General features: G+C 58.1%; 83 protein-coding genes, 2 tRNA genes, 1 other RNA gene and 4 pseudogenes. 20 read left to right on the top strand and 70 right to left on the bottom strand.

All coding sequences use genetic code 11. The features are described 5' to 3' along the window. Window positions 1–104 precede the first annotated feature (104 nt). Complete coding sequence (locus tag M6F29_RS02010; RefSeq protein ID WP_298157007.1) at window positions 105–1,013, bottom strand: DUF6502 family protein; 909 nt, start codon at window positions 1,011–1,013, stop codon at window positions 105–107. Window positions 1,014–1,110: 97 nt separating this feature from the next. Here M6F29_RS02010 and M6F29_RS02005 point away from each other — a divergent pair, with 97 nt between their 5' ends. Further along, a complete protein-coding gene (locus M6F29_RS02005) occupies window positions 1,111–2,397 on the top strand; it encodes an MgtC/SapB family protein (RefSeq protein WP_298157005.1) in 1,287 nt (428 codons plus the stop codon). A 14-nt stretch (window positions 2,398–2,411) separates the two neighbouring features. On the opposite strand, the gene M6F29_RS02000 is transcribed toward M6F29_RS02005, so the two are convergent. Genes M6F29_RS02000 through glgC form a run of 3 tightly spaced genes read right to left on the bottom strand, consistent with a single transcriptional unit; the run spans window position 2,412 to window position 7,434 of the window. After that, entirely contained in the window at window positions 2,412–4,421 is a 2,010-nt protein-coding gene (locus M6F29_RS02000) for an alpha-amylase/4-alpha-glucanotransferase domain-containing protein (RefSeq protein WP_298157002.1), read from the bottom strand. An 11-nt stretch (window positions 4,422–4,432) separates the two neighbouring features. Further along, on the bottom strand, window positions 4,433–6,142 hold the full coding sequence (locus M6F29_RS01995; protein WP_298156999.1) for a glycoside hydrolase family 57 protein: 1,710 nt from the start codon (window positions 6,140–6,142) through the stop codon (window positions 4,433–4,435). A gap of 8 nt (window positions 6,143–6,150) precedes the next feature. Further along, on the bottom strand, window positions 6,151–7,434 hold the full coding sequence (gene glgC, locus M6F29_RS01990) for a glucose-1-phosphate adenylyltransferase (protein ID WP_297481151.1): 1,284 nt from the start codon (window positions 7,432–7,434) through the stop codon (window positions 6,151–6,153). Window positions 7,435–7,537: 103 nt separating this feature from the next. Between glgC and glgB the strand changes: the two genes are divergently transcribed. From glgB to glgA, 3 genes are read left to right on the top strand one after another with little or no spacing between them, the layout of a single operon-like run. Beyond that, window positions 7,538–9,721, top strand: a complete 2,184-nt coding sequence (gene glgB, locus M6F29_RS01985; protein ID WP_298156996.1) for a 1,4-alpha-glucan branching protein GlgB — start codon at window positions 7,538–7,540, stop codon at window positions 9,719–9,721. A gap of 31 nt (window positions 9,722–9,752) precedes the next feature. Beyond that, window positions 9,753–11,411, top strand: coding sequence for a glucose-6-phosphate isomerase (pgi, locus tag M6F29_RS01980; RefSeq protein WP_298156993.1), 1,659 nt, complete (start codon window positions 9,753–9,755; stop codon window positions 11,409–11,411). 2 nt (window positions 11,412–11,413) lie between these two features. Continuing rightward, entirely contained in the window at window positions 11,414–12,868 is a 1,455-nt protein-coding gene (glgA, locus tag M6F29_RS01975) for a glycogen synthase GlgA (protein ID WP_298156992.1), read from the top strand. Between the two features lie 22 nt (window positions 12,869–12,890). On the opposite strand, the gene glgP is transcribed toward glgA, so the two are convergent. The 3 genes from glgP to M6F29_RS01960 all read right to left on the bottom strand — a co-directional run bounded on the left by glgP (window position 12,891) and on the right by M6F29_RS01960 (window position 19,957). Then, window positions 12,891–15,464: an alpha-glucan family phosphorylase gene (gene glgP / locus M6F29_RS01970; RefSeq protein ID WP_297481142.1), complete on the bottom strand. Its 2,574-nt coding sequence runs from the start codon at window positions 15,462–15,464 to the stop codon at window positions 12,891–12,893. Between the two features lie 114 nt (window positions 15,465–15,578). Next, window positions 15,579–17,963 (bottom strand): DNA topoisomerase IV subunit A, encoded by a 2,385-nt coding sequence (gene parC / locus M6F29_RS01965; protein WP_298156990.1) that lies wholly within the window; start codon window positions 17,961–17,963, stop codon window positions 15,579–15,581. Next, the gene (locus M6F29_RS01960; protein ID WP_366525916.1) at window positions 17,963–19,957 is read right to left on the bottom strand and encodes a DNA topoisomerase IV subunit B; all 1,995 of its coding nucleotides are present in this window, start codon (window positions 19,955–19,957) and stop codon (window positions 17,963–17,965) included. Before M6F29_RS01960 ends, parC begins: the two co-directional genes overlap by 1 nt. 91 nt (window positions 19,958–20,048) lie before the next feature. Here M6F29_RS01960 and M6F29_RS01955 point away from each other — a divergent pair, with 91 nt between their 5' ends. The 5 genes from M6F29_RS01955 to M6F29_RS01935 are packed head-to-tail and all read left to right on the top strand — an operon-like array spanning window position 20,049 to window position 24,789. Further along, a complete protein-coding gene (locus M6F29_RS01955) occupies window positions 20,049–21,509 on the top strand; it encodes a flavin-containing monooxygenase (RefSeq protein ID WP_298156986.1) in 1,461 nt (486 codons plus the stop codon). After that, window positions 21,502–22,641, top strand: coding sequence for an MBL fold metallo-hydrolase (locus tag M6F29_RS01950; protein WP_298156985.1), 1,140 nt, complete (start codon window positions 21,502–21,504; stop codon window positions 22,639–22,641). Before M6F29_RS01955 ends, M6F29_RS01950 begins: the two co-directional genes overlap by 8 nt. Then, window positions 22,638–23,414, top strand: coding sequence for a hypothetical protein (locus tag M6F29_RS01945; RefSeq protein WP_298156983.1), 777 nt, complete (start codon window positions 22,638–22,640; stop codon window positions 23,412–23,414). The genes M6F29_RS01950 and M6F29_RS01945 overlap by 4 nt, the downstream gene beginning before the upstream one ends. A 42-nt stretch (window positions 23,415–23,456) precedes the next feature. Beyond that, complete coding sequence (locus M6F29_RS01940; RefSeq protein ID WP_297485304.1) at window positions 23,457–23,852, top strand: PA2779 family protein; 396 nt, start codon at window positions 23,457–23,459, stop codon at window positions 23,850–23,852. Further along, window positions 23,845–24,789 carry a PA2778 family cysteine peptidase gene (locus M6F29_RS01935; RefSeq protein WP_298156981.1) on the top strand — a complete coding sequence of 315 codons (945 nt, stop codon included), beginning with the start codon at window positions 23,845–23,847 and terminating at the stop codon, window positions 24,787–24,789. Before M6F29_RS01940 ends, M6F29_RS01935 begins: the two co-directional genes overlap by 8 nt. A 14-nt stretch (window positions 24,790–24,803) precedes the next feature. On the opposite strand, the gene M6F29_RS01930 is transcribed toward M6F29_RS01935, so the two are convergent. Next, window positions 24,804–24,877, bottom strand: a tRNA-Cys gene (locus M6F29_RS01930). Window positions 24,878–24,894: 17 nt separating this feature from the next. Further along, a tRNA-Gly gene (locus M6F29_RS01925) sits at window positions 24,895–24,970 on the bottom strand. A gap of 142 nt (window positions 24,971–25,112) precedes the next feature. Between M6F29_RS01925 and M6F29_RS12505 the strand changes: the two are divergent. Together M6F29_RS12505 and M6F29_RS12500 are read left to right on the top strand one after the other, a co-directional pair. After that, a pseudogene (locus M6F29_RS12505) lies at window positions 25,113–25,784 on the top strand (methyl-accepting chemotaxis protein); the annotation flags it as partial. 12 nt (window positions 25,785–25,796) lie between these two features. After that, entirely contained in the window at window positions 25,797–26,240 is a 444-nt protein-coding gene (locus tag M6F29_RS12500; protein ID WP_524537698.1) for a CZB domain-containing protein, read from the top strand. Window positions 26,241–26,248: 8 nt separating this feature from the next. Here M6F29_RS12500 and pgsA read toward each other — a convergent pair whose 3' ends face one another. The 15 genes from pgsA to rpoE form a co-directional block, all read right to left on the bottom strand. Next, entirely contained in the window at window positions 26,249–26,824 is a 576-nt protein-coding gene (gene pgsA, locus M6F29_RS01915) for a CDP-diacylglycerol--glycerol-3-phosphate 3-phosphatidyltransferase (RefSeq protein ID WP_297456592.1), read from the bottom strand. Between the two features lie 12 nt (window positions 26,825–26,836). After that, window positions 26,837–28,660 (bottom strand): excinuclease ABC subunit UvrC, encoded by a 1,824-nt coding sequence (uvrC, locus tag M6F29_RS01910; RefSeq protein ID WP_298156977.1) that lies wholly within the window; start codon window positions 28,658–28,660, stop codon window positions 26,837–26,839. Then, the gene (locus M6F29_RS01905; protein WP_298156975.1) at window positions 28,657–29,619 is read right to left on the bottom strand and encodes a cation diffusion facilitator family transporter; all 963 of its coding nucleotides are present in this window, start codon (window positions 29,617–29,619) and stop codon (window positions 28,657–28,659) included. The genes uvrC and M6F29_RS01905 overlap by 4 nt, the downstream gene beginning before the upstream one ends. 3 nt (window positions 29,620–29,622) lie before the next feature. Beyond that, entirely contained in the window at window positions 29,623–30,645 is a 1,023-nt protein-coding gene (gene nagZ / locus M6F29_RS01900) for a beta-N-acetylhexosaminidase (RefSeq protein WP_298156972.1), read from the bottom strand. Continuing rightward, window positions 30,642–31,022 carry a holo-ACP synthase gene (acpS, locus tag M6F29_RS01895; protein WP_297454044.1) on the bottom strand — a complete coding sequence of 127 codons (381 nt, stop codon included), beginning with the start codon at window positions 31,020–31,022 and terminating at the stop codon, window positions 30,642–30,644. Before acpS ends, nagZ begins: the two co-directional genes overlap by 4 nt. Continuing rightward, a complete protein-coding gene (pdxJ, locus tag M6F29_RS01890) occupies window positions 31,019–31,744 on the bottom strand; it encodes a pyridoxine 5'-phosphate synthase (protein WP_298156969.1) in 726 nt (241 codons plus the stop codon). The genes acpS and pdxJ overlap by 4 nt, the downstream gene beginning before the upstream one ends. After that, complete coding sequence (gene recO / locus M6F29_RS01885) at window positions 31,741–32,469, bottom strand: DNA repair protein RecO (protein ID WP_298156967.1); 729 nt, start codon at window positions 32,467–32,469, stop codon at window positions 31,741–31,743. The genes pdxJ and recO overlap by 4 nt, the downstream gene beginning before the upstream one ends. After that, entirely contained in the window at window positions 32,459–33,337 is an 879-nt protein-coding gene (era, locus tag M6F29_RS01880) for a GTPase Era (RefSeq protein ID WP_298156964.1), read from the bottom strand. The genes recO and era overlap by 11 nt, the downstream gene beginning before the upstream one ends. A gap of 2 nt (window positions 33,338–33,339) precedes the next feature. Then, a complete protein-coding gene (gene rnc / locus M6F29_RS01875; RefSeq protein ID WP_297454056.1) occupies window positions 33,340–34,011 on the bottom strand; it encodes a ribonuclease III in 672 nt (223 codons plus the stop codon). A gap of 12 nt (window positions 34,012–34,023) precedes the next feature. After that, entirely contained in the window at window positions 34,024–35,004 is a 981-nt protein-coding gene (gene lepB / locus M6F29_RS01870; protein WP_297454059.1) for a signal peptidase I, read from the bottom strand. Continuing rightward, window positions 35,001–36,794: a translation elongation factor 4 gene (gene lepA / locus M6F29_RS01865; protein ID WP_297481085.1), complete on the bottom strand. Its 1,794-nt coding sequence runs from the start codon at window positions 36,792–36,794 to the stop codon at window positions 35,001–35,003. Before lepA ends, lepB begins: the two co-directional genes overlap by 4 nt. Before the next feature lie 122 nt (window positions 36,795–36,916). Then, a complete protein-coding gene (locus M6F29_RS01860; RefSeq protein ID WP_298156960.1) occupies window positions 36,917–38,299 on the bottom strand; it encodes a DegQ family serine endoprotease in 1,383 nt (460 codons plus the stop codon). Further along, window positions 38,299–39,288, bottom strand: a complete 990-nt coding sequence (locus M6F29_RS01855; RefSeq protein ID WP_298156957.1) for a MucB/RseB family sigma factor regulatory protein — start codon at window positions 39,286–39,288, stop codon at window positions 38,299–38,301. Before M6F29_RS01855 ends, M6F29_RS01860 begins: the two co-directional genes overlap by 1 nt. A 28-nt stretch (window positions 39,289–39,316) precedes the next feature. After that, window positions 39,317–39,832, bottom strand: a complete 516-nt coding sequence (locus M6F29_RS01850; RefSeq protein ID WP_298156955.1) for a sigma-E factor negative regulatory protein — start codon at window positions 39,830–39,832, stop codon at window positions 39,317–39,319. After that, complete coding sequence (gene rpoE / locus M6F29_RS01845) at window positions 39,826–40,527, bottom strand: RNA polymerase sigma factor RpoE (protein ID WP_298156953.1); 702 nt, start codon at window positions 40,525–40,527, stop codon at window positions 39,826–39,828. Before rpoE ends, M6F29_RS01850 begins: the two co-directional genes overlap by 7 nt. Before the next feature lie 112 nt (window positions 40,528–40,639). Between rpoE and M6F29_RS01840 the strand changes: the two genes are divergently transcribed. After that, window positions 40,640–42,277 carry an electron transfer flavoprotein-ubiquinone oxidoreductase gene (locus M6F29_RS01840; protein WP_298156950.1) on the top strand — a complete coding sequence of 546 codons (1,638 nt, stop codon included), beginning with the start codon at window positions 40,640–40,642 and terminating at the stop codon, window positions 42,275–42,277. Here M6F29_RS01840 and M6F29_RS01835 read toward each other — a convergent pair. The 5 genes from M6F29_RS01835 to M6F29_RS01815 are packed head-to-tail and all read right to left on the bottom strand — an operon-like array spanning window position 42,274 to window position 46,985. Beyond that, a complete protein-coding gene (locus M6F29_RS01835; protein ID WP_298156949.1) occupies window positions 42,274–42,900 on the bottom strand; it encodes a cyclodeaminase/cyclohydrolase family protein in 627 nt (208 codons plus the stop codon). The genes M6F29_RS01840 and M6F29_RS01835 overlap by 4 nt on opposite strands. Window positions 42,901–42,945: 45 nt before the next feature. Continuing rightward, the gene (locus M6F29_RS01830; RefSeq protein ID WP_366525915.1) at window positions 42,946–43,815 is read right to left on the bottom strand and encodes an NADP-dependent methylenetetrahydromethanopterin/methylenetetrahydrofolate dehydrogenase; all 870 of its coding nucleotides are present in this window, start codon (window positions 43,813–43,815) and stop codon (window positions 42,946–42,948) included. A gap of 8 nt (window positions 43,816–43,823) precedes the next feature. After that, window positions 43,824–45,623, bottom strand: a complete 1,800-nt coding sequence (locus tag M6F29_RS01825) for an acyl-CoA dehydrogenase (protein ID WP_298156943.1) — start codon at window positions 45,621–45,623, stop codon at window positions 43,824–43,826. Between the two features lie 13 nt (window positions 45,624–45,636). Further along, the gene (locus M6F29_RS01820; RefSeq protein WP_298156941.1) at window positions 45,637–46,386 is read right to left on the bottom strand and encodes a pseudouridine synthase; all 750 of its coding nucleotides are present in this window, start codon (window positions 46,384–46,386) and stop codon (window positions 45,637–45,639) included. After that, window positions 46,383–46,985: a 5-formyltetrahydrofolate cyclo-ligase gene (locus tag M6F29_RS01815; RefSeq protein ID WP_297496426.1), complete on the bottom strand. Its 603-nt coding sequence runs from the start codon at window positions 46,983–46,985 to the stop codon at window positions 46,383–46,385. The genes M6F29_RS01820 and M6F29_RS01815 overlap by 4 nt, the downstream gene beginning before the upstream one ends. Between M6F29_RS01815 and M6F29_RS01810 the strand changes: the two genes are divergently transcribed. Continuing rightward, complete coding sequence (locus tag M6F29_RS01810; protein WP_524537696.1) at window positions 46,984–47,457, top strand: RidA family protein; 474 nt, start codon at window positions 46,984–46,986, stop codon at window positions 47,455–47,457. The two genes, M6F29_RS01815 and M6F29_RS01810, sit on opposite strands and share 2 nt — an antisense overlap. Here M6F29_RS01810 and zapE read toward each other — a convergent pair. The 10 genes from zapE to sdhC are packed head-to-tail and all read right to left on the bottom strand — an operon-like array spanning window position 47,441 to window position 58,674. Further along, a complete protein-coding gene (gene zapE / locus M6F29_RS01805; protein ID WP_298156936.1) occupies window positions 47,441–48,523 on the bottom strand; it encodes a cell division protein ZapE in 1,083 nt (360 codons plus the stop codon). The two genes, M6F29_RS01810 and zapE, sit on opposite strands and share 17 nt — an antisense overlap. Before the next feature lie 8 nt (window positions 48,524–48,531). Beyond that, window positions 48,532–49,959: a dihydrolipoyl dehydrogenase gene (gene lpdA, locus M6F29_RS01800; RefSeq protein WP_298156933.1), complete on the bottom strand. Its 1,428-nt coding sequence runs from the start codon at window positions 49,957–49,959 to the stop codon at window positions 48,532–48,534. Window positions 49,960–49,976: 17 nt separating this feature from the next. After that, a complete protein-coding gene (odhB, locus tag M6F29_RS01795) occupies window positions 49,977–51,137 on the bottom strand; it encodes a 2-oxoglutarate dehydrogenase complex dihydrolipoyllysine-residue succinyltransferase (protein ID WP_298156930.1) in 1,161 nt (386 codons plus the stop codon). A gap of 16 nt (window positions 51,138–51,153) precedes the next feature. Then, a complete protein-coding gene (locus tag M6F29_RS01790) occupies window positions 51,154–53,874 on the bottom strand; it encodes a 2-oxoglutarate dehydrogenase E1 component (RefSeq protein WP_298156927.1) in 2,721 nt (906 codons plus the stop codon). A gap of 21 nt (window positions 53,875–53,895) precedes the next feature. Then, complete coding sequence (gltA, locus tag M6F29_RS01785) at window positions 53,896–55,194, bottom strand: citrate synthase (protein WP_297485341.1); 1,299 nt, start codon at window positions 55,192–55,194, stop codon at window positions 53,896–53,898. A 30-nt stretch (window positions 55,195–55,224) separates the two neighbouring features. Next, the gene (locus M6F29_RS01780; protein ID WP_297454657.1) at window positions 55,225–55,491 is read right to left on the bottom strand and encodes an FAD assembly factor SdhE; all 267 of its coding nucleotides are present in this window, start codon (window positions 55,489–55,491) and stop codon (window positions 55,225–55,227) included. Between the two features lies 1 nt (window position 55,492). Continuing rightward, entirely contained in the window at window positions 55,493–56,188 is a 696-nt protein-coding gene (locus tag M6F29_RS01775; protein ID WP_297454654.1) for a succinate dehydrogenase iron-sulfur subunit, read from the bottom strand. 22 nt (window positions 56,189–56,210) lie between these two features. Then, complete coding sequence (gene sdhA, locus M6F29_RS01770; protein ID WP_298156923.1) at window positions 56,211–57,974, bottom strand: succinate dehydrogenase flavoprotein subunit; 1,764 nt, start codon at window positions 57,972–57,974, stop codon at window positions 56,211–56,213. A 2-nt stretch (window positions 57,975–57,976) separates the two neighbouring features. Then, complete coding sequence (gene sdhD, locus M6F29_RS01765; RefSeq protein ID WP_297454649.1) at window positions 57,977–58,321, bottom strand: succinate dehydrogenase, hydrophobic membrane anchor protein; 345 nt, start codon at window positions 58,319–58,321, stop codon at window positions 57,977–57,979. Continuing rightward, the gene (gene sdhC / locus M6F29_RS01760; RefSeq protein ID WP_297485344.1) at window positions 58,315–58,674 is read right to left on the bottom strand and encodes a succinate dehydrogenase, cytochrome b556 subunit; all 360 of its coding nucleotides are present in this window, start codon (window positions 58,672–58,674) and stop codon (window positions 58,315–58,317) included. Before sdhC ends, sdhD begins: the two co-directional genes overlap by 7 nt. A gap of 174 nt (window positions 58,675–58,848) precedes the next feature. On the opposite strand from sdhC, the gene acnA reads away from it, so the two are divergent. Together acnA and M6F29_RS01750 are read left to right on the top strand one after the other, a co-directional pair. Then, on the top strand, window positions 58,849–61,524 hold the full coding sequence (gene acnA / locus M6F29_RS01755) for an aconitate hydratase AcnA (RefSeq protein WP_298156919.1): 2,676 nt from the start codon (window positions 58,849–58,851) through the stop codon (window positions 61,522–61,524). Window positions 61,525–61,541: 17 nt separating this feature from the next. After that, a complete protein-coding gene (locus M6F29_RS01750; RefSeq protein WP_297454641.1) occupies window positions 61,542–62,525 on the top strand; it encodes a malate dehydrogenase in 984 nt (327 codons plus the stop codon). Between the two features lie 79 nt (window positions 62,526–62,604). On the opposite strand, the gene cysM is transcribed toward M6F29_RS01750, so the two are convergent. From cysM to gyrA, 16 genes and pseudogenes are all read right to left on the bottom strand, one after another. Continuing rightward, window positions 62,605–63,495: a cysteine synthase CysM gene (gene cysM, locus M6F29_RS01745; protein ID WP_297485348.1), complete on the bottom strand. Its 891-nt coding sequence runs from the start codon at window positions 63,493–63,495 to the stop codon at window positions 62,605–62,607. Window positions 63,496–63,547: 52 nt separating this feature from the next. Then, entirely contained in the window at window positions 63,548–63,877 is a 330-nt protein-coding gene (locus M6F29_RS01740) for a ComEA family DNA-binding protein (RefSeq protein WP_298156915.1), read from the bottom strand. Between the two features lie 49 nt (window positions 63,878–63,926). After that, window positions 63,927–64,928 carry an ADP-glyceromanno-heptose 6-epimerase gene (gene rfaD, locus M6F29_RS01735; protein ID WP_298156912.1) on the bottom strand — a complete coding sequence of 334 codons (1,002 nt, stop codon included), beginning with the start codon at window positions 64,926–64,928 and terminating at the stop codon, window positions 63,927–63,929. Continuing rightward, window positions 64,922–65,866 (bottom strand): D-glycero-beta-D-manno-heptose-7-phosphate kinase, encoded by a 945-nt coding sequence (gene rfaE1, locus M6F29_RS01730; RefSeq protein WP_298156910.1) that lies wholly within the window; start codon window positions 65,864–65,866, stop codon window positions 64,922–64,924. The genes rfaD and rfaE1 overlap by 7 nt, the downstream gene beginning before the upstream one ends. After that, window positions 65,867–67,189 carry a UDP-glucose dehydrogenase family protein gene (locus M6F29_RS01725; protein ID WP_298156907.1) on the bottom strand — a complete coding sequence of 441 codons (1,323 nt, stop codon included), beginning with the start codon at window positions 67,187–67,189 and terminating at the stop codon, window positions 65,867–65,869. Beyond that, window positions 67,186–67,893: an orotidine-5'-phosphate decarboxylase gene (gene pyrF, locus M6F29_RS01720; protein ID WP_298156905.1), complete on the bottom strand. Its 708-nt coding sequence runs from the start codon at window positions 67,891–67,893 to the stop codon at window positions 67,186–67,188. Before pyrF ends, M6F29_RS01725 begins: the two co-directional genes overlap by 4 nt. Before the next feature lie 15 nt (window positions 67,894–67,908). Next, on the bottom strand, window positions 67,909–69,093 hold the full coding sequence (gene lapB / locus M6F29_RS01715) for a lipopolysaccharide assembly protein LapB (RefSeq protein WP_298156903.1): 1,185 nt from the start codon (window positions 69,091–69,093) through the stop codon (window positions 67,909–67,911). Window positions 69,094–69,138: 45 nt separating this feature from the next. Further along, entirely contained in the window at window positions 69,139–69,420 is a 282-nt protein-coding gene (locus M6F29_RS01710) for a LapA family protein (protein ID WP_297454617.1), read from the bottom strand. A 109-nt stretch (window positions 69,421–69,529) separates the two neighbouring features. After that, window positions 69,530–69,835 (bottom strand): integration host factor subunit beta, encoded by a 306-nt coding sequence (locus tag M6F29_RS01705; protein ID WP_297454615.1) that lies wholly within the window; start codon window positions 69,833–69,835, stop codon window positions 69,530–69,532. A 13-nt stretch (window positions 69,836–69,848) separates the two neighbouring features. After that, complete coding sequence (gene rpsA, locus M6F29_RS01700; protein WP_297481005.1) at window positions 69,849–71,555, bottom strand: 30S ribosomal protein S1; 1,707 nt, start codon at window positions 71,553–71,555, stop codon at window positions 69,849–69,851. Between the two features lie 132 nt (window positions 71,556–71,687). Next, window positions 71,688–72,350: a (d)CMP kinase gene (cmk, locus tag M6F29_RS01695; RefSeq protein WP_298156900.1), complete on the bottom strand. Its 663-nt coding sequence runs from the start codon at window positions 72,348–72,350 to the stop codon at window positions 71,688–71,690. Continuing rightward, a pseudogene (locus M6F29_RS12220) lies at window positions 72,347–74,544 on the bottom strand (bifunctional prephenate dehydrogenase/3-phosphoshikimate 1-carboxyvinyltransferase). Before M6F29_RS12220 ends, cmk begins: the two are co-directional and overlap by 4 nt. 8 nt (window positions 74,545–74,552) lie before the next feature. After that, the gene (gene hisC, locus M6F29_RS01680; protein ID WP_524537697.1) at window positions 74,553–75,674 is read right to left on the bottom strand and encodes a histidinol-phosphate transaminase; all 1,122 of its coding nucleotides are present in this window, start codon (window positions 75,672–75,674) and stop codon (window positions 74,553–74,555) included. Window positions 75,675–75,679: 5 nt separating this feature from the next. Next, window positions 75,680–76,765, bottom strand: coding sequence for a prephenate dehydratase (pheA, locus tag M6F29_RS01675; RefSeq protein WP_298156891.1), 1,086 nt, complete (start codon window positions 76,763–76,765; stop codon window positions 75,680–75,682). Further along, window positions 76,758–77,837, bottom strand: a complete 1,080-nt coding sequence (gene serC, locus M6F29_RS01670) for a 3-phosphoserine/phosphohydroxythreonine transaminase (RefSeq protein WP_298156888.1) — start codon at window positions 77,835–77,837, stop codon at window positions 76,758–76,760. The genes pheA and serC overlap by 8 nt, the downstream gene beginning before the upstream one ends. Window positions 77,838–77,841: 4 nt before the next feature. After that, window positions 77,842–80,394: a DNA gyrase subunit A gene (gene gyrA / locus M6F29_RS01665; protein ID WP_298156886.1), complete on the bottom strand. Its 2,553-nt coding sequence runs from the start codon at window positions 80,392–80,394 to the stop codon at window positions 77,842–77,844. A gap of 97 nt (window positions 80,395–80,491) precedes the next feature. Between gyrA and ubiG the strand changes: the two genes are divergently transcribed. Genes ubiG through trhP form a run of 3 tightly spaced genes read left to right on the top strand, consistent with a single transcriptional unit; the run spans window position 80,492 to window position 83,217 of the window. Then, entirely contained in the window at window positions 80,492–81,208 is a 717-nt protein-coding gene (gene ubiG, locus M6F29_RS01660; protein ID WP_298156883.1) for a bifunctional 2-polyprenyl-6-hydroxyphenol methylase/3-demethylubiquinol 3-O-methyltransferase UbiG, read from the top strand. Then, window positions 81,187–81,882, top strand: a complete 696-nt coding sequence (locus tag M6F29_RS01655; RefSeq protein WP_524537695.1) for an HAD family hydrolase — start codon at window positions 81,187–81,189, stop codon at window positions 81,880–81,882. The genes ubiG and M6F29_RS01655 overlap by 22 nt, the downstream gene beginning before the upstream one ends. A 3-nt stretch (window positions 81,883–81,885) precedes the next feature. After that, entirely contained in the window at window positions 81,886–83,217 is a 1,332-nt protein-coding gene (gene trhP / locus M6F29_RS01650; RefSeq protein WP_298156878.1) for a prephenate-dependent tRNA uridine(34) hydroxylase TrhP, read from the top strand. 33 nt (window positions 83,218–83,250) lie between these two features. Here the strand turns inward: trhP and M6F29_RS01645 are convergent, their stop codons facing one another. Genes M6F29_RS01645 through M6F29_RS01630 form a run of 4 tightly spaced genes read right to left on the bottom strand, consistent with a single transcriptional unit; the run spans window position 83,251 to window position 89,221 of the window. Beyond that, window positions 83,251–84,663, bottom strand: coding sequence for a TolC family protein (locus tag M6F29_RS01645; protein ID WP_298156876.1), 1,413 nt, complete (start codon window positions 84,661–84,663; stop codon window positions 83,251–83,253). 4 nt (window positions 84,664–84,667) lie between these two features. After that, the gene (locus M6F29_RS01640) at window positions 84,668–84,877 is read right to left on the bottom strand and encodes a YgaP family membrane protein (protein ID WP_298156873.1); all 210 of its coding nucleotides are present in this window, start codon (window positions 84,875–84,877) and stop codon (window positions 84,668–84,670) included. Continuing rightward, window positions 84,874–88,143 carry an efflux RND transporter permease subunit gene (locus tag M6F29_RS01635; protein ID WP_298156871.1) on the bottom strand — a complete coding sequence of 1,090 codons (3,270 nt, stop codon included), beginning with the start codon at window positions 88,141–88,143 and terminating at the stop codon, window positions 84,874–84,876. Before M6F29_RS01635 ends, M6F29_RS01640 begins: the two co-directional genes overlap by 4 nt. A gap of 7 nt (window positions 88,144–88,150) precedes the next feature. Continuing rightward, the gene (locus M6F29_RS01630; RefSeq protein WP_298156869.1) at window positions 88,151–89,221 is read right to left on the bottom strand and encodes an efflux RND transporter periplasmic adaptor subunit; all 1,071 of its coding nucleotides are present in this window, start codon (window positions 89,219–89,221) and stop codon (window positions 88,151–88,153) included. Between the two features lie 133 nt (window positions 89,222–89,354). On the opposite strand from M6F29_RS01630, the gene M6F29_RS01625 reads away from it, so the two are divergent. Then, complete coding sequence (locus M6F29_RS01625; protein ID WP_297480974.1) at window positions 89,355–89,693, top strand: ArsR/SmtB family transcription factor; 339 nt, start codon at window positions 89,355–89,357, stop codon at window positions 89,691–89,693. A gap of 20 nt (window positions 89,694–89,713) precedes the next feature. Here the strand turns inward: M6F29_RS01625 and cobA are convergent. From cobA to M6F29_RS01575, 11 genes and pseudogenes are all read right to left on the bottom strand, one after another. Then, window positions 89,714–90,472: pseudogene (gene cobA, locus M6F29_RS12495) on the bottom strand (uroporphyrinogen-III C-methyltransferase); the annotation flags it as partial. A gap of 45 nt (window positions 90,473–90,517) precedes the next feature. Then, window positions 90,518–91,480: pseudogene (locus M6F29_RS12490) on the bottom strand (glycosyl transferase family protein); the annotation flags it as partial. 54 nt (window positions 91,481–91,534) lie between these two features. Continuing rightward, window positions 91,535–91,762, bottom strand: coding sequence for a sulfurtransferase TusA family protein (locus tag M6F29_RS01615; RefSeq protein WP_297454568.1), 228 nt, complete (start codon window positions 91,760–91,762; stop codon window positions 91,535–91,537). Window positions 91,763–91,814: 52 nt separating this feature from the next. After that, window positions 91,815–92,699 (bottom strand): LysR family transcriptional regulator, encoded by an 885-nt coding sequence (locus M6F29_RS01610; RefSeq protein WP_298156866.1) that lies wholly within the window; start codon window positions 92,697–92,699, stop codon window positions 91,815–91,817. Between the two features lie 51 nt (window positions 92,700–92,750). Next, window positions 92,751–93,461, bottom strand: a complete 711-nt coding sequence (gene sfsA / locus M6F29_RS01605; RefSeq protein ID WP_298156864.1) for a DNA/RNA nuclease SfsA — start codon at window positions 93,459–93,461, stop codon at window positions 92,751–92,753. 3 nt (window positions 93,462–93,464) lie between these two features. Continuing rightward, complete coding sequence (locus M6F29_RS01600) at window positions 93,465–94,163, bottom strand: pirin family protein (RefSeq protein ID WP_297454562.1); 699 nt, start codon at window positions 94,161–94,163, stop codon at window positions 93,465–93,467. 73 nt (window positions 94,164–94,236) lie between these two features. Then, window positions 94,237–95,508, bottom strand: coding sequence for a glycolate oxidase subunit GlcF (gene glcF / locus M6F29_RS01595; RefSeq protein ID WP_297454560.1), 1,272 nt, complete (start codon window positions 95,506–95,508; stop codon window positions 94,237–94,239). Window positions 95,509–95,512: 4 nt separating this feature from the next. Next, on the bottom strand, window positions 95,513–96,574 hold the full coding sequence (gene glcE, locus M6F29_RS01590) for a glycolate oxidase subunit GlcE (protein WP_298156863.1): 1,062 nt from the start codon (window positions 96,572–96,574) through the stop codon (window positions 95,513–95,515). Between the two features lie 2 nt (window positions 96,575–96,576). Beyond that, window positions 96,577–98,049, bottom strand: coding sequence for an FAD-linked oxidase C-terminal domain-containing protein (locus tag M6F29_RS01585; protein WP_297454555.1), 1,473 nt, complete (start codon window positions 98,047–98,049; stop codon window positions 96,577–96,579). A 70-nt stretch (window positions 98,050–98,119) separates the two neighbouring features. Beyond that, on the bottom strand, window positions 98,120–98,425 hold the full coding sequence (locus M6F29_RS01580; RefSeq protein ID WP_297454552.1) for a DUF167 domain-containing protein: 306 nt from the start codon (window positions 98,423–98,425) through the stop codon (window positions 98,120–98,122). Beyond that, window positions 98,422–99,837 (bottom strand): DEAD/DEAH box helicase, encoded by a 1,416-nt coding sequence (locus M6F29_RS01575; protein ID WP_298156861.1) that lies wholly within the window; start codon window positions 99,835–99,837, stop codon window positions 98,422–98,424. Before M6F29_RS01575 ends, M6F29_RS01580 begins: the two co-directional genes overlap by 4 nt. Before the next feature lie 67 nt (window positions 99,838–99,904). Here M6F29_RS01575 and ssrA point away from each other — a divergent pair. Next, window positions 99,905–100,270: a transfer-messenger RNA gene (ssrA, locus tag M6F29_RS01570) on the top strand. The last annotated feature ends 2 nt before the right edge of the window (window positions 100,271–100,272 follow it).

The following is a 100,272-nucleotide window of genomic DNA, read 5'->3' as shown; positions in this document are numbered from 1 at the left end:
ACAGGAAGTCAGGATGGGAATCAACAAGAGCGGTCCCACCCTGCCGAGTGCATTACTCAAGGCTTTCAGGATGCCCAGGAAATGGAAAGAAGACATGCAGGAACTCACCGGGAAGGGTCATTGTCTGGAGTTTCACCCCTTTGGACATCAGGCGACTCCGACAGAGACAGAGGGGCGTCCCAGAAATAGGATCCAAAACGAATCCGGCACGAGGCCTGCGGATCGTTTCGATCTTGCTCGTAGAGCAGACTGCTTTCGCGGATCATTTCGCTACGCACCTGAGACCAGAGTTTCTGAGACAGTTGGGCAAGTTTGGCCGCAGATTCTGGAGTCAATCCGCTGACGAAGACACTTTGTTCAAGACGGGGCTCATGACCTTTGATGTTGCTGACGGCGGCGGATACATGGTCTCCCAGATTTCCGGAAAACAGTTCCATGAGTTCGGTAGAACCCGCTGGAGGCACAAACCCCCGTGGAGAAGGAATGACCCAGTCTTGCCCCTGTTTTTTCCTGATGGTCACCAATCCCAGACGAACCAATTCAGAAAGCACCGTGTAGGGATGAACATCTTGAGTAATCTGACGCACCAGCGTCTCAAAGGAGATTTCATCCCCGATACGCAACAGGGGTTTGGGGTTTTTGAAGCGATCGCGATAGAGTGGGTTTTGTATCCAGTGAGAGAATACCTGGCTACTCAAGGAAACCTTTCGCGCAATCCGATCCCCCATGCCATTTTCACGCCAATAGCGCACATCCTTGCGATGAACTCCGCTCAACAAACTCAGGGCTGAATCGGTATCCTTGCAATGGGCTTCCTCGAGTTCGCTTTGAGCCTGTTCGATGAAGGTCTGCTTGAGCACGGCAGCAAAACGTACGTAATCCACCCCGCAGGACAGGAGCAAGCGTATCATTGGAGCCATGATGTGGGTCACGGCCTCCAGCGTATCCTCGGCAGCAGGAAGCGTGGCGCTGGACGGGCTTGGGGAGGGAAGTTGACGCGGCGGTCTGCCCATGGCGGATGAATTGGCTGGTTAGTAGGGTGGTTTTACGATTTGTCAATGTTCACTAATTAGCATTTTAACAGATTTTCAACAGTTGTCATTTCAGGTCATGTCCCAACTTCATCTGTTCCTTCTGGAATTATCCTCTCAACTCGGCACCCATTTTCTGCTGGTGGTCTGTCTGGGGTTTTTAACCGGGCTGGAATTCCGTGAATATCTTCTCACGCGCCATCTGGAACATCCGCTCGCCATGGGTTCATCCCGCACCTATGCATTCATCGCGGCACTGGGATTTCTTCTCTACACTCTGAACCCGGCCGGTCTGCTCTATCTCGGGGGCATGTTGTTTCTGATTGCGTTATTCGTGCAGTTTTACCACCATAAATTGCAGGCGGGTCAGAAAGGCATCCATCAATTCCTGATCGGCATGCTGGTCTATACCTATGGGCCGAGTGTTCAACTGTTTCCGCTCTGGTTCCTGATCCTGCTTTTTGTCACCGTGGTCCTGGTCCTGGGCGCGCGCCCCTTGACCCATCACCTGATTGCGACCATGGATCGCCTGGAATTGCTGACCTTATCCAAGTTCCTGCTGCTCTCCGCAGTGATCCTCCCGCTCCTGCCCAAGGAATATCCGTTCAAGAACTTGCCCCTCACCCCCTTTTCGGTATGGATGGCGGTCGTCGTGATTTCCGCCATTTCCTATGCCGGTTACCTGTTGCGTCGCTATGTGTTCAAGGGAAGCGGCTATCTGGTGACCGGGTTACTCGGAGGCATCTACTCCAGCACAGCCACCATTGTGGTTTTGGCTCGGGCCTCGGCCCCTCCTTCCGCTTCTCTCGCCCGGATCCATGGCGGCATTCTGGGTGCTGTGGGCATGATGTACGTCCGACTGTTACTGCTGGTCCTATTGATGGCACCCATGCTGCTTCGTTACTGTGCCTTGCCCCTTCTGGGCGGAGGCATGATTGCCCTGGGTCTTGCCTGGCTCAGCCAGCGTAAAACAGACAAAAAGTTGCCCGATACCGTAGACAACGTGACCAACAGCAACCCTCTGGCCCTGCGTACCGCATTGCTTTTTGCTTTTCTATTCGTGCTCATGACTGCCTTGACCCACTTCATCCTGCAGGATTTTGGCTCGGGCGGAATAGAGATCCTGGCTCTTGTGATCGGTTTTACCGATATCAACCCATTCATCATGTCGTTGCTCAACAATTCCCGTCATGATCTGTCCCTCGCGCAGAGTGCGGGCGCGTTGATCATGGCGGCCGGCAGCAATATCATGCTGGAAGGCGGATATACCCTGGTTTTCGGAAACCGCGCGCGCAATCGGGGAATTTTTCTGAAATTATTGGGACTGGGCAGCGCAACCCTGCTCTTCGGCCTCGGAATGTTCTGAGAAATCGGCACGTTTCATGAGGTTGGCCAGGCCGTCAGGGTCATCAGCAGGTTCTGGACGGGCGCTGAAAAATCGGTAAAGGTCAATGTCACGGCCTGCATGATTTTCTCGAAACCGGCTTCCGACTGGGAAACACTATGGCAGGGACGAGAAGTAACCCGACAGGGCATGTTGCACCCCACGGTCACCCCTCCTCCCAGGACCTCATCGCGCAGAACCAACTGGGTCACTCCGTTGAGTTCGATATCCTGGCCAAACCCCCCGGGAATTTCTCCATTGAATTCAAAACGACCTGCCGGACCATCGCAACTGGGCATGACCAGATTGAGTTCAATCTCCAGCGTTGACCAGAAGACAGGGTCTGGATGCTCATAACGGACCAGCAGGGCCTGCGCCAGCAGGGAAATCTCTTTACGAGCCCCCTGCGTCCGGCCCAGAAATTTCACACCTGAGTCTGTTTCATCCGCCCGGATCTCATCATATTCGAGCAAGCATCGTTCTCCATCCCTTCGTGCGTAATCGGTGAACAGCGCGCGCCGGGTCGAATCGAAGACCAAATCCCCGGCACTCAGAGGATGTTTGAACTGGACCCTTTCGTGGGGGTTACTGAGGCCAGTGGAAGAGGATACATCGGGTTGAGTCAGAACTTTGGCATGATAATGCTCCCGCTGACGGGTCAGCGTATCGGCAAAATTATGGGCCAGTTCATAGACGTCCAGTTCCAGTACATGGGCTGGCCCATTGCCGGCGATGATCGCTTGAATCTGCCCATTCTGAAGAACGATTTCCTCATGACCATCCAGGTCCAGATCGTAGCGCGCCAACGCGGGGCGCGGATGATGCCGGTCGAGATCGGCCTCCAGTTGTAACAGGGCGTGATACAGGGCGCGCCGCAAATGCGGAAGATAAAGTCCCCCGAACAAGCCATGCCAGTAGGCATCATTGGCCTGGGTTTCGTACAGCAGACGACGGCGCTCAGCAGTTTGCTGTAGCGCAGGCAGGGCTTGGAAGCGCGCGGACAGGCCCAGCATCCGTTTGTGCAGATGATTGGCTTCTGGATAACGCATCATGAAATTTCGCCAGATCCCGCCACGCAAAAATGGCCGATCCTGACCATAAGTCTGCTCATTCCGCGCCCGTTCCACCAGATGGGCATAGTGTTCTCCGGCCTGGGCGGGCAAGGTCCACTCATTCATTTCGATATACGAAGTGGTAGGCAGATAGACCGGCCCCCGGGTTGCATTCTGGGCATGGTAGCGCGCATAGGTCATGGGTTCGATGAAGGGGGAATTGAGAACTCCCTGGATGAACTGTTCCAGCCATCCCTTTTCATAGACCCATTCATAGGTTTCCGGCCAGATGCCAAATTTTTCGATGTCATCGAAATAGATCGCGGCTTCCATTCGATCGTCCCGCGCCATGCCCTCCAGATAACTGACGACTTCGTTGGCCTGTGTGAAGGGAATACGGTAGCGCAGTCCCTCGGCAATGGGAAATATATCGAGTCTCTCTCCGCCTTCTTCCGTGGTGAAATAGCCATTCAGGCGCTCTGCGGGCACACCGGCACAAAGAAAATGATAGTCGTCCACCGTGACGTAACGCACCCCGCTCTGGTGCAGCGCGGATACCACAGAAGATTCCCAGACCCGTTCGGTGAGCCAGGAACCACCGGGTTTCACACCGAAACAATCGTGAATCCGTTGGGACAGGAATTGCACCTGACCCCGTCGATCCGCTTCGGGAATGGCGGCCAGCACCGGCTCGGCATAACCTGCCGTAAAGAGTTCTGCCTGCCCACGCCTTACCATGATTTTGAGCAATTCCATATCTTCCGGATCATGGTCCAACCATTGGTCCAGCAACCAACCACTGACGTGGAGGGCAAAGGGAAATTCCGGAAAGCGGGCCATCAAACGCAAAAAAGGGCCATAACAACGCTGATGGGCATCGGCAAGGACGGAAGGGAAATTGCCCACAGGTTGATGCGCGTGGACCCCCATCAGAAAAGCAATTTTTTTGGGCATGACGGACTCGTTCAGGGATGGATATTACGGCGCATGGCTCCTCCCGCTTCCTGGCCACGACTTCCCCGACTGAAGGGAAGGGACAGGATACGAGGTGGATCGAGGGACAGGAGTTGATAGAGGGTCGTCAAATTCAGGCGATAAAGGCGGTCAAATAATTGAACACTCTCAGCCGAGTTGTAATCCCCAAACCACCAGAACCAATCCGACCCTTCGCAGACAGCCAGTTGACGGGTGACTTGATCTTGTTGCTCGGGAGACAGGGTGGGAAGCACGCGATCACAGGCCATTTTTGCCTCTACCAGCAAGTCCCAGGCCACATTCTTGTCGGGATTACCCATCCAAGTGGTCAGGGATCCGTAAACCCAACTGCCCGCCACTATTTGCTTTAGGACAGGCAAGTCCATTTCATCAGGCTGCTGGCACAGGGCAGCAAAGGTGACGGGGCGTATCACAGGGTGAGAATCCAGCGCTTGATAGAGGTAATCAAGAAAATAGTAACCGTTGTAAGGGTAGTATTCCCAGGCGTTTTCCCCATCCAGAATGACCGTGACCACGGGATCCTGATCTTCGGGCGTGGATTCCAGAATCATTTCCAGTTGGCGAATGAAGTCCTCGGCCGCATTTTTACCATCCCATTGTGCATACTCAAATCCGATTCGATCCGAAAGTTGGTCATCCCGGAAAAAAACCCGCAACTCATGGCCTTCGGTTTTGAACAGATAGGGTCGATAAAGCCACTGTTCTTTAGGCAGGGTTTCCTGTCCCCAGGATAAACGCAGGGTCTTGGCCAGAACGTTTTCACTGCTGGCGGTCCAGGCGAGACCCTGCATGGCAAACATCTCCAGAGTGGCGGTAGACAGGGCTCCTTCTCCCGGCCAGAATCCGACCGGATTCTGGTCAAACTGTCCCTGATAGGCATCGAACGCTTTCCGGATATGATCGACAGCCCGGTTTTCTCCTCCCGGATAATGAGAATGTCGGGGCAAGGCCAAATGAGGCACGGCTTCCCGCGCTGTGGCAAAGTCCAGAAGGAGAGGAAGGATGGGGTGGGTATTGGGGGTCGTGGACAGTTCCACTTGTCCTGACTGTTGAAGTGCTCGATAGCGCAGCAAAATCGAACTCAGTGTTTCGCCGACCAACGCATTCAGGGCTTGCCGATCCGCCAGGGTATAACCCTCCCCCTGCGCCATCAGGCGCCCCAGGAGTGGAACCGTCTTGCGCAGACTTTCCCCCGTCCAGGCAAGGTGGTACCAAACCAGCAGGTCTGCCAGAAACTGTCCAGAAACGTAGGTTGCGGGCTCTACACCATCTTTCTGGAAGCGTTGGATACAGTCGCGCAATCGAGCATAACCCGGAAAGGGATCGATCATCTTGGGGGCATGGCAACGCAGGCAAGTGCCGATCAGAGCATGGCGTTCTGCCATTGAGAGATCTTCCAGCGAAGGGGTGACCAACCAGCGCAGGAGGGGGTCACGCCAAGTCCCCAAATGAAATTGTTCTGCATAATCTACCAACTGATCCATCAGAGACGGAACCAGGTTCACCACTACCGGCAGATTCGGGTAGCGCTCCAGGTGAGCCGCCATGTCCGTATAATCTTTCAGGGCATGCAGATAGGTCCAGGGCAGTTCAAATTCCCGGGTCAGAGCGTTGCGATAATCCGGTTGGTGCATGTGCCAGCACAGGATGAGTTTCAGGGTACGCGTTTCTTCAGTCATGGACAAAATCAGCCGGGGTGATAATTGCGTTGGTTGAGCATTTCGGCGGTGATGAGCGTGATCCCGTTTTCCGAAACATAAAAACGCTCACGATCTTGCAGCGGATCTACGCCAGCCACCAACCCTTCGGGGATGATGCAGCCACGATCGACCACGACCCGTTTCAACCGTGCGTCCTTGCCTATCCGAACATTTGGCAGGATCACGGCATCTTCCACCAGGGCATTGGCATTGACGTGAACATCAGAAAACAGTACGGAGCGCCGTACCACGCCCCCGCTGATGATGTTTCCACCGGAAATCAGTGAATCCACGGCGTACCCCCGTCGCCCGTCCTCATCAAACACGAACTTGGCAGGGGGCAATTGCTCCTGATAGGTCCAGATTGGCCAGTTCCTGTCATAGAGGTTGAGGTCGGGAACGACCTTGGTCATTTCCATGTTGGCATCCCAATAAGCATCCACCGTCCCTACGTCACGCCAGTAGGGGGCAGTGTCCGGTTCGCACACGCAACTTTCTTCGAAGGGTTGGGCAAAGACTCGGTGGCGAGGGACCAACCAGGGAATCAGATCATGACCAAAATCGTGGGTGGAAGTGCTGTCCTCTGCATCGCGGATCAACTGATCCATGAGGAAATCGGCACTGAACACATAGATCCCCATGCTGGCCAAGGCCCGACTGGGATCCCCCGGCAGGGAACTGGGATGCTCGGGTTTTTCATCGAAGGCCACGATCCTTCCTTCGGTATTGACCGTCATGACACCAAAGGCCGAAGCTTCCTCGATGGGTACCGTCAGACAGGCAATGGTCATGTCCGCCTGCGTGCTGACATGAGCCGCCAGCAACTTTCCATAGTCCATCTTGTAGATGTGATCGCCGGCCAGAATGATGATGTGGCGAGGCGCATGTCCACGCAGAATATCGAGATTCTGGTAGACCGCATCTGCGGTCCCCTTGTACCACTCCTCCTGCATGCGCTGCTGGGCCGGAAGCAGTTCCACGAATTCATTGAATTCGCCGCGCAGAAAACTCCATCCATGCTGGATGTGCTGGATCAGGCTATGGGCCTTGTACTGGGTCACGACCCCGATACGACGGATCCCGGAATTGAGGCAATTGGAGAGGGGAAAATCGATGATTCGGAACTTTCCCCCAAACTGGACGGAGGGCTTGGCTCGCCACTTGGTCAGGTCCTTCAGGCGGGAACCCCGCCCCCCTGCCAAAATGAGGGCCATGGTGTTCTTGGTCAGTACGCTGATGAATCGTTCAGAAGCAATATCACGGGGGCTCATGTGAACTCCTGTTGAGAAAAAAAACAATCACGAAATGAAATATCGTTGCGCACTCCAGACCATTATAATGGAATCCTTTGTAAAAAAATGACAGGGATGAATCATGGCTCCTCATTATAACGACAGTGCCCTGCAAAAAATTTTGCAGGGTCTCCACCATGACCCATTTCATCCTCTGGGAATTCATGCCTCCGGCCACGGCAAATGGCATTGGCGCCTATTCCTGCCCTATGCCCAGGCAGTTGAAGTATGGACTGGGAATCAGTGGGAATCCGCCCCTCGGGTTCATGACCAGGGCTTCTTTTGCTGGAAGGGATCGATCTGCCCTCCTCGCCCCGGACGCTATCGGCGCCTTGAGGATGGCGGAGAAATGGAAACCTGGGATCCTTACACCTTTTCACCCCAGTTGAGCGACCATGATCTGTACCTCTTCAGCGAAGGGCGTCTTCTCCAGTTGCATGACATGCTGGGGGCACGGCATGTTACTGTGGACGGCGTGCCGGGCGTTCGCTTCGCCGTTTGGGCCCCCAACGCTGAACGCGTGAGTGTGGTCGGTCCCTTCAATCGCTGGGATGGTCGTCACCACCCCATGCGCGTGCGGAGTCCCCACGGCGTATGGGAATTGTTCGTGCCCGACCTTGCGCCGGGAACACTCTACAAATTCGAGATCCGTAGCCGTCAACACGGGACTGTGCAACTCAAGACCGACCCCTGCGGACTTCAGTTCGAACATCGTCCGGGAACGGCAGCCGTGGTGACGGAACCCTCCGCTCATCTCTGGAACGACAGTGCCTGGATGGCAGAGCGGGCCGAAAAGGACTGGTTGCACGCGCCCATGAATATCTATGAAATTCACCTGGGTTCCTGGCGAAAACCCTGGGATCGGGACTTTCATTCCTTTGCCCAAATTGCCGACCAATTGATCCCCTATGTTCTTGAGTTGGGTTATACCCACATTGAACTGCTCCCCATCAGCGAACATCCTCTGGACGAATCCTGGGGTTATCAGACTACCGGTTATTTCGGCGTTACCCGTCGGTTTGGTGGGCCGGACGATCTGCGTGACTTCATCGACCGATGCCATCAGGCCGGGATTGGCGTATTGCTGGATTGGGTCCCCGGTCATTTTCCGAAGGATGACTTTGCCCTGGCTCGCTTCGATGGCACGGCCCTTTACGAACACGAGGACCCCCGTCTGGGGGAACACCAGGATTGGGGAACCTACATCTTCAATTATGGGCGCAATGAAGTGCGCGGGTTTTTGTTGGCCAACGCCCATTTCTGGTTGTCAGAATTCCATTTTGATGGCTTGCGGGTCGATGCCGTCGCCTCCATGCTCTATCTGGATTATTCCCGTGCCGCGGATGCCTGGATTCCCAACCGCTACGGTGGTCGAGAAAACCTGGAGGCCCTGGCTTTCCTGCGCGAGATGAATGAAATGGTCCACGGTCAGTTTCCCGGGGCCCTCACCCTGGCGGAGGAATCAACCTCCTGGCCCATGGTTTCCCGTCCGGTTTACGTCGGCGGACTGGGGTTCTCCATGAAATGGAACATGGGCTGGATGAACGATACCCTGAGTTATTTTTCCAAAGACCCGGTTTACCGCCGTCACCATCAGAATGTGTTGACCTTTGGACAACTCTATGCCTATTCAGAGAATTTCGTTCTGCCTTTTTCTCATGACGAGGTCGTGCACGGCAAAAAATCCTTGCTGGACAAAATGCCCGGGGACTCCTGGCAGCGTTTCGCCAACTTGCGTTTGCTGTTCCTGTACCAAATGAGTTCCCCCGGCAAAAAACTCAACTTCATGGGCAACGAGTTCGCCCAGGGCGGGGAATGGCAGGCCAAGAACGAACTGGACTGGAAATTACTGGAATATCCCCAGCATCAAGGAATTCAGCGTTTAAGTCGTGACCTCAACCATTACTACCGCCAACACCCGGCGTTGTTCGAACTGGATTTCGATCCTGCCGGCTTTGAGTGGGTGGACTGCAATGATCATGCTCAATCGGTCCTCAGTTTTCTGCGCAAGGCACGGGATGGTCGAATGCTGCTGATCATTTTCAACTTCACGCCCGTTCCTCGCCCCAATTACCGCGTGGGTACTCCTTGCGCGGGGGCCTGGCGCGAATGCGTGAACAGCGATTCCCATCATTATGGCGGCGGAAATCTGGGCAACCAGGGACGGCTGTGGACGGCACCCATTCCCTGGAACGGATTCGCCCAATCCCTGTCCCTGATGCTCCCCCCACTGGCTGGCCTGATTCTTGAACCACAGGCCCATTGAGTCCCTCCCTTCATTCTTCGAGGAGAAAGAAATGTCCGCATTGACGAATAGCCCTGTTTGGCGAACCTTGACCAAGCACCGTGCAGCCCTTGCGCCCCTTACCCTGCGCCAGTTATTTGCCGAGGATCCAACCCGCTTTGATCGGTTCAGTGCCAGTGCCGGGCCCTTCTTTCTGGATTACTCAAAGAATCTCATTACCGTCGAGACCCTGGATCTTCTTCTGAATCTGGCCAGACAAGCCAATCTTCCACAGGCCATCCAGAAAATGTTTGCAGGCGACCTCATCAACCGGACGGAACATCGGGCCGTACTTCACGTGGCCCTGCGTGCGGGGCAGGATGCCCCACCCTTGAAGGTACAGGGACAAGACATCCGCGCCGAAGTACAACAGGTTTTGAAACGCATGGAGGTCTTTGTCAATCAGGTTCGTTCGGGGGAATGGCGCGGCTATGACGGGCGTCCCATCACCGATGTGGTCAATATCGGCATTGGGGGCTCCGATCTGGGGCCGGCATCGGTCATGGCCGCTCTTCCTGCCGATTGTACGGGTCCGCGGGTTCATTATGTCTCCAATGTGGACGGCGCACATTTGGCCTACACACTGAAGTCCCTGAACCCCGCCCAGACCCTCTTCGTGGTGGCTTCCAAAACCTTCACCACCCAGGAAACCTTACTCAACGCCCATTCGGCACGGAGTTGGTTCCTGGCCACCGCGCAACAGGAGCGGTATGTCGCGCAACATTTTGTGGCCCTCTCGACAAATGAGGCCGAGGTTCGCCGTTTTGGCATCGACCCTCAGCATATGTTCGGATTCTGGGACTGGGTCGGCGGACGTTATTCGCTGTGGTCGGCCATCGGACTTTCCATTGCATTGGGCATAGGAATGGATAAATTCAATGAGTTGCTGGCAGGAGCTCATGAAATGGACGAGCATTTCAGAACCGCGCCACTGGCCCGGAACCTGCCCGTTCTGATGGGACTGATCGGTCTCTGGTACATCAATTTCTTTGATGCCCAGACCCACGCCATTCTTCCCTATGATCAGGGGCTGGAACGTTTTGTCGCGCACATTCAACAAGTCAGCATGGAAAGCACGGGGAAATCCGCCACTCAGGACGGAGAAATGGTGGATTATGCGACCGGAGCAGTGGTTTGGGGGGGATCAGGCACCAACGGACAGCATGCTTACTATCAGTTATTACATCAGGGCACCCACCTGATCCCGGCAGATTTTCTTCTTCCCTTGCGTAGCCGTGCACCTCTGGGGACACATCACCGGGTATTGACCGCCAATGTTCTGGCGCAAAGCGAAGCCCTCATGCGCGGCAAGACCAAGGAAGAAGCGCGTCAGGAACTGCTTGCCCAAGGCATGTCCGGAGAGGCCCTGGAAGCCTTGCTTCCCCATAAGGTCTTCCCTGGCAACCGTCCCAGTAATACACTCCTTTTCGAGGAACTCACGGCCCATACGCTGGGTGGCCTATTGGCGCTGTACGAACACCGTACCTTCGTGCAGGGCACCCTTTGGAACATCAATACCTTTGATCAGTGGGGCGTGGAATTGGGCAAACAGTTGGCACGTTCCATCGAACCAGAACTGTCGGAACAGGGAACGATGTCCGTGCATGACGGTTCCACCGGCGGTTTGATCCGACATATTCGGGATACCCTGTTTGGCCCATCCAGAGGTTGACCATGAATATCCTTTTCTTGACTTCCGAAATACACCCCCTGATCAAGACGGGAGGCCTGGCAGACGTATCCCGCTCGCTACCCCTGGCCCTGCACGCCCTGGGCCACGGAGTGCGCATCCTGTTGCCCGGTTACGTCGGGGTGCAGGCACAGTTGACGGACATACACTGCATCCTGGAAGACTTTCCTCATGGATTGCTTCCTGCGCCCGCACGTTTATTGGAGGCCACCTTACCCGATACCGCACTGACGCTCTGGATTCTGGATTGTCCGAAACTTTTCGAACGTGCGGGGGGAGGCCCCTATCAGGACGAGAAAGGGAAGGACTGGCCGGATAACCCCGCTCGTTTTGGCGCCTTTTGCGCCGCCGGAGCCTGGTTGGCTCAGCAGGCGGGGGCACGCCTGAACTGGGCCCCTGAGTTGGTTCATTGCAATGACTGGCAAACCGCCCTGACCCCGGCTCTGATGAAATTTTGGGCTTGTCCGGTACCTTCGGTACTCACCATCCACAACCTGGCCTTCCAGGGAAATTTTCCTGCCCACTGGTGTTCATCCCTTCATTTGCCCAGTTCCGAATTCCACATGGAAAGCCTCGAATTTCATGGTCAGTTGTCCTTTTTGAAGGCGGGAATCGTACACGCGAATCAGATCACCACCGTCAGTCCGCGTTATGCCCGGGAGATCCAGACTCCACAGATGGGGTGCGGAATGGATGGATTGCTGCGTCGACGCGCTTCTGACCTGAGCGGGATCCTGAATGGCATCGACGAATTATGGAACCCGGAAACCGATGTTTTCCTTCCGTTCCATTACACGGCCCGAAAACTTCAGGGAAAAGCACGCCTCAAGAAACATCTGCAAAAGAAAATGGGGCTACCCGTCCTTCCCGACGTCTTGTTGATTGGAATGGTGTGTCGTTTGACCTGGCAAAAGGGGATCGACCTGATACTCGATACGCTGGAGGACTGGCTCACGGAAGAAGTACAAGTCGTCGTATTGGGCAGCGGCGATCCCGAAACAGAAAGGCAATTGGCCCACTGGAGCAGTCGCGCTCCCGAGCGGGTGAGGGTCGTCCTGGGATTCAATGAAGTGCGGTCCCATGAAATCATTGCCGGGTCGGACCTGTTTTTGATGCCCTCCCGTTTTGAACCCTGTGGACTGGCACAGATGTATGCCATGACCTATGGAACCCTGCCCTTGGCCCATGCCACAGGGGGGTTGGCGGATACCATCCTGCCTTATCGGGCACAAGGACACTCCGTGGAAGGAACGGGCTTTCTTTTTGAGAACCCCGTTCCCCATGAATTTCATGAGACCCTTGGTCAAGCCGTGGCCTGTTTCCACCAGAAAGACGTATGGAACCAACTGATGCACCACGCCATGGCACGGGACTTCCGCTGGAACAAAGCGGCGCTGGAGTACCAGACACTTTACCAGACCCTTCTATCCGCGCCGTGAACCGCCCGGAAGAAGAGAAAGATCACAACCAGGTCATCAGCCCCAATTCAAAGGAATGCGTCAGACTCTCGTGGTAAGGGTAGACGCGGATTCGGTAGTCCAGTTGTCCACATAATCCGGGTTGCAATTCCAGGGTAAAGAGATGTTCTGTTCCCTCGCCCAGGGGCCCCCGGCTTTGAAATTGGAAAGGAGGAAGCACGGGAACGCCACTGCGACTGATGGAACGGTTGAGCAACAACTCGACACACACGTCCTTGGGCTCGAGGCCCTGCAGATCCACGACCACCTCAATATCCATGGCACTGCCAAATTTGATCCGTTTGAGGGGGGTATCCACCCGTCGAATGCGCACCCCGGCCCAGTGATGACGGACTTTCTCCTTCCAGTGAGCGACCTCGCCCGCCAGCGCTGCATCATTTTCCGTAAAACGTTTCCCCTGTCCGGAGGCTGGCACATAGAAATGATCCAGATACTCGTCCAGCATCCGCCCGGTATTGAAATGAGTCAGGATACTGACCATGGAGGCCTTGGATTTTGCCACCCAGCCCGGAGAGTAACCAAACTTGCCCCGGTCGTAGTAAAGAGGAACCACCTGATCCTGAATGATTTCATAGAGCGTACGCGCGTCTTCCCGGTTGCGTTGCGTCTCGTCCAGGTAATCCGGCGCGGGACGGATCGCCCACCCGTTATGCCCATCGTAGCCTTCGCCCCACCAGCCATCCAGGACACTCAGGTTGATGGTCCCGTTGACCCCCGCCTTCATGCCCGAAGTCCCGCTTGCTTCCAGAGGATAAATGGGGGTATTGAGCCAGACATCCACACCAGCCACCAAACGACGGGCCAGACCCATGTCGTAGTTTTCCAGGAGCAGGATCTTGTCCTGGAACTCAGGCATGCCGGCCACTTCATGAATGCGCCGGATCATCCCTTGACCTGGCTCATCCGCCGGGTGCGCTTTACCTGCAAAAACAAAGACGACGGGACGTTCAGGATCCAGCAGAATCTGACGCAACCAGTTCAAGTCGGAAAAGAGCAGGTCTGCACGCTTGTAGGTGGCAAAACGGCGGGCAAAACCGATGGTCAGGACATTGGGCTCATGAACATTGGCATATTTGAGCAGCCGTTCCATGTGCGCATCATCGCCCAGGTTGCGTTGATACTGGGCACCGATCCGTTCGCGCACGGCATGGAGCATCTGCGACTTGAGCGACTGACGGACGCTCCAGTACAGGTGGTCCGGGATTTCCTGAACCCCCTTCCAGAAAGAGCGGTCCGACAGGCGGGCGCGCCACTCCGCACCGATGAAACGATCAAACAGTTCGCCCCATTCCCGGGCCAGAAAGGTGGGGACATGAATGGCATTGGTCACATACCCCATGGGGTTTTCATGATGGGGAATCGCAGACCAGAACCCTGAACAGATCCGCGCCGATACCTCACGGTGGATCCGGGAAACGCCGTTTTGAAAACGGGACCCGCGCACGGCCAGTGCGGTCATGTTGAAGTCGCTGTGCCCTACCCCCGGATCATTGCCCAGATCCAGCAACTGATGCAGGGGAATATTCAGATCAGGACACATGTGTCCAAAGTAATGGGACACCATGTCGCGTGGAAAGTGATCATGTCCGGCAGGCACGGGGGTGTGGGTGGTAAATACGGTGTTGCTGGCAACGGCTTCGATCGCTGTGGAAAAATCATAATTGGTCTGTTTGATCAACGCCCGGATCCGTTCCAGGATCATGAATGCGGCATGCCCCTCGTTGATGTGCCAGACCGTCGGCTGAAGGCCCATTTTCTCGAGGGCTCGCGCGCCACCCACCCCCAGGATGATTTCCTGCTCGATCCTGACCCTGCGATCCCCTCCATAGAGCCGGTGGGTGATTTCTCGGTCATCGGGGTGGTTTTCCTGGAGATCCGTATCCATCAGGTAAATCTTGATGTTCCCCACCCGAGCCCACCACACCTTGACCTGGACCGGACGAACGCCAATGGTGACGCTGACTCGTACTTCATTTCCCTCTTCATCGAGGACGGCATGAACCGGCAACTCATCGATATCGGAATCGAAATTGAGGGCCAGTTGGCGTCCGCTGCGATCGATGTGCTGGGTGAAGTATCCCTGACGATACAACAACCCCACGCCAACGAACGGCAGCCCCATATCGCTGGCCGCCTTGCAATGATCTCCCGCTAAAATCCCCAACCCTCCGGAATAGATCGGGAAACTTTCATGAAAGCCAAATTCGGCACAGAAGTAGGCCACCAGATTCCCGTGGGGCAACTTGTGTGGCTTGCGCAGCAACTCATTGTGGTAGGTATCGTAGGCAGAGAGCACACGATAGTAGGAACTCAGGAAGGCCTGATCTTCGGCGGCTTCGTTCAACCGGTATTCGTCCACCCGACGCAGGAAACGGATGGGGTTGGATCCCACCAGTTCCCAGAGACGAGGGTGCATCCGGGCAAATAGCGTACGACAGGACCGATCCCAACTGTACCAGAGATTGTAGGCCAACTCTTCCAGACGATTCAATTTTTCCGGAATGCGGGGACTGTTTTCTACGACAAAGCAGGTCCCGGGCAATTGATCGTTTTCCATAGGATCCTTAATGATTATTCATAGAGAGTTATTCGGGAAATTGGCCATCATGAAACAGGCAGGCTTTCCCCGATTATAGCCTGAATCGCCATTTTACATGGACAGATAGATGCCTCAAGCCGGCCGGTCAAGGGGAACACCAAACCCCAATGGGCTGATTTTTGATTCCAGCAGCATTCCCTTGCGTGCGCGCATGAGAATATGCCGCTGCAACTGGGGGGCTGTCATGACCACTTGAGTGGCTTTCCCGCCCCGCCCCGTCCCTTGAATGACCAGTCCCTGGGCGAGATCGACCAGAGTGACGGCACGCAGCGCCTCGTCGCGTTCCAGGGCCATCAGGATCACACCTCGTCCACGGGCCAGAATTTTCAGATCGTCCAGCGGGAACAACAGGAGACGCCCCCGTGCAGACAGGGCGGCGACATGGGTTTCCCCTGCCTTTCGACGCAAGGGAGGGAGCGGAGTTTCCCCGTCTTCCAGCGACAAAAAGGATTTCCCTCCCCGAACCCGGGACACCAGATCCTCCTGCGCCACCATGAAACCGTTTCCTCCCGACCCCGCCACCAGGCATTGTTCTCCCGGCAAGGCCAGAAAAGCCTGGGCGACTCGCGCTCCCTGCGGGAGATCGATCAAACTGGAAAGCGGCACTCCGTCCCCCCGACCCCCGGGAATATCCGCGCCCTTGAGGGTATAGACTCGGCCCTGGGTATCCAGGACAAAAAGGGGATGAATGGAACGGGTTTCCAGAACAACCCAGGCCTCATCCCCTGCCTTGTAAGAAAACTGTGTCCTGTCCAGGTGATGCCCCTGGCGGGCACGAATCCAGCCCTGGCGGGACAGTGTGACCGTTATCGGTTCATCCAGCACCGGGGTATCCAGGGACACTGCCGCCTGAGCCTCGATGCGCGTCCTTCGGGCATCTCCATAAGTCGCCAGGTCAGAACGAATTTCCTGAGCGATCAGGCGGGCTTGAGCCTCTCTCCCTGACAGAATATGTCGCAACCCCTCCTGCTCGCCACGCAGTTGGCTGATTTCCTGATCGATGCGCACGCCTTCCAGACGAGCCAACTGGCGCAGGCGGATCTCAAGGATATCTTCGGCCTGTAGCGCGCTCAAGTGGTAAGCCATCATCAGGTCGTGCTTGGGGTCATCGGATTCGCGGATCAGACGGATGACTGCATCGATATCCAGCAGAATACGTTGACGACCTTCCAGGATGTGAAGGCGTCGCTCGACCCGTTCCAGACGGAAGCGAGTACGCCGAACCACCGTGTGGAAACGGTACTCCAGCCATTCCTGGAGAATGGTTTTGAGATCTTTGGGGCGCGGATGTCCATCCCGCCCCAGCATCACCAGATTGAGGGACAGGTTGGTTTCCAATGGCGTATGCGCCAACAGGAGATTGACAAATGCCTGGGGGTCCTGTCGGCTCGATTTGGGCTCGAAGACCAGACGAACCGACGCATTCTTGTCCGACTCGTCGCGCACCAAATCCAGCGTACTGAGCCACAAGGCCTTGAGTTGGGCCTGTTCGGGAGAAAGCGCCTTCTTGCCCTCGCGCACGCGCGGATTGGTCAACTTTTCCACATCTTCCAGCACGGATCGGGTCGATACTCCGTGTGGAAGTTCTGTCACGACCACGCGCCATTGTCCCCGGGCCAGCGGTTCAATGTTCCAGCGCGCCCGCATGCGCAAAGTTCCCCGCCCCGTCCGGTAGGCCTCGAGGATATCGCGGGAAGATGAAATGATCTGCCCCCCGCCCGGCAGGTCCGGGCCTGGAATCAGGGACATCAATTCCTCTAGCGTCAACTGCGGATTCTCCAGGAGCGCCAATAGGGCTTGAGCCACTTCGGTCAGGTTATGGGACGGAATCTCCGTTGCCATTCCCACGCCGATCCCTGAAGCACCGTTCAATAACACCATGGGAAGGCGTGCGGGCAACAGGGCAGGTTCCTGAAAGGAACCGTCATAATTGGGAACGAAATCCACCGTATCTTCAGTAATTTCTCCCAGCAACAATTCCGCCAGCGGGGTCAGACGACATTCGGTATAACGCATGGCCGCTGCCCCGTCACCATCGCGGCTACCGAAATTGCCCTGTCCGTCGATGAGTGGGTAACGTAACGTAAAATCCTGCGCCTGGCGAACCAGTGCCTCATAAGCCGCACTGTCGCCATGGGGGTGATATTTCCCGATCACATCCCCCACCACGCGAGCGGACTTGACGTGCCGGGCCGGGCGATACAGGCCCAGTTCGTGCATGGCAAAGAGAATCCGGCGCTGGACCGGTTTCTGGCCATCCGTGACATCCGGCAAGGCCCGCCCCATGACCACGCTCATGGCATATTCAAGGTAACTGCGCTCGACGAAGTCCGCCAGGGAAGGCACCGTCTTGTCCTCGCCGGAGTGGGCCGGGATGGGGTCGGCTACGGGTTCCTCCAGCCCGGCAAAGAGATCGCCGATCAGGGGAGGCTGATCCGGGGAAGGGGGCATCGCCATCAGATGTCCACTGCCAGTGCCACTTCCTGGCGCTCCATCCATTCCCGCCGCGCTGCGGCTTCTCCCTTGCCCATCAAGCGATTGAATAACCGGTGCGTGTCCTCCCACTCCCCATCCGTCAAGGAAAGTGTCAGGATTCGCCGGGTTTCCGGATTCATGGTCGTTTCCCACAACTGTTCAGGATTCATTTCCCCCAACCCCTTGAATCGTCCCACGGTCCAACCTCCTGGGCGTACGCCCTCGGTTTTGAGTCGTTCTTCCAACCCCGCCAATTCCGCCTCGTCAAGGGCGTAAAGTTTGCGCGCCGGACGCTTGCCCTGCGCTGCGACGTCCAGTCGGTACAGGGGAGGATTGGCGACGCAGATGTGCCCGCCGGAGACCAGGGCAGGAAAATGAGTAAAAAACAGGGTCAACAGGAGCACCTTGATATGGCTGCCGTCCACATCCGCATCGGCCATGATGATGATTCGGTCATAACGCCGTTGGGACAGGTCCACCGGTTCCCCACGCCCGTGGGGATCGATGCCCAGGGCCACCGCAATGTCGTGAATTTCCGTATTGGCAAACAGACGGCCCTGTTCCACTTCGAAACTATTCAGGACTTTGCCCCGCAGCGGCAGGATGGCCTGAGTCAACTTGTTGCGCGCCATCTTGGCCGACCCCCCGGCAGAATCCCCTTCCACCAGAAACAATTCACGCTCATCGATCCGTTCCGACTCGCAATCTGTCAGTTTTCCCGGCAAAACAGCCACCCCGCTGCTCTTGCGCTTCTCTATTTTCTGACCAGACTTCATGCGCGCCATGGCTTGTCGGATGACCAGATCGGCCAGGGCCTTGCCATGCTCGACATGCTGATTGAGCCAATGTTCGAAGGGGTCGCGCACCAGAGTGGACACCAACTTCAGGGCCTCCCGGCTGGTCAGTTTGTCCTTGGTTTGCCCTTGAAACTGGGGGTCCAGCATCCTGATCGACAGAATGAACTGAAGCCGGGCACTGACATCTTCCAACTGCAAACGTACCCCTCTTGGCAGCAACCCATGATGTTCGATGAAAGATTTGAGCGCTTCGAAAAGACCGGTGCGCAAGCCCGCCTCATGAGTCCCACCCAGCGGCGTGGGGATCAGATTGACAAAGGATTCTCCCTGCAAGGACCGAGTTTCGTGCCAGGAGAAAGCCCAGGATGCGCCTTCTCCCGGCGCAAAACTGTCCCCCTCCTCGACCCCGAAAAATCGATCGCCCGTAAAAACCGGGATCAGCAAAGGGTCTTCACCCAGCCTTTCGGTCAGGTATTGTTCCAACCCCCCTGGGTAGTGCCAGGTCTGTTCCAGGGTACGTCCATCCCCTTCTTTCCTGAGCCGTACGCTGACGCCGGGCAACAATACAGCCTTGGAGCGTAGTCCCCGCTCCAGTTCGATCAGATTGATCTGGGGTTCGTCGAAGTAACGGGGGTTCGGCCAAACCCGCACGCGGGTTCCGGTATTACGCACCCCGCAGGTTCCCTGGACCGCCAAGGGCTCGATGACGAACCCATCGCCGAAGGTCATGAAGTGAACTTTGCCTTCCCGCTTGACAGTCACCTCCAGACGCCTTGACAGGGCGTTAGTGACGGATACGCCAACGCCATGCAACCCCCCGGAAAAGGCGTAAGCACCCTGCCCCGATTTCTTGTCGAATTTCCCCCCCGCGTGCAATCGCGTAAACACCAACTGCACCGTAGGTTCTCCCTCGTCCGGATGGATCCCGCAAGGAATGCCGCGACCATCATCTTCGACGCTGACGGAACCGTCCTCATGGAGGGTTACCTCGATTTTACGGGCATACCCCCCCAGAGCCTCATCCGCCGCATTGTCGATGACCTCCTGAATGATGTGGGTGGGGTCTTGAGTCCGGGTGTACATCCCGGGACGTTCCTTGACGGGCTCCAACCCCTTGAGTACGCGTATGCTTCCGTCCCCGTACTGACTATTGTTCAATGGTGCCAGATCCTGAATCATTACGGTCAATTACACCCAAACAGGCAAATGAAGGTAGTATAGCCCCGTAATCATCGCATGAATTCCCATGGTGCGCCAATCCGATTCACTCATGACTGCTTCGCCCCCCCTCGAACATTGGCCGCTCATCATCATTGGTACGGGCTTTGCCGGACTGTCCCTCGCCCTTCAGCGCATGAATGACGGACAGGAAGACTTCATCGTGCTGGAGCAGGCACAATCCCCCGGCGGAACCTGGCGGGACAACCGTTATCCCGGATGCGCCTGCGATGTCCCCTCTCACCTGTACTCTCTCTCTTGCGCCCCGCCCTGGGACTGGCAACGCAAATATGCGGAAGCGTCGGAGATTGAAGCCTATCTGGCCCATCTGGCGCACTCGCTGGGTGCCCGAATACGCTATCGGGCACAGGTCAGATCTGCCTCCTGGCAGGCACGGGAACAACTTTGGCAGGTCGAACTCGACGATGGCAGTCGATTGACTTGCCGCTTTCTGGTGGCGGGAGTCGGTCCTTTGAGCGAACCGGCCTGGCCCGATTTGCCGGGCCTGGAAAATTTTACCGGGCCGCTTCTGCATACCGCCCGTTGGCCCAGGGATCGGGATCTGAAAGGACAGCGGGTCGGCCTGATCGGTACGGGGGCCTCTGCCATTCAGGTGGGGCCGGCACTGGCACCGGAGGTCGCGCAGTTGGTCATTTTTCAGCGCACGGCACCCTGGGTCGTGGCCCGCAAGGATCATCCCTACGCCACTGGCACCCGCAGGCTTCTCGGAAAGTTACCTTTTCTGCGCAGGGCATACCGCGCCTGGCTCTACCTCGCCCGCGAACTCAAGGGACTGGCTTTCCTCTGGCCAAGTCTGATGCGCCGGATCGAAAAAGGGGTACGGCGAGACCTGGCCCATCAGGTCAGCAACCCCCAACTGCGCCAGAAAATCATGCCCAGGACCCCCATGGGGTGCAAACGCATCCTGCTCTCCGATACCTGGTGGTCCACCCTGGAACTTCCCCATGTCACCCTCGAAACAGACCCCATTCAGCACATCGAAGCTGCCCACCTGGTGACCGAAACCGGTGCCCGCTACGCCCTGGACGCCCTGGTACTGGCGACTGGATTCCGGTATCAGGATAACCCCATGGCCAGTCTTTTCAAGGGAGAAAACGGTCTCACGCTGGAAGATTTCTGGAAGGCGCAACGGAGTGCTTATCTGGGGATGATGATGCCTTCATTCCCCAATTTTTTTCTGCTGACGGGCCCCTTCAGCGGATTGGGTCATAATTCCATCGTGTTCATGATCGAGTGCCAGACACGCTGGATCCAGTCGGCTCTGGCCCATGTCGCGGCGCAGGGGAAAAATGAGTTCAAGGTGCGTGCGCAGGCGTATGCGACCTTTACGGAAGAGATGAACCAGCGTTCGAAAAAGACGCTCTGGATGCAGGGATGCCAAAGTTGGTATCTGGACCCTGCGGGGCGCAATACCGCGCTCTGGCCAGGATTTTCCCTGAGTTACTGGTGGCGCACTCGTCATTTTGATGCCAAGGACTTCGACTATGCCTAAACTTCCTCACCTGATCCGGATGAGCCTGTGTGGACTTGGTTTGGTTTTGATCCCACTTTTCGCACACCCGGATGAACTCGCCATCGTCAACGACACTCCCTCCCGTCCTGCACTCAAGACAGGCCTGGAATATCAGAACCGTTACCCGATGCCGGCTCCGCGCAGCGGGTTCTTTCAATGGTTGCTCACCCACTGGTGGCGCGAACTGGATCATGCCTCCGATCATCCGCCCCAGCCGGTGCCTGTCAATCTCCAGGCCCTGGCCCACCCCGGACTGGCCCCGCAAGTCACCTGGATTGGTCATTCAACCCTCCTGCTTCAGATGGACGGACTGAATATCCTGTTCGATCCCATCTTTTCCGATTATGCCAGCCCCCTCCCGCCTCTCGGTCCCAGACGTTACCAACTCCCTGGCGTTTCCCTGGTGGATTTGCCCCATATCGACGTGGTGATGGTTTCCCATAACCATTACGATCATCTGGATTTGCCCAGTATGCGTGCCCTGGCCCGTCAGCGTGGCGGCCCCCCCCGGTTTCTGCTGCCTTTGGGCAACCGAACCTGGTTTCTCGATAATGTTCCCATCCCCGGGGCTGACCCGGGTTCACGGGTACTGGAATTGAACTGGGACCAACACGTCACCCTGCCGGGGCGACAAGGACCGGTCGAATTCCATTTCGACGCCGTGCAACATTGGGCTACCCGCAGCCTGTTCGACAAGGATGAGAGTCTATGGGGCAGCTGGGCCGTGCTGTTTCCCCATTTCCGTTTCTGGTTTTCCGGTGATCTGGGACATTCCGAAGACACCCGCGATATCGGGATCAAGTACGGTTATTTCGATCTGGCCGCCATATCCATCGGGGCTTATCAACCGCATTGGTACCTGCGCCCCTTTCATGTGGATCCAGCGGAAGCCGTCAAGGTCTTCTCCGACGTTCATGCCCAGCGCGCAATCGGGATCCATTGGGGAACCTTCCCCCTGAGCGATGAAAACCCCGATCAACCGCCCCAGGACCTTGATAAAGCCCTGCAGCAGGCAAACATTCCCCCTGCCGACTTCACGGTTCTTTCCCTGGGGCAAGTCATGACCTATTCTCTCCCCCTGCTCTCCCTGACTACGCCGAGGACTCCATGACCGATGCACCACGCCACGAAGAATGGGACTCCTTCTCCCGGGACCTCGCCCGAGCCCGGATCGATCATCGCTGTCTGCCCGTGCCCGCGCATGGTCCCACCAGCATCGCCGATGCCTACCAACTGCAGGAAGCCATTCTGACCCATCTGAAGGAACCCATCGGCGCCTGGAAGGCAGGTGTCGATCCCGAGGGGGCGGTATGGGGTTCCCCCTTACCGTGCACGGCGCTCAAAACCGCCCGTTCTCATTGGTCCACTCCCGCCCGGATTGTCCGGGGCCTGGAGGTGGAACTGGCCTTCCGCCTTTCGCCGCAAGTCCTCGAAGAGGAAAAACTCCTGCCCGAAGAAACATTTTTTCGTGAGGGTATCCTTGAAATGGCCTGTGCCATCGAAGTGGTTTCCAGTCGTTTTCTGGATTGGCCCCATATCCCCGAATTTTGGAAACTGGCCGACCTTCAGAACCATGGCGCACTTTTTCTGGGCGAATCCGCACCTTACGATCCGGATTTCCCTTATCTGACTCCGCGCGTCTCGCTCCTGGTGGAAGGCCACGAACAGGCCAAATTCCCCGCCAGCAACCCTGCGGGGGACCCGCGCGCCCTCCTTCAACCCTTTCTTCGCCAATGTCGTGACCGTGGTCTCCCCATCGAACCTCATCACTGGATCACCACAGGGAGTTATTCAGGGGTCTATTTTCTCAAGGATTCCGGGCATATTCAGGCAACCCTGGATGGGCTTGCCCCATTGACCGTCCTCTTGTTGTCGTCCCCTTGAGAGTCGGTTACAATGGGTTGGTCTGCTTGAAAGGAGAGTGTCATGAAACCATGGATTCGTACCGTAATCGTCAATTTCTGCTCCCTCACCTTGCTGGGTGGAAGTCTGGTTGCTCATGCCGAACTCATTCCCAGCACCCAACTCAACCCGGCCCCCAGTCCCGCCCCTGCCGACGCGACCCGACCGCTGACCCCCGATGAAGACCGTCAGGCTGTGCAACGCTTTGTAGACCGCGCCGAAGTACAGAAAAAGATCCAGGAACTGGGTCTGGGTTCGATCATTACGGCTCAGCGTCTCTCTCTGCTCAGTGACAGTGAAGCACGGAGTCTGGCCAATAAAATTCGGGAAATGCCGGCAGGGGGAAGTTTCTCCAGTTTGACCACCACGGACATCATCATCATCTTGTTGGTCGCGATCCTGCTCGTTCTGATTGTTTGAGTCGTTCCAGCGCCGGCTGACCCGTTCAGGTGCCTGGGCGGCGCTGATCCTCCTGCTGGCCGGGTGCGCCTCGCATCCCCCGCTTCCCGAGTTGCCTTCGGCACTCCCGCCCACAGTCATGCTTGCCCGGGTACCTTTCTTTCCGGACGACAAGGATTGGTGCGGACCAGCGGCATTGGCCAGTAGCCTTTCCTGGGCGGGACATCCGGTTTCTCCCCAGGAACTGGCTCCGCATGTGTACTCTCCCGACCTGCACGGCTCCCTGCCTCTGGACCTGATCGGGGCAACCCGTCAGCAGGGCCTCATTCCCTTTCTTCTGCCGCCCAACCTGAGCGCGCTACTGGTGGAAATCGCCCACGATCACCCGGTGCTGATCCTGCAGAAGATCGGATTACTGGAAGGAAGTTGGCACTATGCCGTGGTCATCGGATACGACCTGCCCACCCAAACCCTGTGGCTTCACTCCGGAATGAAAGAACGCCGGTCTGAGATTTTTTCTGAATTCGAGAAATCCTGGGGCCCGGGAGGAAATTGGGCTCTGGTCATTACTGCAGCAGGCACCGTGCCCGCCAGCGCGACAGAAGATACCTACCTGACACAGATTGCGCCCCTGGAAAAGTTTGCCCCTGCCCTGGCCGCGCAGGGATATCACAATGCCCTGACGCGCTGGCCGGAAAGTTACCGCGCGTGGATGGGACTGGGTGCACTGGCTTTTCAGGCCCATCGTTACCCGGAAGCGCTGGAGGATTACCAGAGAGTCACCCAGGCACATCCCCTGGAAGGAGATGCTTTCAATAATTTGGCGGAAACCTGGTGCGCCATGGGAAACCTTCCTGCCGCCCGTGAAGCGATCAGCCGGGCTCTGTCCCTGGGGGGGGTCCACCGTTCTTTCTATGAAAAAACCCTGAAGGAAATCAATGAGGCTCAGGAAAAATGAGGTGAAGAATGGTGTGGAGGCGCGAGCCGGAGTCGAACCGACCTACATGGATTTGCAATCCAGTGCATAACCGCTTTGCTATCGCGCCTGGGGAAAGAATGAAAATGGAGCGGGAGACGAGTCTCGAACTCGCGACCTCAACCTTGGCAAGGTTGCGCTCTACCAACTGAGCTACTCCCGCGAAAGATCGACATTCTAACCATCTCTCGAGTTGGCGTCAAATCCTCGTTCATATTTAGTGATCTCAGGCCCGGTCAATAGTGGTACATTACCCGTGGGGCTTGGCATGCAGCCCCCATATGACATCATGATCTGGAGGATCCATGTTTTTTTCCAAAAAAAAGAATGATGAGGCGTGGCACCGTGAACGTCGTGGGCTAGAGCAACAGTTGGAGCAACAACAGTCGGAAGTGGAACGTCTGCAAGGAATGCTGGCGGACAAGGAGCGTCAGTTGCAATCCAAAGTGCAGGAGTTGGCACTCAACCAGTCCTTGCTCCGTCACCTGGACAGTTTCGGACAGTCCATCGCGGATGTTCAAACCAGTTTTGCGGGATTGTCCGAATCCATGCATCGAGAGGAAGAACAAGCGGTCAAGGCCCAAGGCGTCTCGATCACCAGCCGTTCCGCCGTGGAAAGGATCTCCACCAATTTGGTCGCCCTGTCCTCGGCCTCCCAGAAAACGGCAGAGCAGGTGGATCGTCTCGATGGACGAGCCCAGGAAATCATACGGATCATCCAGTTGATCAAGGAAGTCGCCGACCAAACCAACCTGCTGGCCCTGAATGCAGCCATCGAGGCCGCCCGGGCTGGCGAACAGGGGCGCGGATTTGCGGTGGTTGCCGATGAGGTGCGCAAGTTGGCAGAGCGGACGGCCAATGCCACCGGAGAAATTTCTCGTCTGGTCGAACAGATTCGTTCTGACAGTTCCATCAGCCGCACCCAGATGACCCAGTTAGCCCAACAATCCGTGGACTACAGTCGCGAGGGTCAAGAAACCGCCAGCACCATGCGCTCTGTCCTGGATATCTCCAGCAGCATGGAAAAAGCCATCGCCGCAACGGCCCTGCGCGCCTTCTGTGAACTGGCCAAGATCGATCATGTGGCCTTCAAGTTTCAGGTTTACCGGGTCTTGCTCGGAATCTCCCATGAAAAGTCCCACCAGTTTTCCAATCATACCCAATGCCGTCTGGGCAAATGGTATTACGAGGGGGAAGGACGCGCGAATTTCTCAAAATTCCCAGGCTACAGCGATATCGATGCGCCCCACGTCCAGGTGCACGATCATGCCCTTCGTGCTCTGAAAGCCCATGAAGAGGGGCAGCATGCATTGGTGACCAGTCATGTGGAGAAGATGGAGAGCGCCAGTCGGGAAGTGATGGCGGGGCTTGAAAAGATGGCGGCCAGCAGCGAAGCGCACAGCGACATTCTTTGCGCCCCCCAGGAACATTAGGGAACGCCTCAAGTGCGGGTGGCAGCTCCCGCCTTGAGCGCCATCTGGAGGTAGTAAGCCATGGAGATCAAGGTCAGTGCGGATGCCACCCAGAGGGCAACGGAACCGATCCAGTGGCAGGGAATGAAGCCGAACAGGGGGTGATCGTACAGCAGGAAAGGGATTGCGAGCATCTGTGCCGCAGTTTTTACTTTGCCCAGAGTAGAAACGGCGACGTTGGCACTCTTGCCGAGATGGGCCATCCATTCGCGCAAGGCGGAAATGGTAATTTCCCGCCCGATGATGATGAGGGCCAGCACCGAGGGAGCGCGCTGCAGATCCACCAAAACGATCAGGGCGGCCATGACCATCAGTTTATCTACCACGGGATCGAGAAAAGCCCCAAAAGCGGTAGTCTGGTTCAGGCGACGCGCCAGGTAACCATCGAAGGCATCGGTCAGGGCAGCAAGCACGAAAAGGGCCGCTGCAGCCAGTCCGGAATAAGGAACAGCCAGCCAATGATCCGGAAAATAGGACACGCCCACGAACAGTGGGATCAGGAGCAGGCGAAACAGCGTGAGCAGATTGGGAATGGTCATCAGCATGATGTGCTCATTCTACCCATTCCTGTCCGTTACGCCATGTAAAGTCGCATATATTTTGCGGGCCAGCGCATCCCCAATACCAGGGACTGCGGCCATATCCGCCTCGCTGGCCCGTTCCACCCCCCTCAACCCTCCAAATTGCTGCAACAGGAGACGCCGGCGTTTCTCTCCGATGCCTGGAATATCCTGCAGAAGAGAATGTTCCTGGCGTTTCTGACGGCGCTGGCGGTGTCCCGAAACGGCAAAACGATGGGCTTCGTCGCGGATCGCCTGGATCAAATGAAAACCGGGGTTTTCCGGAGCCAGATGTCGTTCTGTCGCATCACCCTGTATCCACAGGGTTTCTGCGCCAACCTTGCGGGCCGGTCCCTTGGCTATACCCAATACGGGGATCTGCAGATCCAGGGTCCGCAATACCTCGGCAGCCACGGCAAGTTGTCCTTTGCCGCCATCGATCAGAAGGAGGTCGGGCAGCGGAAGCGATTCGCCCCGATCTCGATAACGTCGTTCCAGAGCAACGCGCATGGCACCATAATCATCTCCGGGGGTGATACCGTCGATGTGGTATAGGCGGTAGGATGGCTTGTGGGGGCGACCGTGTTGGAACACCACGCAGGAGGCCACCGTTGCCTCGCCTTGCGTATGACTGATGTCAAAACATTCCATGCGCAGAGGGGGAGAGTCCAGCGCCAACACCTGTTGCAGTGTCTGCAGGCGTTGTTCCTCGTGCAAACGCTGCGACTGATGCTGAGCCCAGGCCTGTTGCGCATTGGTCAGCGCGCCCTCCAGCCAGACGCGGCGCATTCCGCGCGGAGCCTGGACCCATGAAACACGCCGCCCGATTCTTTCACCCATCCACTGCAACAGTTCAGGAGAAGGCACAGGATGATTGGAAATGATCTGGTCAGGAGGGGGGTATTCCCCGTAATGTTGAGTCAAAAAGGCCTCCAGGACCTGGGCCGCCGAGGCGCTTTCTGCATGATCGGGAAACAGGTTGCGGTCACCAATATGGCGACCCTGGCGAATCATGGTCAAATTCAAGACGAATTGCTGCTCCTGGCACACCAGAGCCAGTATGTCGACATCCCGTGCCACCCCGGTGGAAACGGTTTGCTGGGTGAGTACCTGTTGAATCAGGGCAATGCGATCACGCAGACGCGCTGCATTCTCGAAATTCAAGGCGCTGGCTTCCTGATTCATGCGGGTCCGCAGGCCATCCAGAATCCCCTGCTCCTTTCCCTTGAGAAAATCTTCGGTTTGCTGAATGGCCAGTGCGTACTCGGCGGCCCCGATCAATCCGACGCAAGGCGCAGAACACCGCTTGATCTGGTACTCGAGACAAGGACGGGTTCTGTTCTTGAAAGTGCTTTCATTACATGTTCTTAAAAGAAACAATTTTTGTAGAAACTGAAGTGCGGAGCGGGCTGCCCAGGCATTGGGATAGGGGCCGTAGTAGCGATGGGGAGGGTGCAGTTTTCCGCGATACCAGGAAAGTCGAGGGAATTCGTGGGCACTCAACTGCAGATAGGGATAGGTCTTGTCATCCCGAAAAACGATGTTGAAGCGGGGCCGATGCGTTTTGATCAAATTGCTTTCCAGCAAAAGAGCCTCGGTTTCGGAGGTCACGAGGGTCACCTCGATGGAGGCGATCAGCGAAACCAGCAAACGAATGCGCGGATTTTCCGATTCCCGCTGAAAATAGGAATCCACGCGCCGTTTTAATTGGCGCGCCTTGCCGACGTAGAGCAATTTCCCCTGGTGGTCGAAATAGCGGTAGACCCCAGGCTGGTTGGGAAGCGTGGCCCGGTAGTCGGCCAGCGTGTCTGGTCTGGTCATGCAGGGCGACGCAATTCCGGTTGCAGGGTAATCTGTTCGATGCCGTGCTGGTGAATCAGGCGGGCCCGCAAAAGGGTCAGTAATTCTGGCCAGTCGGCCAGCACCTCCACCTCCAGATGCGCGGACAGTGCCATCATGCCCGAAGTCAACGTCCAAATGTGCAGATCGTGGACGGCGATGACCCCGGGCGTGTGCGCCAGTTGTTCACCGACCTCATGCAATGAAATCGTTTTGGGCACGCCTTCCATGAGGACATGCACCGATTCCGACAGGATCTGAAAAGTGGAATTGAGCATCAGGCCAGCGACGACCAGGGAAAGAATGGGATCGATGGGCATCCATCCCGTTTGCCATATGATGAAACCCGCAATCAGGGCAGCCAGAGAACCCAGAAAATCTCCCAGCACATGGATCAGCAAGGCTCGGGTACTGAGTCCTTTTTCCATGCGTGACAATATCCAGCCATTGAGGATATTCAATATCATCCCCAGCACGGCGACTCCCATCACGGGAAAAGGGTGGACGGGTGAAGGGTGGGTGATGCGCTCGAAAGCCTCTATCGAAATCACGCCAATCACGCCCAGCAGCAGCAACCCGTTCATGGCCGCAGCAATGATTTCTGCCCGCTGCAGACCATAACTGTGACGTTGGGTAGGCGGTCGCTTGCCGATCCAGACCGCCAGTGTCCCCAAGCCCAGTGACAGCGCATCGGAAACCATGTGGCCCGCATCGGAAAGCAACGCCAGGGACCCCGACCACCATCCCGTAAAAGCCTCCACCAGGGCAAAGGCAACCGTCAGGATCAGGGCGGTCAGCATGGCTCTGGTAGTGGCCGGACGAGCGCCGTGGTGGACGTGGTCCGCAGGATCATGATGCAGGTGCGCCTGCGTTCCTCCTTCCTTCGGGTGACTCCGGTGTCCTCCCGGTCCGTGGGAATGAGAATGATGCCCCTGCCCCATGGGTTACCCGTCCCTGTCTTGAAGGCGCTGGCGTGCCTCGTGATAGTCTCGCTCACGCTGGAAGAGTGACCCATCGGAGGTCGCGCGCATTTTCATCCAGCGCCCTGCAAGCAGCGGCGAAAAAGTCATTTTTTCCAGACTTTCCAGCACCTGCCCGGCTGCCGCTGCATCGTTGCACACCAGCACGGCATCGCAACCCGCATCCAGGGCCCGGTGGCTACGCTCCGCCGCCCCGCCGCCCCAGGAGACGGCCCCCCCCATGGTGAGGTCATCGCTGATGATCATGCCGTCAAATCCCCAGCGTTGGCGCAACAGGGTCTGCAACCAGAAGGGGGAAAATCCGGCAGGTTCCGGTGCGATGGCAGGATACAGGACATGCGCGGGCATGAGCGCACCTACCCCTGGACAGTCCAGCAGCGCCCGAAACGGGATGAGATCCGCGTTTTCCAGTTCGGCCCAGGCGCGCTCATCCACAGGCAAACCGAGATGGGAATCCACGGTCACATAGCCATGACCGGGAAAATGTTTGATCACCGCGCGCATGCCCTGTCCCTGCAAGCCCCGCACCAGGGCTTGGGCCAGCGCACCAACGCGTGCTGGCTCACGATGCAGGGAACGATTTCCAATCACCGCACTGCGTCCATAATCAAGATCGAGCACCGGGGTAAAGGAAAAGTCGACTCCCAGTTGAATCAATTCCCAGGCGAGGACAGTTCCACAATCGGTAGCCCATCCTTCGGCCCGTTCGGGATCCTGGGCATGGAGGGCGCCCACGCGCCCCATGGCTGGAAGCACCGTCATCTCGGCACGGAACCGTTGTACCCTGCCCCCCTCGTGGTCTACCGCCACCAGCAATTCGGGACGCACGGCACGCAGAGAGCGGATCAAATCGGCAACCTGCGCTCTATTCTCATAATTACGCGAAAAAAGGATGACTCCCCCAGTTGCGGGGTGGCGCAGGAGATCCTTTTCTTCAGGCCGAAGTTCAAGCCCGGCCACATCCAGCATCACGGGTCCCGGCTTCATGTTCCCTCCAGGACCACACAAGCGAACGCATGAGATTTTTCATCGGTGATGGACAGCCAGGTTCGGGTAATCCCTCTATCCTGCAGCCAGGTTTCGAGCGGTTCCTCGAATACCAGTTGGGGTGCGCCCAGTTCATTGTGAGTGGTACCAATGGACCGCCACAGAACCGGTGCACGCATACCCGTCCCGACCGCCTTGGAAAATGCCTCCTTGGCAGCAAAACGTTTGGCCAAAAAGCGTTCCGGGGCTCCTTGTCGGGAAAATTGAACCCGTTCCTCCGGGGTCAACAGGTACTTCAGAAAGCGTTCGCCATGGCGCTTCCATACCCCGTCGATCCGTTCCAGGGAAACCAGATCCACCCCCATGCCCAATATCATGTCGTCGCCCCGAGGATGAGGGCCTTCATTTCACGCACTGCGCTTTCCCAGCCCACAAAGAGGGCATGAGCCACGATGGCATGGCCGATATTGAGCTCACGAATCAAGGGTAATGCCGCAACCGGACGGGTATTGTGGTAATTCAGTCCGTGTCCGGCATTGACCCGCAAACCCAGACGGGTGCCCAGTTCGGTTGCGCTGCGAATCCGTTCCAGTTCCTTTTGTATCTCTTCTTCTCCGTCCATTTCGGCATACTGCCCGGTGTGCAACTCCACCACCGGCGCGCCCGCAGCCCGTGCCGCTTCCAGTTGATCCCGATCCGCATTGATGAACAGGGAAACGCGCACGCCTGCAGCCGCCAGAACCGTACAGGCATGGCGTACCCGTTCGAACTGCTGAACCACGTCCAGACCCCCTTCCGTGGTCAATTCCTGACGCCGTTCCGGCACCAGACAGGCGTCATGAGGCCGGATACGGGTTGCGATGGCCAACATTTCATCGGTCACCGCCATCTCCAGATTCATCCGGATGGTCAACACTTCGCGCAGAATTTCCAGATCGCGGTCCTGAATGTGCCGTCGATCTTCGCGCAGGTGCAGGGTAATGGCATCAGCGCCGGCATATTCAGCCAGCAACGCGGCCCGCACCGGACTGGGATAACGGGTGCCACGAGCCTGACGAAGCGTGGCAATATGATCGATATTTACGCCCAGTTGGATCATAACGAGGGAATCTCCTGAAGAATACGACGGGTGTGCAACTCCTGCCCGCCCAGATGAACCTGAAGCAACCAGCGCATGACCCGCTTGCATTCCAGGACGGAACGTGGGTCTCCATAGTCACCTTTGGCCATGTCCAGCAAGGTCTTGCCGTGGCATTGTACTGCATTCTCCGGGTCCGGACCGAGCCGGATGACTGCACCATCCCGGTCCAAACCATACAGAACTTCAGCAATCACGGGCAGATTCGTCAGGGATTCCCGATCCAGGACCGGGGCGACCCCCAGACTTTGCAATAATTCATACTCGAAAGTCCGCAAGATGGGCTCTTGTGTCGACTCCCGCGCCAAACGGGCCAAGGCCCGTCGGTAAGACTCGAACAGAAGTTCCTGATTGTCCTCCGGAACCATCATGCGAAAGAGCAATTCATTGAGATAGAAACCACAGAATAACGCCCGTCCCTGCAACAAGGGCTGTCCACCCTGCCATTCGGCGCTTTTCAGAATGCGTAATCCTTCCTGGCCGTACCAGACCAGATGAAGGGGCTGGAACGGTTGCAAAACCCCGCGCAGGGCAGCGCGGGGACGGCGAACTCCCTTGGCCACCAGGGAAAGCCGTCCGTTGTGCGGGGTGAGAACCTCCACCACCAGACTGGTTTCGCGCCAGGGCGTGGTATGAAGGACGAAGCCCTGATCTTCGTGGGTCGTCCCGCGTCTTTCAGAAGTCATGACCCAGTTGTTTGAGCAAGGTCCCGTCCTCAGCCCAACCGCTCTTGACCTTGACCCACAAACCGAGATAGACCTTCGACTCCAGAAACTTTTCGATTTGCAGGCGGGCGGCGGTGCCGATGGCCTTGAGACGACTGCCCTGCTGACCGATGAGGATGGCTTTCTGACCCGGATTGTCCACCAACAGCGTGGCTTCGATTCGAATCAAACGTTTTTCCTGGACATACCGGTCGATCATCACCGCCGTTGCGTAGGGCAACTCGTCTCCCAGTTGGCGAAAAAGTTGTTCTCTGATGAACTCTCCCACAAAGAAGCGTTCCGTCCTGTCGCTGACCTGATCCGGCTCATATTGGAGCGGACCTTCCGGCAATTGTTGGCCAAGATACCGGAGCAGGGGATCCAGGGAGGAACGCTGCAGGGCGCTGACCGGAAAAATGGCGGAAAACCGCGTTTCTTCCTGCCGCGCCTGTAAATAGGGGATCATCCGCTCCGAAGAAGTGACCCGATCCACCTTGTTGATCACCAGCAAGGGATGTATCCCCGCCGGGATTTGTTGCAGAATGGCCTGATCTTCCGGTGTCCAGCGCAGGGCTTCCACCACCATGACCACCTGATCCACCGTTCCCAGCGCATCGGTCACACTCCGATTCATGGCGCGGTACAGCATACCCCCATGCTGCTGCTGAAAACCCGGGGTATCCACAAAGATCATCTGGACTTCGGGCAGAGTCAGGATCCCCTGGACCTGGACACGGGTGGTCTGTGCCCGGCGCGAAGTGATGCTCAACTTCTGCCCCACCAACTGGTTGAGCAGCGTGGATTTCCCTACATTGGGACGCCCTACCAGGGCAATTCGACCGACACGCATGATCAGGTTTCCAGTTGTTGAAGGATATGGAGGGCGGCCTGCTGTTCCGCATCGCGCCGACTTCCTCCCTCCCCCGTGGCTTCCCTGCCCTGCACCTGGCAACGGACCCGGAAGCGAGGAGCATGATCCGCCCCTTCGCGGGCCAGCAGTTCATAGACAGGCAGGGGGTGATGGCGCGCCTGCAGCCATTCCTGGAGACGGGTTTTTCCATCCTTGTCGCCGCCTTGTCGAAGCGCATCGGAATCCAGTCCGGCCTGCTCCAGAAGACGGGTAATGGGCGTAATCACCGCGCTCAACCCTCCATCCAGGTAGAGAGCGCCAAAGAGAGCTTCCACGGTATCCGCCAGAATGGAGGAACGCTGTCTTCCCCCGCCCTGCAGTTCACCACTGCCCAATCGGATCAGAGGGGCCAGATCAAGAAACTGGGCCATGCGAAAGAGGGCTTCCCGATTGACCAGAAGCGAACGAACACGGCTCAACTCCCCCTCATTCCAGTGCGGATGGCGTTCGTAGAGTACTTGAGCAGCGACCAGATTGAGGACGGCATCTCCCAGAAATTCCAATCGCTCGTTATGCAGGGCAGAGTGACTGCGGTGGGTCAGGGCTTGCCTGAGCAGGGCCGCATTCTGAAAAGCATAACCCAGGCGTTGTTCCAAACCGGTCGGAGAAGTCACGTCAGGTCCGCATCATGGAATGGAACGCCCGATCCGGTGGAGATCCTGAAAGTTCATCCACACCAGTACCGCCTTGCCCACAATATTTTCATCTGGCACGAAACCCCAGTAGCGGCTGTCCGAACTGCGATCACGGTTGTCCCCCATCATGAAATACTGCCCCTGCGGAACCTTGCAGGTAAATCCTTCATCCCCATACACACACGCCGAACGGAAAGGGAAATTGCGAACCTCGGCGAGAAATACGGGAACTTGCCCCTCGAGGGTAATCATCTCGTGAGAGTGGGTCCCCAACTTCTCGGTATAGTGGTTGAATGTGGCATAGGTCAGGGGCTGATCCACATCCCCAAAAGTCCCGTCAGGGAGGGTGGGCACTTCCTGACCATTGATGATCAGACGCTTGTTGATGTAGGTCACCACATCTCCCGGCAACCCCACGACCCGCTTGATGTAGTTGGTGGAAGGATCCTTCGGGTACTTGAAGACCATGACATCGCCCCGTTGCGGCTGGTGCACGGGAATGAACACCCGATTGGTGATAGGCAGACGCAGACCATAATCAAACTTGTTGACAAGGATGAAGTCGCCGATGCGCAGGGTGGGAATCATGGACCCCGAGGGAATCTTGAAAGGTTCGAAGAGGAAGGATCGGACCACGAACACCGCCAGGATGACCGGGAAGAAACTTTTGGAAAGTTCCAGCCAGGGTGCATCCTGATGGGCTTCCGTCCGTCCGCCCCGGCGCCAGCGCCACCAGTCCCAACCCACCACCAACCCCGTCAGAACACTGGCGGAGAGAAGGATTTCAGAAAATCCGGTGATCTTGAGCAGGAGACCAAACCCGCACACGAACACGAGCAGCCAGGCCCCCTGAATCAGATTGTTCAGAGCCGGACCCGGAGCGGTCCGACGCCCACGCGAGAATAAATCCCACCCCACCACGGGCACGGACAGAATGAGGCCTGCGATCCCCCAGTAAAACAGATCCATCATTTGTTCTCCACTTGCAGGATGGCCAGGAAGGCTTCCTGAGGAATTTCCACACTGCCCACCTGTTTCATACGCTTTTTCCCGGCTTTTTGTTTTTCCAGCAACTTTCGTTTGCGCGAAATATCGCCTCCATAGCACTTGGCCAACACATTCTTGCGCAGGGCCTTGACGTTCTCGCGCGCAATGATGTGGGCACCGATCGCTGCCTGAACGGCCACGTCGAACATCTGACGGGGGATCAACTCACGCATCTTGGCCACCAGTTCCCGCCCTCGGTACTGACTGTTGGCCCGATGAACCACCAGGGACAGCGCATCTACCCGCTCTCCATTGATAAGGATATCCAGTTTGACCAAATCGGCCGCTCGGAAGGTCTTGAATTCGTAGTCCAGGGAAGCATAGCCGCGACTGACGGATTTGAGTCGGTCAAAGAAGTCCATGACCACCTCATTCAGGGGCAACTCATAGGTCAGAACCACCTGACGCCCCGAGTATTGCATGTCCATCTGAACCCCGCGCTTCTGATTACACAGGGTGATCACAGGTCCCACATAGTCTTGCGGCAACAACATGGTGGCCGTGATGATGGGTTCCCGAATCTCGGCGATCTTGGAAGGATCAGGCAATCGTGCCGGGTTCTCGATTTCCACCAGGCTCCCATCCTGCATGACCACTTCATAAACCACGGTGGGTGCCGTAGTGATGAGATCCACGTCATATTCGCGCTCCAATCGTTCCTGAACGATTTCCATGTGGAGCAGCCCCAGATAGCCACAGCGAAATCCGAACCCCAGGGCCTGTGAAGTTTCCGGCTCGAAATGAAGGGATGAATCATTCAGGCGAAGTTTTTCCAGCGCATCACGAAGTGCTTCGTACTGGTTGGTCTCTACGGGATAGAGCCCCGCAAACACCTGTGGCTTGATTTCCTTGAAACCAGGCAGGGCGGTTTCTGCCGGACGCAGTGCCAGCGTCAGGGTATCCCCGACCCGAGCCGCCTGCAATTCCCGGATACCCGCGATGACGAACCCCACCTCCCCGGCACTCAGGCTCTCCCGGGACAACGATTTGGGCGTGAACACCCCGACCTGCTCACACAGATGGGTCGAGTGCGTGGACATCAGGAGTATCTTGTCGCGCGGACGCAATTGCCCTTCCATCACCCGCACCAGCATCACCACCCCGACATAATTATCAAACCAGGAATCGATGATGAGGGCTTTGAGCGGAGCATCCGCAGATCCCTTGGGCGCAGGAATGCGCGCAATGACGGCTTCCAGCACCTCTTCCACGCCAAGTCCGGTTTTGGCACTGATTTGCAGGGCATTGGTCGCCGGAATGCCGATGATATCCTCGATTTCCGCCATCACCCGCTCGGGTTCGGCGGAGGGCAAATCGATCTTGTTGAGTACCGGAAAGACTTCCACGCCTTGCTCGATGGCGGTATAACAATTGGCGACGGTTTGAGCCTCCACCCCCTGAGAAGCATCCACCACCAGGATGGCTCCCTCGCAGGCAGCCAGGGAACGGGATACTTCATAGGAAAAATCCACGTGCCCAGGGGTATCGATCAGATTGATGTGATAGGTCTGGCCATCCCTAGCCTTGTACTTGAGGGCAGCGGTCTGGGCCTTGATCGTGATGCCTCGCTCGCGTTCCAGATCCATGCTGTCGAGGACCTGAGCTTCCATTTCCCGGGCCGATAAACCGCCACACAACTGGATCAACCGGTCTGCCAAAGTAGACTTGCCGTGATCGATGTGGGCAATGATAGAAAAATTGCGAATCAATGACATCCTGCTTCCTGTGTAGACAAAAAAGGGCATCCTGCGATGCCCTTCCGGGTAAGGAGCGCTGGAGCAGCGCCCACAGACCCGCTATTCTAGCCTGAAAACCAGAATAGTCATACTGTTGGGACTCACTGCAGGAGAAGGGTAACGAATTCCGGTGGGCTATCCCCCCGCTTGACGAGCAATGCCACGCGCACTGGCCCCTTGAGTTTCCCCACCAACTGGTTGAATTCCTGAACCGAATGACACTCGCTGTTGTTCAGCGAGAGAATCTGGTCGCCCGGTTCCAGGCCGACCTGCGCCGCTTCGCCCCGCACCCCGGCAATGACGACCCCCTCCTCTCCCGCCTCCGGGTCCGCCACTGCCAACCCCAATCGGGCTGCTGGCCCGGCGGGCTTTCCCCCTTGAGTTGCTCCCCTGCCTTCAGTCTGAGCAATTTTTTCGGCGGGCATATTTCCCACCAGCACGTGCAGCGAATGCTCGGCGCCCTTACGCCAGATCACGACAGGAACCTCGGAACCGGATTTGACCGCACTGACGATACGCGGCAAGTCGGTCTGATTGTTCACCGCCTTGCCGTCGAAACGGAGAATGATATCGCCGGAACGAATGCCGGCCCGTTCTGCCGGAGACCCTTTCTGCACGGACACCACCAGTGCACCTTCTGCCTTGGGCAAGCCAAAGGAATCCGACAGTTCCTTGGTCACTTCCTGAATGACGACCCCCAACCAACCCCGACTCACCTTGCCATGCAGACGCAGTTCGTCGGACACCTGAAGGGCCACATCGATGGGGATGGCAAAAGACAATCCCATATATCCCCCTGTCCGGCTGTAGATCTGGGAATTGATACCAATCACCTCACCCTTCATATCGAAGAGCGGCCCCCCTGAATTACCGGGGTTGATGGGCACGTCGGTCTGAATGAACGGGACCAGGGTTTCTTGGGGCAGAGACCGTCCCTTGGCACTGATGATGCCCTTGGTCACGGTACTCTCGAAACCGAAGGGCGCACCGATCGCCACCACCCACTCGCCCACCCTGGCTTTGGCGGGATCCCCGATTTTGACCGTGGGCAAACCAGTGGCGTTGATCTTGAGCAGGGCCACATCGGTCTTGGGATCGATGCCGATGACTTTGGCCTTGAATTCACGTTTGTCGAGCAGTTTGACGGTCACTTCATCTGCGCCCTGAACTACGTGACCGTTGGTCAGGATGTAACCATCCGGACGAATGATGAAACCAGACCCCATGGAACTGGATTCCATCCCTGGCCCCTGGGGCCCCATTTCAGGCACGGGTATCCCGAAGTTTCGAAAAAACTCGAGCATGGGGTCGTGTTCGGGAACCCTCGAGTTGCCCTCTTCTTCGGGATGTGCCTTGGTAACGGCACTGATATTGACCACCGTATTGGATTCATGATCCACGATGTCCGTAAAGTCAGGCAGATTTTCAGCCTGCGCCAGTCCCGTACTCAACACCAGTAGTCCGATCAGTAACAATCGTTTCATCAATGTGCTTCCTCCGTTATGGTCATGGATTGTCCAATGGCAGTGACGACCTCTTGAGGCACTTCCCCTACCACTACGATGCGATGTTGCCCAACTGTCCCGGAATAGTAACTGAGCGCACTGGATTGAAGTCGGGCCTGAAACGGGTGAAAGTCTTCCCCTTGCAATGGCCTGATGAAGATGGAAAAGGAAGACAATCCATCGGAAAACACGAGATGCTCGAAGGGCGCGCCCGGCACCGCTGATGTCTGGATGGACATCTGCAGTATTTGACTGAAGCCCGAAGGCAGGGCCGGAATGCGCCACTGATAGGGCAGATGGTCCGCCACGGGAGGAGGGAAAAAAACCTTTTTCCATTGAGCCGAATCCGGATAGGTGGATTTCAGGAGTTCCGGCGATGCGTGATCATCCTCGGAGACTTCGGTAAAGAGCAAGGTTTCCAGAGGGTCATGGTGTTGATCGTAGGTCACTGCCTTGAGAATCAGATCCGTGTCCACGTCCGCACAGAACTCGTGATCGAAGCGCTGGCGATCCCGTGCCCTGAGCAGGATGCGCTGACACTCACGGCCTGCCACGCGATTCATCCCCACCCGGGAAATGTCATAAAACCGGAGATATTGCTCATAGGGAACTTCTATCAGGGCGGGAAAGAGATGTCGGGTATAACCTTTCTCGATGCGAATCTTGTGTTGTACCGGATAATAGCAGCGGGTTTCCTTGCCATCCCGGATGATTTCCCGGGGACGCCCATCCAGCACCTCGACGCGGGTCAGTTCCTCTCCGTGAATATGGGCATGCACGATTCTGGACGACTCCATTTCACTGCCCCGCTGAACCACGTAGGTACCGCTGTAGGATTGATCATGGGCGGCATGACTCAACTGACTGAGCAGGGAAAGCGGGTCGCCAACGGGCTCGGATCCGGCCTGCGCCACCCCGCTGACCAGCAATCCAATGACGGGAATGATCCCCTTGCCAAATGCCTTCATGATTGAGAAACCGCTCTTCCCGAACCCACTATCGTTGAGCAATCGTTTGTGGCGTGTAATCGACAGTTTGAAACTCGGACAAGGGAGAACCCTGGCGATGCAATGCGACAAAGGTCTGGATATCCCTGTCGGAAACACTGTTTTCAACCGAGGCAGGCGTACTTTGTCCGTTTTGGGCAATAACCGGGTTGGCGGGCAAACTGGGCCGGAGCAAGGCCGTGGTCAAAACCACGACGGCAATGGCGGCAGCCATGGCCAGCCAGCGACGCTGCGTTGCTCCATCCAGCGGCGCGGAGCCCACGGGGGACTTGGGCACCAGCACCGTCGGTTCCTCCTTGAGCGCCTGGGCTATCCGACTGTGCAGACGTACCGGGGGCAACTGGGGGTCACGCAGGGTCTCGCCGATCAAATGGAAGGCGTACCACGATTCCTGCAAGGCTGGATCATGACGGCACCCCCCCAGCAAGCGGGGCAGTTTCTCATCGTCCAGTTCACCATCCATGGCCGCCGACAGGCGCTCCAGTTCCATATCTTCCATTACCATCTTTTGCTCCCCAAAACCTCCAACAAGGGTTTCAATTTATGCGAAATGGCTTCCCGGGCCCGGAATATGCGGGAACGCACCGTTCCAATCGGACAATTCATCACGGTTGCAATGTCTTCGTAGGACAGCCCTTCGATTTCTCTCAAGCGAATGGCTGTTTTCAACTCTTCCGGGAGGTCGTCCATACTGTCGTTGACGGTGCGTGCGATCTCGCGACTCAACAACTCCGCCTCCGGGGTATTCATGTCCTGAAGGAGATCGTTGCCTTCAATGTATTCGGCTTCTTCCACGCCGATGGAGGTGGGCATGCGGCGCCCCTGATTCATGAGATGATTTTTTGCGGTATTGACGCCGATACGGTAAAGCCAGGTATAGAAAGCCGAATCTCCACGAAAGGAACCCAATGCGCGGTAAGCCTTGATAAAGGCATCCTGGGTCACATCCTCGGCTTCGGCCGGATCACGAACCAATCTTCCCACCAGACGAAGCAACTTGCGTTGATACTTGATGACCAATAATTCAAAAGCCAGTTTATCCCCACGCTGTGCCCTTTCCACCAACTGCTGGTCGATTTCCCGCTCTGTGGGGTTGGGGGCCAAAGCCACGGTCTCCTGAGCCTCAGGTGCCCCTAGCGGGGGCCACTCGACCGGGTGGGCAGCCAGGGATAACACACGCGCAGAGGTTCGGGGGGGCATGGCATCTTCCTTGTTGTGGTTTCATGTCCTGTCATTCGTGGACCATTTCCTCATCCAATTGGTTCCCCAAGTGTGGGTATAATTACCCACTTTGATTCCTCTGCCATGATCCATGACCCAAAGAGACAGTTTAACGTATGACGTGGTCGTTGTGGGCGCGGGCCCGGCCGGGTTGGGCTGTGCCATTCGCCTGAAGCAACTTTCCCGGACCCGGGGCCAGGAACTTTCCGTATGCGTCCTGGAAAAAGGTGCCGAAGTGGGCGCCCATATCCTTTCCGGTGCCGTCATGGAGCCCCGCGCCCTCAGCGAACTTTTTCCCGACTGGAAACAGCGCGGTGCCCCCCTGATCACCGCTGTCACGGAAGACCGGTTTTTATTGCTGTCCGAACGCCGTGCCTGCCGTCTTCCCACGCCACCGCAACTCCATAATGCGGGCAACTATATCGTCAGTTTGGGGGAGGTGTGCAAATGGCTGGCCCTCCAGGCCGAAGCCATGGGCGTGGAAATCTACCCCGGATTTGCAGCCACGGACCTATTGCTGGGCTCCGAGGGGGAAGTTCAGGGGGTATTGACGGGCGATGTGGGGCGACTCAGGAATGGTCAACCCAGTGCCCGCTTTCAGCCTGGGATGGAGTTGCGAGCCCGCCAGACCGTGATTGCAGAAGGTTGCCGGGGATCTCTGGCACGTCAGTTGAACGAACGTTTTTCCTTGTCTGCGGACGCCCAACCCCAAACCTATGGTCTGGGACTCAAGGAAATCTGGGAAGTGGACTCGCCCCTGCACCACCCCGGACAGGTCACCCATACGGTCGGTTGGCCGCTGGACTCCCATACCTACGGCGGGTCCTGGATCTATCATCTGGATGACCGGCGGGTGTCCGTTGGGTTCGTGGTCGGACTGGATTACACGAATCCCTACCTCGATCCTTTCGAAGAATTCCAGCGCTTTAAAACCCACCCGGCCTTGCGCGGCCTGTTCAAGGGAGGGCGGCGGATGGCCTATGGAGCCCGCGCGCTCAACGAAGGGGGATGGCAGTCCATTCCCCGTCTCAGTTTCCCGGGCGGGATTCTGATCGGAGACAGCGCAGGGTTTCTCAATGTCGGCAAAATCAAGGGGAGTCACACCGCGCTCAAATCAGGAATGATCGCCGCAGAATCCCTTTACGAACATCTGAATGACCGCCCGCAACGAACGGAATGCACCCTTTTCGAACCCGCCTTGCGCACTTCCTGGGTCGGCCAGGAACTGAAAGCCGTACGCAACCTGCGCCCCGGTTTCCGCTGGGGGCTGATCCCCGGCCTGATTCATGCGGCCCTGGACACCTGGGTCTGGCGTGGCCGGGCGCCCTGGACGCTTTCTCACGCCCACGCCGATCATCAGACCCTGCGCGCCGCCAGCGCCTGTACCCCCATACCCTACCCCAAACCCGATGGCAAACTGACCTTCGATCGACCCTCTTCGGTATTTCTGGCGCAAACCACCCACGAAGAAACCCAACCGGATCACCTGATTCTGGCTGACCCGAAAAAAGCCCTCACCGTCAACTGGGAAATCTATCGCTCGCCGGAAACCCGCTATTGTCCTGCAGGCGTTTACGAGATCGTGAACTCAGGCACGCCGGAACGACACCTGCAAATCAATGCGGCCAACTGCATCCACTGCAAGACCTGTGATATCAAGGACCCCCAACAGAACATCCGCTGGGTTCCTCCCGAAGGCGGAAGCGGCCCTCAATACCCCAACCTCTAGGACAGACGGGCCATGACCACAGCCAAGGTCATCCCCGCGCTGGCACCGGCCTCCTCCTCTGCCGCCCGGACCTCATTCAGGGCAGCATCGACGAAAGCCTGATCCTTGATGGCCGGCACGTTGATCTGGACATTGAGAATGGCACTTCGAAGTGCTGCCAGCAGCGCGTGAACCGCCACCCCACTGTCGCTGAGCACATTGCGATGCCCCTGCTCGGCCGAACGGCGCGCCAGGGCAAGGCCGCGCAAACAGGCGCGAATGCAGGACAGGGGGACTTCCGTGGCGGCCTGATACCCCTGCTGGATGATGGCTGCACGACGATCGATGGCTTCCACGCTGTCCTTGGGCAACTTGAAAGCGCTCATCAGCCCATCGAAAGCCGCCGCATCAGCGCTGATCATGGTCGTAAACTCCCGGCGCAGCGCATCCGCCTCCCCGATTTGCCGTTCCATTTCCGGAAACTGCGTATCCTGCCCTTTTTTGCCCACCGTGACCTGGGCCACCATGGCGATCAAACCGGCGCCCATGGCGCCCATCAAGGCTGCGGCACCGCCCCCCCCAGGGGTCGGCGTTGCACTGGCCAATTCTTCCAAAAAATCCGCAATGGATTGTGTCGTCATCATCACTCCTGAAATCGGTGCTTCCCGCGCGTGCGAGAAATAAAGTTCTTAAAGGGAAGCGGCCAGCAAGGTGCGGGCCCGCTCAAAAATCGCTTCCGCATCCAGCACCAGATCATTGCTGTCGAACAGGCGTCCGATGCATTCCCGATGCAGGGCCAACTTGAGGGCTCCGAAGCCCAGAGGGCCAAAACAGAGGACGCCGTGACGAAGGGTGGCCCGGTCTGCCCTATCAATCCCACCGATGCCCACGGGCGGCGAAGCATTGGCATCGGCGATCAATTCCAGCCCGGTTGCCTGCGCCCACTGGGTTTCCTCCAGCATGGTCACACCGGAGGCACCAGTGGATACCACGATTTCCTTGCCCTGAATGCTTTGTCCACGGCTTTCCAGATCGGGAGCCGCCAGCGCAGCCACCGTCAATCCGAAACGCTGGTTGAGTTGCGCACAAACCTGCCGGGTTCGCTCCAGTTGACGGCCCGTCACAGTCACTTCGGCGCCAGCCCGCCCCAACATGACGGCAACCCGTTGTCCCACCGGACCCGTCCCTCCCAGCACGATCGCCTGTTTACCCACAACCGAACGACCTTGGGTCAGCCATGCCACGCAGGCCGCTGCCGTCGTATTGGCGCCATTGCTGTCGAGCATCAGGGAAACCCGGAACTTGCCAAAAAATTTATTCTGGATGGCTGCCAGAAGGGATTCTCCAGCCACCAGATCACTCCCGCCCACGAAGATGGCCGTATTTTTTTTATCCCTGGGTGCACGGGTAAAAATTGCCCCTTCCACCAGGGGACCAACATTGTCGGGCGTGATTCCGGCGTAGGGAATCACTTGATCGGCACCCCCATCATGGGCAACCACGTTGTCGAAAACGGACGGCAGAAGGTCCGTATCCAACTGATAAAGCAATTTTTTCATCATATTCCTCAATGTATTACCGTTCCATCCCCCGCCATGCTGGAACGCAGGGACTCAAGCAGATCCCCAGGCGCCTCGATTTGGCGGGCCAGTACCAGAGCCTGGGGCAAGACATGAGCAGCGTAGAATGATACGACATTCTGCTTGTATCGATAGAATTCGGCAGGTAATCCCCCCCTGCCCCAGGCCGCAACCCGTGCGCTGCGCGCCATCCACCAGGCGCTCACGCAATAACTGAGCAGATGCAGATAAGGAACCGCCACGCCCAGCCCCCAGCGCGGATCTGTCGCGCCCTGGCGCAACAGCCGTTCGGTCGCCTGTACCGTCAATTTCAGTACTTCTGCCAGCGCCTGAAGCACCGTCGCCCCGACTTTCCCCTCCTCCTGAAGTTCTTTCAGGGTCGCAGAAATTTCTTCGAGGAGTTCGCGCACAGCCAATCCCTGGTCACGCCAGAGTTTGCGCCCCACCAGATCATTGGCCTGAATTCCCGTAGTACCTTCGTAGATGGTGGTGATCCGGGCATCCCGGTAATGCTGGGCAGCCCCCGTCTCCTCGATGAAGCCCATCCCGCCAAAAACCTGCAAGGCCACATTGCTGGCCCAGACCCCCAATTCCGTACAATGCCCTTTCACCAGAGGAGTCAGCAGATCGGAACGACGCTGCGCCCGGGCCTTACGCTGGGGGTCGGTTTCAAGGTGCGCCTGGTCGATCATCCAGCCCGCATAATAGGCCAGGGTACGCCCTGCCTGCAGACGCGCCTCCATTTCTGCCAGCATGCGCAGTACATCGGGATGATGAACGATGGGTTGCAGTTGGTTTTCCCCTACCGGCAAGCCTTGAATACGCGTGCGGGCATATTCCAGAGCCCCCTGGCAGGCCCGATCGCCAATGGCCAATCCCTGCACGCCCACGGAGAAACGCGCCGCATTCATCATGACGAACATCAACTCCAGGCCACGGTGGGGTTCTCCCAGCAATTCTCCCCAGGCGCCCCCTTCATCCCCATAACTGAGCATGCAGGTGGGACTGCCGTGAATCCCCAGTTTATGCTCGAGGGAAACGGTGCGCACCTGATTGGGCTCAGCGAGGTTTCCCTGGTCATTCAGGAGGATCTTCGGCACGATGAAGAGCGACAGGCCACGCACGCCGGCAGGCGCATCGGGCAGACGAGCCAGAACCAGGTGAATGATGTTCTCCGTCCAGTCCTGATCCCCGTAGGTGATGAAAATTTTCTGGCCTGTGAGGCGGTAGCTCCCGTCCCCGGCAGGCGCGGCATGCGTACGCAAAGCCCCCAGATCCGACCCGGCCTGAGGTTCAGTGAGGTTCATGGTCCCCATCCAGCGCCCCGTGATCAGATTGGGCAGATAACGCGCTTTCTGAGCCGCCGTTCCCGCGTAATCGATGGCTTCCACGGCCCCACGGGTCAACAGGGGCCCCAGCGTGAAGGCCATGTTGGCCCCATGCCACATTTCTTCCAGAGGCGCGGCAAAAATGGAGGGCAGACCCTGGCCGCCAAAATCCGCAGGGGCCGTCAGACCATTCCAGCCACCCGCCAGAAATTGTTCGTAAGCGGCCTTGAATCCCCGTGGCGTGATCACTTTTCCCTCATCGAGACGGGCAGGCTCGTGATCGCCCACGGGATTCAGGGGCACCAGCACTTCCTGGGTCAGACGTGCCGATTCTGCCAGCACGGCATCGAATAACTCGGCTTCCGCCCCTTCGCCGCCCGGAAGGGCAGCCAGGGGTTCGAGTCCCAACAACTCCTTGACCACGAAGGCCATGTCATTCAACGGAGGGATATAATTCATGTCAGTGTCCTCATCAGAAATGTTCTTCTTCCCCAAGCAGACGCCATTGTCCCAAAGGCAATGCCCCCAGGCGCACGTTTCCAATCCGTACCCGCTTCAGACCGGTGACCCTCAACCCCACCAATTCACACATGCGCCGAATCTGGCGTTTACGCCCTTCCTTCAGAATAAATCGTAACTGATCGGAATTCTGCCAATCGACCTGGGCGGGACGCAGTGCCCGACCATCGAGGGACAATCCGTGGTTGAGGAGTTTCAACCCCTGGGCAGACAAATGTCCCGATACGCGTACCAGATATTCCTTCTCCACCGTGGAATCTGCCCCGATGAGCGTCCGTGCCACACGACCATCCTGGGTCAGGACCAGCAACCCCGTGGAATCGATGTCCAGTCTTCCTGCCGGGGCCAGGCCACGGGTCAGAACTGGGGTCCACCCTCCCTTTGCCGGATCTTCACGCCAGCGATTTTCGGCAGTCACCAGTTGCACCGCCGGACGATACCCCTCTTCCGCCTGTCCCGACACCACGCCGATGGGTTTGTGCAATAGCACCGTCGCCCATTGACGCTGCGCGCGTTGCGCAGCGGGTGCCACGGTCAGGATCTGGTGGGGCATCATTTTCGTGCCCAACTCCAGGATCTTTTTCCCGTCCAGAAGCACCCAGCCCTGAAGAATCCACTGATCCGCTTCACGCCGGGAACACAGGCCACGCGCGGCCATCACCTTGGAAACACGCTCCAGAGCCGCGTCCTCTGCTCCGCTCATGGATGTTCCGTTGTCACGAAAAACGTCCCCTTGTCATTCAAAACTTCGTGGACGGGCAGATCATGGGGCTCCCTTGGAACCACCCCCACACATTGCTCGTGAAAAGCCATGGCCAGACGCCAGGCGCGGGTGGCTTCAGGCAACAGACGGTCATAAAACCCGCCGCCATATCCCAGGCGACCTCCCTGCACATCGAAAAGCAAGCCGGGAACCAGGATGAAATCGAGTGTCTCCGGGCGCACGGGATCACAGAGGTGCGGAAGGGGTTCCCGCAGGCCCCAGAGACCGGGGGGACCCAGCTCGGTGTCCAGATCCCGAACCCGGTAGAGGTTCAGGGCGTCACGGTCGATACGCGGCAATACCAGGGACCGCCCCTGTTTGAGGGTCGCGCGCAGAAGGGGCCAGGTATTCGGTTCCGAGCCCATCGATCCGTACAGCAGAAGGACCTGAGCCGCCTGGAAACGTGGATGCTCCTGGAGCAGGCGGTGCAAGCCGAAACTGCGTCGTTCGCGTTGGGCAGGCGGAATCTGGGCGCGTTGCTGTAATGCCCAATGGCGCAGGGACTTCTTGTCGACCAGCAAGGAGGGGGAAATATTCATGACCGTATCCAGAGCGATTGATTCAGAGTGCGGTACAATGCCGCGTCATTTTTTTGATCAGATTATGAAGGATAATTCCATGGCCCGAGAAAATATTTCCAGCGGTTCCACCTGGGAGCCCATCATTGGCTATTCCCGTGCCGTCAAGGTTGGTGCCCAAGTCTTCGTTTCCGGCACGACCGGAACCGGTGCCGATGGACGCCTGGTGGGACCCGAGGATCCCGAAGCCCAGACCTTGCAGGCGCTGGCCAACCTTGAACAGGCCTTGAAACGTGCCGGGGCCGAATTGGCTCATGTGGTCCGCACGCGCATTTTCGTCACCCAGATCGACCAGTGGGAGAAAATTGCCCGTGCCCACGGCAAATATTTTGGCGAAATTCGTCCGGCCACCACTCTGGTGGAAGTCAGACGCCTGATCGATCCCGAGATGCTGGTGGAAATCGAAGCCGACGCCATCATTCTCCCCACCTGAGTTTTGGCCAGTCAGCCCCCTGCATTTCCTGCAGGCGACTGACGGTACGCCGGAAGTCGCCGCTTTTCATGCCGTCGGGATACAGTTCGGCTGGCGGCAGCGCGGCTGATACCATCATCGTTACGCCCTTGTCGTAACACACGTCCACCAGCCAGACCAGACGCTGGGCGGCATCGCGCATTTTATCCGTCAGCAGGGGAACATCGGACACATACAGGGTGTCGAAGTCTGCAACCAGTTCCAGGTAATCCCGTTGGGACCGGGCAGACCCGCAAAGCACGCCAAAGTCGAACCAGACCGTACGTTCGCAGAGCCCCCGCACCGGAACGATACGCTCCATGAGGCGCAGGTAGGCCCGCGTTTCGGGATGGGGACAACACTGCCGGAAATGCGCTTCGAAACGGCTGTGCGTCGCGACATCCAGGGGGTACAGGTAATGGGGCGAGGTCCCTGCCTCATCCTGGCGATGGTCCTGGTCCCCCTTCAGTTCAATCACGTCGAGATGTTCACGGATCAAGGCGATGGTGGGGAAAAAACGTTCCCGTTGCAATCCGTTGGGATACAGGTCTTCAGGTGCATGGTTCGAAGTCAGGACCAACACGGCCCCCCATTCGATCAGCGTTTCCAGCAGGCGCTGCAGGATCATGGCGTCGGCGATGTCGCTGACCTGAAACTCATCGAAGCAGAGGATCCGGGTTTCCACGACCCATTCCGCCGCCACCCGCCGGAGTGGGTCTTCCTGACCTTGCAACTGATTGAGTCGCTCATGCACTTGTGCCATGAATTCATGGAAGTGCAACCTTTTCTTGCGTTGATAGGGCAAGGTAGAAAAAAAAGCGTCCAGGAGGACGGTCTTACCTCTGCCCACCGCCCCGTACAGGTAGATTCCGCGCGGGGGGCGCCGGTTGCCGAAGGTGCGGGCCAGCAGGGTCTGGCGGTATTCCTTGAATTCCACCAGGGCATCGTATAGAGCCTGCAACTTTTCCACCACCGGCCATTGAAGCGTGTCGGTTCGGTAATCCGGGCGGGTCTGAAACGACTGGTACCATTGGAGGGGACCGTGCACAGGAAAACTCACAGGTTGAGCGTGCGCCCGTCCACGCCCAGACAGGCTTCGCGCAGGGCTTCACTGAGGGAAGGATGGGCATGGACGATGCGCGCCAGATCTTCGCTGGAGGCCTGAAATTCAAGAGCGACCACGGCTTCGGCGATCAATTCGGAAGCCTCGGGGCCCAGGATATGAACTCCCAGGATGCGGTCCGTGGCGGCGCAGGCAATGACCTTGACCAGGCCCTGGAGAGCCCCGCGCACTTTGGCACGACCATTGGCCTGAAAAGGAAAACGCCCGATACGCACAGCCCGCCCCGCTGCCTGGGCGGCTTCCTCGGTCCATCCGACCCAGGCCAATTCGGGCTCGGTGTAGATGACTGCAGGAATATGGGCCAGATTCACCTCGGGCAACTGACCCGCCAGACGCTCGGCCACGGCCACGCCCTCTTCTTCCGCCTTATGGGCCAACATGGGGCCCCGTACCACATCGCCAATCGCCCACACGCCCGCTACCGGCGTTCGGCAATGGGCATCCACAGGAATGCGACCCTGCGCATCGGGTACCAGCCCTACCCGTTCCAGGTCCAATCCTGCGGTATTGGGACAGCGCCCCACCGCGAGTATCAGAACGTCTGCGTCAAGTTGCAGGGATTCCTCCCCGCGCGTATACGTCAGAACCAGTGATTCTTTTGTTTTTTCAACCGCTTCCAGATGAATTCCAAACTCGAATCTGAGGCCGGACTGGGTCAGGATTTTCAGGGCCTGCTGTGCCACCTCCTGATCTGCGCCAGGAAGAAAAGTCTCCTGGGTTTCCAGCAGGGTGACCGAACTGCCCAGGCGTCGCCACACGCTCCCCAATTCGAGCCCGATGACTCCCGCTCCCACGATCACCAACCGGCGGGGTACCGAGGTCAACGCCAGGCCACCCGTACTGTCAAGAATCCGTTCCCGATCGAAGGGCACGCCCTCCAGAGCGCGAGGGACCGAGCCGGTCGCAATGATCACCTGAGCAGCAGCGACGTCCGCCGTTTCCTGCCCCTCGCGATGAACGGTCAGATGGATCTGCTCACCCTCTTTTCCCTTGAAACTGGCGCGTCCCGGCATGAAAGACACCCCATTTTTCTTGAGGAGATAACCAACCCCGGCAGTCAACTGTCGCACGATCTTTTCCTTGCGTGCCTGCATACGCGCCACGTCCAGTTGGACGGAACCGACATCGATGCCATGCCCGGCCGCTTCCCCGGTGATCCGGGCATACAGGGCAGAGGATTCCAGCAATGCCTTGGAAGGAATGCACCCGACGTTCAAACAGGTCCCGCCCGGACTGGGACGCTGTTGCGCATCGACCCCCTCATCGACACAGGCCACCCGTAACCCCAACTGGGCGGCCCGCAAGGCCGCCATGTACCCGCCAGGTCCCGCACCAATAACCACCAGATCAAATGATTGCATGAGATATCTAATGTTTTTTATAAATCAAGAAGCCACCGTACGGGGTCTTCCAGTCCTTCCTTCATCGCCACCAGTCCCAAGACTGCCTCACGCCCATCGATGAGACGATGGTCATAGGACAAGGCGAGATAATTCATGGGGCGAATCACGATTTCCCCCGCCACCACCACAGGTCGGTCACGTGTGGCATGGATGCCCAGAATCGCGGACTGGGGGGGATTGAGAATGGGCGTGGAGAGCATGGAACCAAAGACCCCGCCATTGGTGATGGAAAAGGTTCCCCCCGACAGTTCCTCCAACGCAATATGTCCGGCATCGGCCCGTTGGGAGAAATCCGCAATCTGACGTTCGATGTCAGCCATGCTCAGGCGCTGGGCATCGCGCAGGACCGGAACCAAGAGGCCGCGCTTGCTGCCGATTGCCACGCCAATATCGATGAACCCGGGCGTCACCCAATCCTCACCCTCGATGCGCGCATTGAGCACCGGATAACGCTGAAGTGCGGAAACCACCGCCTTGACAAAAAATGACATGAGGCCCAGACGAATGCCGTGCTTCTTTTCAAAAGAATCCTTGTAGCGTTGACGCAAAGCCAGAACTGCCGACATATCCACTTCGTTGAACGTGGTCAGTGTGGCTGTACCTGACTGTGATGCCATAAGACGCTCGGCCACTCGCCGACGCAAGGGTGAGAGTGGGGTTCTGTGCTCCTGACGCGGTGTTCCAGACAGGGGGGGAGAAGGTGTTTCGACGATGGCCTGTTCTTCCCGTCCGGCGTTTGGGGCCGGGACGACATCTTCCTTCAGAAGACGCCCGCCTCGCCCACTTCCCTTTTCCGCGGACGGCTCCCGTCCCTGTTCCCGCAAAATCTTGCTGGCCGCCGGCATGGCCAACACCGGAGCGTCCGACACGGTTGCGGGAGAAGGCGGCCCGGGGTCCTGCCCCTCTTCCAGAAGGGCCAGAACCTCCTGGGATTGAACCTTCTCGCCCACCCCCTTGAGAATCTTCTGGAGCACGCCCGAGCGCGGTGCCGGAACCTCCAGCACGACCTTGTCGGTTTCGATATCCACCAACTTTTGATCCCGTTGCACCGGGGCCCCCTCGGACACATGCCAGACGAGGACGCTGGCTTCCGTAATGGATTCGGCCAAGGGAGGAACTTTGACTTCCAGGGACATGGTCACACCTCTATGGTCACAGGGTCAGGGCGGCCTCGAGGAACGCCCGGCGCTGTTCTTCGTGCAGGTTGAGATAACCCACGGCAGGCGCAGCCGACGAGGGACGTAAAGCATAACTCAAATGCTGGTCCGGGCGCAGGTGACGCACCAGATAATGCTGGATGCGGTGCCAGGCCCCCTGATTGCCCGGTTCTTCCTGGCACCAGAGCACAGATCGGGCAGCCGGATAGCGGGCGATTTGGGCGGCAAATTCCTCATGAGGAAAGGGATAGAGTTGTTCCAGGCGCAGCAGGACGATGTTCTCTATCTGCCGTTGTCCGCGTTCCGCCACCAGATCGTAATAAACCTTTCCGGAACACACCACGACCCGCTGTACGACCGCAGGATCGAGGGTCTCCGCCGCTTCGGCAAGAATGGGCTGAAACCCGCCCGTCGTGAATTCTTCCAGAGGGCTGCTGGCTTCCTTGCGGCGCAGCAGGCTTTTAGGGGTAATGACGATGAGGGGCTTGCGCAGGGGGCGCAGCATCTGGCGTCGCAACAGATGAAAAATCTGGGCTGCCGTACTGGGGACGCACACCTGCAGGTTGTAATCGGCACAGAGTTGCAGGTAGCGCTCCACCCGCGCCGAAGAATGTTCCGGACCTTGCCCCTCATAACCATGGGGCAACAGCAGTGTCAGGCCACAGAGCCGCCCCCATTTGGCCTCGGCCGAACTGATGAACTGATCGATGACCACCTGGGCGCCATTGGCAAAGTCGCCAAACTGAGCTTCCCAAAGGACGAGGTAGCGGGGCTGGGCCGAGGCGTAACCATATTCGAACCCCAGTACGGCTTCTTCCGAAAGAATGGAATCGATCACCGTAAAGGGCGCCTGGGTGGGACTGATATGCTGCAAGGGGACATGGATGCCCGCGTCCCAACGCTGGCGGTTCTGGTCATGCCAGACGGCATGGCGGTGAGAAAAGGTGCCACGCCCGCAATCCTGTCCCGACAGGCGTACGCCATAGCCTTCTTCCACCAGGGAAGCGTAGGCCAGGGACTCGCCCATTCCCCAATCCACCGCCAGTTTTCCTTCACCCATCTGACGCCGATGGTCCACCACCCGGCGCACCGTGGGATGCAGTTCGAACCCCTCGGGAATCGAGGTCAGACGTTCCGTCAGTTGGGCCAGGCGTTCACGCGAAAGGGTGGTATCCGCTGGCGTACGCCAATCGACCTGGCGATACGGTGTCCATTGGGCCGCATGAACATAGGGCACCTGGGGAGCAAGTCGAACGATGGACTCGGGCAATTCGCCTCGATCGAGGGCGCTTCGATAGTCTTCGATCATGGCATCCGCCTCTTCCTGAGTCAGACGGCCCGACTGGATCAGATACGTGGCGTAGCGCTGGCGCGTGGTGGGCAACGCCTGTATTTTTCGGTACATCCAGGGCTGCGTCACCATCGGTTCATCCTGCTCGTTATGACCGAGACGGCGGTAGCAGACGATATCCACCATCACATCGCGGTGAAAGGTGGTGCGATAGTCCAAGGCAATCCGCAACATGCGCAATACGGCTTCAGGATCATCGCCATTGACGTGGAAAACCGGGGTTTCCGTCATTTTGGCCAGATCGGTACAATAGGTGCTGGAACGGGTATCGCGGGGGTCCGAGGTGGTGAATCCGATCTGATTGTTGATGACGATGTGAAGGGTTCCCCCGGTACTGAACCCACGGGTTTGAGACAAGGCCAGCGTCTCCATGACCACGCCCTGGCCGGACAGGGCAGCATCCCCATGAATCAGGACGGGGAGAACCCTCAGCCCCTGCGCATCTTCCCGGCGATCCTGACGTGCCCGCACCGACCCCTCCACCACCGGGTCCACAATTTCCAGATGGGACGGATTGAAAGCCAGCGCGACATGCACCGATCCCGCCGGTGTTTCCACATCGGAAGAGAAGCCCTGATGGTACTTCACATCGCCCGAGGTCAAGCCGGCCTCATGGACTCCTTCAAATTCCCGGAACAGGTCGCGCGGCAATCGTCCCAAACAATTGACCAGCACGTTGAGGCGACCGCGATGGGCCATCCCGATGACGATCTCCTCGACCCCCTGGGCACGGCCCTCGCGGATCAGGGTGTTGAGACAGGGAATGAGCGATTCCCCACCTTCCAGGGAAAATCGTTTCTGCCCCACGAACCGGGTATGCAGATAGCGTTCCAGGGTTTCTGCAGCACTCAGATGGGCCAACAGCATGCGCTGTTCCTGTAACTCCGGCGTTTCGGGCGAATTCTCCACACGCTGTTGAATCCAGCGCTTCTGTGCCGTATCCGTCAGATACATGTACTCCACGCCCACCGTGCCGCAATAGGTCCGTTGCAGGCGCGTCAGGATGTCGTCCAGTGGTGCCTGAGGGGGGCCCACCAGGGATCCGGTTTCGAAGGTCATGAACCCGTCCGTGTCGGCCAGCCCGTGATGGTCCAGGGTCAACTCGGGAACGTCAGGCAAAGGATGGCGTTCGAGAGGATCGAGATGGGCAACCCGATGCCCCAGGAAACGGTAAGCGTTGATGAGGCGCAGCACGGCCACCTGCCCCGGTACCCCTTCCTCGCGCCGGGTGCCTGGAGCGCCCTGCTCCAGTGCCGTGAAATACGCCTGCCAGTGCGCATCCACCTGCTCTGGAGTTTTCCGCCATAGATCGTATTGAGATTCGATCCAGGACCGCGCCGTGCCTTCCGCCTCTTTTTGACTCATGCCCCAGTCTCCCGTGCAGTCTCAATGACCCCGTGCATCGAGCGGTACCCAGTCGCGCTGCTCAGGCCCGATGTACAGTTGGCGGGGACGCCCGATCTTCTGCTCGGGATCGCTGATCATTTCGTTCCACTGGGTGATCCAGCCCACCGTTCGGCCCATGGCAAAGACGGCAGTAAACATGCTGGTGGGAATGCCCAGCGCCCGAAGGACGATGCCGGAGTAAAAATCCACATTGGGATAGAGTTTCTTGGTGATGAAATATTCGTCTTCCAGGGCAATCCGTTCCAATTCCAGGGCCAACTTGAACAGGGGGTCATCATGCAGGCCCAATTCGGTCAATACCTCGTGGCAGGTCCGACGCATCACTCCGGCACGCGGGTCCATGTGTTTGTAGACTCGATGACCAAAGCCCATGAGACGGAAGGAGTCATTCTTGTCCTTGGCGCGGGCAATATATTTGCCGACCTGGGAAACGTCGCCGATCTCTTCCAGTTGTTTCAGAACGGCTTCGTTCGCTCCCCCGTGCGCCGGTCCCCACAGAGCCGCAATGCCCGCAGCGATGCAGGCAAAGGGGTTGGCACCGCTGGACCCTGCCAGGCGTACGGTAGAGGTGGAAGCATTCTGCTCATGGTCGGCATGGAGCGTCAAAATGCGATCGAAAGCGCGCACCAGAACCGGATTGGGCACATATTCCTCACAGGGGGTGGCAAACATCATGTACAGAAAGTTGGCCGCGTAACTCAAATCGTTGCGGGGATACATGAAGGGCAATCCCTTGTTGTAACGGTAGCACATGGCGGCGATAGTGGGTACCTTGGCCAGCAGGCGCGTGGCCGAAATGGCCCGATGTTCTGCATTGGTGATCTTGAGGGCGTCGTAATAGAAGGCAGAGAGTGCGCCCACGACCCCCACCATCACGGCCATGGGATGAGCATCACGACGGAACCCCTTGAAAAAATTATGCAATTGATCATGGACCATGGTATGGCGACGAATGCTGGCCTCAAAGGTCTCCTTTTCCTGTGCCGTGGGCAATTCGCCATTCAGCAACAGGTAGCAAACTTCCATGAAATCCGAATGTTCCGCCAACTGTTCGATGGGATAACCGCGGTAGTACAACAAACCCGCATCGCCATCGATGAAGGTGATGGCGGACTGGCAACTGGCCGTGGCCAGAAACCCGGGGTCGTAGGTAAACAGGCCGAGTTGCTGAGCCAGGGTTCGAATATCGATCACTGCAGGTCCGAGGGCGCTGGCATAAACCGGCAACTCGATCTGTTGACCCTCATAGGTCAATAAGATTTTTCCTTGTTTATTCATAATACTCTCCAGCAATAATAATGTATTTAATCAGGTATCGCCAATTTTTTCGAGAAGGGCTACCCACTCAGGTTCACAAGGAATTCTACCCAGCACCCGGTCGAGCAGGCCGTTGTCGTCCAGTTGAAGCACCTCGCCATATCGTGCCAGTTCACCGGGAGTCAGTGTACCCAGATGACGTTCCAGAAAACGCTGCAACAGCAGATCCATTTCGAGCAGACCCCGTCGACTGCGCCAGCGCAGGCGCTCGAGCATACGCTCCGAAGAAGGAATCCCCTGTTCCCGAACCATCGTCATCTCATACCATCCGTTTGACCATCATTCCCTTGATTTTGCCAATGGCTGCCGTGGGATTGAGTCCCTTGGGACAAACTTCGACACAGTTCATGATGGTATGACACCGGAAGAGCCGATAGGGATCGTCCAGATCATCCAGCCGTTCCCGGGTAGCCTCGTCACGGGTATCCGCGATGAATCGGTAGGCCTGCAGGAGGGCGGCAGGACCCAGAAACTTGTCCGGGTTCCACCAGAAGGAAGGGCAGGCAGTGCTGCAACAGGCACAGAGGATGCACTCGTACAAACCATCCAGTTCCTCACGATCCTCGGGAGATTGGAGGCGTTCCTTCCGGGGCGGGGGCGAGGTGGTTTCCAGATAGGGTTTGACCGAATGGTATTGCTTGAAAAATTGTCCCATATCCACGATCAGATCCCGGATCACCGGAAGTCCCGGGAGGGGACGCAATACGACCGGCTCGGTCAGCCCCTGGAGGGGCGTGATACAGGCCAACCCATTGCGCCCATTGATGTTCATGCCATCCGAACCGCATACGCCCTCACGACAGGACTTGCGCAGTCCCAGCGAGTCATCCTGGGCCTTGATGCGCAGTATGGCATCCAGCAACATGCGGTCCGTCGGCTGCAGGGCAACTTCATAGTCCTGCATGTAAGGACGCTCGTCCTTTTCCGGGTTATAACGATAAATGCTGAACTTCATGACAGGTCCTCAAACGACACGACTAATAAACCCGCACTTTTGGTTCAAAGGATTCCACCGTCAGGGGTTGCAGATTGACCGGTTTGTAAGCCATTCGACTGCCTTCCAGATACCACAGGCTGTGCTTCAGCCACTGCCGGTCGTCCCTCTCCGGATAATCCTCGCGCGCATGCGCCCCCCGACTTTCTTCGCGGGCGGCTGCCGATACCAGGGTGGCTTCGGCCACGATCATCAGGTTCTGCAGTTCCAGCGCCTCTACCCGAGCCGTATTGAATATCCGACTTTTGTCTTCGATGCGCAGGTGATGCGCCCGTTCGGCCAACACGCGAATTTTTGACACACCTTCCTGCAGGAGTTCCCCCGTCCGAAAGACGCTGGCATGGTGCTGGACCAGCCGGCGCATTTCCGCCCCCAACACGGCCACGGATTCCCCGGCTTCCGTGCTTTCCAGGGCAGCCAGACGAGCCAGGGCCGGTTCTTCAGCCCCGCGCGGCAGATCCCGCGCTTCAGGATGCGTTTTGAGCCAGGCACTGACATGATCTCCGGCAGATTTACCGAATACCAGCAGGTCCAGCAGGGAATTGGTCCCCAGCCGATTGGCCCCATGCACGGACACACAGGCACATTCTCCAATGGCATAGAGCCCCGGGACAGGTTCAGCCATTTTCTGTCCACGGGGGACCACCACCTGTCCGTAGTAGTTGGTGGGAATCCCCCCCATCTGATAATGGCAGGTAGGAAGGACGGGGATCGGCTCCCGAACCGGGTCCACCGAAGCAAACTTGAGCGCAATTTCGCGAATCCCCGGCAGACGCTTGTGAATGACTTCTTCGCCCAGATGGTCCAGTTTCAGCAGAACGTGGTCTTTTTCCGGGCCCACCCCCCGACCTTCCTTGATTTCCTGGTCCATGGCGCGGGAAACCACATCCCGACTGGCCAGATCCTTCATGGTGGGGGCATACCGTTCCATAAAACGTTCCCCCAGGGAATTCAGCAGGATTCCCCCCTCTCCGCGCACGCCTTCCGTGATCAGGATTCCGGCGCCGGCCACTCCGGTGGGGTGAAACTGCCAGAACTCCATATCTTCCAGCGGGATTCCGGCCCGTGCCGCCATCCCAAGACCATCCCCGGTATTGATGTAGGCATTGGTACTGGAATGATAGATTCGCCCGGCTCCTCCCGTGGCCAAAATAACGGCCTTCGACTGGAAAAGGACGACTTCGCCGGTTTCCATTTCGAGCGCCACCAATCCGACCACGGCCCCTTCCCTGTCACGAATCAGATCGATCGCCATCCATTCCACAAAAAATTGGCATTGTTCCCGAATATTCCGCTGGTACAACGTATGCAGCAAGGCATGTCCCGTCCGGTCAGCCGCAGCACAGGCACGTTGGACGGAATTCTGGCCGAAATTCTGGGTATGACCGCCGAAGGGGCGCTGATAAATGGTGCCGTCGGGATTCCGGTCGAAGGGCATGCCGAAATGTTCCAGTTCATAGACCAGTTCTGGCGCCTTGCGGCACATGAACTCGATGGCATCCTGGTCCCCCAGGTAATCCGACCCCTTGATGGTGTCGTACATGTGCCAAAGCCAGTGATCCTCCTGCATGTTTCCCAGGGACGCGCTGATGCCGCCCTGGGCCGCCACGGTATGCGAACGGGTCGGGAAGACCTTGGAAAAGACGGCCACGGCATGCCCCGCCTCCGAAAGCTGGAGGGCAGCCCGCAGCCCGGACCCCCCGCCGCCCACGATGACCACATCGAAATCCTGCTTGTTCAACCCCATGTTTAACCCCATAAAATCTCGGCAGACCACAGTACCTCTGCCAGTAAGGTCAGAATCACGCCCACCTGCAGGGTCAGACGCAGCCCGACGGGCTGGATATAGTCCATGAAAATATCGCGCAAGCCGATCCAGGCATGCCAGCACAAGGCCAGGACGAACAGAAAGGTGGCAATCCGTACGGGGCGTTCATGCAGCAGAGCCGCCCACTCCTGGCGGTCCGCCGGATGCGCCAGGACCACCCATAAAAGTGCCATGAGGGTATATCCCCCCATGATCACGGCGGTGATCCGCTGTACCAGCCAGTCCCTGAGACCATAGTGGGCCCCCACCACGATTCTCTTCACCATGCCAGCACCTCCACGATCAAGGTCAGAAAACCGCTGATACCCAGCACCCACAGACTGGAGCGACGGGCCTGCGCCTTGTCCAGGCCGAGGTGAATATCCAGCAGCAGGAAACGGACACCCGCACAAAAATGATGCAAAAAGGCCCAGATCAGTGGCACCAGAAGGAGACGAGGAAAAAACCCCAGTTCCCCGACGCGTTCCGGATGAAGTCCGTGCTCCAGAAAATAAAGGAAGAGGGGGATCCCCATCAGAAACAGGATCACCCCGCTCACCCGGTGCAGGATCGACACGACCCCCGGAAGGGGTAACTGAATGGTACGCAAATCGAGATTCTTCGGGCGCTGGGTCTTCATGAACGATCATCCTGGTAAGGAAGAGCCTAAGATCGTAGTATACCTTGCCTTTCATGGGATTCCAGCGGGTCAGCGAAACTTGCCTGTGCATGGCCACGGGCATATAACACTTGACATCCCCCGGAACCCCCCCTAGGATGCCCCGGCATCCACTTGATTCAAGAGAGATTGACCATGTCCCACGACTCTTTCCGTGCGCTTCGTCCCCTTCCGGGTTCCCGCGACCAATATTACGCCCTGACGGCCCTGACCGAAGCCGGTCTTCCTGACATCCGCCGCCTGCCGGTATCCCTGCGCATCATTCTGGAGTCGCTTCTGCGCAATGAAGATGGGCAGCAGGTCACGCGCGCCCACATCGAAGCACTGGCCCGCTGGCAACCCAATGCGGAACGTACGGAAGAGATTCCCTTCAAGGTGGCACGAGTCATTCTGCAGGACTTCACCGGGGTTCCTCTCCTGGCCGACCTGGCCGCCATGCGCTCGACGGCACGGCGTCTTGGTTACGATCCACAGGCAATCGAACCTCTGGTCCCCGTGCAACTGGTGGTAGACCACTCCGTGCAGGTGGATTTCTTCAATACGCCCACGGCACTTCAGGACAACATGGCCCTGGAATTCCAGCGCAACCAGGAACGTTACCGTTTCATGAAGTGGGGGATGCAGGCCTTCAAAACCTTCCAGGTCGTTCCCCCGGGCATCGGAATCGTTCATCAGGTCAATCTGGAATATCTGGCGCGCGGCGTTCAGCACAAGGGAACCGTAGCCTATCCCGACACCCTGGTGGGCACGGATTCCCATACCACCATGATCAACGGGATAGGCGTGGTGGGATGGGGGGTGGGCGGCATCGAGGCAGAAGCCGCCATGCTCGGACAACCCCTCTACTTTTTGACCCCGGATGTCGTGGGTGTGCACCTGACGGGGCAGTTGCCGGCTGGTGTCACCGCCACCGACCTGGTCCTGACCCTCACGGAAATGCTGCGCAAGGCCAAGGTCGTGGGCAAATTCGTGGAATTTTTTGGGGCAGGCGCCGCCTCCCTCAGCCTGCCCGACCGGGCAACCCTGGCCAATATGGCCCCGGAATACGGCGCAACCCTGGGGTTTTTTCCGGTGGACGACGAAACCCTGCGCTATTTCCGTGCAACAGGGCGCAGCGAAGAGGAAATTGCCGCGCTCGAAATCTACTGGAAGGCCCAGGGGTTATACGGAATGCCTCGATTGGGCGACTGTGTGTACAGTACAACCCTGAGCCTCGATCTGGGCCAAGTGGAAGCCTCCATCGCAGGCCCTCGCCGCCCTCAGGATCGGGTGCCTCTGAACTGGATCAAACCCGCCTTTGAAGCCCTTCTCCAGACCCCGATCACCGCAGGTGGGTATGGCAGGACCGAACCTCTGCATGACCTTCACCCCGAGGGGCACCCTGAAATCACCCTGAAGGATGGATCCGTTTTGCTGGCTGCCATCACTTCCTGTACCAATACCTCCAATCCCGGAGTTTTGCTGGCTGCCGGACTTCTGGCCCAAAAGGCAGTGGCGCGCGGACTCAAGGTGGCCCCCTGGATCAAGACGTCCCTGGCCCCGGGATCACGTGTAGTCACGGATTATCTGCGACGTGCGGGCCTTCAGGAGGCGCTGGACGCCCTGGGATTCCGTCTGGTGGGTTACGGCTGCACGACCTGTATCGGCAATACCGGCCCTCTCCCCGAACCCATCGAAACCTTCCTTGCTGAACAGCCTTTGATCGGCTGCGCCGTGCTGTCCGGTAACCGGAATTTCGAAGCGCGCATCCATCCCAACCTGCGCGCCAATTTCCTCATGAGCCCTCCCCTGGTGGTCGCCTTTGCCCTGGCAGGGCGGATCACCATCGACTTTGCCCACGAACCCCTGGGACAGGATACCGAGGGACGGCCCGTCTATCTGCGGGATCTCTGGCCCAGCCCCAGTGAAATCGCCCGTGCCCTGGAGTCTCTTTCTCCCGAGGACTACCGCCAGCGTTATGCCGATTTCACCCAGGATCATCCGCTCTGGAACGGAATCGCCGCACCCACGGGCACGACCTATGGCTGGGAACCCTCCACCTATATCGCCGAGCCCCCATTTTTTGCGGATTTCTCCCTGACGGCAACCCCTCCAGCGCCCATTCGCGCAGCCTATGCCCTGGCCTTCTTCGGAGATTCCATCACGACGGACCACATCAGTCCTGCCGGATCCATCAAACCAGCCTCCCCGGCGGGCCGCTATTTGCAGGCGCAGGGTATCGTTCCGGCCGATTTCAACAGTTATGGATCCCGTCGGGGACACCATGAAATCATGATGCGCGGAACCTTTGCCAATGTTCGTCTGCGCAATCTGCTTCTGCCCGGCACCGAAGGCGGCGTTTCACGCCACATCCCCAGCGGGGAAGCGGGTTCCCTGTATGAGGTTGCCATGCGCTACCAGGCAGAGGGCACCCCCACCGTCATTTTTGCCGGGGAAGAATACGGTACCGGCTCTTCACGGGATTGGGCGGCCAAAGGCACTCGTCTTCTCGGTGTGCGAGCCGTGATCGCCCAAAGTTTTGAACGCATCCATCGCAGCAACCTGGTGGGAATGGGCGTGTTACCCTGCCAGTTTTTACCTGGCGACGACCTGAACACCCTGGAACTGAACGGCGACGAAACTTTCGACCTGGAAACGGGAACAGGACCCCTGCTACCACAACAGAAAGTTTCCCTGACCATTCATCGGCGCGACGGCAGCCAAACCACCTGCCCTTTGCTCCTGCGCATTGATACCCCGGTAGAAGTGGATTATTATCGCCACGGGGGCATACTGCCCTTTGTTCTGAGACAGTTGCTCACCCCGGCGTGAACTTTGTGGAGCCTTCTATGAAAAAACCCCTTCGCATTGCCATTACCGGAGCCGGTGGGCAAATTTGTTACAGCCTGCTATTCCGGATCGCCTGCGGGGATTTGTTGGGTCCGGACCAACCCGTGATCCTGAACTTGCTCGACATCCCTGCGGCCGAACAGGTCATGAAGGGAGTTCTCATGGAACTGGAGGATTGCGCCTTTCCCCTGCTGTCGGACATGTCTGCCAGCACGGACCCCAGGGTGGCTTTCCGGGACTGTGATATCGCCTTTCTGATCGGCAGTCGTCCCCGTTCCAAAGGAATGGAACGACGGGATCTTCTGGAGATCAACGGGGGGATTTTCAAGGCCCAGGGAAAAGCCCTGAGCGAGGTTGCCCAGCGCACGGTCAAGGTCCTCGTGGTGGGAAATCCCGCCAACACCAATGGCTTGATTGCCTGTCACCATGCCCATGACCTCGATCCGCACAATTTCACCAGCATGATGCGCCTCGACCATAACCGGGCCCTGACCCAACTGGCGCTCAGAATCGGTCACCCGGTTCACGACCTGCACCGGATGACCGTCTGGGGCAATCACTCGACCACCCAATTCCCTGACGTCTCTCAGGTTCTTGTCAACGGTTCGCCCCTGACCGATATTTTTCAGGACCCTCAGTGGGTCGAGCAGATCTTCGTCCCCACCATCCAGAAGAGGGGCGCAGCGGTTATCGAGGCGCGCGGACTGTCCTCTGCAGCCTCTGCAGCCAATGCTGCGCTCAGTCACATGCGCGACTGGATTCGGGGAACGCCCGCAGATGACTGGGTCACCATGGGCGTTCTCTCCGATGGCAGTTATGGCATTCCAGAAGGGCTGATGTGCGGCATGCCCGTCACTTGCCGTGAAGGGCGCTATGAAATCGTTCAGGGGATTGAACTCAGCCCCCGGAGCAAGTCCCTGATACAGGAAACCTGCCGGGAACTGAGCAGCGAGAAGGAAGCGGTTACCGCGCTGCTGGACTAGACATTTCGCCGTTGCTACACCGAGGAGGGGGATCAACGGGGGACCCTACAACAACAACCGGGCCCCCGTTCTTTTTGGATCAGGCGGCGTACACTCCGGTAGACAGATACCGGTCTCCCCGATCACAGACGATGTGAACGATGACAGCATCCTCCACTTCCCGGCAAATCTGCAGGGCGCCCCAGCACCCACCGCCCGAGGAAACCCCTGCAAAAATGCCTTCTTCCCGTGCCAGGTGGCGCATGGTCTCTTCCGCATCCTTCTGAGTGACTTCCAGAATGCGATCGACGCGCTGGGGCTCGTAAATCCTCGGCAAATAGTTTTCCGGCCATTTCCGGATTCCCGGAACGTTGGCGCCATCCGCCGGCTGCACGCCGATGATCTGAATCCGGGGATTCTGTTCCTTGAGGTAACGGGAAACCCCCATGATCGTCCCTGTGGTCCCCATGGTTGCCACGAAGTGGGTAATCGTCCCCTGCGTATCGCGCCAGATTTCCGGTCCGGTGGTTTCATAATGGGCCCGGGGATTGTCGGGATTATTGAACTGATCGAGAATGACTCCCTCGCCTGCCCTGGCCATCTGTTCTGCCAGATCGCGCGCCGCCTCCATCCCCCCCGACTTGGGGACCAGCAGGATTTCAGCACCCAGGGCACGCATGGTCTGTCGTCGTTCGATACTGAGTTGTTCCGGCATGATCAAAATCATGCGATAGCCGCGCAAGGAGGCGGCAAACGCCAGGGCAATGCCCGTGTTACCACTGGTGGCTTCGATCAGGGTATCCCCCGGCTTGATCTGTCCACGTTCCTCGGCATGACGGATCATGGACAGGGCTGGACGGTCCTTGACTGAGCCCGCCGGATTATTGCCCTCCACCTTGGCATACACCCGGTTCCGGGTCAGCCCTGGGAGGCGTTGCAATCGAACCAGAGGGGTCTCTCCGATACAAGATTCAATGGTTTTCTCGTCCATGACCCTCGCCACCTTGATGCGTAAAGGGTCCATTATACTGCTGCCTTGAAAACTAGGGGTGAGCGGCCATCGGACCCTGTTTGGGTGCCCTCATCAGCGGTTGTCCCTGAATGGAGAGATGGGGCCCCACCTTGGCGATGGTTTTTTCCCCGAATCCTTTCACCTTGCGCAGATCGGCGGCGGAGTGAAAGGCGCCGTTATGGGCGCGCCAGGTCAGAATAGCCTGGGCACGGGTATGCCCGATGCCCTTGACCGTCCGAAGTTGAGTTTCGCTGGCGGAATTGAGGTCCACCAGAGCCCAGGCAACCCCCCCTGACGTCCACAGAAAAAACACCCAAAGCAGGGTGGGGAAAAGGCGAAAGAGTCGTATTTTCGGTTGCACGGCAGTTCTCCTTTGGGATGGAATACGGGAGACCTGAACCGCTTTCCCGTCACGCCGGGTAACGTCCCTTCAAGGCGGCCATGTATCGGGCAACGCCTTCATCCACATCGAGAAAAGGCGCGTGATAGCCCACATTGCGAAGTTGGCTCATGTCTGCTTCAGTGTAACTTTGGTATTTACCCTTCAATGCATCGGGAAACGCAATATATTCGATGAGTTTCTGCCCGATCATCTCCTCCAGGGTCAACGCCGGTTCATTCTGGCGCAAGGCATTGATGGTCGCCACAGCCACCTGGTTGAAAGGACGACTGCGCCCTGTGCCCACATTGAATATCCCCGAGACTTCGGGATGATCCAGCAGCCACAGATTGACGCGAACCACGTCCTCCACCGAAATGAAATCGCGCCGTTGTTCCCCATGGGCATAGCCATCGCATCCTTCGAACAGCTGGATGCGTCCGTGGGCGCGGTATTGATGAAAGAAATGGTACGCCACCGAAGCCATGCGTTCCTTATGTTGCTCGCGGTCCCCGTACACGTTGAAATAACGCAGGCCAACGCAAGGGGCGTTCAACTCATCACGGGCCAGATAGGGGCGCAGAAACTGGTCGAACGCCAATTTCGAATAACCATAGACATTGAGGGGTCGTTCACAGGCCGGATGTTCACGAAAAACTGTGCTATCGCCATACACGGCAGCCGAGGAGGCATAGATCAGGGGAATCTCGCGCGCCTGACAAAAATGGAAGAGCGACCGGGAGAAACGGAAGTTATTGTCCATCATATACCGGCCATCATGCTCCATCGTATCCGAACAGGCCCCCTGATGCAGCACTGCTTCGATCTCGAAATCCAGCGCATCGGCTTCCACCTGCTCGATGAATTCTCGTTTGTCCATGTAATCGGCCACGATGCAATCCGCCAGATTGAGGAATTTCCCCGGCGTCTCCAGATTGTCCACCGCAAGGATCGATGTCTCACCGCGCTGATTGAGTGCCTTGACCAGATTGGATCCAATGAAACCGGCTGCGCCGGTGATGACCATTACCATGACATATTCTCCAGTTCATGATGAGTAACGACCGCGGTACCCAACTTGGATACCGCAATCCCCGCTGCCCGATTGGCCCAACGCACGGCCATCGGCAGGGACATGCCCTGGGCGGTCAGTACGCCCAGAGTGGCAATCACCGTATCTCCTGCCCCACTGACGTCATACACTTCCCGTGCCACCGTGGGTTCATGGGTCACCCCCTGAGCCTGATAGAGGGTCATCCCTTCCTCGCTGCGGGTCACCAGAAGCGCGTCCAACTCCAGTTCCGTACGCAAGGTCTGTGCTTTTTCGGCCAGTTGCTGGTCATCGTGCCAGGGCCCGGCCACCTGGCGAAACTCGGTGCGGTTGGGGGTCAGCAAGGTCGCCCCGCGATAATGCCGATAATTTTCTCCTTTGGGATCCACCAGTACCGGTTTTCCCGCTTTTCGGCATTGGTTGATCATGGAAGCCACGTGTTTCAGGGCGCCCTTTCCATAATCCGACAGAATGACCACATCGGCTCGTTTGAGACAGTCTCCAAAATCCGTCAACTTATTGAGCAGGGTTTCCTGGCGCGGCAACGTTTCAAAGTCGATGCGCAATAACTGCTGCTGACGCCCCATGACGCGCAGCTTGACCGTGGTGGCAATGGAAGGATCGCGATGCAGGCGGGAAACCACCCCCTCCTGTGCCAGCAATGCTTCCAGATGCTGGGCGGCCTCATCTTCTCCGGTCACCGCGAGCAATTCACACTGGGCACCCAGAGCGGCCACGCCCCGCGCCACGTTGGCCGCGCCGCCGGGGCGTTCTTCGGCTTTTTCCACCAACACCACAGGAACAGGGGCTTCGGGAGAAATGCGGTTGACCTCTCCAAACCAGTAGCGGTCCAGCATGACATCCCCCACCACCAGGACCCGCCGCTGGGAAAGCTCATGAAAGGAGGGGAAGGGACGCATTCACAACCTCCCGATACCATGATAGGTAAGACCCGCTGCCCTGACCAGATGAGGCTCGTACAGGTTGCGTCCATCAAAAATGACCTGGGCACGCAAAGATCGAGCCATGTACTCGAAGTCCGGACTGCGAAAAACCTGCCATTCCGTTACCACCACCAGCGCATCGGCCCCTTCCACGGCCTCTTCAGCGCTCTCCACAAAGGACAGGCCCGCACGCTGCCCGAAAATATGACGGGCTTCTTCCATGGCTACCGGATCGAAGGCCCGCAGGGTCGCCCCCCGCTGCAGCAGTCCCTCGATCAGGACCCGCGCAGGCGCTTCCCGCATGTCGTCGGTATTGGGTTTGAAGGCCAGTCCCCACAGGGCAAAGCATTTTCCTTCCAGATCTTCCCCGAAATGGGCCTCGATCTTGTCCAGCAACACCGCTTTCTGACGCTCGTTGACGGTTTCCACCGCTTCCAGGATGCGCAGGTCCAGACCATTTTCCGTGGCCGTCCGTTGCAGCGCCTGCACATCCTTGGGAAAACAGGAGCCCCCGTAACCGCAGCCCGGATAGAGAAACTGGTAACCAATGCGCGGATCAGAGCCTATTCCCTGGCGGACCCGCTCAATGTCCGCACCCAGACGCTCGGCCAGCAGGGCCAGTTCGTTCATGAAGGAAATACGCGTGGCCAGCATGGCATTGGCCGCATATTTGGTCAATTCGGCGGATTTGACATCCATCAGGATCAATTTGTCATGATTGCGCTGGAAGGGGGCGTAAAGCGCGCGCATGGTCTCGATACCAAAGGCATCATCGGCCCCCACCACAATCCGGTCGGGGCGCATGAAATCTTCCACTGCAGCCCCTTCCTTGAGGAATTCCGGATTGGAAACCACGCAATAGGGAATCTCCACGCCGCGCCGGCCCAACTCCTCCGCAATGGCGGTGCTGACCTTTTCTGCCGTGCCAACCGGCACCGTGGACTTATCCACCACGACTTTGCGACCATTCATGTATTGACCGATGGTGCGGGCAGCCGCCACCACGTGGGAAAGATCTGCCGAACCATCTTCATCCGGCGGGGTGCCCACGGCAATGAACTGAATCAATCCATATTCCACGCTTTTCCGGACATCCGTCGTGAAGGATAACCGCCCTGCCGCCACATTGCGTTGAACCATGACTTCCAGGCCAGGTTCGTAGATGGGAATGCTGCCCGCACGCAAAATCTCGATCTTGCGCGGATCCACGTCCAGACACAGGACATGATTCCCCATCTCGGCCAGACACGCGCCACTGACCAATCCCACGTATCCTGTGCCGATCACGGAAATTTTCATACTGTGCTCCTTGCCCCTGAAATCAGGGAATTGAATTGTGCCAAGGCCTTCATGGGATCCTCGCTGCGGGTAATGGAACGACCGACCACCAGATAATCAGAGCCATCCTGCAGCGCCTTGACAGGGGTAACCACCCGTTTCTGATCGTCTCGCTCGTCCTCAGGCAATCGAATGCCCGGGGTAACCAGGCGAAAGGAAGCAGCGACCTGAGAACGCAGAAGAGGCGCTTCCCGAGCCGAACAGACCACGCCATCCAGACCGTGGACCTCCGCCAAGCGGGCCAGGCGTTGCACGGCCTCGGTCACAGGGCAACCGAATCCCAATGCCACCAGATCGTCGTCCTGAAGACTGGTCAGGATCGTGATGGCAATCAACAGAGGGCGGCGGGGATAAGGTTCGAGAGCGTGCCTTGCCGCTTCCAGCATGGCCCCTCCCCCACTGGCATGGACATCCACCATCCACACCCCCAGATCTGCAGCAGCCCGACAGGCCTGGGCCACCGTATGGGGAATATCGTGATACTTGAGGTCCAGAAAAACATCGAACCCCCGTGCGACCAGGGCACGCACCAGGGATGGGCCGCAGGCCGTAAATAATTCCTTGCCCACCTTGAGCCGGCAAATCCCGGGCTCCAGTTGATCCACCAGGGTCCAGACCTCGCGTTCCGTGGAGAAGTCCAGCGCCAGAATCAGGGGAGAATTCATACCATTGTCCTTGGATTAACGGGGGGCAGCGCCGCCTTCGGTTTCGACCTGACGGCGGGGCGGATAGGAGTCCCAGTTACCGCAGGCGGGGCAATGCCAATGGAAGGTGCGGGCCTTGAATCCGCAGTGGCGGCATTGGTAGAACGCGAGCCGCTCATAATGTCCATGCACGATATCACGCATGCGTTGAACCTCGGCCCGCAATTCGGGCGCCACACCCACCAATTGGGCCTCCAGAAAGCGGTCCAGATTTCCCAGCGTGGGGCGACGTTCCAATTCCGCACGCACCAGACGCAAGGCCTCTTCCACCCCGCGAACTTCCAGGGTCAACTGAAACGCCAGGCTCAGCAGGTCGAGATTGGGATAACGTTCCATCCATCCCTGCATCAAAGTCACGGCCTCGTTGACCCGTCCCAGTTGACGCAATGCGTCACTCAGGGGGCGCGCCACCAGGAACAGATAATCCGGGTTCCTTTGCTCCAATTCCTGCCACTGGGTACAAGCTTCCTCGATCTGTCCCACCTTGAAGGCCCATTCCCCCCACAGCACATAAGCGCGTACACAGTTGCGCTGCGTTTCCAGGGCTTGTCTCAGAAAATCCTGGGCTTCCTCGAACTGGGAGCGGGTATGCGCCAGGATCGCCAATTCGCAATAAAAGTTGGCCATGTCCCCGCGTCGGTCTTCCCCGGTTTTCTGCTCCAGAACCCGCGCCACCTGAATGGCCCGGGTCCAGTCTTTTTCCGTGACGTGGATGTCCAACAGATGATGCAGTGCTGGTTCTTCATAGTCGGAGTCTTTCAGTTTCTCGAACAAAGGCTCTGCCCGATCCAGCAACCCCGCCTTGAGAAAATCCAGTGCCAGTTCATAGAGTGCTTCCGTCCGTTGCTGGGGGCCGAGGTCTGTACGTTCCACCAGATTCTGATGCATCCGCGTTGCACGATCCACTTCACCGCGCCGGCGAAACAGCCCCCCCAACGCAAATTGCAACTCGACGGTCTGTTGCTCCGCTCGTGCCACTTCGATAAAGGATTCAATCGCCTTGTCCGGCTGCTCGTTGAGCAACAGGTTGAGCCCCTTGAAATAGGAGGCTGGCAATGCCCGCGACTCGGTGAGCAAATGGCGAATATCGACGCGGGCGGCAAGCCAACCCAAACCGAAAAAAACCGGGAGCGCGAGTAACCAGTAAACTTGAAAATCCATAGGGGGGTGATGATACCTTTTTTGAATGGAAACCGATAGGGCTCTTCAGTCCCGGGGAGGCTCGGAAGGCAGTGGAATCCCCTCCGTCGAGGAACCCGAACGGCGCAAGCGAGCCAGCTCACGCCGCAAGCGCCACCAGACCCGAGTCGTGGCCAATAATCCCAGCAAAGCCCCGCCGCATACCGCCAGAAACAAGACAATGATCAAGGGGGCATGCCACTGCAAACCGAACAGGAAATTCACCGTCACAGGCGTGATGTTCTTGAGGCAAAACCCCAGGAGCAATACAAACAGAAATATTCTGATCAGCCAGCGTAACGTGTTCATGGTTCACACCCCTTCTTCAGCCCAAAAAAAAGCGGGATGGAAGATTTTAACCCTCACCCCGCCTTCGATGCCTTGCAGACATGCCGGAACGACCGTCCGATTTCTGCGCTCAATCACCCACTGGTTTGGTGCTTGCCGTGAGATCGACCCGGTCACGCAATTCCTTGCCCGGTTTGAAATGGGGCACAAACTTTTCTGGAACGTGCACCTTTTCTCCGGTTTTTGGGTTCCTGCCCTGACGAGCGGGACGATGATTCAAACCAAAACTGCCAAACCCACGAATCTCGATACGCTGCCCTTCCATCAAACATTGACCCATGGAGTCCAGCAGGGTCTTCACCGCCATCTCCGCGTCCCGGGCCACCAATTGTGGATAGTGACTGGCCAGCAGATCGATCAGTTCCGATTTGGTCATATCGTCCCGTCCCTCAGTTTGCGTTGTCCGGGTTGGACAATTTGGCCTTCAGCAGGGCACCCAGACTGGTGGTCCCCGCATTGACCGGGCTTTCTGATGCCAAGCGCTGCAGAGCCGCGTTTTCTTCCACGGCATCACGCGCCTTGATGGACAGGTTGATGGAACGATTCTTGCGGTCCACATTGAGAATCACGGCCTCTACGCTGTCTCCCTCGCTGAGCAGACTGCGCAGATCTTCCACCCGTTCACGGGAGACTTCGGAAGCCCGCAGATACCCTTCGATCTCGTCGCCGAGATCGATCACGGCACCCTTGGCATCCACCGATTTGACCTTGCCCTTGACCAGGGTTCCCTTGTCATTGGATGCTGAGAAATTACCGAAAGGATCACCGGACAACTGCTTGATTCCAAGAGATATTCTTTCGCGATCCACGTCGATGGACAAAACCATGGCTTCGACTTCATCACCCTTGCGGTAGTTATGAACGGCCTCTTCCCCGGTTTGGTTCCAGGACAGGTCGGAGAGATGGACCAGTCCATCGATGCCACCCGGCAAGCCGATGAACACGCCAAAATCGGTAATCGACTTGATTTGCCCACGAACCCGATCATTCTTGTTGTGGTTCATGGCAAAGTCTTCCCAGGGATTGGCACGACATTGCTTCATGCCCAGGGAAATCCGCCGGCGTTCTTCATCGATTTCCAGAATCATGACTTCGACTTCATCGCCCAGTTGAACCACCTTGGATGGATGAACATTCTTGTTGGTCCAGTCCATTTCGGATACGTGCACCAACCCTTCGATCCCTTGTTCGATTTCAACGAAAGCACCATAATCGGTCAGGTTGGTTACCTTCCCAAACAGACGGGTACGTTCAGGATAACGACGGCTCAGGCCAACCCAGGGGTCTTCACCCAGTTGCTTGAGTCCCAGGGAAACCCGGTTCTTTTCCTGATCGAACTTGAGGACTTTGGCCTCGACTTCATCTCCCACCGCCAACACCTCGGAAGGATGCTTGACGCGCCGCCAGGCCAGATCAGTGATGTGCAGCAACCCATCGATCCCCCCCAGGTCCACAAACGCGCCGTAGTCGGTGATGTTTTTCACCAGACCGCGCACGATGGACCCTTCTTTCAGGGTATCCAGCAAACTTTGACGATCGGCGCCTTGCGAGGCTTCCATCACGGCACGGCGGGAAACCACCACATTGTTGCGTTTACGGTCAAGTTTGATGACCTTGAATTCCATCTCCTTGCCTTCATAAGGGGTGGTGTCCTTGACGGGACGAATATCCACCAGGGATCCTGGCAGAAAGGCACGAATGCCATTCACCATCACCGTCAACCCGCCCTTGACCTTGCCCGTCACCATCCCCGAAACCAGGGCGCCTTGTGCCAGAGCGTCATCGAGATCGAGCCAGGCTGCCAGTCGTTTGGCCTTCTCGCGGGAGAGGCGAGTGGATCCATAACCGTCTTCGAGGGCGTCGATGGCGACCTTGACGAAATCACCGACCTGAACTTCCAGTTCACCTCGGTCATTCTTGAATTCTTCAATGGGGATCAAACTTTCCGACTTCAAACCGGCATTGACCACCACGGTATTGGCATCGATGCTCACCACTTCAGCCGTGATGACTTCACCGGAACGCATTTCCTGGTGTGTCAGACTTTCTTCAAAGAGACTGGCAAAACTTTCGGAGGATTCCACTTGGGACGTCATGTTCATGTTCATTGGACCTTGAGATCAGCCTACCGCATCCGTAGGGTTTATATTTGGATTTGTAGCCGTACAACCTCTCCACTTTCCGGAAGCGCGGAACACCCGCCGTGGAAAAGAAAACCCTTTGTACGACTACCCCTCATGCCGGGCATTCACAGAATACCAGGCCAGAATTTGCGCCACCGCCTGATCGATACTTAACGCTGATGTATCGAGAGTCAGGGCCCCCGCGGGGTCCAGAGGCGCCACTGCCCGCGTGCGATCCCGTTCATCACGGTCCCGCAAATCACGCACAACGTCCGCCATTATGACATCAACTCCTTTACTGATCAACTGGTTAAATCGTCGTTGGGCGCGTACTTCCGGCGTTGCCGTCAAAAAAACCTTGAGCAAGGCCTGGGGAAATACCACAGACCCCATATCCCGCCCATCGGCAACCAGTCCGGGCAAACACAAAAAGTCCCGCTGTCGTTCCAGCAAGGCAGACCGTACCGCCGGAAAGGCTGAAAGCCGGGAAGCCAGGCGGCCACACTCTTCCGTTCGGATCGCCTCGGTCACCACGTCCCCTGCCAGGTAAATGTCGTTTCCGACGAACGCCACCGGCAGTTGGGCAGCCAGCCGACCCACAACTTCTTCGCTTGCGCCCGCCAATCCCTGACGTGCAGCCGCCAATGCCGTCAGCCGGTACAAGGCACCGCTGTCCAGATAGTGGAAGCCCAGTTGTTGGGCCACGCATTGGGCAACGGTCCCCTTCCCTGAGGCGGAAGGTCCATCGATCGTGATGACGGGAATCATGAGGCGGTCAGATTCAGTCCCACCGCGCACGCCAGGGATACGAAACCAGGAAAGGAAGTCGCCACATTGGCACAATCCCGGATTTCGATGGGTCCTTCGGCACGCAATGCCGCCATGGCGAAACTCATGGCGATCCGATGATCCCCGCGGCTCTCCACCGTGCCCCCCCCAAACCCTTGCCCCCCTTCGATGACCAAACCATCGGGCAGAACTTCTGCGGAAACCCCCAATGCCTTCAGGCCCTCTGCCATGACCTGAATGCGATCGCTTTCCTTGACCCGTAATTCAGCGGCTCCCCTCAATAGAGTGCGCCCCTCGGCACAGGCCGCTGCGATGAACAACGCAGGAAATTCATCGATGGCCAGGGGAACCAGTTCGAGAGGAATGGTGATACCCCGCAAGGGGGCGGCACGCACCCGCACATCTGCCAGGGGCTCGCCACCCGCAATCCAGGTACGCTCGACCTCCAGATTCGCCCCCATCAGACGCAGGATATCAAGGACCCCTGTCCGGGTAGGATTCACCCCCACACCCTGCAAACGAAGATCAGACCCCGGGGCAATGCAAGCCCCCACCAGAAAGAAGGCAGCCGAAGAAATGTCCCCGGGCACTTCAATGGGCGTGGCATGCAACGCATGGCCGCCCGTCACACGAACGGTCCGCCCCTCCCGTCGGACGGGCACCCCGAAACCTTCGAACATGCGTTCCGTATGGTCACGGGTGACCTCGGGCTCGGTAACCACCGTTTCACCCTGAGCGTACAGACCTGCCAGAAGCAAGGCTGATTTGACCTGGGCACTGGCCATGGGAAGTGTATAGGTCAAACCGTGCAGTTCCGGGGTCCCGTGGATTTTCAGGGGAGGGCGCCCTCCGGCCGCTGTATCCAGCCGTGCGCCCATCAAACGCAGCGGATCCGCCACCCGCGCCATGGGACGCTGGCTCAGACTGGCATCCCCCGTCAAAGTGCAATCAAAGGGCTGGGCAGCCAGCAAGCCCGCCAGAAGTCGCATGGAGGTGCCCGAATTGCCGCAATCCAGGGCCGTGGCGGGAGCCTTGAGGCCATGCAGCCCCACCCCGTGAATGGTGACCTTTCCCTGTTCCGGTCCTTCGATCCGCACACCCAGCGCACGAAAGACGTTCATGGTCGCCAGAGCATCCTCCCCTTCCAGAAACCCCGTGACCTCCGTGACCCCTTCGGCCAAAGCACCCAGCATGATGCTTCGGTGCGAAATGGACTTGTCGCCCGGAACCTGAATCGTTCCCGTCAACTTCCCCCCAGGCGCAGCATGATAAACCTGCATGGTACCGTTCACCTCGTTCATGATCCTTCCTGCCATTGTCGTCGTGCCGTACGGGCCTGTTGCATGAAATCCTCCAGGGCCGCACCATTTGAGGTGTCCAGCCATGCCATGAGTTGGTCGAGTTGATCCCGATAATGGGACAATTCCTCCTTGAGAACCTCCCGATTGGCCAGGCTGATGTCACGCCACATTTCCGCATTACTGCCCGCGATCCGGGTAAAGTCGCGAAATCCGCTGGCGGCGAAGCGAAACAGGGTGGCCGCATCTGGACGCCGGGCAATCTCGTAAACGAGCGCATAACTCAACAGATGCGGCAAATGGCTGACGATCCCAAAAATTTCATCATGCCGGGCCACGGTTTGACATTCCACCCGGGCACCGCACGCTTCCCAGCAGGACCGCACCCAGGCCAGGGGATGGGGCAGGGTTTCCTCGAGCGGTGTCAGAACCACGGTGCGACCTTGAAACAGCCCTTCCTGAGCGGCGCGTACGCCACTCAATTCCGCCCCCGCAATGGGGTGCCCCGGAACGAACCTGACCACGGCCGGTCCCAGGGATCTCCGTGCAGCTTCCACCAGACTGGCTTTGGTGCTGCCCACATCCGTCACCACGGCCACCGGATTGAGGTGGGGCGCCATGAGTTCGAACAGTTCCGGCATCTGCCCCACCGGTACCGCCATCAGCACCATGTCCGCTTCCCGAACCACGCTCGCCAGGTCCATGCTGCCCTGATCGATCACGCCCAATTCTCGGGCGGCCGCCAGATTCACCTCATCCCGATCGTAACCGGCAATATGCATGTGCGGGGCTACCTGACGCAGGGCCAGGGCAAAGGAGCCGCCCATCAGTCCAACCCCGAGAATGGCCAGACGCCGGGGAGTTTTGGAGACCATGTCCACGCTCACACGACCACGGCCGAGACCGGAGTCCGGACAGCCAGTGATTGTGCGAGCGCGTCGACGAAACGCCGGTTCTCGGATTGTGTGCCGATGCTCACGCGCAAATGGTGGGGTAACCCGTAGGCATCCAAGGGGCGAACGATGACCCCCTGCCGGAGCAACTGGTCATAGATTTTTCTGCCCTGTCCCACCGCCACCGTCATGAAATTGCCAAAAGAAGGCAGGCAGGACAACCCAAGAGAGTCAAAGGCGGTTTCCAGAAAGCGTCGCCCCTGCGCATTCAGGGCCCGTGTGCGTTCCAGAAATTCCCGGTCCCCCAACGCCGCGCTGGCAGCGCGCAAACCCGGCACAGACACATTGAAAGGTTGGCGTATCCGGTTGAGCAGGGCGATCAATTGGGGATGTCCCATCCCGAAGCCCACTCTCAGTCCAGCCAATCCATAGGCCTTAGAAAATGTTCGGCAGACCAGCAGGTTCGGAAATTCATCCAACCAAGCGACCGGATCGTAGCGCTGATCTTCCGACAAATATTCGGTATAGGCTTCGTCGAGTACCACCACGACTTCGGACGGAATCTGGCGCAATCCGGCCCGGAGGTCATCGCCGGGCAGGAAGGTGCCCGTAGGATTGTTGGGATTGGCGATGAACAGGACCCGGGTATCTGGAGCAATGGCCCGAATCATGGCTGGCAGGTCATGTCCGAACTGGAGCGCGGGGACCTCGATGCCCCGTGCCCCCATGGTCTGGGTTGCAATGGGATAAACGGCAAATCCATATTGGGCATAAACCGCCGAGGTGCCCGGCCCGAGAAAGGTGCGTGCCACCAGATCCAGGATATCGTTGGACCCGTTACCCAGAACGAAATGGTCAAGATCGATGGCGTAGTGCGCACTCAAGGCATTTTTGAGTTCGAAGCCATTGCCATCAGGATAGAGCGCCAATTCCCCTTTCAGCGCAGCGATGGCCTCGAGGGCGTGGGGGCTGGGGCCCAGAGGATTTTCGTTGGAGGCCAGTTTGATGATGGAAGTCAAACCCAATTCCCGTTCCAGTTCCGCCATGGGTTTACCGGGTTGGTAGGGAGCCAGATGACGCACATGGTCCGCCACCAGATCGCAATAACTCAATTCCTTCATATCGACACCGTCGCAGGATAAGATCCCAACACTTTGACAAAAATGGAATTTTTTTTGATTTCCCGAAGGACACGGGCCACCTGCTCTTCGCTCTGGTGCCCCTCGAGGTCAATATAGAAAACGTAGGACCAAAGGTGGGTGCGGGCCGGACGAGACTCGAGACGCGACATGCTGACCCCCTCCTCCGCCAAAGGCGTGAGCAATGCATGAATGGCCCCGGGACGGTTTTCCACGCCCACCACCAAAGAGGTTTTGTCTCTTCCCGAGGGTTGTGCCACCAAATGCCCAAACACCAGAAAGCGGGTCGTATTGTCCGGCTGGTCTTCGATATGTCGCGCCGCCGGATACAACCCATAGGGTTCCGCAGCCAGATCACCGGCAACCGCCGCCCACGGCTCGGAACTGTTCCCCACCAGACGGGCAGCCTCACTGTTACTGGTCACGGGAATGCGCTGGGCTCTGGGCAAGTGGGCATCCAGCCAGTGATGGCATTGTGCCAGGGATTGGCTGTGGGAATAGACCTGTGTGATTTCACTCAACTGAAGGGATGCGTCGCGCACCAGCAACTGGTGATGAATCGGCAACATGACTTCGCCACACGCCTGCAGAGGGGTATCCACCATCTGGTCAAGAATGATTCCTACCGTACCCTCGGTGGAATTTTCCACGGGAACCACTGCAAAGTCCGTTTCACCCGCTTCCACGACCCGAAAGATATCCCCCAGGGAGTCACAGTGATGACGCTGCGCCGCATGACCGAAATGGCGCACCACGGCGGCTTCCGAAAAACTTCCCTGCGGCCCCAGGCAAGCCACGCTGACGGGACGTTCATAGGCCAGACAGGCCGACATGATTTCCCGGAACAAAAAAACCACCGAAGCCCCGGGCAAGGGCCCACTGTTGGCATCCATCAGACGCTGCAGGATCTGGGCTTCCCGCTCGGGACGATAGAGCACGCCGGTCTTCAGGTGGCCGATCTGACCGGCTGCCTGGGCACGCTGATTCAACAGGGACAGGATCTGGTCATCGATTTCATCGATCATCTGTCGCAACGTTTTAAGACGCTGAGCCGTATCATCCATAGTGTCGCTCGAACTCCTCGAGGAAATCCACCAGGGCATGCACCCCTGCCACCGGCATGGCATTATAAATCGAAGCACGCATTCCTCCCAACATGCGATGACCCCGCAGTTGGAGCAGATGCCGGCTCTCGGCTTCGCGCAGAAAAACCTCGTCCAACACAGGATCCCGCAAATGAAACGGTATGTTCATCCGCGAACGATCCTCACGTTTGACGGTGGTTCGGTAAAAATCGCTCCGATCCAGTGCCGCATAAAGCAATTCCGATTTTTGTCGGGCCTGCCGGTCCATGACCGCCAATCCGCCCTGGCGTTTGATCCATTGAAACACCAGGCTCGCGACCCAGATGGTAAAGGTGGGCGGCGTGTTGAGCATGGAATTGGCCAGAACCTGGGCATGGTAATCCATCAAAAACGGGGTCCCTGGTGCAGGGGAACGCAACAAATCATCCCGAATGATGACCAGACTCAAGCCAGCGGGGCCGATATTCTTCTGGGCTCCGGCATAAATCATCCCGAACCGCTCCACGGGCACCGGCCGGGACAAAAAGTGGGACGACATGTCCACCACCAGAGGGACCTTGCCCACATCCGGAATCCAGTTGAATTCCAGACCATCGATGGTTTCATTGGAACAGTAGTGAACATAGGCCGCCCCAGGATCCAGACGCCACTCACCGAGGGCGGGCAGGGCGCAAAATTTATCCCTGCGATTGGAAGCGGCGATGTTGACCTGACAGTAGCGCCGCCCCTCTTCAATGGCGCGATAGGACCAGTAGCCCGTTTCAATATAATCCGCCCGGGAACGTCCCTGCAGCAGGTTGAGCGGAATCATGTCCCAATGGGCACTCGCCCCTTCCTGACAGAAAATGACCCGGTAATGGTCCGGAATGGACAGCAAGGAACGCAGATCCTGTTCCGCCGTTGCCAGAATTTCCATGAACTCCGGCCCGCGGTGACTGAGTTCCATTACCGACACCCCTTTGCCACGCCAGTCCAGCAACTCCTCCTGAACCTGAGTCAATACCTCCGTGGGAAGCGTGGCAGGGCCCGCTGAAAAATTATATGCCCTCATGACCTCAGTCCAACGTTTCGTCTGAAGACGATTCATCCGCACGGGTCAGACAGACCAATTTTTCACCTTCATCCAGAGCAATCAGGGTAACGCCCTGCGTCGCTCGCCCCATTTCTCGGATCTCCTGTACCCGCGTCCGGATCAATACCCCCCCTGTCGTGATCAGCATCAATTCTTCTTCCGGATCGACCAGGGCGGCACTGACGACCTTGCCATTGCGGGCGGAAGTCTGGATCGCAATGATGCCCTGCCCGCCTCGTCCATGTCGGGTGTATTCCAGGACGGAGGTGCGTTTTCCAAAGCCGTTCTCGGTAGCCGTCAAGACGGACTGCCGCTCATGTTCGGCCACCAGCAGGGCGATGATGCGTTTCCCTTCCGGCAGGCGCATGCCGCGTACCCCATGGGCATTACGTCCCATGGGACGAACGTCGCTCTCCGCAAAACGAATGGCTTTTCCTTCATCGGAGAACAGCATCACATCGTGCTGACCATCCGTGATGGCGACCCCCACCAGATAATCTTCGGCGTCCAGATCAAGGGCGATGATTCCTGCCGTCCGGGGACGGGAAAAGTCGCTGAGCGAGGTTTTCTTGACGGTCCCAAAGGAGGTGGCCATGAATACATAATGTTCCGCGTCAAAAGTTTTGACGGGCAGGACCGCCGTGATCTTTTCGTCCGCCTCCAGCGGCAGCAGGTTCACGATGGGCTTGCCACGGCTGGTCCGGTTCCCCACAGGAACCTGGTAGACCCTAAGCCAGTAGACGCGCCCGCGCGTCGAGAAACAGAGTATGTGGTCGTGGGTGTTGGCCACAAAAAGTCGCTCGATGAAATCGTCTTCCTTGGTGGTCGTGGCCTGTTTCCCCCGCCCGCCTCGCCGCTGCGCACGATAATCCGCAACCGGCTGGGACTTGATATACCCGCCATGAGTCAGGGTCACGACCCGCTCTTCAGGCGTGATCAGATCCTCGATGTCGATGTCTTCGGCATTGACCACGATTTCACTGCGTCTTTCATCCCCGAAGGTCGTCCGGATGACCTCCAGTTCCTCGGCAATGATGCGTGTAATGCGTTCAGGATTCGCCAGAATGTCGAGCAAGTCCACGATCCGGTCCATGATCTCGCGATATTCATCACGAATCTTGTCCTGCTCCAGACCGGTCAGGCGCTGTAATTGCATCTCGAGAATGGCCACCGCCTGCAGTTCGGACAAACGATAACCCGCCTCGGCCCAGCCAAATTCCTCTCCAATGCCCGCAGGGCGGGATGCATTTTCCGGAGAACGGGCCAGCATCTCCTGGACCAGGCCCGAAGGCCAGAGACGGGCCATCAAAGCCACCTTGGCTTCCACACGGGAAGCGGCAGCACGAATCAGGGCAACGATCTCGTCCACGTTGGACAGGGCCACGGCCAGACCTTCCAGAATATGCGCCCGATCCCGGGCCTTGCCCAGATCAAAGAAAGTACGACGCGTGACCACTTCGCGCCGATGACGCAAAAAAGCTTCCAGGAACTGCTTGAGATTGAGCAGGCGCGGCTGGTTGTCCACCAGGGCGACCATGTTCATTCCGAAGGACTCCTGGAGCGACGTCATCTTGTACAGGTTGTTCAGCACCACTTCCGGCACTTCGCCCCGTTTGAGTTCGAGGACCACCCGCATCCCGGACTTATCCGATTCGTCGCGCAGATCGGAAATCCCTTCTATCCGTTTTTCCCGCACCAACTCGGCAATTTTCACGATCAGGTTGGCCTTGTTGACCTGATAGGGCAGTTCATCCACGATCAGGGCCTGACGCCCTCCCCTCTCCAGATCTTCCACATGGGTGCGCGCCCGCATCAGCACGCGTCCGCGCCCGGTCAGGTAACCTTGCCGAATCGAGGCCGTCCCGTAAATGATCGCTCGTGTCGGAAAATCCGGCGCAGGAACCAATTCGATCAGATCCTCGATATCGACGGCAGGATTAGCCAGCAATACCAGACAGGCCTGAATCACCTCCCTGAGGTTATGAGGCGGGATATTGGTCGCCATACCCACCGCGATGCCTGACGAACCGTTGACCAGGAGGTTGGGAAAACGGGCAGGCAGAATCAGGGGTTCATGTTCCGACCCGTCGTAATTGGGGCCAAAATCGACGGTTTCACGATCGATGTCCGCCAGTAATTCATGGGTCATCCGCGCCATGCGGATTTCCGTGTAACGCATGGCCGCCGGATTATCTCCATCCACGGATCCGAAGTTTCCCTGTCCATCGATGAGCGGATAACGCAGGGAAAATTCCTGGGCCATGCGCACGATGGCATCATAGACCGCAGTATCTCCATGGGGGTGGTACTTACCGATCACGTCCCCGACGATACGGGCCGATTTTTTATAGGGCTTGTTGTAATCGTTGGACAATTCATGCATGGCAAAGAGTACGCGCCGATGCACGGGCTTCAGGCCGTCCCGCACATCCGGCAGAGCCCGTCCGACAATCACGCTCATAGCGTATTCCAGGTAGGAACGACGCATTTCATCTTCAAGGGTGACAGGTAGGGTTTCTTTGGCGAAGGCAGTCATGGGGAAGGTTCAGGCTAGGAAAAATGGAAAGGGCAGCAACGAACTCCCTCAATGTTACCATAACCCATCGGGTTCAGGATTGCCTTATAATACCGCCATGACGACCCTTTCCACCCACGCCAACCACGACCCGGCAGAACTTGCCAAATTCAGCCAACTGGCCCACCGCTGGTGGGATCCGGAAAGCGAGTTCAAGCCGCTTCACGATCTCAACCCCCACCGTCTGGCGTGGATCGGAAAGTGGGTGTCGCTCTCGAACAAGCGGGTGCTGGACGTGGGGTGCGGCGGCGGAATCCTGAGCGAATCCATGGCCCGTCTGGGCGCACGGGTTCATGGCATCGATCTGGCCGAGAAGCCCCTGGGCGTCGCCCGGCTCCATGCGCTGGAACACGATATAGCACTTACCTACGAAGCCATCGCGGTGGAAACCCTGGCCCAACGGGAGGTCCGATCTTATGACGTGGTCACCTGCATGGAAATGCTCGAACATGTGCCTGACCCGGCCAGTGTCATACGGGGCTGTGCCCAACTGGTCAAACCCGGGGGGTTCGTCTTTTTTTCCACCCTCAACCGCAACCTCAAATCCTACCTCTTCGCCATTCTGGGCGCCGAGTACCTGCTGCGCTTGCTGCCGCGTGGAACTCACGAATATGGACGGTTCATCAAACCTTCCGAACTGTCGCGTTGGGCGCGCCAGGCCGGTCTGGAAGTCCGGGAAATCGAAGGTGTTCACTATCATCCGATGACTCGTCAGTACCGTTTGGGATCCGGCCCTGATGTCAACTACTTGATGTGTTGTCAAGCGTCCCTCTGATCCAGGGGGTTCTGTTCGATCTGGATGGAACCCTGGTGGATTCGGCCCCGGATCTGGGCGGTGCACTCAATGAACTGTGCCTGCGCTATCAGCGCACGCCCCTGAGTCCGGCGCATTATCGCCGCTATGTCTCGCAGGGCGCGCGCGGCCTCCTGCAGGCGGGATTCGACATTCAACCCGGAGACCTCTTCTACGAAGAATTACGGGATGAATTCCTGGCCTTGTACGAAGCCCGACTCGCCCGGGAAAGCCGACTCTTCGACCCTATTCCCGCCCTCCTCCAGACGCTGGAAAAACGGCACGTGCCCTGGGGCATCGTCACCAACAAGGTCGCACGTTTCACTCAACCGCTGACCAGCCAGTTGGGCCTGTTCCCCAGTCATGGCTGTCTCATCAGCGGAGATACCTGCGCGCATCCCAAACCCTGGCCCGACCCTCTGTTCGCGGCAGCTCGTCGGCTCCAACTGGAGCCTGCACACCTCATCTATGTCGGAGACGATGAACGCGACATGAACGCAGCCCAGGCGGCAGGCATGGGCGGGGTGATTGCCGGCTGGGGATACTTGGCTCCGGGGTCTTGCCCCATCGAAGAATGGCCTGCCTGCGCCCATCTCCAGCACCCCGCAGAAGTGCTGGATCTGCTCCCACCCATTGATTTCTCTCGTCGAGCATAGCCCATGACCGCCCCCTCACCCTCCCCGGAACTGCTGGCTCCTTGCGGTTCTCTCACCATGCTGCAGACCGCCCTCGATTTTGGCGCGGATGCCGTCTACGCAGGCCAACCCCGTTACAGCCTACGCGTCCGCAACAACGACTTTGGCAAGGAAGAGAATCTGGCAGAGGGCATTCGTCGAGTCCACCGCGCGGGAAAAAAATTCTATCTGGTCAGCAATCTGATTCCGCACAACGCCAAGATCCGCACCTTCATCGCCGATATGACCCCGGTCATCGCCCTGCAACCCGATGCGCTGATCATGTCCGACCCCGGTCTGATGCTGATGGTCCGCGAACATTGGCCCGAGCAACCCATCCATCTGTCGGTCCAGGCCAACACCGTCAATTACGCCAGCGTCCGTTTCTGGGCCTCCGTGGGGATCCAGCGCATCATCCTGTCCCGCGAACTATCCCTGGATGAAATCGCCGAGATCCGCCAGGCGTGCCCGGACATGGAACTGGAGGTCTTCATTCATGGGGCCCTGTGCATCGCTTACTCCGGACGCTGCCTGCTGTCGGGCTATTTCAACCACCGCGACCCCAATCAGGGCACCTGTACCAATTCCTGCCGCTGGAATTATTCCCTGAAACCGGGAGAGTCCGAAACGCCGGAACAGGCCTGCCAGCCCTCCGTTGCCCCCCGGGAATTCTATCTCGAAGAAGCCGAACGCCCCGGTCAACTCATGCCCATCGAAGAAGACGAGCATGGGACCTATATTCTCAACTCCAAGGATCTTCGTGCTCTGGAACATGTGGCCAAGTTGACGGCGATCGGCGTGAATTCCTTCAAAATCGAGGGACGCACGAAATCCCCCTACTATGTCGCCCGCACCTGCCAGACCTACCGTCAGGCCATCGATGATGCGGTGGCGGGACGCGATCTCGACCCCGGCCTTCTGCGTCAACTGGAAGGTTTGGCCAATCGGGGCTACACAGCGGGGTTCTATGAACGGCACCCCGACCAGACCTACCAGAACTACCTGCGCGGCCATTCGGAGTCCGAACGCAGTCTGTATGTAGGAGACGTGATCGGTTACGAAGAGGACGGATGGGCACGAATCACGGTCCGCAACCGTTTTTCCGTCGGCGATCGTCTGGAAATCATCCACCCTTCCGGTAATCTCGATATCCCCGTCACCGAATTACATTCCTCCGAACGCAGGCCTCAGACAGTCGCACCCGGGAGTGGACATACGGTCTGCCTTCCCCTCCCTGCCGGCTACGAAGGAGCCTTTTTGGCTCGCTACCTGGAAGAAGGGGTTTCCCCCGCGGGAAACGATCCAGGTCCTTCCTGAGGATCCTGCGGAATTTCCCGATTTTCAAGCCAATTACCTTGAATCAGGCGGCGCCTGGGTCAACAATGCGTTGACCCCTTGCAAATCGCTGTCTTCCAGATGCCCGCCCAAGGCCGACAAACGCAGACGGTTGATGAGCACGTCGACCCTGGCCTGTAACCAGGCCAGGCGGGTGGAAGCGGCCTCGCTTTGGGCATTGAGCAGATCCAGAGTGCTCCGATCACCCACCTGTTGCCCCAAATGGGTGGAGTTGACCCGGTCGTCACTGGCCGTCATGGCATGCGCCAGGGCTTCCGCCCTTTGCGTCCCGGTAGTGACGCCCAGCCAGGCTTCCCGGGTACTGAGCAGGACCAGTTGGTGGACCTGCTCCGCTTGTGCCTGTACCTGACGGACCAAATAGAGTTTTTCGTCCTGATGGGCACTGCGCATCCCCCCGCTGTACAACGGAATGGTCACCTGCACGCCCACCAGAGAGGTACGCAGGGTATTGCTGGCAGAACCGTAGTTGCCACTTCCAGTCAAATGGTCGCTGTCCACTTCTCCGACCAGATCCACCGAGGAGGAAGACAACGCGCCATACCGTTTGGCCTCCTGGCGGGCAATATCGACCTGCAGAGATTTTTCCTGCCATTGCAGGTTATGATTGGAAGCATCCGCGAGCCACTCATCCAGCGAGGCGCCCGCCGTGGGTAACGCACCGCTGTAGGGAACGGCCAGGATCAATTCTTCCGGATTCATGCCGGTCATGTCACCCAGGGCCTGTTGTTTCATCTGCAAATTCGCCTCGGCGGCCAATACCTGTGCTTTCATGGCTTCCCGTCGCGCCAGGGCTTCATGGGTATCCGTCACCGGCACATCGCCCAGTTCAAATTTGCGCTGAACCTCGGCCAGGGCTCGTTCCACGGCCAAAGCTTGCTGACGTGCAACGCGCAGGGTCTCCTGCGCCAAAACCACCTCGAAATACCGCTGCACGGTTCTCAGGATCAGGTCCTGACGTGCATTGGCCCATTCCAGTTCCGCAACCTGACTTTTGAGGTCCAGTTCCCGTCCCTGTGCCAGTCGATCCCCACTGATCAGCGGCTGACGACCCTGTACGGACCAGCGCTGCAATAATCCCCCATTGATGGAAGTGTTGAAGTTGGCATTATTGGTGGCAGGGAAAAATCCGGGCGCACTGAATTGGGCGCCCTGGATCTGACTTTGACTGGACATTCGCCCCTCTGTCCCGCTGGCTTGCAAAGTGGGATGCCAAAGTGCGCTGGCCTGGTCTTTTTGGGTTGCCCCCGCCTGATGTCCCGCCGCCGCCGCCTGATACGCCAGATCATGTTGCTGAGCCGCCTGCCACACATTGAGAAGATCATTGGCCTCGCTCCAGGGAGGGAACAATACCCCCCATAGAACCAGCCATGATCGTCCCAGGAATCGCTGCCGGATCGTAGGGTTCATGGGATCAGCACCCGGCCCGGATACCCAGTTTGCGAAGTAGGGTTTCCATCAGGCACCATCGGGTAACCCCGCTTTGTAGCAGGTTGACCCCCACGAAAGCGGTGAAAACCAACCACCAGGGACTCTGGTAGAAGGGGCTGGCAGGACTGCCCAGCGCCAGTGAAAGAAGAATGAATGTGCCTGCAATGATACGAACGATGCGCCAGCTGGTCATGATCCGGGTCCCTCCTTGGATGGGTTTGAGTGTTGAGAATGATAAGCGGTGTAATACAGCATGGGGATCACCACCAATGTCAGAAGGGTGGAGACCAGAATGCCGAAAATCAGGGAGATGGCCAGTCCGTTGAAAATGGGATCATCGAGAATGAAAAAGGCCCCCATCATGGCAGCCAGCCCGGTCAGAACGATGGGTTGGGCACGAGTGATGGCGGAACGCACGACGGCCTCCTTGAAAGGGATACCCTGTGCCACCTGAACATTGATGAAGTCCACCAGCAGGATGGAATTACGCACGATGATCCCGGCCAGGGCAATCATTCCGATCATGCTGGTGGCGGTGAACTGGGCGCCCAACAAGGCATGCCCCGGCATGACACCGATGAGGGTCAACGGAATCGGGGCCATGATGATGAGAGGGGTCAAATAGGAGCCAAACTGTGCCACCACCAGCAGATAGATCAAGATGAGTCCCACCCCGTAGGCCAGGCCCATGTCACGGAACGTTTCGTAAGTCACCTGCCATTCCCCGTCCCATTTCAGAATGTAATTTCGATAGCCCTCTGCGGGAGGATGAATGAACTCGTCTCTCAATTTTCCGCCGCCTGGAGTCGGTATCTGCACGATACGCGAACGCATGTCAAACAGGCCATAAAGTGGACTGTCCACCTTCCCTGCCATGTCTCCGACCACATAATCGACCGGTAACAGGTCTTTATGGTAAATCGGCTGTTCACGCACCGTGTCCACCCGACTGACCAACTCGCGCAGCGGAATGATTTGTCCCTCGGCCCCTCGCACCCCCAGAGAAAGCAGGGTATCCAGACTACCCTGTCGATCTGGCGAAAGTTGCAGCCAGACGGCTGCGGGATACTTGCTCCGGTCGTGCAGCCAGGTCACGGCCTCGCCCGAAAGGGCCGTCTGCAGCGTAACGGCTATGGTCTGTTGGGAAACTCCAAGGAGTGCGGCCTTGTTACGATTGACCTGAAGCAGGATCCTGGGCGCCGACACGATGCTGCTGTCGCCCACGTCGACGATTCCCGGCGTCGTGGAAAACACCTGCCGCACGGCCTTGGTCACGGTCAGACGTCCTTCTGCCGTCGGCCCATAGATTTCAGCCACGATCGGTGAAAGAACCGGAGGGCCGGGCGGCACTTCGGCAATCTTGACATTGGCCCCAAAGCGCCGACCAATGGCCTGCAACGCGGGACGAAGGCGGGTTGCAATGGCATGGCTCTGTTCCCTGCGGCGGGACTTGTCCACCAGATTGACCTGGAGATCGCCCAGTTCGCTGGATGCCCTCAGATAATACTGGCGCACCAGCCCATTGAAATTGATGGGGGCCGCCGTCCCCACGTAGGCCTGATAGTTCGTTACCTCGGGAACCGTGGTCAAATAAGCACCCAACTCGTGGATCACGGCAGCAGTTTCCTCGAGAGGCGTTCCCGCCGGCATATCCACGATCACCTGAAACTCCGATTTGTTGTCGAAGGGGAGCATTTTGAGCCGCACCAGTCCCGCCACCGGGAGTATCAGAGACAAGGCGATCAGAACCACGATTCCCAGTCCTGCCCGGCGACGGTTACGCTGCCCTTCAAGATCGTCCAGCAACGGCGTGAATATCCGCCGGAACCAGGGGGCCAGAAGTTTGGCCAACCCCTGCGGGTGGGGGTCCTGAACCGCCCGGATGGCCGGATCGGGTTCCGTCGGATGTCCGCTCTGAACCTGTCCTTCTTTCATCCAGATCCGCGCCAACCAGGGCGTGACCATGAAGGCAATGGACAAGGACAGGACCATGCCCATGCTGGCATTGATGGGAATGGGAGACATGTAGGGTCCCATCAACCCGGTCACGAATGCCATGGGCAGGAGCGCTGCAATCACGGTCAGTGTGGCCAGAATGGTGGGCCCGCCCACTTCATCCACCGCGCCGGGAATCAGTTCGCGCAGCGTTTTGCCTGGAAACAGGTGCTGGTGGCGATGAATGTTTTCCACAACCACGATGGCATCATCCACCAGAATCCCGATAGAGAAGATCAGAGCAAAGAGTGAAACCCGATTGAGGGTAAATCCCCAGGCCCAGGAGGCAAAGAGGGTGACGGTCAAGGTCAGGATCACCGCGCATCCCACGATCGCGGCCTCCCGTCGCCCCAATGCCAGAAAAACCAGCGCAACGACGGACGCCGTGGCAAAAAGCAGTTTGTGGATCAGTTTCTCCGCCTTGTCGTTGGCTGTTTCGCCATAGTTGCGAGTCTCGACCACCACCACATCGGCCGGAACAACCGTATTCTTGAGACGATCCACTTGATTCATGAGGGCATGGGCCACGCTGATGGCATTTTCCCCCGGTTTCTTGGTCACCGCCAGGGTGACTGCCGGATAGTCCACGGAGCCCTGTTTCCCCGCCTGACCGAACCACACATAGCGGTTGGGCGTTTGGGGTCCATCTTCGACCTGCGCTACTTCCTTCAGGTAGACGGGGCGATGATCGGTTACCCCCACGATCAGGTTCCCGACGTCCTGAGCATCGCTCAGGTAGTCGCCACTTTCCACCGCAATGGCGTGGTTTCCCACCAGCAAGTCCCCCACCGGCAACCCCTGATTGGCAGACTGTACGGCAGCGCGTACCTGCTCCAGGGTGATATGACTGCCCATCAATCGCGCAGGGTCCAGATTGATGCGCAGGGCACGCCCTGGCCCTCCCACCGTAAACACCGCGCGCGTTCCGGGTACCCGTTTGAGGTCTCCTTCCATGCTCTGGGCGACCCGCTCCAGCGCGTAGGCGCCGACCTGCGGGTTTTTACTGTAGAGCGTCAGGGTAAGGATAGGCACGTCGTCGATCCCCTTGGGTTTGATGAGGGGCGACAGAACACCTAAATTTCGCGGGAGCCAGTCCGCATGGGAATTCACGGCATCGTAGAGTCGCACCAGCGCCTCGGTGCGCGGCACCCCCACCTTGAACTGGACGGTCATGACCGCCAATCCGGGACGAGACAGGGAAAACACATGATCGAGGCCCTGAATCTGTCCCAGAACCTGTTCGGCCGGTGCTGCCACCATTTGTTCCACATCCCGGGCAGAAGCCCCCGGAAAAGGAATCAGAACGTTGGCCATGGTGACATTGATCTGGGGTTCTTCTTCGCGCGGGGTCACCAGAATCGCAAAAACGCCCAGCAGAAAGCCGACCAGCGCCAGCAATGGGGTAATCTGCGCCGTTTGAAAAAAGCGGGCGATACGCCCGGAGATGCCGAGTGAGGATTTCATCGTTCCTTCACCGTCCCTGTGTCAGAGCCCGTTGCGCATCAGGAACGACCGGCTCGCCGGGAGAGACCCCACTCAGGATTTCCACCTGCTGACCCAGGACACGGCCCAGACGAACCTGCCTTAACAAGGGATGCCCCTCTCGGTCGCGCACATACACTCCTGTCATCTCGGCACGATGGACCACCGCGCCGAGGGGAACCCAGAGCGCCCCGTGCGTTGAATCCCCGCTCGGAAACCAGGCCCGCACAAAGGTCCCCGGCCGCCCCAGAGGATGGCTTGCGTCACCCGGCAAACCCAAACGAACCTGAACCGTATGACTGACCGGATCTGCCGTGGGCAATACGGTAACGTAGGTTGGGACGATCCACTGCCCCTTCATGCCCGTACCCCCCAGTTCCAACCGGCTCTGTACGGTGGTGGATGAAGAGACAATCGCACTTTCCGGGACCTGAACCGTGACACGCAGGCGGGAAGGGTCATAAAGAGACACCAGAGCCCGCCCCGGTTGCGCCATGTCCCCGAGATTCACAGGGACTTCTGCCACAATGCCATCAAAAGGCGCGCGCAAGACGTAGTAACCCGCCTGGGCACGCAGTGCCGACGATTCGGCCAATTGTGCCTCCGTCTGGGCTTTTGTGGTTTTGAAACGGGCTTCTGCCCGATCCAGTGCAGCCTGGCTGATGTAGCCCTTGGCAAACAGTTGGTCCTGACGTTCATAGGCGCGGGTCGCCTCTTCCAGCGCAGCCCGGATCGCCCGCTCCTGAGCCACCTTGGCCACGACATTCTGGTCCATCGCCTGTCCATCCAGACGAATCAGAACCTGATTCTTCCTGACCTGCTCACCAGGATGCACCACCACGACCACCACCCGCCCGGAAACCTCGGCAGCGATCACCGTCTGACGCTCGGCTTCAATCACGCCATCGTAACTCGTCATGCCACGGAGCGCTTCCGTTTCCCTCGTTTCCTGAGCCTGCAGGGAGACGGTACGAAGAGAAAGCCCCATCAGCATGACCACAAAGATCCGGAAAAACCTTCGATTGGACCCGTCATCCTTTTTCATTACGGTTCTTGCCATGGTGCACTGTCCTCTTTATTGGCAGTCCTTGCCTCTTCTTGATTATTTACAAATCAATATTATGTAACTTTATATATCGTTTTATGATAGAGTGTCAAGACATTCCTGAAAACATCCTTTGGAGATCCCCGAAATGGACCCATGTGAGGGCATAACGCCGCATGATTTCAAGCAGATGTATGCTTCGGCCGATCGGGCGTGCAGTTTTCTCAAAGTGCTGGCCAACCCGGATCGTCTCGTCCTGCTCTGCCGTTTGGCCGAGGGCGAATGTTGTGTCAGCGAATTGGAGTCTGCTCTGGACATTCATCAACCCACCTTGTCACAACAACTGGGCATCTTGCGGGAAGAGGGTCTGGTTGCCACCCGACGGGAAGGGAAGCATATTTTCTACCGAGTGATCAGCCCGGAATCGGTGGCCATCATCAAGGCATTGCAAACCCAATTCTGCAAACCGCGCGAAACCGCCCCCTGACTGAAAGAACCTTCCGGAATTCACCTTCCGGACGGGCTTGGCATCTCCCGATCAAACCAGTGAAGGGTACGATGCAATCCCACCACCCCGCCCACAATGATCAGGGTGGGGGCGTGCAGGGGTTCGGCTCGCACCTGCGCCGGCAAGGTTTCCAGCGTGCCCGTCATGACCCGCTGATGCCGGGTGGTTCCCTGCTGAATGATCGCGGCCGGGGTCATCGGGGAAAGGCCGTGACCGATCAGTTCCCGGCATAAAATCTCCAGGCCGTGCAACCCCATATACACCACCAGCGTTTGCTGGGGACGCGCCAGGTTTTCCCAGTCCAGATCCATGGTCCCGTCCTTGAGATGGCCCGTCACGAAAATACAGGATTGGGCGTGATCCCGATGCGTCAGGGGGATGCCGGCATAAGCCGCGATACCGGAAGCCGCTGTGATGCCGGGAACCACTTCGAAGGGAATTCCATGTGCAGCGAGGGTTTCGATTTCCTCCCCCCCTCGCCCAAAGATGAAGGGGTCCCCCCCCTTGAGCCTCAGTACCTTTTTACCTTCCAGCGCCAAACGCACCAGGAGTTCGTTGATCCCTTCCTGCGGCACGGCATGGTGACCGCGTTGCTTTCCCACATAGAGGCACGTCACCTCGGGAGGAAGCAGGGCCATGACCCCCGGAGAGACCAGGTTGTCATGGACCACGACATCCGCCTGATTCATGAGACGCAACGCCTTGACGGTGAGCAAGTCGGGATCCCCTGGTCCCGCCCCCACCAGAAACACTTTTCCCGGGAGGATGGAATCCTGACGCGGCCCGGTAAAACGCCGGCGATCTCGTTGTTCCCACCACTCCCCGGCCAGAGCCCGTGCTTCTTCGACAGTGGCTGCCCGTTCCAGGGCGAACAGGGCGACTGCCGCCGTCTCCACCACAGCCGCCTCCCCGTAGTCACTCTCCTCCTCCCCCGTCCATACCCGGTACAAACGGGCGCAATCCATTTCGTCGTCGCGCAGATGCCGTTTCTCGAAGCGGGCTGGCCAGACTTCCTGCTGCGCCATGCCCTGTCTGGACCAATAAAGTTGGATCGTGCCATCCGGATTGACTTCGGCCTCCCCTCCTTCCCCCTTGAACACGAATAAACAGGGATCTTCCAGCAACCGGGCCGCCTGCTGGTGAATCGCGTCATAGCCCGGATGAAAGATCCCGATCAGGGAGACGGGCGCATTCAACGGATTACTCATGCGCGCCACGGTATGAATGGGCGAGCGTAGCCCCAGCACCTGCTTCAGTTTGAGTAACTTCATGATCTGGGGAGAAAAACTTGCCACGGAGACAAAGGCGAAACCGGTCCTTGCCAGGGAGTCCACCGCCTCGTCCAGCGAGTATGACTGAGGAATTCCCAGGGCCTTCAAAGCGTCAGCGACAGAACGGCGTTCGGTCCCAACCTGCGCCAGACCATGCATCAACACCCGGATGCCGCGCCCGGCCAGAAGCAACGCTGACAGGACATACCAGGGCAATTGACGTCGTTTTCCGGCATAACTGGCCCAATCCAGGTCCACTGGCACCCTGGGTCCCGGAGGCAGGGAATGTCGCAGCGCCCGGACCATGCCGGCCACTTCCTCTGCCGTTTCCTCCTTGAGACGAACCAGCGAAAGAAACGCCCCGATCTGTTCCGGACGCACCGAGCCCGCCAGAATCAGGCCGAGGGCTTCCTCGGCTTCTGCCTCGGTCAAACTGCGGGCACCGCGCTGCCCCTTGCCCAGCACCCGTATAAACTTCGTAAAAGGATGTTCCATGACCCATGGTACCAAAGATTCAAACCCGCGCGTGTCCCTCGAGGGAAACCATGCTCACTTCTTTCTGAGGAAAAAAGTGTACTCGCCCCCCTCTTGTAGCGCAGAGATCAACTCGTGACCGGTTTGTCTGGAAAAAGCCTGCATGTCTCCCATCGAACCGCTATCGGTGGAAATGATTCTGAGTACCTGCCCCGGCGCCATATCCGCCAGGGATTTTTTTGTTTTCAGGATTGGCAGGGGACAACCCATTCCCCGGACATCCAGTTCCTTGTCCACTTGCATAGCACTTTCTCCATTTCGTCATCCGTCCCGACTGGCGCTCCGCCGAGGCACCTCAGGAAACGGATTTTATTTGACCTCGGGTTTCGCCGAGAAAAGATTCAAAGGCGGCACGCGCCGGACTGGCCGGTCGTCCCTTCAGGGAGATCTTGCTGAGCGAACGTTGCAGTTCTCCCTGCGACCAGGGAATGCAGGCCAACTCCCCCCGTTCGAGATGGTGGGCCGCCATGATCGCGGGAACAATGGCAACCCCCACGCCTGCGACGACCATCTGAACGGCTGCCTGGTTGCTTTGCACGACAACCTGTCGCGCAGGAACGATCCCCAGATGCGTCAGAATTTCCGCCACCACCCGTGCCGTGCCAGATCCTTCTTCTCGAAGAATCCAGCGGCATTGCCCAAGATGCGCCCGTTCCACTCCCGGTTTCGTCACCAGAAGCAGGGGCTCATTGTCCCACAATTCGCAATTCAGGCGCTCCTCATCCACTGGCCCTTCCACCAGTGCCACCTCCACCAGGCCTTCCAGTACCTGATGTACCATGGTTTCCGTGTTCCCACTGCTCACCCGAATGTCGATTTGTGGATAGCGTTCCAGAAAAAGAGCCAGATCCTGTCCCAGCCAGTAGGTGGCAATGGTCGTGCTGGCACCGATATGCAAACAACCCTTGCGTAATCCGCGTCGCTCCTCGATATCCTGCAACGCTGCCTGTTCCAGGGCAAAGATGGACCGGGCATGAGAAAACAGGGACACCCCCGCCTCCGTCAGCTTGACCTGCCGCGACGTTCGTTCCAGCAGCGCGATGCCCAGGACCTCCTCGAGGCTGCCGACCGCCTTGGAGATGGCTGGCTGAGTAAGGTACAGACATTCTGCCGCGCCCGTAAAACTACCGGTACGGGCAACTTCTGCAAATGCTCTCAAATGATGGAAGTTCAGTTTCATGGACGAGAGATCGCTGCGCACTCGATGCGTTAAAAACCATCCCCCGGAGCATCAGGGATAATGGACGCCTATCCTTGGCCCCCAAAGGAGGCCGGTTCGGGTAGGTTCAACCCCGTAAGCCAACACTTCCACCCCTTCCCGCATCACGTCTCGCAGTAACCGACCATAGGCAGGATCGATGGCATCTGCAGGATGTACGACGTGAATATCCGGGCGCTGGACGCAGAACAGCAATACCCCACGCGCGCCCCCATGCACCACACAATCCCTCAATTCCTTCAGATGCTTCAAGGCACGCTGACTGACGGCATCCGGAAACAATCCAACCCCCGATTCGAGGCTGGTGGTCACGCTCTTGACTTCGAGATAACAGGCAGGAGCGTTCTGATCGTCAAGCAGCCAATCGATCCGGCTACGTTGTTGCCCGTAGGGAACCTCCGGACGATGGCGGGCATAGCCTGATACTTCCCCGATTGCGCCTCGTCCCAAGGCTTCTCCCACCAACGCATTGGCCCGATGCGTATTCACCCCCACCCAAACCTTGCCAACCTGAATCTGCTCGAGGGTATAGGGGCAACGACGGGTGGTGTCGCGCGCGCGACTCAGACGTGCGCCCTGCCCCGCCTCCAGGCATCCCAACAGGCTGCCTGTATTGGGGACATGGGCCGTAACGACTTCTCCGTCTCCGAGTTCGACATCCGCCAGAAAACGCTGATAGCGCCGCAACAGGCGCCCCTCACTCAGAGATTCCGCGTAATCCATGAATCAGGGCAAATCGAACAACAGGAACTCCGTTTGTCCCGGAGTCCCGATGGCGATCCTTTCGCGCCGGGCAATGCGCAGTCCGTCGCCCTCCCGCAAGGGATGCCCGTCCACGATCAAATCGCCAGCCGCCACTTGCAAATAGCCCTTGCGCCCCGGAGCAAAATCGTACATCAGGGTGTCATCCGCCCCCAGGATCGAGGCATACATCCGGACATCCTGATGAATCGTCAGAGACCCGTCGCGCCCGTCTGGAGACGCAATGAGGCAGAGCCGCCCGCGCCGTTCTTCGGGCAGGAAATTCTTCTGTTCATATTCAGGAGTAAGCCCCCGCCGGTCGGGCAAAATCCATATCTGCAACAGATGGACGGGATCAGACTCCGATGGATTGAATTCGCTGTGGGTGATGCCACTGCCCGCGCTCATCCTCTGCACCTCTCCGGCCTTGATCACCGACCCATTCCCCATGCTGTCCCGGTGTTCCAGGCTGCCTTCGAGGAGGTAGGTAATGATTTCCATATCCTGATGAGGGTGCGTGCCAAAACCACTGTTCGGCGCAATCCGGTCATCATTCAGGACCCGCAGGACACTGTAATGCATGTGCGCCGGATCATGGTAATCCGCGAAGGAAAACGAGTGCCAGGATTCCAGCCAGCCTTGATGGGCATATCCCCTGTCTTTGGAACGACGCAGTGCCAACATGAGTCATCTCCCCGAAAACGGGATCCGGTGCGCGGATCCCATGGACGGAAGATAGGGACAATGGAAGCCGGAATCAAGCCCCCCCTGCCCGTCGAGGAATCAGGTCATCCAGCCACTCCACCCAGTGCCGGACGGGAATCGCTTCATCCTTGGCCAGATGCATCTGACATCCGATGTTGGCGCTCAGGATGACCTCCGGTTTTCCGGCCTTGAGCGCCGCCAGTTTGTTTTTCTTGAGTTGCCCGGATAACTCGGGTTGGAGTATGGAATAAGTTCCGGCCGAACCACAACAAAGATGCGCATCCTCCACGGCAGTGAGTTCCGCCCCCGCTGCCCGTAACAACTGTTCGACGCCCCCACGCAGACGCAATCCGTGCTGAAGTGAACAGGGGGCATGAAAGGCAACACGCCCTTTGGACCGATCGGAGTCGATGCCAAGGCTTTTCAAGGTCAATCGTTGTTCGTCCAGAGTGACGCCGATCTCCCTGATCAGTACTTCGGAAATATCCTGGGCCAACTCGGTCACCCGGCTGGCTCTTTCCCGATACGCGGGGTCATGGCGCAGGGCATGCCCATATTCACGCACTTCGGCTCCGCAGCCCGAAGCCGTACTGACGATGGCTTCAGCCCCTTGTTCCACGAGAGGCCACCAGGCATCGATATTGCGACGCATGGCCTCCAGCGCTTTCTCTTCATCGCCCAAATGATGAGCCAGAGCGCCGCAACATCCCGCACCGGGCGCCACCACCCCGGAAATACCCAATCGATCCAGCAGGCGCTGTGCCGCGCCCTGAGTGGCTGGGGTCAGGGCAGGTTGGACACAACCGGCCAGAAAAACCACGCGTCTGTCGTGGCGGACGGAAGGGATCCAGCCTGCGCCCTGGCGGGCAGGAATGGCGGAACCCCATCGCTCGGGAAGCAGAGGACGCACCATGCGTCCCATATTCAACAAGGTTTGAAAGAGCACCGGTCGGGGCAGTACAGTCTTGAGCAAAGTACGAACCACACGTTGCCCCAGGGGACGCGGCACGGTTTTTTCCACCCATTGACGCCCTTCTTCCAGCAGATGGGCATACTCCACGCCGGAGGGGCAGGTCGTCTCGCAGGAACGACAGGTCAGACAGCGGTCGAGATGAAGGCGGGTTTCCTTCCCCTCTGCCTTGCCTTCCATGAGCGCCTTGATCAGGTAGATCCGTCCCCGCGGACTATCTCGTTCATCTCCCAGTATCTGGTAGGTCGGACAGGTGGCCAAACAAAATCCGCAATGCACACAGGAGCGAAGAATCCCCTCGATGGAGGCTGCTGCCGGTGAGGCACGCGTTTTTTCGTCAAGATGGGTCTCCATGGCCTTACCCCTCCAGAAAACCGGGGAGCCCAGGATTCAGGATTCCGGCCGGATCAAAAACTTTCTTGAGGCTGCGGTGAAGGGCAAGCAGTGCGCCCGAGGGAGGCTCGGGAAAAGGACGCGCCGGATCGCCGCCATGCCACTGCTGGGCGTGCCCTCCGGCCTCCCGCGCCATGGCATGAACCTGGGCGTGGCCATGATCGCAGGCGATCCAGCGTAGTCCTCCCCCCCATTCCACCAGCGTCTGACCCGACAAACCCAGCGGCCCGGTGGTCGGTCGCACGGCTATCCGCCAGAGCGGCTTAGGCGTCATGAAAAAATCCAGTTGTTGTTCGCGCAAGCCCATCCACCACCCTTTCCCTTCCAGAATTTCCTTTCCCCCCAAACGGGCTGCGCTGGACTCCAGCGCCTTGCGCGGACCTTCCAGACGCACGCGCAAGCGTCCCTGATAATAACTGGAGGCCGTGATCGGCCAAGGCTGCCCCGCCCACTCATTGATCCGTTGCAGGGCCTGGGCCTCCGAGAGGTTCCACTCCAGAGTCAATTGAGCGGAAGCACGGGGAACAACCTTCAGGGTTACCTCCGTCAACACCCCCAGGGCTCCCCAGGCCCCCACCATCAGGCGAGAAACATCAAAACCCGCCACATTCTTGATCACGCGCCCCCCAAAGGACAAATCCCGCCCCTGACCGTCGATCATGCGAACGCCCAGCACAAAATCCCTGACGGCGCCCTGGGCCATACGGCGCGGACCCGACAGCCCTGCAGCCACCATCCCGCCCACCGTGGCCTGCAGCCCGAGATGAGGAGGTTCGAAGGCCAGCATTTGGCCGTTTTCCTCGAGCAGACGCTCCAGCGCAACCAGAGGCGTTCCAGCCCGTGCCGTAACGACCAGTTCACTCGGTTCATAGTCCACGATCCCGGCATACAGACGCAGGTCCAACACCTCGGGAGCGGCAGAGCAGGCCAGGAAGGATTTGCTGCCGCCCCCACGGATGCGCAGGGGCCGTCTGGCTTCATTGGCCTGCCGAACCTGTGCGCAAAGGGGTTCCAACTCGCCTTGCATGGTCAAAACCGGGGAAGTTCAGGATGAGGCAACCGGTTGTGGTGGACGTGCATTCGTCCGCCTTCGGCACAACGCTGCAAGGTTGGAATCGCTTTGCCGGGATTCAGTAATCCCTCCGGATCGAAAGCCGCCTTGATCTCATGAAACACCGTGATTTCATCCTGTCCAAACTGAACACACATCTGATTGATCTTTTCCACGCCCACGCCATGCTCTCCCGTGATGGTGCCACCGACTTCCACGCAGAGTTCCAGAATCCGTCCCGCCAACTCTTCCGTTTTATGAAATTCGCCGGGAACCCCCGCATCATACAGGATCAGGGGGTGCAGGTTACCGTCGCCGGCATGAAACACGTTGGCCACCTCAAGCCCGTATTCCAGAGACCAATCGGCGATCCGCCTCAGTACTTCACCCAGGCGACGACGCGGAATGGTCCCGTCGATACAGTAGTAATCCGGGGCCAACCGCCCCACCGCCGGGAAAGCGGCCTTGCGTCCGGCCCAGAAACGCAATCGTTCTGCTTCGTCCCGCGCAACCCTGAGTTCTGTGGCTCCATTTTCCTCGAGAATGGTTTTCATGCGCGCCAGTTCATCCTCGACCACTTCCGGCATCCCATCGGATTCACAGAGCAGCACGGCTGCGGCTTCCACCGGATAGCCCGCATGCACGAAATCCTCGGCCGCGCGAGTGGCCAGAGCATCCATCATTTCCAGCCCGGCCGGAATGATCCCTGCCGCAATCATGTGCGCCACGGCGTCTCCGGCCTGTTCCACCGTATCGAATGATGCCATGATCACTTTTGAAAACATCGGCTTGGGAATGACTTTTACAGTCACTTCGGTAATGATCGCCAGCAATCCTTCACTCCCCGTCAGCAAGGCCATGAAGTCGAACCCGACACTATCGGGTGCTTCCGAACCGATTTCCACCGCCTCCCCCGTCACGGTGAGAACCCGCAGACGAAGAATGTTGTGCAGCGTCAAACCGTATTTCAGGCAATGTACCCCTCCCGAGTTTTCGGCGACATTACCGCCGATGCTACAGGCAATTTGGGAAGAAGGGTCGGGCGCATAATACAATCCATGGGCGTCCACCGCCTGGGTGATGGCCAGATTGCGTACGCCGGGCTGAACCCGTACCGTGCGTGCCAGAGGGTCGATCTGCAAGATATTCCTGAGCCGTGCCAACGACAGCAATACCCCGCGTTCGTGGGGCAAAGCCCCGCCCGAAAGCCCTGTCCCTGCCCCGCGCGCAACCACCGGGATACGCTGGGCATGGCAATAGCGCAAAACGGCCTGTACCTCTTTTTCCGTGGCAGGCAGCACAACCACATAAGGCATTTGACGATAGGCCGACAATCCATCGGTTTCATAGGGACGCTTGGATTCGGGCGTCGTCAGGATAGCCGATTCCGGCAACCACTGGCGCAATGCCTGACCGATCTCCAACTCACTGGGGATTTCTGACTTGTCCATGGAATGAATCGGTTCTCTGGGGAATTTGATGGGTTCGTACACCAAAAAGCATGAAGGTCATGACGTGACACTATGAATCAAATAACAATATTCCGCTTGGATCGACGATATCCAAGCCATACAGAGCCACCCGTTTGTGCCTGCCTGTCAGACCGCTGCGCAATTCCACGGCATCCAGAGAGAGTTGGAACCGCTCTGCCAAAAAACGACGAAGAACCTGATTGGCCCGTCCGTCCACAGGCGGGGCAGCCAAACGAATCTTGAGGGCATCCCCATGCCTTCCGATCACTTCGGTCCGGCGGGCACCCGGTTGGATATGCAGAGTCAATACCCATGCCCCGGTTTTTGGTTCATGTCGGCAGAATTCCGTGCTCACGGCGCCTTCTTCAGCAAACCTCCCAACAATGCAGGGATCTCACGGTGTTTCTTGATACCGGATAAACCCAGAGGAGGACGGCTGAAGTGATGATGGGAATACACCGACCTCGGCGCTTCCTGGACAGGACGAGGGACCTTGGGCTCTCGAGCAACTTGCTCCGCCACTACTTCACCCTCCGGCGGACGCGTGACATGACGACGATCGGCCCGCGAACGGCCATCGGCTTCCCGGGGAGGGCGCCGTTCCGCAGGGCGCTGCACAGGTTCGATAACCTCAAAATTTACGGGGACTTCTTCACGAATGGTCTGCTTGATCAGCGACTCGATGGCCTGCCGCTCACGGCTTTCCTCCGGACTGACCAGAGAAATGGCACAACCTTGACTGCCGGCCCGTCCGGTCCGACCAATGCGGTGCACATAATCCTCAGGCACATGGGGCAGTTCGAAATTGACGACAAAGGGCAATTGGTCTATATCCAGTCCTCGTGCCGCAATGTCCGTGGCCACCAGAATGGAGACTTCCCCCGCCTTGAACTGTTCCAGAGTGCGCGTACGATGGGACTGGGTTTTATCGCTATGAATGGCTGCCGCAGGAATCTGCTCCTTTTCCAACTGAGCGCACAAACGATTGGCCCCATGTTTGGTACGTGTGAACACGATGGCCTGAGGGATGGGCAGCGTCCGAATCAAATGGGTCAACAACGCCCGTTTCCGCTCGGCTTCCACCGGATAGATGAGTTGGGTGATGGACATTGCCGTGGCATTGGCCCGCGCCACTTCCACGGTTGCCGGGTCATTCAGGATCCCCTTGGATAACTTCCTGATATCCTCTGAAAAAGTGGCAGAAAACAGCAGGTTTTGGCGACGCGTCGGCAACAAGGCAATGATCTTTCGAATGTCCGGAATGAAGCCCATGTCCAGCATCCGATCCGCTTCATCCAGGACCAGAATCTCCACCTGAGACAGATTGATGGTTTTTTGCTGGACATGATCCAGCAAGCGTCCCGGGGTGGCCACCACGATTTCCACGCCCGCTTGCAATGCCTTGACCTGAGGGGGCATGGCCACTCCCCCATAGATCACCGTACTGCGCAATGCCAAGTAGCGCCCATAGGTCTTGACGCTTTCCTGGACCTGGGCCGCCAACTCGCGCGTTGGGGTCAGAACCAGACAGCGAATGGGGTGACGCGCCGGCGAAGGGCTGGAACTGGCCATGGGTTGGAGGCGGTGCAAAATAGGCAAGGTGAACCCGGCCGTCTTTCCCGTTCCAGTTTGAGCGGCAGCCTGCACATCCTGCCCTGCCAACACCAACGGGATGGCCTGAACCTGGACCGGGGTGGGGGTAGTGTATCCCTCGTCCGTAATCGCTCGCAGTATTTCAGGAGAAAGCCCCAAGGATTCAAATGTCATTAATTTCATCACTCCAACAACCATTTCAGGAATACCACAGATGTGGCATAATACCACGTTCGAGACTGGGGGCGACCTGGCTTCGACGGCGGTTACAAAGCAATGCAGTGCATACCGAGGACCAGTGACCTCGTAAATCCATCTGGAAACCATATAGTTGCCAACGACGACAACTACGCCCTGGCCGCTTGACGGCCAGGCCCTGCACCCACTGGTCTCTGGGTGGGAGTTCGGGAAACCGAATGGCAGGGTCATTTACAGAGACTCGTAACCTGATGGGGCTCCTTCATCGGTTCCTAAACTCAAGGGAGATCGTCCAAGCGAAGTTCGTCGGTTAACGTCGTAAGGATTAAAGCCAAAGAGCCTGACTAAGTATGTAGATCTGCTTGTAGAGGACTGACGGACGCGGGTTCGATTCCCGCCGCCTCCACCATT

The organism is Ferrovum sp., from assembly GCF_027317285.1.
Classification (GTDB): domain Bacteria; phylum Pseudomonadota; class Gammaproteobacteria; order Burkholderiales; family Ferrovaceae; genus Ferrovum.
Note: the sequence above shows the minus strand (reverse complement) of the source record. Positions and strands in the feature narration are given on the sequence as shown.

Coding starts and splice junctions, on each gene's coding strand:
- M6F29_RS02010 (WP_298157007.1), bottom strand. CDS start 1,013: ATGGGCAGACCGCCGCGTCAACTTCCCTCCCCAAGCCCGTCCAGCGCC.
- M6F29_RS02005 (WP_298157005.1), top strand. CDS start 1,111: ATGTCCCAACTTCATCTGTTCCTTCTGGAATTATCCTCTCAACTCGGC.
- M6F29_RS02000 (WP_298157002.1), bottom strand. CDS start 4,421: ATGCCCAAAAAAATTGCTTTTCTGATGGGGGTCCACGCGCATCAACCT.
- M6F29_RS01995 (WP_298156999.1), bottom strand. CDS start 6,142: ATGACTGAAGAAACGCGTACCCTGAAACTCATCCTGTGCTGGCACATG.
- glgC (WP_297481151.1), bottom strand. CDS start 7,434: ATGAGCCCCCGTGATATTGCTTCTGAACGATTCATCAGCGTACTGACC.
- glgB (WP_298156996.1), top strand. CDS start 7,538: ATGGCTCCTCATTATAACGACAGTGCCCTGCAAAAAATTTTGCAGGGT.
- pgi (WP_298156993.1), top strand. CDS start 9,753: ATGTCCGCATTGACGAATAGCCCTGTTTGGCGAACCTTGACCAAGCAC.
- glgA (WP_298156992.1), top strand. CDS start 11,414: ATGAATATCCTTTTCTTGACTTCCGAAATACACCCCCTGATCAAGACG.
- glgP (WP_297481142.1), bottom strand. CDS start 15,464: ATGGAAAACGATCAATTGCCCGGGACCTGCTTTGTCGTAGAAAACAGT.
- parC (WP_298156990.1), bottom strand. CDS start 17,963: ATGGCGATGCCCCCTTCCCCGGATCAGCCTCCCCTGATCGGCGATCTC.
- M6F29_RS01960 (WP_366525916.1), bottom strand. CDS start 19,957: ATGATTCAGGATCTGGCACCATTGAACAATAGTCAGTACGGGGACGGA.
- M6F29_RS01955 (WP_298156986.1), top strand. CDS start 20,049: ATGACTGCTTCGCCCCCCCTCGAACATTGGCCGCTCATCATCATTGGT.
- M6F29_RS01950 (WP_298156985.1), top strand. CDS start 21,502: ATGCCTAAACTTCCTCACCTGATCCGGATGAGCCTGTGTGGACTTGGT.
- M6F29_RS01945 (WP_298156983.1), top strand. CDS start 22,638: ATGACCGATGCACCACGCCACGAAGAATGGGACTCCTTCTCCCGGGAC.
- M6F29_RS01940 (WP_297485304.1), top strand. CDS start 23,457: ATGAAACCATGGATTCGTACCGTAATCGTCAATTTCTGCTCCCTCACC.
- M6F29_RS12500 (WP_524537698.1), top strand. CDS start 25,797: ATGCGCTCTGTCCTGGATATCTCCAGCAGCATGGAAAAAGCCATCGCC.
- pgsA (WP_297456592.1), bottom strand. CDS start 26,824: ATGCTGATGACCATTCCCAATCTGCTCACGCTGTTTCGCCTGCTCCTG.
- uvrC (WP_298156977.1), bottom strand. CDS start 28,660: ATGACCAGACCAGACACGCTGGCCGACTACCGGGCCACGCTTCCCAAC.
- M6F29_RS01905 (WP_298156975.1), bottom strand. CDS start 29,619: ATGGGGCAGGGGCATCATTCTCATTCCCACGGACCGGGAGGACACCGG.
- nagZ (WP_298156972.1), bottom strand. CDS start 30,645: ATGAAGCCGGGACCCGTGATGCTGGATGTGGCCGGGCTTGAACTTCGG.
- acpS (WP_297454044.1), bottom strand. CDS start 31,022: ATGATATTGGGCATGGGGGTGGATCTGGTTTCCCTGGAACGGATCGAC.
- pdxJ (WP_298156969.1), bottom strand. CDS start 31,744: ATGATCCAACTGGGCGTAAATATCGATCATATTGCCACGCTTCGTCAG.
- recO (WP_298156967.1), bottom strand. CDS start 32,469: ATGACTTCTGAAAGACGCGGGACGACCCACGAAGATCAGGGCTTCGTC.
- era (WP_298156964.1), bottom strand. CDS start 33,337: ATGCGTGTCGGTCGAATTGCCCTGGTAGGGCGTCCCAATGTAGGGAAA.
- lepB (WP_297454059.1), bottom strand. CDS start 35,004: ATGATGGATCTGTTTTACTGGGGGATCGCAGGCCTCATTCTGTCCGTG.
- lepA (WP_297481085.1), bottom strand. CDS start 36,794: ATGTCATTGATTCGCAATTTTTCTATCATTGCCCACATCGATCACGGC.
- M6F29_RS01860 (WP_298156960.1), bottom strand. CDS start 38,299: ATGAAACGATTGTTACTGATCGGACTACTGGTGTTGAGTACGGGACTG.
- M6F29_RS01855 (WP_298156957.1), bottom strand. CDS start 39,288: ATGAAGGCATTTGGCAAGGGGATCATTCCCGTCATTGGATTGCTGGTC.
- M6F29_RS01850 (WP_298156955.1), bottom strand. CDS start 39,832: ATGGTAATGGAAGATATGGAACTGGAGCGCCTGTCGGCGGCCATGGAT.
- rpoE (WP_298156953.1), bottom strand. CDS start 40,527: ATGCCCCCCCGAACCTCTGCGCGTGTGTTATCCCTGGCTGCCCACCCG.
- M6F29_RS01840 (WP_298156950.1), top strand. CDS start 40,640: ATGACCCAAAGAGACAGTTTAACGTATGACGTGGTCGTTGTGGGCGCG.
- M6F29_RS01835 (WP_298156949.1), bottom strand. CDS start 42,900: ATGATGACGACACAATCCATTGCGGATTTTTTGGAAGAATTGGCCAGT.
- M6F29_RS01830 (WP_366525915.1), bottom strand. CDS start 43,815: ATGAAAAAATTGCTTTATCAGTTGGATACGGACCTTCTGCCGTCCGTT.
- M6F29_RS01825 (WP_298156943.1), bottom strand. CDS start 45,623: ATGAATTATATCCCTCCGTTGAATGACATGGCCTTCGTGGTCAAGGAG.
- M6F29_RS01820 (WP_298156941.1), bottom strand. CDS start 46,386: ATGAGCGGAGCAGAGGACGCGGCTCTGGAGCGTGTTTCCAAGGTGATG.
- M6F29_RS01810 (WP_524537696.1), top strand. CDS start 46,984: ATGACCGTATCCAGAGCGATTGATTCAGAGTGCGGTACAATGCCGCGT.
- M6F29_RS01815 (WP_297496426.1), bottom strand. CDS start 46,985: ATGAATATTTCCCCCTCCTTGCTGGTCGACAAGAAGTCCCTGCGCCAT.
- lpdA (WP_298156933.1), bottom strand. CDS start 49,959: ATGCAATCATTTGATCTGGTGGTTATTGGTGCGGGACCTGGCGGGTAC.
- odhB (WP_298156930.1), bottom strand. CDS start 51,137: ATGTCCCTGGAAGTCAAAGTTCCTCCCTTGGCCGAATCCATTACGGAA.
- M6F29_RS01790 (WP_298156927.1), bottom strand. CDS start 53,874: ATGAGTCAAAAAGAGGCGGAAGGCACGGCGCGGTCCTGGATCGAATCT.
- gltA (WP_297485341.1), bottom strand. CDS start 55,194: ATGAATAAACAAGGAAAAATCTTATTGACCTATGAGGGTCAACAGATC.
- M6F29_RS01780 (WP_297454657.1), bottom strand. CDS start 55,491: ATGACGATGGTTCGGGAACAGGGGATTCCTTCTTCGGAGCGTATGCTC.
- M6F29_RS01775 (WP_297454654.1), bottom strand. CDS start 56,188: ATGAAGTTCAGCATTTATCGTTATAACCCGGAAAAGGACGAGCGTCCT.
- sdhA (WP_298156923.1), bottom strand. CDS start 57,974: ATGGGGTTGAACAAGCAGGATTTCGATGTGGTCATCGTGGGCGGCGGG.
- sdhD (WP_297454649.1), bottom strand. CDS start 58,321: ATGGTGAAGAGAATCGTGGTGGGGGCCCACTATGGTCTCAGGGACTGG.
- sdhC (WP_297485344.1), bottom strand. CDS start 58,674: ATGAAGACCCAGCGCCCGAAGAATCTCGATTTGCGTACCATTCAGTTA.
- acnA (WP_298156919.1), top strand. CDS start 58,849: ATGTCCCACGACTCTTTCCGTGCGCTTCGTCCCCTTCCGGGTTCCCGC.
- M6F29_RS01750 (WP_297454641.1), top strand. CDS start 61,542: ATGAAAAAACCCCTTCGCATTGCCATTACCGGAGCCGGTGGGCAAATT.
- cysM (WP_297485348.1), bottom strand. CDS start 63,495: ATGGACGAGAAAACCATTGAATCTTGTATCGGAGAGACCCCTCTGGTT.
- rfaD (WP_298156912.1), bottom strand. CDS start 64,928: ATGGTAATGGTCATCACCGGCGCAGCCGGTTTCATTGGATCCAATCTG.
- rfaE1 (WP_298156910.1), bottom strand. CDS start 65,866: ATGCGTCCCTTCCCCTCCTTTCATGAGCTTTCCCAGCGGCGGGTCCTG.
- M6F29_RS01725 (WP_298156907.1), bottom strand. CDS start 67,189: ATGAAAATTTCCGTGATCGGCACAGGATACGTGGGATTGGTCAGTGGC.
- pyrF (WP_298156905.1), bottom strand. CDS start 67,893: ATGAATTCTCCCCTGATTCTGGCGCTGGACTTCTCCACGGAACGCGAG.
- lapB (WP_298156903.1), bottom strand. CDS start 69,093: ATGGATTTTCAAGTTTACTGGTTACTCGCGCTCCCGGTTTTTTTCGGT.
- M6F29_RS01710 (WP_297454617.1), bottom strand. CDS start 69,420: ATGAACACGTTACGCTGGCTGATCAGAATATTTCTGTTTGTATTGCTC.
- M6F29_RS01705 (WP_297454615.1), bottom strand. CDS start 69,835: ATGACCAAATCGGAACTGATCGATCTGCTGGCCAGTCACTATCCACAA.
- rpsA (WP_297481005.1), bottom strand. CDS start 71,555: ATGACGTCCCAAGTGGAATCCTCCGAAAGTTTTGCCAGTCTCTTTGAA.
- cmk (WP_298156900.1), bottom strand. CDS start 72,350: ATGATTCCCGTCATCACGATCGATGGACCTTCCGCCTCAGGGAAGGGG.
- pheA (WP_298156891.1), bottom strand. CDS start 76,765: ATGGATGATACGGCTCAGCGTCTTAAAACGTTGCGACAGATGATCGAT.
- serC (WP_298156888.1), bottom strand. CDS start 77,837: ATGAGGGCATATAATTTTTCAGCGGGCCCTGCCACGCTTCCCACGGAG.
- gyrA (WP_298156886.1), bottom strand. CDS start 80,394: ATGACTGCCTTCGCCAAAGAAACCCTACCTGTCACCCTTGAAGATGAA.
- ubiG (WP_298156883.1), top strand. CDS start 80,492: ATGACGACCCTTTCCACCCACGCCAACCACGACCCGGCAGAACTTGCC.
- trhP (WP_298156878.1), top strand. CDS start 81,886: ATGACCGCCCCCTCACCCTCCCCGGAACTGCTGGCTCCTTGCGGTTCT.
- M6F29_RS01645 (WP_298156876.1), bottom strand. CDS start 84,663: ATGAACCCTACGATCCGGCAGCGATTCCTGGGACGATCATGGCTGGTT.
- M6F29_RS01640 (WP_298156873.1), bottom strand. CDS start 84,877: ATGACCAGCTGGCGCATCGTTCGTATCATTGCAGGCACATTCATTCTT.
- M6F29_RS01635 (WP_298156871.1), bottom strand. CDS start 88,143: ATGAAATCCTCACTCGGCATCTCCGGGCGTATCGCCCGCTTTTTTCAA.
- M6F29_RS01630 (WP_298156869.1), bottom strand. CDS start 89,221: ATGGCAAGAACCGTAATGAAAAAGGATGACGGGTCCAATCGAAGGTTT.
- M6F29_RS01625 (WP_297480974.1), top strand. CDS start 89,355: ATGGACCCATGTGAGGGCATAACGCCGCATGATTTCAAGCAGATGTAT.
- M6F29_RS01615 (WP_297454568.1), bottom strand. CDS start 91,762: ATGCAAGTGGACAAGGAACTGGATGTCCGGGGAATGGGTTGTCCCCTG.
- M6F29_RS01610 (WP_298156866.1), bottom strand. CDS start 92,699: ATGAAACTGAACTTCCATCATTTGAGAGCATTTGCAGAAGTTGCCCGT.
- sfsA (WP_298156864.1), bottom strand. CDS start 93,461: ATGGATTACGCGGAATCTCTGAGTGAGGGGCGCCTGTTGCGGCGCTAT.
- M6F29_RS01600 (WP_297454562.1), bottom strand. CDS start 94,163: ATGTTGGCACTGCGTCGTTCCAAAGACAGGGGATATGCCCATCAAGGC.
- glcF (WP_297454560.1), bottom strand. CDS start 95,508: ATGGAGACCCATCTTGACGAAAAAACGCGTGCCTCACCGGCAGCAGCC.
- glcE (WP_298156863.1), bottom strand. CDS start 96,574: ATGCAAGGCGAGTTGGAACCCCTTTGCGCACAGGTTCGGCAGGCCAAT.
- M6F29_RS01585 (WP_297454555.1), bottom strand. CDS start 98,049: ATGGACAAGTCAGAAATCCCCAGTGAGTTGGAGATCGGTCAGGCATTG.
- M6F29_RS01575 (WP_298156861.1), bottom strand. CDS start 99,837: ATGACATTTGAATCCTTGGGGCTTTCTCCTGAAATACTGCGAGCGATT.